The organism is Bacteroides sp. M10 (assembly GCF_014334015.1).
Taxonomy (GTDB): Bacteria; Bacteroidota; Bacteroidia; order Bacteroidales; family Bacteroidaceae; genus Bacteroides; species Bacteroides intestinigallinarum.
Map to the genome: position 1 here is coordinate 1625243 of NZ_CP060488.1, position 115343 is coordinate 1740585.

Sequence of the window (115343 nt, forward strand, 5' to 3'; positions counted from 1 at the left end):
ATCAAGAATTTGCAAGTAAGAAACTATGTATCTTTCGGACATACGAAATCGAAAGAATCTCCATATGGTTCGTTTAGTGATTTTAGCGGACTGCAGCCTTATGATTCTCCTTATAAAGATGATGGAACACTCCGGGAGAAACTTACATATTCGAAAATTAGCGGACGTGACAATAATAATCCGCTGTATGAAGCAACTTTGGGTAATTATAATTGGAATTCTTATGATGAGGTTATTGATAACTTGAGCTTTAACTGGTATCTGAATGATTATTGGACGGTTAAAGGGCAGTTTAGTGTAACGAAGAAATATTCCAAATCAGAGAAGTTTATTGATCCGCTTTCAAGTAAGACTAGTGTTACAGGTTCACAAGATAATAATCTTGCTGGTGATTTGTATACAACGAATGGAGAAAGTTTGGATTGGAATTCCAATGCTTTTTTATACTATACACGTAGCTTTAACAAGCAACATAATTTGAATATTTCAGCAGGTTGGGAAGCAGCTTCAGGTACCACTGAGAGTACTAATGCTCATTATCGTGGATTTCCGTCGGGTGAGTTTCACTCTCTGAATTATGCGGCGGAAGTATATAAGAAACCTACTCGTACTGAGAATACCACACGAAGGGTCAGCGTATTAGCTTCTGCCAATTATACCTGGAATGATATTTATCTGGTAGACGCTTCTGTGCGTTTCGACGGTTCGTCTGAGTTCGGGGCGAATCAGAAATGGGCTCCTTTCTTCTCTGGAGGTTTGGGTGTTAATATTCATAATTATGATTTTTTCAAAAGTAACGAATATATCAATAAGTTAAAATTACGTGCTTCTTATGGGCGTACCGGTAAAGTTAATTTCCCGGCTTATGCTGCAACGACGATGTATGAAACTTTATTTGATGAATGGTATATAACAGGTTATGGAGCTGTGCTGAAAGCTTTAGGTAATAAAGACCTGACTTGGGAAAAGACGGATAAGCTGAGTGTCGGTTTTGAAACAAAAACGTTCCACGACCGCTTGACTATTGATTTCGAGTATTACTATAATAAGACAATCGACTTGGTGAATGATGTCACTCTTTCCCAAACTTCCGGTTTTTCTACTTACAAGGATAATATGGGACAAGTTGCCAACAAAGGTGTTGAATTGAAAGTTCGTGCGGATATCTATCGTGACAGGAACTGGAATGTGGCATTATGGGGAAATATGGCACACAATAAGAATGAGATTCTGAAAATTTCCGATTCTCAGAAGGCATATAATGAGAGAGTGGCCGCTTATTATAAAAATGAAGCGCTTTATCAGGAAACATTAGGGATGTCTCATGGTGCGGAATATGCGGTACCACTGCCACAGTATGCAGAAGGAGCTTCTCTGACTTCAATTTGGGCTGTACGTTCATTGGGCATTGATCCTACTACAGGTAAAGAGATTTTTTTGAACCGTGATGGCTCTATAGCTGATAAGTGGAATGCTGCACAGGAGGTTGTAGTTGGAAATACAGAACCTAAATGCAGTGGTGCTTTCGGGTTGAACCTGTCGTATAAGAATTGGACTCTGTTTGCTTCATTCCTTTATGAGTGGGGCGGACAGGAATACAATCAAACATTGGTCAACAATGTGGAGAATGCAGACTTAGTGAATAAGAATGTCGATTTACGTGTATTGACGGACAGATGGAAAAAACCGGGTGACATAGCTCAGTTTAAAGATATCAAAGACCGGGGGATGACTACTTTGCCAACATCACGTTTCGTGCAGGATAAGGCATTGGTTCGATTGAATTCATTGAATATTAGTTATGACTTTAATCGTGACTGGATAAAAAAACATCTCCGCATGAATCTGCTTCGTTTGGAAGCCTCTACGAGCGATTTGATAAACTGGTCCTCTATTAAACAGGAACGCGGATTAAGTTATCCGAGATCTTGGAAAGTGGAATTCTCATTAAAAGCACAGTTCTAAAAAAGAAGAAAAAATGAAAAAGATATATACTATAATATTTGCGTCATGTCTAGCAGCTATCTCGCTCAGCTCTTGTAGTGACTGGCTGGATGTGAGACCCGCGGATGAGATAAAGGAAGAATATTTGTTTGAGACAGGAAACGGCTACCGTACAGCTCTGAACGGTATATACCGAAAGTTGGCGACTTTCGATTTATATGGTAGTAATCTGAGTTGGGGGCTGATAGATAGCTGGGGACAGGTATACGACTTGGACAAAGCTCCCGACAGAGGTGGTGGTAAAGCTATGAAGAAATTATCTCAGTTCTTGTATAAGAACTCTGAACTGACTCCTACAACAGATGCTATGTGGAGCGCAGCGTGGAATATTATAGCCAATTGTAATAATCTTGCACAGCAGGTGGCAGAGGAAGATACAATGCTGTTCTACAAACGTACGCAGGAGAAAAATATGATTTTAGGAGAGGCTATTGCCTTACGGGCATATATGCATTTTGATTTGTTACGTATATATGCGCCGTCTTTGGCAATGAATCCGGGAGACAGACTTTTTATTCCTTATGTGGACAAATATCCATCTTATCTGGCCGACCGACAAACAGTCAGTTACTGTTTGGAACGCATCATCGCTGATTTGGTAGAAGCACAAAAGATTTTGAAGGATGTGGATAAGTCATCCGAGTTTACTTCAGCTAACCGTTTTACTAAGTCACCTTCCGGCGAGGAGCGTTTTGTTTGGTACAGAGGATTCCATCTTAATTATCATGCTGTAACTGCGGAGCTGGCTCGTGTTTACTTGTATGCAGGACAACCGGAAAAGGCATATGAAGCTGCGAAATTACTAATAGATATTAATGCTGATAAGGGTTACTACAGGGCAGTAACAAGTAGTTATAGTGGACCTCTGAATATAGAGAATGGGAATATAAAGATGTATGAAGACATTATATTTGCATTATACTCTACAGATCAGACTGATTGGGATTTGGAGATTAATCATGCAAGTGATAATACTACTAAACCGGATGATGAAAAGTACCTGGCTTTGAGTGATGCCATGGTAACGAAGTTTTTTGAAAACGAGAGTGGCAAAGATTGGCGTCTTAAGTATCAGTTAGGGCCGAATACTTCTTCTTATTATCGTTCATTAAAATACAAAAAACAAGATGAAGGTTCTGGTTTTGGTAAAGTGAATAGTACAATGGTTCCTATGATTCGTATGTCTGAAGTATATTATATAGCTGCAGAGGCTATTTATGATACGGATAAGGAATTGGCCAAGACATATCTTAAAATTGTGAAGCAAGGAAGAGGTATTAGCTCTCCTGACCTTAGCAAATCGGGTACGAAGCAAGACTTTATTAATTTGATTGTTAATGACGCTCGTCGCGAGTTTATTGGCGAAGGACAGACTTTCTTTTTATACAAGCGCCTGAAACGGAATTTGGAAGGATCGGATAAAAAGCAATCCGTTGAATATCCGGCGATTGAAGAATATTTGGTGATGCCATTGCCTGATTCGGAAAGCAATATTTAAATTTTGAAAGATAGAAAATATATGAAAAGAATAAGTTTTTATATAGTCATTATATTGTTAGGAGTCTCCTTCTTTACTTCTTGTGAGGAGCAGGGATTACTGACCCATACAAATGATGTGTCATATATTGCATTTGAGAAAAATATGACAACAGATACAACTGGTGTATCTTTTAAGTTTTATAATGAAGGTGAAAATGCAAATATATTATTAGGAGTTACCATTTCTGGAAAAGTACAGGATAAGGATTTGGAGTTTACGGTCAGTGTAGATCCGGAACGAACAACTTTGCCTGCTGCCCAATATGAATTGCCAGAGAAATGCGTGATTAAAGCAGGAGAACTAACCGGAGAAATATTGGTGGTTTTGAAGTATTACGAGAAATTGGATACAAAAGCTGAACTGCTGACGTTGCAAGTGAATGACGGTGGTGAGGTTCGTCAAGGTCCGAGTGTTTATTCACGTGCCATTATTTCTGTATCTAATTTATTGTTTGCACCTGAGTGGTGGACTAGAAATGACGGTGATGTAAATAATCCCTACAACATTGTTGAAGAATGGTATTTGGGGAGGTATTCGGAGAAGAAATATTTAATGTTTTTGGAAGAATTGAAAAAAGACGCGATGGTATTTGACGGGAAAGACATGTTTGTACTGCGTAAATATGCACTGCGTTTGAAAAATAGAATTAAAGATTATAATACTCAACATCCGGATGAACCGATGAGTGATGAGTATGGTAAAATGGAGATTCCTGTTGCCGGATAATTAAAAAACGGAAGAAGTATGAAAAAGATAACAGTTTATATTTTATCGCTACTTTTATTGAGTAGTATTTGCAGTTGCCTGGATGATAAAAACAATTATGATTATACACCGATTAATGAATTGAAAGGCACTATTAGTAATATTGAGAAAAACTATAGTGTTGGGATAGATGAAGACTTGGTTATAACACCTACGTTTGAGTTTACAATTGATAAAACAGACCCGGATGTGAACTACGAATGGAGACTGGACGGAGAATTGTTGAATGTAAAAGCGCCTTCGTATACTTTCAATTCTCATAAGATAGGATTGTTTGAACTCACATTTTCTGTCATCGACAATAAAACAGGTGTTAAGTACTCTGCTTCAACTGACATTTTGGTTCGTTCTCCTTATCAGAGAGGATGGGTGGTTTTGTCTGATGTAGATGGAAAGTCAACACTTTCATTTATCAAGATTAAGACCCTGTATGGTGTGTCAGAAACTGTGAATATCTGGGGTGAGAAGGTGGTACGTGATTCTATCGCATATCATTCTGTTGAAAAGTATTTAGTCAAAGATTTGGGAACTAATCCTAAAGGTATCTTTGAGCATTTAGGTTATCCCAGTACTTTCGGGCAGGTAGAGACTGTATATGATGAACTGGTAGTGATGCAAGATCGTTGGGTGGAGCTGAACGGTAATACTTTGGAGCATGAAGTGTATACAGAGGATGAGTTTTATGGGGATTTGCCGGAAGGAGGCTTCAAACCTGTAGAAGCTGCCATGTCTTACTCTGCAAAATTTATTCGCGATGAGAATGGATATATCTATATGCACACGAAGCCGGTTGCGAATGATTTTCATGCTGGAGCTTATATGTCTATCCCATTATGGAATTATACTAAGTTCAGTGCCTTATATCCTGTACAGAAGTTTAAGGACAGAAATATGGATGCGGTTCTGGCTCTTCGTGAAGAGGATAACTCATTGGTAATTATTCGAAATGGAGGTGGGGTGAAGAATAGTTCCAATGACCCGACATTTTATGATAATACGGTGAAGGATACCGGAGAAATAGTTGAATTTGAAGGAGAGGATGCTAAGAACTTTCAGAATATGCGTGATGAAAGTATTGTAGCAATGAAAACTGCGTCAGTTAATGTGAGTGGCGATATGATGCAAGCATGGGTTGCTTTGATGAAGGGTAACGATATGTCTTATCAATTGCGCTATTTCAGAATGAAAAATAAAAAATGGGATATATATGATTATTATGAAAATGACTTGACGTCGTTGAATAATAAAGAGTATACAGATATGGCTGTATTTGAACAAAAACAGTATGTTATTATTGCAATGGGGAATGAATTGTGGTATTGCCAATACGTGAAAGGTGTGGCATCTGCTCCAAAATTGATTCATACATTTGACAAGAAGGTGATTTCTCTTTCATCTAATGATATATATTTGTATCCAAAATATGGAGTTTACAACGGTCAGTTAGGGGTTGCTTTGGAAGACGGAAGTTTCTTTATATATGGGGTAGAAGAGAAGGACAAGCAAGAATCAGGATTGGTTAATGATGTAGATATAAAACAATTATATCCGAATGAAGAAAGTGAGAAGGAGGGAGATAATAATTTCGGAAAAATAGTGGATGTACTATATAAAATAGGAAATGCTAACCAGCTTGTTCAGTTTGACCTTTAAAATAATTTGATCTATATAGATTATGCGGGGAATCGCATTGAGTCTTGAATACTTTATGTGATTCTCCTTTGTTTATTTGAATATGAGAAAAAGAATACTATTTATAATCTTATTTGCTTGGTCAGGCTTTCTGTATGTTTTTTCCCAACAGCAGGCCAACTATGAATTGGTAAATGAATTTCAGGCTTTTGGTTTAGGAGGTAATTTTTCTGTTAATAGTCTAAATCTTTGGCCGAATGAAATCAATGGAACAGATAAGTTTTGGTTTGAATTTCATACGACTGCCGGGAAGGATTATTATTTTGTAGATCCTGAACGTCGCTTAAAGGAACCGTTGTTTGATAAAGGGAAACTGGCATCGGGAATAGCACAGATTACTAGAGGGGTAGTGGACAGGAATAAAATGGAGTTGAGTGATATCAAGTTTTCTGAAAAACTGGCTTCTTTTTCTTTTTCTTATAAAGGTAAGAACTATGAATATAATCGCCTGACACATCAAATCGTAGAGAAAAAGAAAGAAAAGAACCGATCGTTATTTGACCGTTACTCATGGATGAAATATTCGCCAGACAGGAAATATCTTGTGTATGTGAAGAAACACAATCTGTATGTAAAAGGTAATGGGGAGATGGGAATGGATACGACGGAAGTGCAGTTGACCACTGATGGAGTTCGGTATTATTCTTATGCGCATGATGGAGGAACGGACGAAGAAGGAGAAGTCATGTCTGATATCCGTTGGTGCCCCGATTCAAGGCATCTTTATTTAGTACGTGAAGATGAACGTTTGCTTAGAGATTTTTGGGTGATAAACTCGTTGGATGACAGACCTTCCCTGACTACTTATCGTTATGAATTCCCTGGTGATAAGAATGTAACCCAGAATGAACTGGTTATAGTTGACGTGATTGGGCGTACCGTAAGAAAAACTGATATAAGTAAGTGGCCGGATCAATACATAAATCCTTTGTGTGTGACAAAGGATAGTAAATATCTCTTTTTTGAACGTACGAAACGTACATGGGATGAAGTGGATTTATGTTCTGTCAACCTTTCTACAATGGAGGTAAAAGAAATAATTCACGAAGTTGACAAACCGTATCGTGATCCGCATGCTCGTAGTGTCGCTATTTTGAATGATGGTAAAGATATTCTTTTTCGTTCGGAGCGTACGGGATGGGGGCATTACTATCATTATGATGGCAATGGAAAGTTGAAGAACGTGATGACTTCCGGTGAGTGGGTGGCAGGTCAGATAGCTTCTATTGATACTTTGGGGCGAACAGTATATTTGTATGGATATGGCAGGGAAAAAGATATTAACCCATCTTATTACATGCTCTATAAAGTGCATATTGATAGGGAAGGAGTGACTCCGTTAAGTACGGAAGACGGTCAGCATCAGGTTAAATTCCTGAAGTCTAACAGGTACTATATTGATACTTATTCAAGAGTGGATATGGAACCTAAAATCATGTTGAAAGACAACAAGGGACAAGAGATTCTTGAATTGGCAAAACCGGATATTGAATTAGCCTACAAAGCCGGATGGAAAAAACCGGAACGTTTTGTTGTGAAGGCTGCTGATAATATAACCGATTTGCATGGAGTAATGTGGAAACCGGCAGACTTTGATTCTACTAAGGTATATCCGATTATTTCTGTGGTATATCCGGGGCCTTACTTTGGTCAAGTTCCTACTTCATTTATTTTAGAAGACAGATGTTGTACCCGTTTGGCGCAGTTAGGTTTTATCGTAATTGCTGTGTCTCATAGAGGAGATACCCCTATGCGTGGAAAGGCATACCACCGGTTTGGTTATGGTAATATGCGTGATTATCCTTTAGCTGATGACAAATATGCTATTGAGCAGTTAACTCGGAGGTATTCATTTATTGATGGTAAGAAAGTCGGTATCTACGGCCATTCCGGTGGAGGATTTATGGCTGCTGCAGCCATCTGTACTTATCCGGACTTTTATAAAGCTGCTGTCTCCTGTTCCGGAAATCATGATAACAATATCTATAATCGTGGATGGGGAGAATGCTACAACGGCGTGAAGGAAGTGGAAAAAGTAGTAAAAGATAGTTTGGGTAATGAGACAAAAGAGTATGAATACAAGTTCAATGTGAAGTCGAATGCGGAGATTGCCAAGAATCTGAAAGGACATTTAATGCTCGTCACTGGTGATATGGACAAGAACGTGAATCCTGCCCATACTTATCGCATGGCTCAGGCATTAATTGAAGCCGGAAAGGATTTTGATATGTTGGTGATTCCGGGTGCCGGTCATGGATATGGCTCCGCCGATAAGTATTTTGAGAAGAAGATGTACCGTTTCTTTGCCAAACATTTGCTGGGTGATACTCGTGCAGACTATTGGGGAGATATCAATCGTAAGAAATAAGATAATAGATAAGATTTTATGAAAAACTCTCTCTTTAGATATGTGTGTCTGGTGGTTGCATTGTTGATATGTAGCTTTGCCAACTCACAGCAGAAAGCGAATTATAAGTTAGCGGAGAAGTTCCGTCTGTTGGAACAGAATCCTATAATAAAGTATTCAACAGAAGTCAAGCCAACGTTTATTAACGATACGGACTGTTTTTATTATTCGTTTACTACACGTGAAGGAAAGAAGTATTATTATGTAAATCCGAAGAAAAAGGAAAAACGTCTTCTGTTTGATACGGCTGAATTATTGAGTAAAATTGCAGTATATACCAAGAAAGCCTATTCTTCGGCAGACCCATATCTGTCTTTCACTTTCATGAAGGATAACGAAACTATCCGCATAAACTTCGACCGTGGATTGTATATTTACAACATCTACTCGAAAGTGTTGAAGCAACTTAATGAGAAGCCATCTTATGGAAATAGTGATCCGTATTGGATGAAATATTCGCCGGATAGTCTTTACTTTCTTTATGCCAGCAAGGATAATTTGTATTTTGTCGGAAATCAGAAGAAAGGGCAAGATACCATTCCTGTACAACTGACAACGGACGGTGAGCCGAACTATACATTTAACCGTGAAGATGAGGGTAAGCTGGAAGGACGCTTCGGAGCCGAATCTACTCATTGGATTCCGGGTAGCCATCGTTTCTATGCTGTTCGTGAGGATAACAGGAAAGTGCGTGATTTATGGTTAATCAATTCGTTGTCTACTCCATATCCGACACTGAAAACTTATAAAGCCGAACTGGCAGGCGATAAACATGTTACCCAATATGAATTATTGATTGGAGATGTTGATACCCGTGAAGTGAAGAAAATCGATATTAATCGCTGGCCTGATCAGTATATTGACATATTGTATATGTCAAAAGACGGGAAGCGTTTGTATTTCCAACGTTATAACCGTTCATGGAACCAGTCGGATATTTGCGAGGTAGACGTAGAAACCGGAAAAGTGCGCGTAGTGATTCATGAAGAAAACAAACCGTATCTCGATTATCAGATGCGTAATATCTCTTTCCTGAATGACGGGAAAGAAATCCTTTTCCGCTCCGAACGTAATGGTTGGGGACACTATTACCTGTATGACACGGCAACGGGAAACTTAAAGAACCAACTGACCGATGGAACATGGGTGGCTGGTCCGGTTACCAAGATTGATACTATTGGGCGTAAGATGTATTTCTATGGTTATGGTCGTGAAAAAGGCGTTGATCCCTATTACTACATTCTTTATGAAGCTCAATTGGATCGTCCGAATGCAGTTCGTCTGCTTACACCGGAGAATGCGTCACATGAGGTAAGCATTTCCCCGTCTTACCGATATATGGTAGATTCTTATTCTACCGTTTCGCAAGAACCGGTAAATGTGGTTCGTAATCGGAATGGAAAGGTTATCATGACGCTGGAGAAGCCGGATTTGCAACCTGTCTATGAGATGGGGTGGAAAGCACCAGAACGCTTTAAAGTAAAAGCTGCCGATGGAGTGACTGACTTGTATGGTGTAATGTGGAAACCTGCTGATTTTGATTCGACCAAGGTTTATCCTATCATTTCGAATGTTTATCCGGGACCGTTTTTCGAATATGTGCCTACACGTTTTACGATTAATGATGTTTATAACACCCGCTTGGCTCAACTGGGGTTCATTGTAATCACTGTAGGGCACAGGGGCGGTACTCCGATGCGTGGAAAGGCTTATCATACCTATGGTTACAACAATATGCGTGATTATCCGTTGGCAGATGATAAATATGCTATCGAGCAACTGGCTGCCCGTTATCCGTTTATTGATGCTACTAAAGTCGGTATTTACGGACATTCCGGCGGAGGATTTATGTCGGCTGCCGCCATTTGCACTTATCCCGATTTCTATTCGGCTGCCGTTTCATCGGCTGGTAATCATGACAACCGCATTTATAATAAAGGTTTTGTAGAGATTCATTTCGGTGTGGATGAGAAGGTGAAAACGACTAAAGACAGTTTGGGGGTAGAAAGTACGACATATGATTATAGTGTCCGTGTACGTCCGAATCAGGAGTTGGCAAAAAATTATAAGCACGGCTTGCTGCTGTTTACCGGTGCGATGGATAAAACTGTAAATCCTGCTAACACATTGCGTCTGGTAGATGCATTGATTAAAGCTGATAAGGATTTCGAGATGTTTGTATTGCCGAAATGTACACATGGATTCTTCGGTGAGTCTGAGGACTTCTTCGAGCATAAAATGTGGCGTCACTTTGCCCGCTTGTTATTGCATGACAACTCGGCTGATTCTGATGTTGATTTGAATAAGGATATGATTAAAGATGACAGGAGAAGATAAGATGAACCGGATATTTGTACATATAGGGATTATAGCGGGCTTGTTGCTGGGTGGAAGCCTGTCTGTTGAGGCTCAGAAGAGGCCGTTGGATATAGAAGCGTGTACATCTTGGAAACGTATTGATGCACCGGATATTTCACCGACAGGCAGGTGGGTGACTTACCGTATATCGTTGATGGAATATAATCCGGATAGCAAGGAAGAAAAACCTCTGCATTTATTCGATTCCCGTACACGGAAAGAAATATTGCTGAATGGTGATATAGAGCACTTGGAGTTTTATAATAACGATCAGGGAGCTTTTTATCGGCAGGCGGACTCGGCGGGAGTGATGAAGACGATCTTGTTGTCATTGCCTTCGGGAGTAAAGACCGAATGGAAACATAAAGAGGCTTTTCGCCCTGTAGAAGGGACTCCTTACTCAATCTCTGTTACTAACGTGCCGAAAGATACGGTGAATCATGTTCCGGCTTTTAACAGGCTGGTGGTACGTCATCTAAAGACAGAAGTTGCTTTTCATATTGACAGTATCGGCTATCATACATTGTATGACGGAGGACGTTCTATTCTTTTCATTCGTAGAAAGTCTGAAGGGAACGAGCTATGCTATGGTCCTTTAGCCGGTCCATATAAGAGTCTTTATCAGAGTTCTGTAAAGAGTGAACCCTCTTCTTATAGTTTTAATGAAAAAGAGATGACTGGGGAGTTTAGCGTAAATGATTCTTTGTGGTATGCTTTTTCATTAAAGAAGCCGGGTTGTAACTTGCTTTTTGACCGGAAAGAAATTGTTTTGCCTGATGGTATGTCTGTCGGACGTATTGACTTGTCTAAAAGCCATAATTTTTTGATACTTGAACTTCGGGACTCACAGCAGATTTCCCGTAGAAGGGAAGAATCGGAGAAGAAACCGGACAAGAGTTTTGAATTAGAGTTGTGGACGTGGAACGAAATGGAAGTTCCGACTTTACAAAGGGGCGGACGTTATAGGCAGGATAAGTCGGTGACGTATATTTATGATATTTTTTCTAAGAAGCTCACAGAAGTTGCTCCATTTACCGTAGATTTACTCTTACCATCGGGAGCGGAGAATTTGAACTATGTGCTTTACACGGATGAATCTCCTTATAAGATGCAGCGTGAGTGGTTGGATCGGTTGCCGTTCGATATATATTCAGTGAATGTGCATACAGGTGCAAAACGGTTGATCGGACGTAGTTATCGTACAGCTCCCAAATGGTCGGTAAATGGCAAGTGGGCAGTAATGTATGATCCGATTGCTCAAGTCTGGAATAAGTTTGATGGTGCTACCGGTAAGGTTGTTAATATATCTGATGTTATTGGTTATCCAATGTTCGTGGAAAGTTATGATAAACCGGCTCCTGCTCCCGCTTATGGAATAGCAGGGTGGACGGCTGACGGGAATAATGTGTTTCTGTACGATGCATATGACTGGTGGAAGATTGATTTGACAGGAGAACGTCAGCCGGAGTGCCTGACTAAAGGATATGGTCGCAGGCATGGCAAATCTATTCGTAAAATGACGAGTAATATAGATAAGGATGTTTTTCAGAAAGACGAAAAAGTTATAGTTAGCCTTTGGGATAAAGATACGATGGATGAGGGTGTCTATCAGCTTGATATGAAAGGCCGTCTGAGAAAGTTGATGGAGGGGAATTATGTATATACTATACATCGTTTTTCTGACAATCATGAGTATTGCGTTTGGAATCGTCAGAATGTATCGGAATTTAGGGATTTGTGGTGGAGTAAGTCCGATTTCTCCAATCCCGTTAAAGTGACGAATGCGAATCCTCAACAAGCAGATTATAAATGGGGTACAGTTAAACTGATAAAGTGGACTAATTATGAGAATAAGGAAAATAAGGGGTTGCTTTATCTTCCGGAAGATTATGATCCTCAAAAAGAATATCCGGTGTTGGTGCAGTTTTATGAAACTCATTCCGGTGAGTTGAATATTTATCATGCACCTTTGTTGAGTAGTGCGTTAGGGGATCCTATGTATTTTGCTAGCAATGGTTATATTGTGTTTATGCCGGATGTGCATTTCACGGTTGGGACTCCCGGTCAGAGTTGTTATGATGCTGTAGTAAGCGGAACAAAGTATCTGATAGAGCAGGGGATAGCACATCCCGGAAAAATAGGCTTACAGGGACATAGCTGGTCTGGCTATCAAACATCATATTTGGTGACAAAGACAGATCTTTTCACTTGTGCCAATATAGCGGCTCCAATTACGGATATGGTGACCGGGTATTTAGGAATACGTAATGGAAGCGGTCTGCCACGATATTTTATGTACGAGGAAACACAAAGTCGTATGGGAAAGACTTTATGGGAGGCAAAAGATAAGTATCTGGCAAGTTCAGCAATTTTGGAGGCTGATAAGATACATACACCTTTGTTGATATTACATAATGATGAGGATGAGGCTGTTGCATATGAACAAGGACGTGCTCTTTATTTGGCTATGCGTCGCTTACAACGTCCTGCATGGTTGTTGAATTACAAAGGTGAAGGACATTTCGTACTGGGAAGAGGTGCACAGAAAGACTGGACAATCCGGATGATGCAGTTCTTTGACTATTACCTGAAAGGAACAAAAGAACCACGTTGGATGAAAGAGGGTATTCATCTGCGAGAGCGTGGAATTGATCAGAAATACGATTTACTAAAAAAATAAATATTGATTTAAGATGAAAAAATTATTGATTACGGCTATGGCTCTGTCTTGTTTCGCTTTAAGCTACGGACAGAAGAAAGTAGAAAAACAGATTATCGGAAAATGGTGCAACCCTTATACATACAAGTCTACAGGTGAGTTGAAAGGATTTGAGTTCAAGAAAGGTGGTAAGTGTTCTGCTATCAATATTCCGTCTTTAGATTTGAAAACGTGGAAAGTGGATAATGGTTATCTGATTGTGGAAGGATTCAGCAAGGAAGATGATGGAAAGGTTGAAGTGTACAAAACTCGTGAGCGTATCGGGTACCTGACATCGGATTCATTGCAGTTGATAGTGAACGAAGGAACTCCTCGTTTGGCTTTCCTGTATCTGAATACGAAATCAATCAAGAAATTGGTTACTCCTGAAGCAACTCCTGATAAGAAGTAATAAATCTCTCTCTTAATAATTTAGTGTTAATATTAGCATCGTATTGCTAATGAAGCGCCCCGCCGTAGTGATTACGGTGGGGCGTCTTTGTTACAGCGTGCGTTACAGTGTATGTTTAAGTAAATCGATAACTTTTTGAAATCGTTTGCTGTTGAGGCTTGCTTACACTTGCCGCATAGCTAATGCTTTGTTTTCCGCAGCTTCCATAATTTCCCGTTCTCCGGGTCCTTTATCGTTAATACCGCAAAGATGAAGAATCCCATGGATAATGACACGGTGCAGTTCGTTATCATAAGAGGTACCAAATTGCTCCGCATTAGTGCGTATTGTGTCCAGGCTAATGAATAAGTCACCTGATAAACGATCACCTTCACAATAATCGAAAGTAATGATATCCGTGTAATAGTCATGTTGCAGATATTGACGGTTTACCTCCAGAATCTTTTCGTCCGAGCAGAAGATATAAGCGATTTCACCGAGTCTTTTTCCGTAAGAAGCAGCTACGGATTTTATCCATTCCGTAGTATCACGTTTCTTGATATCAGGCATTTTTACGCCTTCTGTTTGATAAGTTACAGCCATAATTGAATGTTATGATTTAAAAGAAAAATAAATAACTGATTAAGATAGCGGCTATGATACCCGAAAAATCTGCAATCAGGCCGCAGGTTACCGCATTACGAGTTTTGGTAATTCCCACACTGCCGAAATAAACGGCCAAAATGTAGAATGTGGTATCTGAAGCTCCGCGTACGACACAACTCATACGCCCGACAAAAGAATCCGGTCCTAGTTCTTTCATCGTATCGATCATCAGGCCGTTTGCACCGCTACCACTAAGTGATTTCATCAGTGCAGTAGGTAGGGCCCCGACAAAGCTCGTATCAACCCCACATAGACCTACTATATAGCCGATACCTCCCACCAGAAAATCCATTGCTCCCGAAGTGCGGAACACTGCAATTCCTACCAGAAAAGCAACCAGATAAGGAATGATGCGTACAGCCGTTGTAAATCCCTCTTTGGCTCCTTCTACAAAAGAATCGTATACATTGATTTTCTTTCTGACTCCCGTTAAAATAAACAGGATGATGACACTGAACAACAGAATATTCGCTATCAGTGTAGAGTAAGTGCCCATATCCTCTCGCGATACACTTAGAAACAGATAGATCAATCCCGAAAAGAAAAGGCAGATAACACCCATTAAAATGAGAATTGGTTTATTGATTAAGTTTATCTTTTGAGCGATGCTGACTGCTATAACTCCGACTAAAGTTGAAATGAAAGTACTTATCAGGATAGGAATAAATACATCCGTAGGCTGTGCAGCCCCCATTTGTGCACGATATACCATGATGCTGATCGGAATAATGATGAGGCCGGAGGTATTAATCACCAAGAACATAATCATTGGATTGGAAGCGGTATCCTTTTTCGGATTCAGTTCTTGCAGTTCTTTCATCGCTTTCAGTCCCAGCGGGGTGGCGGCATTGTCCAAACCGAGCATATTGGCAGACATATTCATAAAGATGGAACCTAACACCGGATGCCCTTTAGGAATGTCCGGAAACAGGCGGCAAAGCACCGGACTAAGAAAGCGGGCCAGTGCATTAATCAATCCGCTGTTCTCGCCAATCTTCATGATGCCCAACCAAAGAGCCAGTACACCCGTAAGTCCCAGCGATATCTCGAATGCTGTTTTGGAGGAGTCGAATGTAGAGTTCATGATAGCCGTAAATATCTCCGTATCTCCCAAAACAATCACTTTTATAAGAGCGATGATAAAGGCAATGACGAAGAATCCTATCCAAATGTAATTTAGAACCATAGTTGATAACGTGTATATAGATAGTGCAAAAGTAGTTATTGCGTTTCAAATAAACTAAATCTTCGTCTTTCTTATACTGAAAATGAATGTAAATCTCTATCTTTGTCTCCTACTTTCAAGAAATAAATGGAACAGGAAGATTTTAACATACGCGAACATCAGCTTACTTCAAAAGAACGGGATTTCGAGAATGCACTCCGTCCGTTAAGCTTTGAAGACTTTAGCGGGCAGGACAAGGTGGTGGAAAACCTTCGCATTTTTGTGAAGGCGGCACGTCTGCGTGGCGAAGCACTCGACCATGTGCTGTTGCACGGCCCTCCCGGATTAGGAAAAACAACTCTTTCGAATATTATCGCTAACGAATTAGGAGTTGGCTTTAAAGTAACTTCCGGTCCGGTGCTCGATAAACCGGGTGATCTGGCAGGAGTGTTAACCAGTCTCGAACCGAACGATGTACTTTTTATCGATGAAATTCATCGGTTGTCGCCTGTGGTGGAGGAATATCTTTATTCGGCCATGGAAGACTACCGCATCGATATTATGATTGATAAGGGACCTTCGGCCCGCAGTATCCAGATAGATTTAAATCCTTTCACGCTGGTTGGCGCAACCACCCGTAGCGGTTTGCTGACAGCTCCGCTTCGTGCACGTTTTGGCATTAATCTTCATTTGGAGTACTATGATGACGATATTTTGAGCAATATCATCCGTCGTTCTGCATCCATACTGGATGTGCCTTGTTCGGTACGTGCAGCATCGGAGATTGCTTCCCGTAGCCGTGGAACGCCTCGTATTGCCAATGCATTGCTCCGTCGGGTACGTGACTTTGCGCAGGTGAAAGGATCCGGCTCTATCGATACAGAGATCGCTCAGTTTGCATTGGAAGCACTGAATATCGATAAATACGGTCTGGATGAGATAGACAACAAGATACTTTGCACCATTATAGACAAGTTTAAAGGTGGTCCGGTAGGTATCACTACCATTGCTACGGCTTTGGGAGAAGATGCGGGAACCATTGAAGAAGTTTACGAACCTTTCCTGATAAAAGAAGGATTTATGAAGCGTACTCCCCGTGGACGTGAAGTGACCGAACTTGCCTATAAACATTTGGGAAGAAGTCTTTATAACAGTCAGAAAACACTGTTTAATGACTGATAAAAACGGTATAAAAGAACTTTATAAAGCATAGTTGGATGATGAAGCAATGGACTACTTTACTTGTTTTTTTCTTTTTGAGCCTCTCTTTATCGGCTCAACAGGAATATGGGAGGGATATTTTTGTCTCTTCTAAAGGAGACTCTTTACCTTATCGGATGATTCATCCCGAATCGGTGAAGCCAGGTGAAAAGTATCCGCTCGTACTGTTTCTGCATGGAGCCGGCGAACGGGGAAATGATAATGAGAAACAGTTGACTCATGGTGGACAGATGTTTCTTAATCCGGTCAATCAAGAGAAGTATCCCGCTTTCGTTCTAATTCCACAGTGTCCGACAGACGGTTACTGGGCTTATACAGGACGTCCGAAGTCGCTTATCCCTACAGAAATGCCAGTGGGACAGGAGATCAGTCCTATATTGCAGACGCTTAAACAGTTGCTCGATTCTTATCTGGTAATGCCCGAAGTGGATACACAACGGGTTTATATTATCGGTCTTTCAATGGGAGCGATGGGAACGTATGATTTAGTCGTGCGTTATCCGGAGATTTTCGCAGCTGCAGTTCCTATTTGCGGTACAGTCAATCCAAGTCGGCTATCGGTTGCCAAGGATGTGAAGTTTCGTATCTTCCATGGAGATGCGGATGATGTAGTTCCCGTGAAAGGCTCTCGCGAAGCGTATAAAGCACTGAAAGCTGCCGGTGCAGATGTGGAATATATTGAATTCCCCGGTTGTAATCATGGAAGCTGGAATCCGGCTTTCAATTATCCCGGATTTATGGATTGGTTGTTCAAACAAAAGAGGAAACGTTAAGCCAATCTGAATGATAATCACTAATAAAACATGGCTGGACTAAAATCATTAGCTAAAGATACTGCAATTTATGGGTTGAGTAGTATTGTCGGACGGTTCCTTAACTACATGCTGGTGCCTTTGTACACAGCGGTATTGCCGGCTTCCACCGGAGGTTATGGAGTTGTTTCAAACGTATATGCGTTTACAGCCCTGATGCTTGTACTGCTTACGTTCGGTATGGAAACGGGATTCTTCCGTTTTGCCAACAAATCGGGAGAAGACCCGATGAAAGTATATGCCAACTCCTTGTTATCGGTAGGAGGGGTATCTTTGATTTTTGTTTTCCTTTGCCTGTTATTCCTGCAACCTATTTCCAATTTACTGGATTATGGCGATCATCCGGAGTTTATAGCGATGATGGCTGTTGTGGTAGCTTTAGACTCTTTTCAATGTATTCCTTTTGCCTATTTACGGTATAAAAAGCGGCCTATTAAGTTTGCTGCTATCAAACTGCTCTCTATCGTTGGTGGCATCGGTTTGAATCTATTCTTCCTACTGGTGTGCCCGTGGCTGAATGTACATTGTCCGTCAACGATCTCCTGGTTTTATGATCCGGATTATTTAGTGGGATATATCTTTATTAGCAACCTGATTATCTCGGTTGTCCAGATGTTCTTCTTTATCCCGGAACTGACAGGTTTTGCTTATAAGTTGGACAGGGTATTGCTGAAACGAATGGTCGTATATTCTTTTCCGGTATTAATCTTAGGTTTGGTAGGTATTCTAAACCAGACTGTGGATAAGATGATATATCCGTTTCTTTTTGAAGACCGGCAGGAAGGGTTGGTGCAATTGGGTATCTATGCGGCAACCAGTAAGATTGCGATGGTGATGGCAATGTTTACGCAAGCTTTCCGTTATGCTTACGAACCGTTTGTCTTTGGCAAAGACCGAGAAGGAGACAACCGGAAGATGTATGCCGCTGCGATGAAGTATTTTCTTATATTTTCCTTGCTAGCTTTCCTTGCTGTCATGTTCTACCTTGACTTGTTGCGTTATCTGGTGGCAAGGGGTTACTGGGAAGGCCTGGGGGTAGTAGCCATTGTAATGCTTGCAGAGATCTGTAAAGGGATCTATTTCAACCTCTCCTTTTGGTATAAACTGACGGATAAGACCTATTGGGGAGCCTACTTCTCGGTGATTGGTTGTGTTATTATTGTCGTATTGAACATCCTGTTTGTGCCGGTTTACGGTTATCTTGCTTCAGCATGGGCTTCTGTTGCAGGCTATGCAGTCATCTTGTTGCTATCCTACTGGATAGGACAGAAAGAATACCCGATTCATTATGACTTGAAGAACCTCGGACTTTATGTTCTGTTGGCAGCGGTACTTTACGTTATTGGAGAGCAGGTTCCTATCTCTAATATAGTGCTCCGTCTCGCTTTCCGTACCGTACTCTTATTGCTATTTATAGCCTATATTATCAAAAAGGATTTACCATTGAGTCAGATTCCTGTTATTAATCGATTTATAAAGAAGAAATAACTATGAAGACAGATGAACGTAATAAATTTGCTATCAAGTCCTTTCTGGGAGAATATCTGGACTTGAGAAAAGATAAGGATAACGAACTGGCCACAGTGGATTCTATCCGTAAGGGAGTAGAGTTCAAAGGTGCCAATTTATGGATTTTGATTTTTGCCATCTTTATGGCATCACTCGGATTGAATGTAAACTCTACCGCCGTAATCATCGGTGCCATGTTGATTTCTCCGTTGATGGGACCTATTATGGGGGTGGGACTGTCTGTCGGACTGAATGACTTTGAATTAATGAAACGCTCTTTGAAGAGCTTTCTCATAACGACCGCTTTCAGTGTGACTACGGCAACAATCTTTTTCCTTCTTGCTCCTATTGCCGGTTCACAGTCAGAGTTGCTGGCACGTACATCGCCCACTATTTATGATGTATTCATCGCGCTTTTTGGTGGTTTGGCAGGTGTGGTAGCTCTCTCTACCAAAGAAAAAGGGAATGTGATTCCGGGTGTTGCCATTGCTACTGCATTGATGCCGCCGCTTTGTACGGCAGGTTACGGACTGGCTTCCGGTAATCTCATTTATTTCCTGGGTGCTTTTTATCTTTACTTTATCAACTCTGTTTTTATCAGCCTGGCTACTTTCCTCGGTGTTCGTGTGATGCATTTCCAACGGAAAGAGTTTGTGGATAAAACCCGTGAGAAGACCGTACGTAAATACATCGTTCTGATTGTAGTGCTTACCATGTGCCCTGCAGTTTATCTGACATTTGGAATTATAAAGAGCACTTTCTATGAAGCAGCAGCCAATCGTTTTATAAACGATCAGTTGAGCTTTGAGAATACGCAGGTACTTGATAAGAAAATTAGCTATGACCATAAAGAAGTACGGGTTGTTTTGATTGGTCCTGAAGTGCCTGACGCTTCGATATCTATTGCTCGTAGCAAGTTGAAAGAGTATAAGCTGGAAGATACGAAACTGATTGTATTACAGGGGATGAACAATGAAGCGGTAGATGTATCTTCTATCCGTGCCATGGTCATGGAAGACTTCTATAAAAACAGTGAGCAACGGCTTCAACAACAGGCGGTGAAAATTTCCCAACTGGAGACAACACTGGAGCAATACAGAACGTACGATGCTATGAGTCGTACATTAGTACCCGAATTGAAGGTACTTTATCCTTCCATCACAACTCTTTCCATCGCTCACTCGCTCGAAGTGCGGGTCGATTCGATGAAGACGGATACGGTAACATTGGCTGTCCTTAAATTCGCCAGACATCCGTCTGTTGCTGAAAAAGAGAAAATCAGCGAATGGCTGAAAGCCCGCGTAGGAACGAAGAAGTTGAGGCTGATTACAGAATAATGAATCTAAAAATAATAATATGAAGTTCAGACTAACCGTCTTGATAGTCTTTTCTCTCTGTCTGTCGAATGTATTTGCCGATGAGGGAATGTGGTTGTTGGGAAATCTCCGAAAGAATAAACAGACTGACCGGGTAATGAAAGAACTTGGTTTGCAGATGCCTGTGAATAAAATATATGATCCGAAGAAACCATGTCTGGCAGATGCTGTTGTCAGTTTTGGAGGCTTCTGTTCAGGAGTGGTGGTTTCTGAAGACGGTCTGGTGTTTACTAATCATCATTGTGGCTTTAGCAGTATTCAACAACATTCTTCAGTGGAGCATGATTACCTGAAAGATGGCTTCTTTGCACGTAGTCTTGAGGAAGAACTGCCGAATCCGGAATTGTATGTTCGTTTCCTGCTTCGTACGGAAGATGTTACTAAACGCGTATTGTCTGCCGCCCGGCATGCTAAAACGGAAACAGAACGCCGTGTGGCTGTTGATTCGATTATGAATGTAATCAGTATGGAAGTCTCTGAAAAGGATTCTACATTGACTGGTATTGTAGATGCTTATTATGCAGGGAATGAATTCTGGCTTTCTGTTTATCGTGATTATAACGATGTCCGCCTCGTTTTTGCACCTCCTTCTTCTGTCGGGAAGTTCGGATGGGATACGGATAATTGGATGTGGCCACGTCATACGGGCGATTTCAGCGTATTTCGTATCTATGCTAATGCCAAGAATGGTCCGGCGGATTATTCTCCTGAAAACGTCCCTTATCATCCCGAATATGTAGCACCCATTTCTTTGGATGGATACAAAGAAGGTTCTTTCTGCATGACGCTTGGCTATCCGGGCAGTACGGAACGTTACCTTTCCTCGTATGGTATCGAAGAGATGATGAATGGAATCAATCAGGCAATGATTGATGTACGGGGAGTGAAACAAACCATCTGGAAACGGGAGATGGACCGTCGTCCGGATATTCGCATTAAGTATGCTTCAAAATACGATGAAAGCTCCAATTATTGGAAGAATAACATCGGAACGAATAAAGCCATCAAGCATTTGAAAGTGTTGGAAAAGAAACGGGTGGCTGAAGCAGCGCTTCGTAACTGGATTCAGTCTCATCCGGAAGAGAGAGAGAAACTGATTCGTTTATTCTCTTCTTTAGAATTGAGTTATAGTAATCGCCGTGAAACCAATCGTGCGTTGGCTTATTTCGGTGAATCGTTTATAAATGGTCCCGAGTTAGTGCAGCTTGCTCTTGAAATTCTCAATTTCGACTTTGAGGCGGAAGAAAAGTTGGTGATAACCCGCATGAAGAAGTTACTGGAGAAGTATGATAATCTCGATCTTTCCATTGATAAAGAGGTTTTTGCTGTCATGCTCAAGGAGTATCAGTCGAAAGTGGATAAAAAGTTTTTGCCTGCTATGTATGAGAAGATAGATACGCTCTATAACGGGAATATTCAGACCTATGTAGACTCTTTGTATGCAACTTCCAATATAACGTCTCCTAAGGGCTTAAAACGCTTTCTGGAGCGAGATACTACATATAATCTCATAGAAGATCCGGCTGTTTCCTTGAGTCTGGATTTGATTGTGAAGTATTATGAGATGAATCAAAGCATTTCCGAGGCTTCCGAGCAGATAGAGGAGGGGGAGCGTTTATTCAATGCAGCCATGCGCCGGATGTATGCTGATCGTAATTTTTATCCGGATGCCAACTCTACCATGCGGCTTAGTTTCGGAACGGTTGGAGGATATACTCCTTTTGATGGAGCCACTTATGATTACTACACAACCGTGAAAGGCATTTTTGAGAAAGTGAAGGAACATGCGGGTGATATTGACTTTGCCGTTCAGCCGGAGTTATTGAGTTTGCTTTCTTCCGGTGATTTCGGAAGATATGCCAATGCGCAGGGAGATATGAATGTTTGTTTTATCTCCAACAATGACATTACAGGTGGTAATTCCGGCAGTGCCATGTTTAATGCCAAAGGAGAATTACTAGGCTTGGCTTTTGATGGCAACTGGGAAGCAATGAGCAGTGATATCGTATTCGAACCAGATTTGCAGCGTTGCATCGGGGTAGATGTGCGGTATATGCTCTTTATCATAGAGAAATACGGTAAGGCAGCCCATCTTATTCAGGAATTAAAAATGGGTCGATGAAGTAAATATTCCGATGAAACCGGACTTTTTATCGTTTTAATATAATAACGATTACAGCAGCGATAATCAGTGCAATACCTACACCAATGCTTGTGGTGAAGGCTTCCCCGAAAAGAAAGATACCTACGCATACAGCAGTTACCGGCTCCATAGCTCCCAACACAGAGGTGAGTGTGGAGCCGATGCTTTTTACGGCTCTTACTAGAGCAAGATTAGAAACTACGGTAGGGATTAAAGCTAATAGAATCAAGTTGCCGGCAGTATGCCATTCGCTGATGGGTTGAAGCTGGCTGATGGTTTCCGTTCCGATAAAAAGGAGAATACCTCCGAAAAGGAATACGTAGAAAGTAAGGAGTAGCCCCTTCATCTGTCCAATTTTTAGTTGGCTCATTGTGACGAGATAAAGCGCATATCCGAGTGCCGACAGAAGAACAATGAAAAGTCCCAGGAAAGAAAAGCTCCCCGTTTTTGTATCTCCGCCGGATAAGAAATAAACTCCTGCCACTGCGGATGCAATGGCAGCGATCCGCCAGCCGGACTTCTTTTCTTTAAAGAAGAGCATCATGATTAACGTGGTAAGCACCGGATACATGAAATGAATAGTGGTGGCAACTCCGCTAGCCATAAACTTATATCCCCAGAACAGGAATACGGCAGACATTAAATAAAGAAGCGCAAGAAGAAACAGGGAAGGAATGTCCCGCCTCTTGATGCGAAATGATTGACCATTCACCAATAAGATTCCGCCTAACGCCAGACAGGCAAACAGGAAACGATAGAAAAGTATCGATTCAAATTGCATCCCTGCTTGCATGGCAGGAATGGTAAATAGAGGGATAAGTCCAAAAGAAGCCGATGAAAGCAGCCCATATAGTAAACCATTAACTTTATTCATAGTCAAGTATATATTCGGGCCGCAAAGATATAGCTTTTTTGAGGCAAGTAGATAAAGCGTCCATACAATATTTTTCGTAAATTAGCACGCGATGTAAATATGGCATCCGATTGAAAGAAAATACAAACTAATTTTTGGATAAAATGAAACGATTGACACTATTACCGGGATTACTATTTTTAATGCTGCAAGCAGCATTTTCACAAGAGTCAGGCAGCTGTAAACCAGTGAATCTGGTTTGTGATTATTTGGTAAATCCCTTGGGAATAGATAATCCTGCTCCCCGGTTATCATGGATGCTGAATGATGCTCGAAAAGGAGCACGACAAACAGCCTGTCAAGTCATCGTAGACAAAGACTCTCTTGAATTGATTGCAGGGAAAGGAACTATCTGGGATTCGGGCAAAAAGGACTCCGAACAGATTCTGATTACCTATTCCGGACAGGAACTTCGTCCTTTTACCAAGTATTATTGGAGAGTGAATGTATGGGATAAGGATGGAGTGAAATCTTCTTCGGATATTAATAGTTTCGAAACGGGAATGATGGGGATGGAACACTGGCAAGGAGCTTGGATTAGCGATAACAAAGATATTAATTACCGTCCTGCTCCCTATTTCCGGAAAGTGTTTGATGCACAAAAGAAGATCCGGTCGGCAAGGGCATATATTGCCGTAGCAGGTTTGTATGAACTGTATATCAATGGTGAGAAGATTGGAAACCACCGGCTGGACCCGCTATATACCCGGTTTGACAGGCGCAACTTCTACGTCACTTATGATGTTACTTCCCAAATACAGAAAGGGAAAAATGCGATTGGTGTGTTGCTGGGCAATGGATGGTATAATCATCAGTCAATGGCCGTGTGGGACTTTCATCGTGCACCTTGGCGTAACCGTCCTGCTTTCTGTATGGATGTGCGGATTACTTATGAGGATGGTTCCGTTGAAGTCGTTTCTACGGAACGGGACTGGAAAACTTCATCCGGCGCATTGATCTTTAATAGCATTTATACAGCCGAGCATTACGACGCCCGTTTGGAACAGAAAGGCTGGAATACCGTGAACTTTGATGATTCTAAATGGAATGGAGTAGGATATAGGGCTGTTCCTTCACAGAATGTGGTGTCACAACAAGTGCAGCCGATTCGTGCAGTAGAAACAATCCCCGTAAAAACCTGGAAGAAACTTAATGACACAACGTATGTATTCGACTTTGCCCGCAATATGGCAGGAGTCACCCGCATTAAAGTGTCCGGGGAAGAGGGAACTGTGGTGAGGTTGAAACATGGTGAGCGGTTGTATGACAACGGACGAGTGAATACGTCAAATATTGATGTGTATCACCGCCCGGTAGACAACTCCGATCCTTTTCAAACGGACATCCTCGTTTTGAGTGGAAAGGGAGAGGATGAATTTATGGCACGATTCAATTATAAAGGTTTCAGATACGTGGAAGTAACAAGCACTACCCCCCTTGTATTGAATGAGAATAGTCTGACTGCCTACTTTGTGCATAGTGATGTTCCGCAGAAAGGGACGATTCATACTTCGAACGCACTTATCAACCGTCTTTGGTGGGCAACAAATAATGCCTATTTGTCCAACTTGATGGGGTATCCTACCGACTGTCCCCAGCGTGAAAAGAACGGATGGACAGGCGACGGCCATTTTGCTATTGAAACGGCATTATATAACTATGATGGCATCACCGTTTATGAAAAATGGCTTGCCGATCATAGAGACGAGCAACAGCCTAATGGTGTACTTCCTGATATTATCCCCACAGGAGGCTGGGGGTATGGCACGAATAATGGCCTGGATTGGACAAGCACTATCGCTATTATTCCATGGAACATTTATATGTTTTATGGCGATCATAAACTGTTGGCAGACTGTTATGAAAATATAAAGCGATATGTAGACTATGTGGATCGTACCAGTCCGACCGGATTGACCTCATGGGGAAGAGGAGACTGGGTGCCTGTTAAATCACATTCTTCCAAGGAACTGACCTCTTCTGCCTATTTCTACGTGGACACCAAGATACTTGCCAATGCCGCAAAGATGTTTAATAAAACGGAAGACTATAAGTATTATTCTGCTCTTGCCAATAAGATAAAGAACGCGATTAATGACAAGTTTCTGAATAGAGAAACGGGCATTTATGGTAGCGGCGTTCAGACGGAACAGAGTGTTCCTTTGCAATGGGGCATTGTTCCTGAAGAGTTGAAGAGAAAAGTAGCCCGGAATCTGGCAAAACAGGTGGAAGCAGCCGGCTTTCATTTGGATGTAGGTGTGTTGGGAGCAAAAGCTATATTGAATGCGTTAAGTGAGAACGGTGAAGCCGAAACGGCTTATAAATTAGCTGCACAAGACACTTATCCATCATGGGGTTGCTGGATTGCCAATGGTGCTACCACATTACTGGAGAACTGGGATTTGAATGCCACACGTGACATATCGGACAATCACATGATGTTTGGTGAAATTGGAGGATGGTTTTATAAAGGATTGGGTGGAATCTTCCCTGACCCCGAAAGTCCCGGATTCAAACATATTCTCCTTCGGCCTAATTTCCCCAGTGGATTAAATGAGTTCGAAGCCAGATATCAATCACCTTATGGGGAAATCTGCTCTAAATGGGAACGTAAAAAGAACCGTATTTTCTATCATGTAACTGTTCCGGCAAATAGTACTGCTACCTTTTATGCACCCGACAATGTGAAAGGAGAGCGTATGGTAAATTTAGAGGCAGGCGAACATATCTTGGAATTGACTATAAAGAAAGTTGTTTATTGATAGACACTGCTGTCCGGCAGACAATCCCGATAGTGTTCCATGCTTTTTCCCTTTTCGTAAGATAATATATTAGGGTATCTGTATTTCGGTCCTGTAAGCTTGACAAAGGACTTTTTATTTTGTATCTTTGTGATCGGAGAAGAAACTTATTGATTGGAAATTATGTGTATGAATAGTATAATATTAGAACAAAAAGATCGACGATTCACCTCTTTCTAAAGAAGAGGAGGGCCCCTTATATACTAAAGGTTGCAGACTTATGATGAGTTTGCAACCTTTTTTGTTGTATAAAATTGAATAATTCGTGGCAAATGCACTTCTGGTCGTTTTTAATAAACTTGAGTAGCGTTTATTAAAAACGATCAGAAAGTTTATTAAAAACATAAATGCAGATTCTGTATGAACAGTTGTCTTTTTTCAATAGACCAGAATAGAGGTAATGATATTCCTTTTCATTTGAATATGAAAGAGGTAATTTGTCACAACATATGCACCTCTGACTAATAATGTACAAATCTACGGATTATGCTTGCTTATATTTATTTCTTCTTAGGTTTTCTGCGTGCCCATCCTTCTTCACTGAAATCCGGCTCTTTATCTTTAAAAAACTCTTGCCAGTCATCTTTCTTTTTCGGACCGCGAGCATCAGAGTATCCCCGATCAGCACGACTAGGCTTATCTTTTTTTGTTGACTTTGAGTCTTTTGCAGAAGCATCTTTCGGTTTTCTATCCTTATTCTCATAGCGCGGTGCACGTTCGTCGCTTTTGCCGCCGAATCGTTTACCTCCCTTGCGCTCATTTGAACCGTTTTCACGTCCTTTTCCGCTTTCTTCACCGGCGCCGGCAATCTCAACAACTACCTTGCGTCCGTTCCATTTAGCCCTATTCAGCGCCTTGATTACATTTGTCGCTTCCTTTTCCGGCACTTCAAAGAAAGAATAGTTCTGCATTAGGTCAATGCGTCCCAACTCGATACGTCCCCGTGTATTGCTGTTCAACAGTCCGATAAGATCACTAGGGAAGAAACTGTCTGTTTTACCCAGATTGATAAACAGGCGGTTAAAGCCCGGTGCAGCTTGGCGACTTCTTTTCTCGAAACCACCTTCTTTGCGATCACTCCGTCCGGTACGTTCTCCGCGGATGTCAGTCGGTACTTCTATTTCTGCACGGTTACGATAATACTCGGCAAAACGGTTAAATTCATGAGAAACCATTCGTTTAATCAAGTCCTCTTTGCTCAACCATTCCAGTTTACGGTAGATTTCCGGCATAAAGTCGGCAATCTCTTCCTCGTTTACTTTTACTTTTTCGAGATCATCAATAACCTTAATCAGCTGCTTCTGACAGATTCCTGCTGCTGTCGGCATTTCTCCGACAATGAATTTTTTGCTGATAATCCGTTCGATTTCTCTCATCTTCCCTTTTTCACGAAGATTGATGATGGCTATGGAAGTACCTGTCTTTCCGGCACGTCCTGTACGTCCGCTACGATGTGTATAACTCTCTGTATCGTCTGGTAATCCGTAATTGATAACATGTGTCAGATCGTCTACATCAAGTCCGCGGGCGGCCACGTCAGTTGCCACGAGCAGTTGCAAATTGCGGATGCGGAATTTCTGCATAACAGCATCCCGTTGTGCTTGAGAAAGTTCACCATGCAAAGAATCGGCATTGTAGCCTTCTTGCATTAATTTGTCTGCAATTTCTTGAGTCTCCTTACGGGTACGGCAGAAAATGATACCGTATATTTGTGGGTAGTAATCGACGATGCGCTTTAAAGCTTCAAATTTGTCTTTAGCCTGCACGGTATAAACAACGTGTTTAACGTTGTTAGTACTTTCATTCTTGCGGCCAATAGTGATTTCTTTCGCATTGCGCAGGTAATTTTTGGAAATGCGTGCGATTTCCGGACTCATTGTTGCGGAGAACAATAGAGTGTTGCGTTCCTGTGGTACATCAGCCAGAATGGCGTTGATACTTTCTGTGAATCCCATATTAAGCATTTCGTCCGCTTCATCCATTACCACATTGTGGATGGTAGATAGAGATACGGTTTTGCGCTCCATCAGGTCCAGTAGGCGTCCGGGAGTAGCTACAATGATGTGTACCCCTCGTTTGAGGCTGCGTATCTGGCTGTCAATGGAAGAACCACCATATACAGGTAATACTTTTAGTCCGTCAATGTATTTGGAATAGTCATTCAGATCTCCTGCTATCTGGAGACAAAGCTCACGGGTAGGGCAGAGGATAAGCGATTGTGGAATTCTGTTTTTTACGTCAACCTGTTGGAGCAAGGGCAAACCGAATGCGGCTGTTTTACCTGTTCCTGTCTGTGCAAGAGCTACTACATCATTATTTTCTCCTAAAAGGTACGGAATCACTTCTTCTTGTACCGGCATGGGATTCTCGTATCCCATTTCTTCAATTGCTCTACGTATCTCCGGAGAAACGCCAAGCTCTTCAAATGTCTTCATTAAATCTCTGTATATCTTTTATTTCGGCTGCAAAGATAGTTAATTTAGTTGATAATAAATGATTGATGATAGATAATTATTGTAGACGTTGCCCTATTTATCATTTATCAACTATCAATTATCAGTTAATAGGATGCTACGTAACTGTTCAATTTCTTCTGCAGAAAGTCCGATTCCTTTTTTCAGATAGGTCTGTACACTCCCGTATTCAGCCTCAATTTGTTCTTTAGCAGCGTTCAGGAAGTCTTCTTTTGCAGAGTAGATGGTTGTAATGGCTTCTTGCGAATTGACCGATAGCTTATATGCATATTTAGAAGCTTTCGGAATATTAAAATAGTCATTACTCAAACGATAATCTTCCATAATGACGTCTTCGTTGACTCCAAGAGCGGCAAGCAATAAGGCGGAAACGACTCCTGTACGCCCTTTTCCGGATGTACAATGAATCACAACCGGATAATGAGTACGGTCGAGAAGAGCAGTGAACAACTTTTTGAATTCCTTTTGGTAGTTTATGACTAATTCCCGGTTCATTTGTTCTACCAAACGATAAATGGTGTCACTTTTTATCTTTTCCTCTTGAATTCCTTGCAGAATTTCTTCCATGTTTCCAGTAGGAATAGGGATATGTATGATGTTAAATTCGTCGTCATGTAGTTGCGGGTAGTTGTGACGTTCATTTTCAGAACGTAAGTCTATAATCGTCCGTACGCTCATATTCTTGAGTTCCCGGCGTGAGCAGGGAGGAATACTGTCTATTTGTGCGGAACGGTATATCATTCCCCAGCGAAGAGATTTTCCGGTACCGGCAGATTCGTATCCTCCTAAATCGCGAAAATTCTGTATACCGGGGATGTTAATGTTGCGGGTGGCCACTTTAACCCGGTATTTGTTATTAAATACCATCAAGTAGTAATAACGTTGAGACGGATCGTTGGTTACGATTGTCATTTTACCACTGGAAATGTTTGCCATTGCAATGGGAGAATCTTCCGGAATAGCTTCAGGAGAAGTAGAGGTGTATACTTTTACCTGTCCTTTTAATATCGGTGCTGTTTCCCATTTGATAATACAGTTTCCTACGTTATTTTCTTCACATACCACAGATATAGCAGGTGATGTGCCAGAACATGATGGGAGCACTAATAAAACAGTAAGCCAGCTTAACAGGTTTCTATACATAGTTTCTTTGTCTTGAATCGTATACTGCAAAGATAAGAATTACCCGAAGATGTGGTAATTCCTTTGCTATAATTAGCCAAAGTTAATAGTAATTTACGTGTTAAAAAAGGGCGCTTCTTCGTTATAGAAGAGCGCCCTGAATGAGAAGTAACCTAAGTTTGCTTTATTGAATATTGTTCAATAGATCTATTTTTCCTTCGTTGACCAACTTTAAAATGAGCTCACCAAATAAGGTGTTTTGCCATGCAAACCAGGCGCGTGTGAAGTTTTTAGGGTCATCCTTATGGAAAGATTCGTGCATGAATCCTGTTCCTGCGTCTGTATCCATCAGCATTTTTATGCAAGACTTAATTTCCTGGTCGTCCTGACTGGTGAATGCTTTCATCATGATACTCATAGGCCATATCATATCATAACCGATGTGAGGTCCTCCAATACCTTCTCCTGCCTTTCCTTTGAAGAAGTAGGGGTTGTCTTTGCTCCATACAAAACGACGTGTGTTTTGATAAATAGGATCGTTAATGTCTACATCTCCCAGATAAGGCATTGCCAGCAGGCTTGGTACGTTGGCATCGTCCATTAAGAGATGATTTCCGAATCCGTCTACTTCAAAAGCATAGATTGTACCATATTTAGGATGATTGTAAGTTGCATATTCTTTTAATGCGGTTTCTACTTCTTGTGCCAAATCTGTGCACTGTTTCGCCAGACTGGTGTTTTTGTTTACAACATTCAGAATTTCCGCAGCTTTCTTTAGAGAAGAAACAGCGAAGAAATTAGACGGTACGAGGAACTGTAAAGTGGTTGCATCGTCAGACGGACGGAAGGCTGAAACAATGAGTCCGACAGGATTTACAGGAGCACCTAGACCGTTATTGTTTAATGTGTCGAGTGCGCGTTCTGTCTTACGCTGGAATTTATAGGGACCCACTCCCTCTTTGCGCTGTTGTTCCTTGAAAGTTGTCAGTATGTTGGCGATGGCCTGTATCCATTCATTATCAAAGATGCTTGCATCACCGGTTTCTTTCCAATATTGATAGGCCAGACGTAATGGATAACATAAAGAATCTATTTCCCATTTACGTTCGTGCAGTTCCGGTTTCATATCGGTCAGGTCGGACATCCAATCTCCTCCCACAGCCCCGTCATTGAAAGCATTGGCGTATGGATCGATATTTATACATTTAAATTGTCTGCGTATCACTCCTTCGAGCATTTTCTTCAATTCCGGGTCTTTATTCGCTAATTGTATATAAGGCCAAACCTGTGCTCCGGAGTCACGCAACCACATGGCATGGATATCTCCTGTGTAGACGAAAGTATCAGGCTTACCATCTGTTGTACGGTAATGAACTGTTGTCTCAAGGGTATTTGGAAAACAATTCTCGAACATCCATGCCAATTTTTGATTAGTAAGTAGCTTTTTCACCCTGATGATTTCTGCTTCCACGGCTTTTGATGTAAAAAGCCGCTTGTTTACGGGTGGACGATTACTTTTATAAGCGGCAATTTCAGCTGCTTGATTGACCACATTGGTATGATCCTTAGCCAGGATAAGTTCTGTAGCTTTGGCAGGACCTCCCATTAATAGGGTGGTCGTGATAATACATATTCCGATATTTCTTTTCTTCATATCTCTATTGTTTTTAAGAGGGTTATTAAAAGTGATTATTGCAAATCGATTCCGCCTAGTCTTCCATACATTTCTATGAAAGCAGCTTGTGTCAAGAGCCATTTTTTCTCGTTTTTATCTGTGCCGCTCCAATCTGTCTGGAACAAGCCCCGTTCATCTCTGGCATGATGCCATGCGTAATCAAGACTTTTCTGGAAATCGGTTAGATAAGTCTTGTTATGGTCTATCTGATAAAGTTCAATAAAGCCTCTAAGCATAACGGCTGTGAACCAGATATTTCCTTTTTTCAGTAATTGGAATGTTTGTCCGTCTGGAGAGGTGAACTGAGTGAAGAAGTGCTTGTGACACGCTTCTGCTATATTTTGTGCATCTTCCAGATAACTTTTCTGTTTGGTAATTTGATAGAGTAGGGCAGCTGCCTGCATCATTTGTCCACTGTTATAGGCAAATTTGGCACGACCGATTTTCTTGTTGAGTGAGATGTTGTCAAAGTATAGATGATCTTTTGAATCTTCCAGGTTCTTTTTAGTCCATTCGTATAACTCTTTTCCTTCTTTTAAATAGGCATCATCTTGAGTAGCCTGAAATAGTTTGAGAGCGAATACGGCTCCCGGTGCATTAGAACAAGTATTTTTAGATTCCTTCTTTTGTTCGCACCAGTAGATTCCTCCGCCGAGTACGTCATCTTTACCACTAAGGATAAACTTCCATATTAGTTTAGCTTTCTCCAGATGAGCTTGTTTTCCTGTCATTCGATAAGAATCGGTAAAATCAATACCTAACCAGACATTATCATCATAAAAACGATCGGAGAGAGGTTGACTGCTGATATAAGATGAGTAAGCGAATGGTTCCCTTCGTGTGTCGAAATACTCTTCTAATCCGGGTAGTACTTTGTTTTCCAAAAGTTTTTTATACTTCTTATTTTCAGTGCTCTCCAGTAGTGCATTTACCGCAGAGAACGTGCCCGAATACGGCCAAAGGTAGGAATATTCATTGCGTCTTTTTGCTTGTTCTTCTGATGCCAGGTAAGTTGCCTTATTGTCTTGGTCAAAAGGATAATTCTCACGTAACAGACAAGTGTTGGGTGCTGCATAGTTTTGGTAAAGAGCATCCAGGGTCTGTTGAGCTTTTTCTACGTTGGGGTTGGCATTTGATAGAGTTAATGCACAAATAATGTTCACTAATAAGTAATGCATGGTTTTATTATTTTATAAATGATTATTGCATAAAGATATTTACTTGTTTCCATTTGTCTTCAGTGTCGTTTGCTACTTCTGCTCCTGGCGTGGAACGTCCTTCCTTTACATACTTCCTGATGAGTCGTGTCATTTCTTTTATTTCCTGTTCATAACGTTTGTCATGGATCATATTTTCTTTCTCTGATGGGTCTTTTTCAAGATCAAATAGCTGCATTGGAGGTAGTTGGGCCAAATCAGCAGGCTTATTGGGGTATCCCCACCCGCCTGAACCTCCATTAAAAACTAGTTTAAGTTGTGGTGTGCGTAGAGACAAATATCCTTTCCCTGATTCATAAACAAGGTCCTTCCGGGTAGAAGTCCCTTCCTTACTTAATATAGGCCATATGCTGTAACTATCTACAGCCTCTTCAGTTTTTAGTTTATGATTGACCATTTGTGCAAAGGTCGCATAGAAATCGGTAAGAGAAACAAGGGAATTACTTATTTTATTCGAGAACTTCCCTTTCCAAGATACTATCAGAGGAATTCTGTGTCCTCCTTCGTAAATATCTGTTTTATATCCTCTGTAAATATAACTAGGAAAATGACCTTGCTTTTCCATTTCTTTTACGCCGATATAAGGAGCGCAGCCATTATCCGAAGTAAAAATAATGATGGTATTATCCAATTGGTTATTTTTCTTCAGTGCTTCTACGATTTGTTGTACCATATCATCTATCATGACTACAAAATCTCCGTAGGATCCTATTGTTGTTTTACCTTGATATTTTTCTGAGGGCAACACAGGTGTGTGCGGTGCTGTAATAGGCAAATATAGGAAAAATGGTTTTTTACTGTTACGTTGTTTGTCAATATAGTCTATACTATGACGTATTATGTTTGGTAGACAATCCTGTGGATCAAAGTCGGCTCCTGCCACTCCTCCGTGCATTAAACCGAGCCCCTTCTGCGGTTCAATGATATGGTCGGGTAGAGCAGTTACTTTATTGTTTTCTACATAAACATAAGGAGCTATGTCAAGAGAAGAAGGTATACCATAAAAATAGTCGAATCCTCGGTCTGTGGGACCATTTTTTATAGGAAGTGAGAAATCCACATCCTTTTTATTTTGAGCATTTTGAGGATATCCCCAATCCCAGCCTAAATGCCATTTTCCAATACAGGCGGTATTGTAGCCATTTTCAGAAAACATTTGGGCGATTGTCCGACGGTCGGGTGTAATCATAGCAGGCGAGTAACCGTCAAGTACACCTTCTTTTAATTTTGTTCGCCAAGGGTATCTTCCAGTGAGAATGGAATATCGTGACGGTGTTGACAAGGCGGAAGAGGAGTGGGCATCTGTAAAAGTAATCCCATCTTGAGTTAGATTATCAATGTTAGGAGTAGGAATCTTAGATTCTGGATTGAATGCCGAGATATCTCCATATCCTAAATCGTCTGCCAATATAAATATTACATTGGGAGATTGTGCTTTTACGGTTGCTGTCGCAAGTAATGCGGATGAAAGGGTGATTAGTTTATGCATGTTTTTTTAATATGAGTGTAATATTTGCTCTAGACTTATGTTTTTAGGGGTTTGTAATAAAGGAAATTCTGGTAGTATGCACATGGGTATTGCAGGATCTCCTACTTTCCAAGCTGGTATATTTGCAAAGAGTCTTTCTAGTTTTCTTCTTGATTTTTCAGCTTCGGCATTTCCTTTTCCTTTTGCAATAGAATTCGTTTCTTTAGGATCCTTTATTGTATCGTAAAAATTACCATCTGAATAGAGCTTATATCGTATGTCTCTAAAGAATTGTTTTGCATTTTTACTTGCGGATGCGTTAAATCTTGAATCATAATGACAGAATACCCATTCGCGAGACTTACCTTTTTCTCCCCTTATTTGAGGTAAAAAGCTTTGTCCATCTATATCCAATTGTTTAGGTACTTTAATATTCATAGCTTCTGCAAAAGTAGGCATAAAATCGGTGAAATCTATCATATCTGCGCATTCATGCTTTGTATTGTTATTTTTTCCCCAATAAACTATCATAGGTACACGTACTCCGGTATCAATTGTTAGTCCCTTTCCACCCCTTACTATTGTTCCATCTTTCATGGTTGTTCTTATGTTACGGTTTGTTCCGTTATCTCCAATAAAAATAATAATGGTATTGTTCAATACGTTTGAATTTTCTAACTTGTTGAATATCATGTTTATGTTTTTATCCACATGTTCTACCATCTTTGTGAAATTGACGGTATTGCGTACTTCACGCATGGAGGGATCTTTCCATACATCACTTTGAGGAGTGGGGTAAAAGGGATCATGCACTAATACCATAGGATAATATATGAAAAAGGGTTTAGTTTTGTTCTCTTCAATAAAATCAATCACATATTGAGTGAATATATCCGGGCCATATTCATTGTTTGAGTAAAGCTTTATATTTCCATCTTGTTCTATTAGTGGAGCGGCATATCTTTCTTTTATCATCCTGTCATAGCTTAACTGCCAAAGGCAATAGTGATCGAAACCAAAATGATTAGGCAGATTTCTGTTTCTGCCTAATTGCCATTTGCCAGCTATCATAGTGGTATATCCGGCGTCCTTTGCTAAATGGGCAAAAGTTTTCTCCTTTTGATTTAAATGTCCAAAGCAGGAGTAATTTTTATTATTGTATTTACCTGTCATTAGTTGTACGCGCGATGGTGTGCTTAAGGGTTGAGAGAAACAGTTGTCGAATCTCACTCCTATTTCTGAAAGTTTGTCAAGGTTTGGTGTTTGATAGGTACTGCCATAACATCCTAAACATTCACGTCCCATATCATCGGCTAAGATCAACACAATATTAGGCTGTTTATTAGCTGTTTGGCCCATCAAAACGGAGGGGATTATAGCGAGGCATTCCCATAAGAAGCTATTAATGACTTTCATTTGTTGATAGTTTTAGATGGTTATATTCTAACTTCTAGGTTTTGTTTATTGCATGAATATTTCGATTTGCTTCCAGCTATTACCAGTATCATTCGCACTCCTCTTTCCAGGGGTAGAACGTCCTTCTTCTACATACTTTTTGATTATCTGTGTCATTTTATCCACATCTTTTTTGTAGCGTTTGTTACTGATGATATTCTTCTGCTCCGAAGGGTCTTTTTTAAGGTTAAAGAGTTGCATGCTGGGGAGTTTGGCTAGATCAGCAGGCTTATTAGGGTATCCCCATCCTCCTGAACCACCGTGGAATACTAATTTTAGCTGAGGCGTACGTAGAGATAAATAACCTTTTCCCGATTCATAGATAAGATCTTTTCGGGCAGAATTTCCCTTTTTACTTAGTATAGGCCATATACTATAACTGTCCACCGCTTCTTCATCTTTCAATTGGTAGTTCACCATTTGGGCAAAGGTGGCATAGAAGTCGGTGAGTGATACCAATGAACCGTTGGTTTCGTTCGTATATTTTCCTTGCCAGGAAACGATGAGTGGAATACGGTGTCCACCTTCATAAATGTCGTTTTTATAACCTCTGTAGATGTAACTTGGGTGATGCCCTTTATTTTCCATTTCTTCTACACCTATGTATGGAGCGCATCCGTTATCTGAAGTGAAAATAATGATGGTATTCTCTAGTTGATTGTTTTTCTTCAATGTTTCTACGATTTGCTGTACCATGTCGTCTATCATAACTACGAAATCTCCATAATCTCCTATGATTGTCTGACCTTGATATTTTTTTGCCGGCAATACGGGAGTATGCGGTGCTGTGATAGGAAGATATAGGAAGAACGGCTTTTTACTGTCACGCTGTTTATTAATGTAGTCTATACCATGACGTATAATATTGGGTAGGCAGTCTTGTGGCTCAAAATCGGCACCTGCGACTCCATTACGTATTAGTTTGATTCCCTTTTGCGGACCAATGGTGCGATTGGGAAGAGCTGTCACTTTATCGTTTTCTACATAAACGTGTGGAGCTGTTCCGAGTGAAGCAGGTATGCCGTAAAAATAATCGAATCCTCTGTCCGTAGGACCATTCTTGATAGGGAGTGAGAAATCCACATCCTGTTTGTTTTTGGCATTTTGAGGATATGCCCAATCCCAGCCAAGATGCCATTTTCCGATACAAGCAGTGTTGTAGCCGTTCTCAGAAAACATTTGGGCGATTGTACGGCGGTCGGGAGTAATCATGGCTGGAGAGAATCCGTTCAATACTCCACTTTTCATAGTTGTTCTCCAAGGATACCTTCCAGTGATAATGGAATAGCGTGAAGGAGTAGAGAGCGCGGAAGATGAATGGGCATCCGTAAAGGAAATTCCGGAGTGTGTCAGATTATCAATGTTTGGGGTGTGGATTTTGGATTCCGGATTGAATGCTGAAATGTCTCCATAGCCTAAATCGTCTGCTAATATGAATATCACATTGGGCGATTGTGCCTTTACGGCAGTTGCTGTAAGGAGTACAGATGAGATTGTTATTAGTTTGTTCATCACCTTTGTTTAATCTTTTGGGAGTTTTATTTTCTTTTCAATCGGTCAACGTGAGCTCAATGAACTTTCAGAATGATACAATATGAAAAATCATTGAACTCACGTTTGCTATTTATTCTTGTACTATAACATTTATAGGACAAGTGAATCCATTTTCAAATTTTGGGTATGCCGTACCCGAACTAGGCAGTGACTCGAATATGAAAGTGAATGTTCCCGCTTTATTCAATAAGGTACCTGCATCCGCATTGAAATCGACATACGATATGAAATACTTTTCATTTAGTTTTGAATCTTCAAAGAAATGAACGATCTCGTTACTTTTCTTGTTGGCTGTTCCAGCTCCAATTTTGGACTTGTCACCGGCTACCTTTACAACATCTGGTGTGTAGAATCCTCTGAACCAATTGTTTTTGTTATCATCATGTGCTTTGAAGTTATAACCTGTTGGTACTGTAGCCCCTTCTGATTTGTATGTTGCAAACCAAATGCGCATAGCAGTATTACCTCCAAGTGCCTCCCCTTTGGTCAGTATTTTCGTTTGCTGGTTACTTTTCTGTACCAATTCGCCTCGTATTGCTTTTACGGGATTGCTTTCTGTAGGTTCCCAATCTTCATTGAAAGTCGGTACATCAGGAGTATCGGTAGTAAGGTTGGGGTTGACTATAAATCCGGATACTGGATTTTCTGTAATTGTAAATTCAAAGGGTACCCATCCTGTTTCTCCTGTGACAGGATGTTTGGGAAAATACTGTATGATGTCATTACCGGCATCTGTATTTGTATACTTGATGTATATCTTATAGGTACCTGGTTTTTCGATATAAGATTTGGGCGTTGAAGCACTGATAGTCCAAGATGCGGATGACATGGGACGTGTGCGGTTTCCGCCATAGAGTATATCAGGTGTGTTTTCGTCCCACATGCCTACAGATATTGGTTTTGAATTTGTTCCATGAAAGAATATATCATTTTCTCCCCAAACGTGACTTAGAGTACCGTCTCTTAATGTAAAAGCCTCGGGGTATTGTTCCATATTTTCTGGGGTGGGAGTAAATAAGGTAAGCGCTTTTACACCATTATCTTCGGTAAAGCTGGGACGAATGGCATTATTGGCAATCATAATGGAATTGTAACGTAGATTAGCAACGCAGTTGTATGTAAGTCCTGCAGTTTTGATTTCTGTGGAGGGACTGGACATTCGGGCATACCAAAATATTTGTTCGTTTTGTGCTCCGGTTATTGGAGCAGATTGATTTACCCAGTTAATTTCTCCACCGAGAAGAACAAAAGGTTTTTCACTGGTAGGAATGAATTCGCGTGCAGGACGTTGAGTGCCCTCAGCCCAAATCGGAATCGTTTTAGTGATGGTAGTACCAATTTTTTCTCCATTTTCAAAAATGTCAAATGAGATGGGTACCGATCCGTCTTGTGTTGGGGTTCCGCTTATCGGGAAATAAGCATATTGTTTGTCTCCCTGAAAGGAGAGTTGTACTTCTCCGTCTTCTATTTTCAATCCGGTTTCGGATGACCGGTCAACAAACTTGACGAGTAGTTTCCGGCCAAACCCATTGACGAACGGAATCCCCAAGCGGTCACCGGGTTCATTTTCATCACCGGCAAAAGCGGGAGTACCTTTAGCAAGGAATCCATCTACATAAATGGTTGATTCTTGTACGTTCAACCCTTTTTCTTGTATAATATATTCCATTCCGGGGTGTTCGCAGGAACAGAACAGACCTGAAATAAACAATATGGATAGTAATGTGGTAATCTTATTCATAATCATGTTTCCTTTCGTTTATATAACATTTGTCATCTTGCACCATAATTCTGTGTCAGTTTAGGATTGGAACGTATTTCCTGTGACGGAATTGGGAATAAGGTACAGTATTGGTCAATCTCAAATTTTTCACTCTTCATATAGTAGTTGTTTACATTAGGAGAACTGTTGGAAGTATAGGCATTATAGAAATCTGTGAAGTGTTGATTCATCACTTCTACAGCTTTTCCTGAACGAACGAGGTCAAACCAACGGTGTCCTTCGAAAGCCAACTCCAGTGTTCGTTCGTCATAGATTGCCTGATAAACCTTTTCTGGAGTATCTAAAACCCATTCTTTATTAGGGTCTCCAGACGCAAGATACGGAACAATGCCAGCTCTTTCCCGTACAAGGTTGATTGTTTTATTCAAAACGCTTTGTGACAGAATTCCGTCACTGATATGTGCTTCTGCTTCTGCCAATAACAGCAGTATGTCCGCAAAACGGAGGATATACCAATTGTCATCAGAATCATTTACTTTATACTCTGATGAGCTCATGTATTTGCCGCACATCCACTGGTTATCTGCATTAAAGCCTTTTACAGAAGTCCGGAAAGAGGTGCCGGTATAAGGGTCGTAAGGATATGCAACGTCTTGCGGATAATCTTTGTTCTCATTAACCGGAAGATAAGAAATGCCGTCTGTGTCTAACTTGATATAACCGTTGCTAATGCGTGTATCAGTGTAGATAACATCATCAAATTTTCGTACTTCATATTGATAATCGGGATACATAGAATCCCATTTTTTTGCCATATCCATAAAATATCCGGTCGGTGAGCATGCGCCGTTTCCTTGATTGGAAATGGGAGACGGGATATATCCGTTTGAATTGGCTTTATTACGAGGTGCATAAGAAGCAGGTGAGAAAAGAGTATAGAACGGACTGCCCAATCCTTCCACTTGACCGGTTTTGTATTCCACTTCCCATATGGACTCACATGAATGTTTGTTGGTGGATTTGAACAATTCGCTGAAATTCGGATATAATTCATATCCTCCATTGTTTATCACATCTTCCAGATAATACTTGGCAGCTTCATATTGCGTAGTGGTTGTTTCCGGATAAAATACGGTAATATTCGGATTAATGGATATATCTTTCCATGTTTCTACATCGGGGTAAGCGGCTTCTGTGATGTCGTTTGGCATAGATAGGAGTACTTTTCCCAGTAAGGCTTCTGCCACATATTTGTCAACTCTTCCTGTCGGAGTTTTTTCTCCGCTATTTGTCGATCTATAGAGGTTATTCGATTCGATGGCAGAAGTCAGATCGGTGAGAATCCGTATATAGACCTCTTCTGCAGATGCACGCAGATGACCTCTGGAATCGGTGTATTCTTGTGGAATATCCATGATGATGGGTACTCCACCGTAAGCGCGAACTAAGTTGAAATAGAAAAGGGCACGTAGTACTTCGGCCTCTGCAATGTATTTCTGAACGGTTTCATCATTCCCGAAGAGTTCTTTCCCTTTTTCGATGACTGTATTGGCTCTTATGATTCCTTTGTAGTGATGAGCCCAATAGTTTTGGTTTCCACTATTGTTGGCAGATATGGTAAATTTTTCAATTTCATGTCGGAAAGTATTGGCATAGTAATTAGTTTGATTTGGAAATGCAACATCCGAACGCACATCACCAAAAAGATAGATGCTGGCCGAATACAGTCCGTTATCTCTCAATGAAGAGTAAGTTGAGTACAATGCCGAACGTATATCATCAGGTGACTTGTAGAAATTTTTACCCGTTAAAGTGGTTTCCGGCTCGATATCTAGAAAGCCGGTACAACCGGACATGCAGGTGGCGATCAATGCCACTGTAAATATATTCTTCAGATTCTTCATATTCTTTTTCATGCTTTAGATTTATAATGTAGCTTTCAGTCCTATGGTGAAATTTCTAGATAAAGGATATCCGGTACGGTCGATGCCCGGTGCGGTAGCCGAACGGAATGTGTTGGCTTCAGGGTTCATACCGGTATATTTAGTGAAAGTATGCAAGTTGTCAATATTGAAACTTAGAACTAATCCATTCAGAAAGGTTTTTCGGAGCATCTTCTTGTCGAATGTGTATGAAAGCTGGATGTTACGGATGGATAGATAAGAACCGTCTTCGAGATATCGGTTGGTAAATTTACTCATTTCCGTGGTTGGACGTACATCATTGGAGGTGTAAGTACGGTCTGCTAAGCCGTTACCCGGCGATTCGGGCGAACGCCATCTATCTACTACTTTGATGGAAAGGTTATTATTGTTGTTTCCGCGCAGTGTCTCACGTAATGTATAGTTGTAAATCTGATTTCCGTATTGTCCGTTTAACTGAAAACTAAATGAAAAGTTTCTGTATGAGAATGTGTTGACCATACCGGCATTGAAACGCGGATAAGGATTTCCTATAATAGTACGGTCATTGTCATCATAAAGTCCGTCACCGTTGAGATCGTACCATTTACAGTCTCCCGGCCGAACGTTCGGGTCGAAAGCCAGTCCTGAATAAGGGTCATTCCGCAATGCTTGAATTTCTTCCATTGACTGATAAATGCCGCCGAATACATTTCCGTAGAACATACCTATCGGATAGCCTACTTTAGTAATGTTTGATTCTGCCACTCCATCAGTGATGGCTTCAGAATCAAGTCCTAGTGCCAATACTTTGTTCCGGTTGGCGGAGATGTTGAACGTAGTTGTCCATTTGAATTTGCCGGTCAGGTTGCGGGATACAATATTGAACTCGATACCTTTGTTTTCAACGGAACCGACGTTTTGTAACATGCGTGAAACTCCTAAAGTGCTTGGAACGATTGTATTCAGAAGCATATCGGAAGTGATAGACTTGTACAAATCAAGTTGCATGAATATTCGGTTGTGGAAAAGTCCTATGTCTACACCTAAATTAGTCTGTTTGGACACTTCCCATTTCAAGTCTGGATTCGCAATGTTTGACGGAGCCCAACCACTTACGACAGAACCATCGACTATATACGATTGCTGCGACATTTTGGTCTCATAGTTGTAGTCTCCGATAGCATTGTTGCCAGACAGCCCAAAACTACCTCGTAATTTCAGTTCACTAAGTACTTTCTTGAGTGGCTTCATGAATTTCTCTTCCGTCATGGCCCATCCTGCGGAAATGGAGGGGAAATAACCGTATTTGTTGTTCTTTCCAAAACGACTTGAACCATCTGCACGAAATACTCCCTGAATCATATATTTTCTTTTGTAGTCGTAGGTCAGTCGGGCTATATAGGATAGCATACGATCTTCAGTCTTATCATAAGAACCTCCGTTGACTACACCTCCGTTGATGGAAGGGAGAGACTCTGTTGCAAAATGGTAGGCGGATGTGTAAAGCTTGTTGAGTTGGTTACTTTGTATAGTGACACCTCCTACAGCACTGATGTTATGATCTCCGAATTCTTTCTGATAGGTTAGTATATTTTCGTTAATCCACATGAGTTTGCGAGTCATAGTGGTGGAAGCCTCAGAGTCGGTACGGTTTTTGCCAATGGAAGCTGGGTACCATATTGAGTTCTCGGATGACATGAAATCAATGGCCAATGACGGTTTAAACGTTAACCCTTTAGCCAATTTCAATTCGAAGTTAAGCCCACCGATAATACGATTCTGACTCGTCTCGTTTTTGTATTCGTGAGCGATTCTGACTGGATTGTCTTGATTGTCGGCCAATGGCGAATCGGAAAGCGTTGGGAAGGCACCAGTTTCGGGGTCTCTTGAATCGGCTATGTTAGCTGGGGCCAAGTTGTACTCTAATGTAGAGAAATAATCTCCATTAGGAAGTTTGACCGGGAAAAAGGGATACATGGAGATTGCAGTTCGGATTACGCTGTTTGATCCTTCTCCACCTTCTCTTGTTCTTTTCTGATTGATAAATGTAGGAGCAAAGTTGATAGTTACTTTTGCCCACTTATTTAATTCGATGTCGAAGTTGGAACGGAAAGCGAATCGCTTCATTCCGGTACATATCAGAATCCCTTCTTGGTCGAAATATTCGCCTGAGATTCGGTAACGCATATTTTTACCTCCTCCCGCGATAGACAGATTGTATTTCTGCTGAATGGCATTCTGGAAGATGGCATCTTGCCAGTCAGTGTTGAGATTCTCGTCGAAAGGGAAATAGTCCTGATTTTGGTTTGTCGTGTAACGAAATCTTTCGTTCAGATTCTTATCCTTATAATATTCTAATAATTGGGCCGTATTCATTAGTTCGAATTTATGTTGTATTTGTGCTATGGTGGTTGAAGCATTGATGGTTACTGTCGGTTTGGTACTTTCACCGCGCTTGGTAGTGATAAGTATTACACCATTGGCACCACGTGAGCCATATACGGCAGTTGAAGCGGTATCTTTCAGAATCTGAATATTGGCTACGTCATCAGGATTGACAGCAGACAAACCGCCTTCCATCGGTATTCCGTCGACAATATATAAAGGTTCTGATCCTGCAGTAACGGTACCGATACCGCGGACTTCTACATTGATATCACCACCAGGAGTCGCGTCGGAAGTCTGTATACGAACTCCAGGGACTAAACCTGAGATGGTTTGTTCGATAGAAGAGCCTACATATCCAGATAATTCTTCGGATTTGATGGAAGTCATGGCAGATGTTATCGTTCTCTTTGTTTGGGTTCCATAGCCGATAACTACGGTTTCATCCAACATATAGCCATCTTCAATCATGACTACTTTAATAAGCTTTTTGGGGTCTTTGATTGTGATCTCCTGTTTCTGAAACCCGATGAACGAAAATTCAAGAACTGGATTCTTACCTTTTGTTTGAATCTTGAAAGTTCCATCGATAGTGGTGGTTGTTCCATAATTGGAGTTTTGGCAAAGGACATTCACACCTGGTATGGGTTGTCCTTGCTCATCAACAACTGTTCCTGTTGCAAATGTTCGGGCATTCTGTGCGTATGTATTTCCACCTGTATATGAAGAAACTTCAAATATGGAAAATACAATAGTTAAAAAGAGAATGCGGATAGAAATCATATTTCTCATATAGTAGTAAATTTAGTTATGCCACAAAAATACAATCAATATGTATATCTCCTATGGTATGTAAAAGCTAAAAGGAGAATTTGTAAAAGAGATAATATTTAACTTGCTTATTAGTAGTATGTTATCTAAAATATTTGATGATAAAATGTAATGACTATGTGAATTGTTTAATGCTGATGGATGTACTGAATATAAGATGGTGGTGCTTTTTTCTTTTCCTTTTTGTAGCTACATAATTGCTATTTAATTATATTTTATATTGCTGATTATTAGAATGATACCTTTTAAGCTACTTATATTTTTCATCAAAATAAAATCTAGGAGGTTTCAATGGAATGAGCATTTCGTATATTTGCATGAAATAAAAGTATTTGTTTTCCTTTCAACAACCAAATTCGCATAAAATTATGAAGAATCACTCGAGACATTTCGTAGCCGCTACTTGTGCTTTAGCAGCATTTTCTCCCATTGAAATGATGGCCCAAAAACAACCAAATTTTGTCATTATCGTTGCAGATGATATGGGGTATGGTGATGTGGGCATATACGGCAATGAGTATATAAAGACTCCGAATATTGATCAAATGGCCCGAGAGGGGATGATGTTCACAGATTTCCATTCGAATGGTTCAGTCAGTAGTCCGACGCGTTGTGGGCTTTTAACTGGGCGTTATCAACAGAGAGCTGGCTTGGAGAAAGTTCTTTTGGTACCCCGAGATGATAAAGATAAGGAGGTAGGACTTCCGTCGGAAGAAATAACTTTTGCAAAAATCTTGGGAGACAATGGATACCGGACAGCTTTGATTGGTAAATGGCATTTAGGATACTTGCAGAAACATCATCCGATGAATTTTGGCTTTCAGAAATTTGTAGGTTTTAAATCCGGAAATGTCGACTATCAGAGTCACCGCAACCGTTATGGAGATGTGGATTGGTGGGACGGTTTGGAAATGAAAAATATGCCGGGATATACAACGACCTTACTAACAACGCTTTCCGAGGATTATATAAAAGAAAATAAGGATAAACCATTTTGTCTATATATAGCGCATGCAGCTCCTCACTCTCCTATGCAGGGACCTAATGAAAAGGCGATCCGTACAGAGGCTACTCCAGAAGGGGATAAAAACTCCGACAGGCCAAATAAGGAAATTTATAAAGATATGGTAGAGGAATTGGACTGGAGTGTGGGACGGATTCTGGAAACGTTGAAAAAATATAAACTGGACAAGAATACGTTCGTTGTCTTTTTCTCTGATAATGGTCCGGTGATAAATAATGGAGGTTCTACCGGAGGGTATAGAGGTGCGAAGGGAGCTCCATGGGAAGGAGGACACCGTGTCCCTGGTATTTGTTATATGCCTGGAATTGTCAAAGGAGGAACAATGTGCAAACAGACCGTGATGAGTTTTGATCTTTTTCCGACTATGCTGGACATGGCGAACATTCATTATGATGACTCGAAGAAGAAGTTGGATGGAGCTTCTCTGGTACCTTTGTTTAAGGGGCAGGAGCTTTCTCAAAGATTTTTGTTTTGGGGAAATGGTAATAAGACTATCTCTGTGAGAGATGGCAAATGGAAGCTGGTTCGTTACAACCAAAAGGGAAAAATTACATTGCATTTGTTTGACCTGGATAATGATCCATACGAGGAAAATAATATGAGTGAGCAGGAACCTGAATTAGTTAAAAGACTGGATGAACAGATTACTCGCTGGGCCAAGTCTGTCTATTCAGAAGTTCCTGACCAGTTTGCTCGGAAAGTACGACGTACGAATAAAAATAACACTTAATATACATAGTAACTATGAAGATAGAAAAAATAGCCTTGCTGGCATTGGGAACTACTATGGCTTCCGGTGCAGCTTTGGCTTCGAATACGGTTGATAAAGCTACTCCCAATGTCTTACTGATTCTTGTAGATGATCTTGGATTGGGCGATTTGTCCTGCCAATATGCTAAAGATTTGAGTACTCCAAATATTGATCGTATCTTTGAAACCGGAGTACGTTTGGATAACTTTTATGCTAATTCATCAGTGTCTTCTCCTTCGCGTGCCGCACTGTTGACCGGACGTTTTCCGGCTATGGTAGGAGTACCAGGGGTCATCCGTCCTTCCATCGATCAAAATTGGGGCTATTTCGATCCGTCTGCCATTACCATGCCTGAAGTACTTAAAAATGGTGGCTACAGAACTGCACTGGTTGGCAAGTGGCATCTAGGTTGGAAAAGTCCAAATCTTCCGAATGAGAGAGGATTCGAGCATTTTCATGGCTTCCTTGCAGATATGATGGACGACTATTATACGCATCTGCGACAGGGAGGAAATTATATGTATCTGAACGATAAAGAAATTACCCCTAAAGGCCATGCTACCGAATTGTTTACTTCGTGGAGTGTGGATTATATTAAGAAAGAGGCAAAAGAGAAGAATCCCTTTTTTCTTTATCTTGCCTACAATGCTCCCCATTCTCCTTTACAACCACCGGTAGAGTGGGTGAACAAGGTGCAGGAAAGAGACAAGTCGTTACCAGTCAAGCGTGCACGGCTGATAGCCCTGATTGAACATTTGGATGATAATATCGGTAAAGTGATGCAGGCTCTTGAGGAAAGCGGTCAGTTGAGTAATACATTGGTAATATTTGCTTCTGATAATGGAGGGGACCGGGGAAGTATGGCGAACAATGGACCTACCCGGGGTGCCAAAGGCGATATGTTTGAGGGGGGTATCCATGTTCCTTGTGCTCTGAATATGCCAGGAGTTTTCGAAGGCGGTCGACGTGACAACCATTTTGTTGTGATGATGGACCTTATGCCTACTATTTGTGATTTTGTGAATGTACCGGTCAGGCATGAGATAGATGGTATTTCTGTATTGGATGCCATTAAGGGAAAGAAACAGAATACAGAAGATCGTTTCGTTTTCTGGCTTCGAAATGAAGGTGGTCCGCAATTTGGGGGAAAGTCGCAGAGTGCGGTGAGGTATAATGAGTACAAACTTTTACAGAATCTTCCCTTTGAAAAGGTACAGATGTTTAATTTGGAGGAAGACTCTTTGGAAACTACTCCACTACCTTTGCAAGGAGATATGTTTCGAAAATTGAACAATGCAATGACTAAGCATTATCGTGCTTGGGGAGCAGTCCCTTGCCAAGCACCATCTAAATAGAAACTTAAATCATAAAATAAACACATAGCGAAAAAGTAAATTTGGGTAAAACGTAGCGAATTAGCTGATACAGCGTTCGTTACGCTTTGTTTTTCTATGGGACAGAGCCAACGAAATACCACCTCGAAGCCAAACAGCGCAGAAGTTCAGTTACCACCTCATTACCCCCGTAACGGGTGTGAATTTCTTGCTAAATGGTTCTGTTTCTGCGATTTGCGTAATTTTGCATAGCAGTCGGTAACTCACTAATAACTAATTTTGTAACCAAAAAAAGGAGTGAGTTATGCGTAGTACATTCAAGGTATTATTTTACGTGAAGAAAGGCAGCGAGAAGCCGAACGGCAACCTGCCTTTAATGTGCCGTATCACGGTGGACGGCGAGATTAAACAGTTCAGTTGCAAGATGGACGTTCCCCCACGGCTGTGGGACGTGAAGAACAACCGTGCTTCGGGCAAGAGCGTCGAAGCGCAGAGAATCAACCTTGCGGTAGATAAAATCCGTGTGGAAGTAAACCGCCGCTATCAAGAGTTAATGCAGACGGACGGTTATGTTACCGCCGCCAAACTCAAAGACGCCTATCTCGGTATCGGCGTCAAGCAGGAAACTTTGCTGAAGCTGTTCGAGCAGCACAACGCCGAGTTCGAGAAGAAAGTCGGGCACAGCAGGGCGCAGGGTACATTTACCCGTTATCGGACGGTCTGCAACCATATTCGGGAGTTCCTGCCCCATACCTACAAGCGTGAGGATATTCCATTAAAGGAACTCAACCTCACGTTCATCAACGACTTCGAGTATTTTCTGCGCACGGAGAAGAAATGCCGCACCAATACCGTGTGGGGCTACATGATTGTGTTGAAACACATCGTTTCCATAGCGAGGAACGACGGGCGTTTGCCCTTTAATCCCTTTGCGGGATATATCAACTCTCCCGAAAGCGTGGACAGGGGCTACCTCACCCAAACGGAGATACAGACGCTCATGAACGCACCGATGAAGAACGCCACCCACGAGCTTGTACGGGACTTGTTCGTCTTTTCTGTTTTCACGGGTTTGGCGTATTCGGACGTGAAGAACCTCACCGCCGACCGCCTGCAAACATTCTTCGACGGCAACCTGTGGATAATCACCCGAAGAAAGAAGACCAACACCGAATCGAACATCCGCCTTTTGGACGTTCCCAAGCGTATCATCGAGAAGTACAAGGGGCTGGCAAGGGACGGTCATGTTTTCCCCGTTCCGAACAACGGCAGTTGTAACAAGATACTCAAAGATATAGGCAGACAATGCGGCTTCAAGGTACGCTTGACCTACCATGTCGCACGCCACACGAACGCCACGACCGTACTTCTGTCGCACGGCGTACCCATCGAAACGGTGAGCCGCCTTTTGGGGCACACGAACATAAAGACCACCCAAATTTACGCCAAAATCACCGCCCAGAAGATAAGCCAAGACATGGAAACCTTGTCGCACAAGTTGGAAGATATGGAGAAGAATATCTGCCGAGCCATCTAATTAAGAACAGAATACCGATGAAAGAAGAAAGGAACATTATCACGATGGACGGGCAGGGCAATATCTCCCTGCCGAGCGATATAGGCGCAACCGCCATGACCGAGCGGGAAATCTGCGAACTGTTCGGGGTTATCGCCCCGACGGTTAGGGCAGGGATAAAGGCACTCTGCAAAAGCGGAGTTTTATCTATATATGACATAAAGCACATTATCCGCCTATCGGACAAATACAGCGCGGAGGTTTACAACCTCGAAACGATAGCCGCCCTCGCTTTCCGTGTCGAATCGTTCGGGGCGGCGAAAGTCCGCAGGGCATTATTAGAGAGGATTATACACGGGCGAAAAGAGAAAACGACGGTATTCGTGTCGGTTGTTTCGGACGGCAAGCCCAACAGCCGTTGGAAAGCATGATGATATACCAACATACCAACATGCAAACGTACCAGCATACCAGCATGCAAACATGCAAACCTATCACTATGGTGATATATATTGCAGGGTCTATTTCTCTTTTCAGAGGAAAGCGGAGCAATCGTTTTCGTTTACAAAGGCAAAGCAAGCACGGGGCTTTACGTCGGCTAAAAGGTCAGGCGGCTGCGCCGTTTCCCAATAAATCTTCCTCTCGCTTCGCTGCGAGCGTATTTATCGGGAAAACCTTGTATCCGACCGCCCCGTGCAAAAGAGCCTTTGAAAACGGAAACGACCGCCCCGCCACCCACCGACCGAAAGGAAAAAAATAAGGTGGGGTTACGGGCAAGCAGGCGGCAGGGACAGCCATAGCCGAAAGGCAGACGGGCAGGCAGACGGCACGCCGCAGGGTATTTACGGAGAAAATACCGTAGCTTATTAGGGAATTTTCCGAGCCGCAATACTACGTATCGCTGAAAATTCCCCAATAAGGCAAGGGGTAAGCCCCTCTGCACACCCCATCGGGGACGGCATTTGCCGCCCCGAAGATACGAAAAATCATTGTTTCACAAGTCAAGGAAGAAAGGAAAAATATATGGGTTTCGTAGTTTTACACATGGAAAAGGCGCACGGCAGCGACAGCGGAACGACCGCACATATCGAGCGTTTCATCATACCGAAGAACGCCGACCCCACACGCACGCACCTAAACCGCAGGCTTATCGAATACCCCGACGGGATAAAAGACCGTTCGGCGGCTATACAGCAGAGATTAGAAGAAGCGGGGCTGACACGCAAAATCGGAAGCAACCAAGTACGGGCAATCCGCATCAACGTATCGGGAACGCACGAGGACATGAAGCGGATAGAGGAAGAGGGGCGTTTGGACGAGTGGTGCGCCGACAATCTGAAATACTTCGCCGACACGTTCGGAAAGGAGAACATCGTGGCGGCTCACCTGCACAGGGACGAGGAAACGCCGCACATACACGTTACACTCGTCCCCATCGTCAAGGGAGAGCGCAAGCGCAGGAAAAGGGAGGAACAGACGAAGAAGCGATACCGCAAGAAGCCGACCGACACCGTGAGGCTGTGCGCAGACGATATTATGACACGGCTGAAATTGAAGTCCTACCAAGATACCTATGCCGTGGCGATGGCGAAATACGGGCTGCAAAGGGGCATAGACGGCTCGAAAGCTCGCCACAAGTCCACGCAGCAGTATTATCGGGATATACAGAAACTCTCCGACGACCTCAAAGCGGAAGTGGTGGATTTGCAGCAGCAGAAAGAAACGGCACAGGAGGAACTAAGACGGGCGAAAAAAGAAATACAGACCGAGAAGCTGAAAGGGGCGGCAACCACCGCAGCCGCCAACATCGCCGAGAGCGTCGGTTCTCTTTTCGGCAGTAACAAGGTCAAGACGCTGGAAAGGGAGAACACCGCCCTGCATAAGGAGGTAGCCGACCACGAGGAAACCATCGAAGCCCTGCAAGATAGGATACAGACCATGCAGGCAGACCACAGCAGGGAGATACGGGAAATGCAGCAAAAGCACGGCAGGGAGATAGCCGACAAGGACACAAGGCACAAGCAGGAAATATCGTTTCTGAAAACGGTAATCGCAAGGGCGGCAGCATGGTTTCCCTATTTCCGTGAAATGCTCCGTATCGAAAACCTCTGCCGCCTTGTCGGGTTCGATGAAAGGCAGACCGCAACGCTCGTCAAGGGAAAGCCGTTGGAGTATGCAGGGGAACTCTACTCGGAGGAACACGGACGGAAATTCACGACCGAAAGGGCAGGTTTCCAAGTGCTGAAAGACCCCACGGACGGGACTAAATTGGTTCTTGCCATCGACCGAAAGCCCATTGCCGAGTGGTTCAAGGAACAGTTCGAGAAGTTAAGGCAGAACATACGCCGACCTATACAACCGCAAAGGAAAGGCAAGGGATTCAAGCTATAAATGTTAAATCCTGCCCGATTTGCCGAAAAAAGTGCGGTACGCTGTTCGTGGTGTACTGCACTTTTTTTATATTTGTTCGCAAGGTGATATACTTGAAGAAAATAACAGCCGATTTCGCTGTTAGCACAATGTTATGCGGCAGCTTAAAAGACGACACCAAACCAGAAAAATCATCTTGACAACCACCCGACTTTGAACTACGAAGGATGAAATTTTTCAGGGACAACTTCCAGCATTTCCAAAAAACAGTTTACCCATTGACTTGGAGACAAACAAACAATTTGAGCATTAAGGTTTAAACCGAATTTTTCCGAAATTGACCTGACCTGACTTTTCCTGAAAATCGACTTTAAAGCTGTTTTTACAGATAAATCAGGTTTCTCTAACAGACAGGAAATAAATGCTAAGTATTTGGCTTTAAACTTAAAATCAAAAAATAACTGTTTTCTTTTAATGTTTAACAGGGCTGATTTGACAGTTGGCGGTGGAAAGAAACTTTCAGGACCTACCTCATAGACAAGTTTCAAATCAAAAAAAGTATGATAGAAAACGGTATATGGATTGTAAAGCTTCCTCGAAAATAACTTTTGTGTAGGTTCTAACTGAAGGACAATGGAACCTCCCAGAAAATTTCCAAGACTCTCAAACATCAGGATTTTGAAAATATCGGAAGTAATGCCATAAGGAATATTTGACACCACTTTGAAAGGAAATTTCGGAACTGCAAAATTCCTAAAATCACAACCGACAACTTGAACATTTCGGGCATCAGAAAATAATTTTCGTAAATGTTCAACCAAAGCTGTGTCGTTTTCAATAGCAACAACATTGTTGGCGATTTTTAATAAATGAACAGTAAGAAACCCCTTGCCTGCCCCAATATCTAAAACCGTATCCTGATTACTTATATTTGCTTGTCTTATTGCATCTTTTATTAGCACTTTATCAATAGTAAAGTGCTGACCCGTAAAACGAACGGGCAATTTCTTTTTTGTCATTAGTAACTTCTTACAGGTGAATACTTGACTGCAAATTTAGTAACTTTGCAGCAGAAATTAACGAGAAAGAAGAGAAAATGAAAACCGACCGCATAACATCACCTATACGCAAGCAGGGGTTTCGTGCTTCGTAGGACAGTTAAGTGGTAAATTTAAAGTTCAGTTCTTCGTAGGAAGTTCAGTGGTTAAAATCCCTGCCTGCGTATAGCTGAGAACCGTTATCAACCTCGAAAAGCAAAAATACAATGAATAGAATATTAACACTATACCTCTTTTTGCTATTGTGTGGCACGGCTTCCGCACAACAAATAGTAAAATGGGACGATTTACAGACTATAACGGATAACGCACGGCGCACGGTCTATTATGAAAAAGGCAGTAAACAGCCGTTGCAGGGAGAATATCGCATTATACGAGGGCTTGACGAGGAGCGTGTTAAACTTTCCGACGGCATAATAAACGGTGATTATCTCCGCTATCGTGATGGGGTACTGCGTGAATCGGGCATATATGCCAAAGGAAAGCGCAACGGCATATTCACGGAGTATTACCAAGATGGCGTTACTCCCCGAAAAGAAACACCCATGCAGCAAGGCAAGATAGACGGAACTGTAAAGACCTATTTTCGTAACGGCAAAATAGAAATCGAAAAGGAGTATAGGCAGAGTGTGGAGAGCGGACGGGAACGCCGCTTTGACAGCAAGACGGGTGAGCAGATTTTTGAATCTCATTATATAGACGGCAAAAAAGAGGGTGAGGAATGGGAAATATTCGAGGATGGGCGCACGCTTCGCAGCAGGACTACACGACACTACCGTAACGGAAAACTTGACGGCTTTTATCGTGTGGAATCGACACGGGACGGAAAACCCTATATAACCATCGAGGGGCAATACACCGACGGCGAGAAATCGGGACGTTGGAAACAGTACAACGCCACCGATGACACAACCCATGAATGGGATGAATGATTTTCTTTTTTCGCAAGTTGATTTTATAAAATTGCCACCGAAAGTTCGTACTTTCGGAAAAAGATGTTATATTTGCAAATGAAAGAGTTATTTGACAGCATAGCAACGCAAAACGCTGAAATTCGCACAGTTGCTAAATCGTTACTTCTATTTCTCAAATAATTCGCTAAAAGTTTATTTCTCAATCGGTTAAGTCAAACCGAGAAAAATCTAAAATAAAACTAGTATGATGAATTTTAAAATGAAAAACAAGACCCTATTTCTATGCCTTCCGGCAATGTTGAACATACTTTTTGGAGGCTCTTCTGCATTCGGGGCAAATCCAGAAAAAGACAATAAAGAGAATAGCCCGAAACGCCCTAATGTACTTGTATTGCTAACGGATGACCAGACATTCAGCACTATCCATGCCTGGGGTAATAATGAAATTCAGACTCCGAATATGGACAGACTTGTCAATCAGGGTATGTCATTCACCCAAACTCACGTAATGGGTGGACTCAACGGTGCCATTTCGCAGCCCAGTCGTGCGATGCTTCTTACCGGACGCGGTCTGATGGACGTACACCGCAACGGACAAATCATCCCCAAAAATGAGAAAACATTTCCCGAGCTGTTCCGTGAGAACGGCTATACAACCTTCGGAACTGGTAAATGGCATAGTGATAAAGCCGCGTTCAACCGTTCGTTCTCCACGGGTGCAAACATCTTTTTCGGAGGAATGCATCCATATGGAAATGAAAAGGATGAAAAGGGACACCGATGCCCTTATCTGCATGAGTATGATCCGACAGGAAAATACAAAAACGGACAATGGGTAAATGCATCGCTCAATACTTTTTCGTCCGAACTGTATGCCAATGCCGCCATCAAGTTCATTGAAACAAATGCACCGGACGATAGCCCATTCTTGATGTACGTGGCATTTACTTCACCGCATGACCCGCGTAACGTGTTACCCGATTACGGGCGCAAATATGACAGCAAGGAAATTACGATGCCAAAGAATTTTATTACACAGCATCCGTTTGATAATGGTGACCTCAATGAACGCGATGAAAAACTGTTGCCTACTCCGCGTGTACCGGAACAGGTACTTGCCGAAAGAGCCAACTATTACAGCATGGTGAACGAGGTAGATGTTCAGATAGGACGTATTCTTGATACGCTTGAAAGAAGCGGCAAGGCTGATAACACCATTATTGTATTTGCAGCAGACAACGGCCTTTGTGTCGGAGAACACGGACTGCTGGGCAAGCAGAATCTGTATGAAGCGGCGGTGAGAGTACCTTTGGTGATATGCGGGCCTAATATTCCGAAAAATATGATGAGTGATGCCTATTGTTATCTGTACGACCTTTATCCCACTCTCTGCGATTTATCGAATATAAAGGTACCGACCACTGTTAAGGGAATCTCATTGGCGCAAACCATACAGAATCCAAATGTGAAAAAGCGCAAGGATATACTATTAACATACATCAACCTCCAACGAGCTATCAAGAAGGAGGGTTTCAAACTTATACTTTATAATGTAGACGGTCAGCGTCATCCGCAGCTTTTCGACCTTAAGGCCGACCCAATGGAAATGAATAATCTTTATGATAATCCTAAGTATAGTAAAAAACGTGAAGAGCTTACTAAATTACTTTATGCCCGAATGGCATCTGTTGGTGATTTCTGTGACCCTACTAAATCGGATTGGGGCTATCCGACGAAACTGAAATGGGAGCAGATTGTCAAAGTTAATCCTTGATGTAGGCAGATGTGTGTAAAGGGCTCTTTTAGCACCAATATGAGAAAATATTATTCCCACTGCAATGAGAGAAAACAGCTTATTACAGTGGGTGTTTTTTGTTATGGTGAGAGTAGCCTTTTATTGCCCGATACGTCCCACTCTTTCTTCGAAAGAGTTACGGTTGCCAATAGCTTTGCTTCTCATTTTCGAGCGGTAATTGTAAATGGTAGACAGCGAATATTGCAAGAAATGGGCTATTTTTACACTGTCCGTGATTCCTAACCGAATTAATGCGAAGATTCTTAATTCGGGAGTCAGCAGTTTGCCTGTGCCGGGTATTATGGCATTCTCTGGTGATAAGAGCGCATTAAAGTCTGCCACGAAGTTTGGGAATAAGTTGAGGATTGTTTTGTCGAAATTATTATAAAACTCTGCTAAGTCTTCTTCTGTGTTTAGCGAAGACTTGAGGAAAGAAACCACTTTACTGATATCTTCACTCTTTGCTATTTTAAGAGCTCTTTTCTTGAAACTGTCTATTTGAGTGATATAGTTGGTATATTGTTCCATATATAATCCCACATATTCTTCCTTGATCTTATTGTTATCAGCCAGTGCAGAATTTATGTTTTGTATTTCATCCAAATGGTATGACAGGCTTTTATTGGCTTGTTCTACTTTTTTCTTTTGCTTCTTTAGTTGGGTGAAAAGTATAAATAATAGGATGCAGACAAGGCACAGCGAACTGAGTAGACTACTGATAATAACAAATTTGCGTTTTTCTTTCTCTTGAAAGGCCTTGTCAATGAAGAGATACATATCCGAGGCTTCGATAGTATTAATTCTTGCATTACATAAAATCGCATCTTCCATTGCATTTTTCATGTATGCGTATGCCCGATCTATATCTCCACTTTCAAAAATAAGTTTTGCCAATATTCGCAAAGAACGGTTTTCTCTAGTTCCGTTTATTACATCAGATATGGCGGATATGGTAAAGTACCTGACCGCATTCTTAGAGTCGCCTTTGCCTTGATAAGCGGAGGCTAATGAATAAGCTAATATACCGGCATTCCGCGAATATTGGGGATAGCTTAAATAAGCGCTGTCAAGCATATGGATGGCATCATTATATTTCTTTTTGTGTAGCAGGATAGGAGCAATTGTGAAAGCTCGTATATTGGAAGGGACTTCTGCGCATTGGAGTAAGGAGTCGCGATAAGTTTGTTCTATCAAATCATTCTTGCGTGATTCTATTTCACTGGAAGCAAAATTCTTCTGGTGATTGTAGATAGTGGCTTGCCCGAGGAAATATTCCACTTTAAGTTTGGGAGATAATAATTCATGTTGTATGGGATTGACGATGGACAATGCCTCTTTGAAAAATCCCATGGAAGATAAAATACGTGCATAGTCTAGCTTGGCTTCTATGATAAGCTCTCCATCTCCACTTTCTTGAGCTAACTCATTCATATGAATAGCATAGGTTAAAGCGGAATCTTTTTGAAAGGAAGAATAGGCGAAACATAATAATTCGGCTATTTGTACTTTTTTACGTATTTTATGATGTAACTTCAGTTCTATTTTAAGACTATCTATTTGCTCTTGCTTTTGTTCTGCATAATCTAATTTATACTTTAGGGCTTTATCTAATGTTTTTAGTAATGACTTGATTTCATCGTTAGCTGTAGCCGGATTGATAAAAATAAAGCAGAGTAATACAGGTAAAATGAACTTTCTCATGATTATATTAGATTTTATCGCTAAAGTTGAATTTGGGATAAAGGTAAATATAATATTTGATAAATGCTAGCTTGTGATTTAATTCTCATGTTTGAGATTTATAATTCCATACCGAACCGTAAAAGTAAATACCGGTTTGATATGGAATCTTTTTCAGAAATGCCTATATAAAATTAGGAAATAATTGTTATTTGTATTTTTGTGCAAACTCCACCGAAACCGAATTGCTGAAACTTCGGCAAACTTCAGCTGCGAAGTCTTTTCCGCATTGGATTATTTTATCCCAGATTTCTTCATTCAAGTTATTTAGATCGCGGTATCGGACATCGTATTTGAGTAATCCGTAGATCAGCCCTGCATTGAAGTTATCACCAGCTCCAATAGTACTGACTGCTTGTAATGGTTCTATCGGATAATCTTTATTGACCAGATTAGTGCGTAACGCTACCTTTTCCGCACCTGCAGTACAGATGAACCGGGGACAGTAGAATTTGATTTTATCCTTGTAAATCTTGTCTATATCCTGCATGTTATACATATATAGAAAATCCTCTAAAGAACCGCGTACAATGTCTGCATATTCCAGATTTTCAATAATGATCGGAGCCAGCTTCATGGCCTCGTTCTTGTGTGAAGAACGGAAATTCGGGTCATAATAGATAATGGCTTTCTTTTCACGCGCCTGATCTAGTAATTCGAGAATCTTCTCCCTTAGAACCGGATTCAGTGCGTAATAAGAACCCACCATGACAATGTCGTCTTCCTCTAGTTTCGGAAACAGAACATCCAGACGTTGCTTCGGGTAGTCTTTGTAGAAGATATATTCGGCATCACTCTGCTCGTTCAGGAAGGCTAAAGATACGGGTGATTTTCCATCCGGGAATACATTCACATGGTCCGTTGGGATATGATTCTCACGCATGAACTGCAGGATAATATTGCCTACACGATCATTTCCGGTTTCACTGATGAAGCCGACGTTTATTCCCATTCGTCCCAATGAGACAATACCGTTGAATACAGAACCTCCCGGTACGGCGGCAGAAGGCTGGTCACCTCGAAAGATGATATCGAGGATGGTCTCTCCGATACCGATTACTTTTCGCATAGTGATCTTGATTTTTCTCCCAGATAACCGCCGTGGTGACGTTTAGAATATTCAGCGATGGTAAATCCTGTTTCCTTCATGGTTTGTACTACCAATATATCTCCGATCACTGTCATGGCAGTAGTGGATGTAGTAGGAGTCATCCCTAACACACAGACTTCTGCAGGCTTACCGGTACTTAGGCAGACATCCGATTCTTTTGCCAGCGGACTATCCGGATTTCCGGTGATAACGATAAACTTCAGATCCGGGTCCAGATTATGGGCCAGGCGGGTTAATTCCACAATCTCACGTGTCTTGCCAGAGTTAGAGATCAGCAGGAGTAGATCGTTTTTTTGTAAGATACCCAAATCCCCGTGTTGCGCCTCGCTGGGATGCAGAAAGACGGATGGAATACCGGTGGAACAGAAAGTCGTAGCAATGTTCATAGCAATCTGCCCGGCTTTTCCCATACCGGAGGTTACCAGTTTTCCCTTTTTCTGATGTATTTGTTCTACAATCAGTTTCACCGCTTTTTCATAAGCGTCTGTTACGGGGATGTTGAGCACAGCTTGTGCTTCCTGTTGCAAAAGTTGTTTGATGGAGTCTATCATATAGGATCAGTTTATTTTTTCTTTTAATTCATTTAATGTGTTTGCTACTTCGTAATAGGTTGAGAAAGGCTGTCGTGCAAAACCTTTGTCCTCCAGGGTGTGGAGTGCTTTTAATAACTCGTCGTAAAAACCATATTCATTGTAGAAAATGACCTTCTTCCGGTGATATCCGATAGAGGCAGCGGCTATTACGTGGAAAATCTCATCAAGAGTACCAACGCCTCCGGGGAGTGCAACCAATACCTCCGACTTCTCCGTTATGATATCTTTGCGGTCACTCAAGTTACGGGTATGAATTTCTTCATCTAACAGAGTGCTTACCTTGCCATTCTCTTCCAGTTTGGCAGGAACTACTCCAATAACCTTACCGCCATTTTCTTTCACGGCACGAGCTATGCATTCCATTAATCCGAGGCTGGCTCCTCCATATATCAAGGTTTTGCCTGTCTGCCCCATCCATTTGCCTATTTGGCTGGCGCTTTCGAAGTACATTTTGTCAATGTTATCGGAGGCGGAACAGAATATTCCTATCTTTTCCATATACGTTGTTGCTGTTATAGTCCACAAATATCTGCAATTTTCTATAAACAGCAATAAGTTTTATTGTATTTTTGTGGCATTAATTCAATAAGGAAGTATAAAACGATGCAAGGTAACGAATATACATTGCCAAATGGCCTGCGTATTATCCATGAACCAACCCTCTCAAAAGTAGCTTATTGTGGTTTTGCGATTGATGCCGGAACCCGTGATGAGGCGGAGAATGAGCAGGGAATGGCCCATTTTGTAGAACATCTGATTTTTAAGGGAACGGAGAAGCGGAAAGCCTGGCATATCCTCAACCGGATGGAGAATGTAGGTGGTGACTTGAATGCTTACACAAATAAGGAAGAAACTGTTGTCTATGCCGCTTTCCTGAAAGAACATCTGGAACGTGCGCTTGAGTTGTTGGGGGATATTGTATTTCATTCAACCTTTCCTCAACATGAGATAGAAAAAGAAACGGAGGTCATTATCGATGAAATCCAGTCGTATGAAGATACTCCGTCGGAACTGATATTTGACGATTTTGAAGACATGATCTTCCGTAATCATCCACTGGGAAGAAACATTCTTGGTAAACCGGAACTTCTGCGGAGTTTTCGCACGGAAGATGTTCTGTCGTTTACCCGCCGTTTTTACCAACCGGGAAATATGGTGTTTTTTGTTCAGGGGCAATACGAGTTTAAGAGAATCATCCGTCTGGTAGAAAAATACCTGTTGGATATTCCTGATGTGAAGGTAGAGAATCGCCGTACACCTCCGCCTCTGTATGTGCCGGAACATTTGACAGTGGCCAGAGATACACATCAGGCGCATGTCATGATTGGTAGCCGTGGCTATAATGCGTATGATGACAAACGTACTGCACTCTATCTGCTGAATAATGTCCTTGGAGGTCCCGGAATGAATAGTAAACTGAATGTGTCCCTTCGCGAACGCAGAGGATTGGTCTATAATGTCGAATCCAATCTGACTTCCTATACGGATACGGGAGCTTTCTGTATTTATTTCGGGACGGATGTGGATGACATGGATACTTGCCTGAAATTGACCTATAAGGAACTAAAGCGGATGCGCGATACGAAGATGACTTCCTCCCAGTTGGCAGCAGCGAAGAAGCAGTTGATCGGACAAATCGGAGTAGCGTCCGATAACTTTGAGAATAATGCGTTAGGGATGGCGAAAACATTCCTGCATTATCATAAGTATGAATCATCCGAGCTTGTTTTTAAGCGTATAGAAGAGCTAACAGCAGAGATGTTGTTGGAAGTTGCCAATGAGATGTTTGCAGAGGAATACTTATCTACGTTGATTTACAAATAATTGATTGACAGATTTGCTTTCATTGCCAGAATTCGTATTTTTGTAGCAGATACGTGTGTGATAACAATCTAATAGTAGAAATTGTATGTTGGTGACGGGCAGAAAACTCCCTATCGGGATTCAGACTTTCGAAGATATCCGCAATGACGGATACTTGTATGTGGATAAGACCGCATTGATGTGGACTATAGCAAACATCGGTAAACCTTTTTTTTTAAGTCGTCCGCGCCGATTCGGAAAGAGTTTGTTAATTTCTACGTTTGAAGCCTATTTCAAGGGACGGCGTGACCTTTTCACGGGACTTGCTGTGGAACAATTAGAAAAGAAGTGGGAAGAATATCCCGTACTGCATCTGGATTTGAATGCCGAGAAATATGATTCACCGGACAGATTGGATGCTATTTTAAGTAACCAGCTAACTCAATGGGAAGCTATATATGGCAGGGGAGAAGATGAAACCACTTTGTCTTCCCGTTTCTTGGGTGTCATTCGTCGTGCCTCCGAACAAGCAGGCAGGGGTGTTGTAGTCCTGGTGGATGAGTATGATAAGCCCTTACTACAGGCTATTCAGAATGAGCCGCTTCTCGATTCTTACCGTTCTACTTTGAAAGCTTTTTACGGTGTGTTGAAGAGTGCAGACCGCTATCTTCGTTTTGCTTTTCTGACAGGTGTCACCAAATTCTCGCAAGTAAGTGTGTTTAGTGATTTGAACCAATTGAATGACATCAGTCTGAATTATGACTTCTCTACTCTTTGTGGAATCACCCGCGAAGAACTTCTTGCTAATTTTGAACCAGAGATTGCAGCTTTATCGCAAGCAAATGACATCAATACGAAAGAAGTTGTAGAAACAATGACCCGGCAGTATGACGGTTATCATTTTCATCCTAATGGAGAAGGAGTGTTCAATCCATTCAGTGTTCTGAATGCATTTTTCAGTAAAGAGTTCGGTAATTACTGGTTTCAGACCGGAACTCCTACTTTCCTTGTGGAGTTATTGAAAGAGAGCGATTATGATCTTCGCTTGTTGATGGATGGTATAGAGACAGCTGCTTCCGCTTTCACTGAATATCGTGCGGATAGGAAAAATCCTATTCCGTTGATTTATCAGAGTGGTTATTTAACCATAAAAGACTATGATAAGCGTTTTAAAATGTATCGTCTTGGTTTTCCTAACGACGAAGTGCGTTATGGTTTTCTTAACTTTCTACTACCATTCTATACGGCGGTTACAGATGAGGAACGGAGTTTTTATATTGGTAAGTTCATCCATGAATTGGAAAGTGGCAATGTTGATGCTTTCATGCACCGCTTTGAAGCTTTCTTTGCAGATTTTCCTTACGAGTTGAATGACCAGACTGAACGTCATTATCAAGTCATCATATATTTAATATTCAAGCTGATGGGACAATTTACACAGGCAGAAGTACATAGCTCACGGGGACGTGCAGATGCGGTTGTACGAACCCCGAAGTTCATCTATATTTTCGAATTCAAGCTGAATGGGACTGTTGAGCAGGCCATGGAGCAGATTGAAGAAAAAGGTTATGCTTTTCCTTATACGGCAGAGGATCAACAAGTGATAAAAGTTGGTGTAGAGTTTAGCGCAGAGAAACGAAATGTAGAGCGCTGGATGGTAGCGAAAGAAATTTAATATAAAATTGATTATGAAAAACTTAATACGAAATGTCTGGGTTTGCTTGGGGCTGATGGTGCTTCCCTTCACAGCCTCCGGACAACAAAAGGATAACATTACCTATGTGCCGGCTCAAGAGCTTTTACTGGTAGGCAAAGCAACTACCGAAGGCGAATACTTCCATCGGGTAGATACAGCCAAGTATCGTACAATGCCTCCCACAGTGAAGAAACTATTCACAAACTCTGCCGGTCTGGCTATCTCTTTTACAACGAATAGCCCCGTCATAAAAGCCAAATGGACGGTTCCTGATAATTACCAGTTACCCAATCTGACGAGAGTTGCTCAGAAAGGTCTGGATTTGTATATCAAACGGGATGGAAAATGGCAATTTGCCGGAGTAGGGATACCGGGTGGTGTGACTACGGAAAAAGTGCTTGTTGATAATATGGGTACGGAAGAGAAAGAATGCTTGCTGTATCTGCCTTTATATGATGAACTGAAAAGTCTGGAAATAGGTGTTTCTTCTGATGCACACATACGTAAAGGAGAAAATCCGTTCAAAGAAAAGATAGTGGTATACGGGTCCAGCATTTTGCAGGGAGCATCTGCCAGTCGTCCCGGGATGGCTTATCCGGCTCGTTTGTCCCGTAGCAGCGGATATAACTTTATCAATTTAGGATTGAGCGGAAACGGCAAGATGGAGAAAGAAGTTGCCGAGATGTTGGCGGATATTGATGCAGATGCTTTCATTCTGGATTGTATTCCCAATCCTTCTCCCAAAGAGATAACCGACCGGACTGTTGATTTTGTAATGACGTTGCGCCAGAAGCATCCGGATACGCCTATTATTGTGATACAGACATTGATACGTGAAACAGGTAATTTCAACCAGAAAGCTCGTGAGAATGTAAAACGGCAGAACGAGGCCATCGCTGAACAGGTAGAAGTATTGCGAAAGAAGAATGTCAAGAACCTGTATTTCATAAAAGAAGATCAATTCTTGGGAACAGACCATGAGGGGACTGTAGATGGGACCCATCCGAATGACTTGGGATTCGACCGAATGTTGAAGAAATATAAACCGGCTATCAGTAAGATTCTGAAGATCAAATTCAAGGCTGAATAACAGGAATGAAAGATTATAACAGAGACAGATAGAAAAAAATAAAGGTCAATTCATGGGGGTGAATTGGCCTTTTTCTTTTGCAAATGTGTTAAGTTGTTATTGCTTATAGTTTTCTTAAACCTTTATTTTCTAAGTATTTGATTAATTCTTGAGGGCGATCAGTTTGTATCATAGTTGCCTTATGTTCCAGTATCCATCCCCAATGCTTTTCTTTCCCTTCCAGTAGGGCGTTTTCATCATCATGTCCACCGCATAGACTATCCCATAGAGTATTCATCCATACCCGACTACCAGATTGTACAATTTTATCAATTACCTTTAAATTTGAAGTCTGTTCGTCTTTGAAGCAGAGTTCATAGGCTATTGGCGTAAAGTCTTTAATAAAACTTTCGGTCGCTTTTATATCTTCTTCTTTCCATAAATGAATGATAGGCATATAGAGCATATCGGTATTGTTTCCATATTCCTCTTGAACTTTCTCGACAGGATACCTTCCTTTTATAACCACTTGTTTTTCCATTCCACATTTTCGGATGATGGGAAGAATCTCCTTTATATATGTTCCACCTTTATCTATATTGACTAGAATACGATCTTTACATGTCATTAATGCTTCTTCTAAAGTGGGTATGGATCGGCGGGTCTTTATACCGTTTCCACTTTTCAGCACAAATTGTTTTAGTTCTGTTGCCGTATAGTTTTTAATGGCTCCTTTTCCTGTTGAAGTGCGGTCTAGCGTTGCGTCGTGCATACAAATAAAGTTGTTGTCTTTGGTTTGTTGAATGTCAAGTTCCACCATGTCTGCTCCCATCGCGATGGCATTCTCTATACATTGTATGGAGTTCTCCGGAGCATTCCTCCAGTCGCCGCGGTGAGCTATAACAAATACATATTGAGAGTTCTTGTCGTGAAGATTCCTCAATAGTTTATCAATTCTGGATTCTGCTTCAGCAGATAATGAAACCAGAAGAACTGATAATAGAAATATAATTTTCCTTGTCATACGTGCTTTTCTTAAATAAAATGTTTTGATCTATATTTGGTACCTATGAAAAACTATCCTATAAAGTTATCTTAATCCTTTTTCTTTTAAATAAGAGTTGACAAGATCAGAGTAATCAGTTTGCACAACTTCTATTTTGTTGTCTATAAAAGTTTGAAGGTGAGAATATTTACTATTCAGTAGATCGCTATCCCAATCTAAATGATTGGCATAACCTACTAACTTGACATCTTTAATAGCTCCCATTAGTTCAGTGAGAGATGCATTGTCTATTCCGAATTGTACCATTTGTACTTTACTGTAATATTTGGCGAGGACTTTTACTTCTGCTGCTGTGGATACCCATGGAAAAGGAATGGCTCCAGGGTTAATAGTATTCATTTCTTCAATATATGATGTGCTGGAACCAGTATAATAGCAAACCTGGTCGATCATCCCTTTTTCTGCAACCATTTTAATGATTTTACCTAAAAGCCCCTTCTCTTTTACATCGACACAAACATAGATTTTGTCTTTTGCAGCATCCAATACTTCCTCAAGTGTAGGCACTTTGTATTCAGTGATACCTTTAGAACCTTTTAAAAAATATTGATAAAGAGTTTGATAAGTCATATTGGCTACAGCACCAGTTCCGTTTGTTGTAGCATTAATGGTTGTATTGTGCATATTTACGATTATTCCGTCAGAAGTGGCTCTAGGGTCTATTTCAATCATATCAGCACCGACTTCTATTGCATATTGGATAGCGGGAATAGAATTTTCAGGTATTCCGTCACGTATTCCCTTATAGGTGTTGCTACGATGAGCGCAAGTCCACATTTTCAGACTTGTGTTGCTGGAAAGATTCTTTAAGTCGGTTGTTAAACTTTTAGTGTCAGGTTCTTCACCTGGATCCTCCGGGTCTTCATTATCATCCGGAGGAGTCGGCTGATTTTTGTTTTCATATTCATCATTGGAAGAGCCACAACTGGTACACATCACTTGCCCGGATACGAGTAAGATGATTGCCAAAAGAAAAAATACTTTCTTCATAGTCTTTTTATTTTATTTATTAGATAATTAGGATAGGCTATCGAAATAACCTATCCTGTTTAATTAAAGTTATCTTACTGTAGCAGTGTGCTGAGCATCTTTGGCACGCATTGGCCACCCTGTCGTTGGTAACCCTTTCACATATTTGGATGACAGGGCTACTAGTAAACTCTTTGATTCATCTTGAGTATTAGTGATCGCTACATAGATAGTACCGTCTGCATCCACTACCGGTGAACTCCAGAATTTGCCTTGTGTTGCAGCCCATTCGGATGCATAAGCACTTTCACTGTTAGCAATTGCTCCAGCTATATCAAGTACGGCAATAGCGTCGGTACCATTTGCGTCTAGGATATAGAAATTGCCACGTTCCGTACCGAACAAGATATGTCCATCCTTATCAATAACAGGAGTACTGCTGACACTTTCTGATATCTCATATTGCCATTTGATAGTTCCACCTGCTGACAATGCAACAATTCCGCCAGGCATATCTCCCTGACTCTTCAATGAGGCATATACAGTGCCATCTGTGCCGATAACGACTCCTCCCTGATCTTGTTTGCCGGTATTCTCAATAGGGGTAGTCCAACGTACACTACCGTCACTGGCAACGGAATAGATGGTAGTAGTCAGATCAGATGTATAAATCATGCCATATACATTTCCTTCATTGTCTATGGCCATTGATGCATGACAGCCGCTGTTCAAACCACTGTCAAATGCTCTCCATGCCCATGGGCTGAAAGTATTGTCATCTTTAGCCATAGTAGCTTTGGCTACACCAAACATTCCGTAGTTGGTACACATGATATACATCATTCCTTGTTTGGAGATAACAGGACCTGCATAAACACCTCCGGCAGGACCGCTGGTACCATCTGCATTAGTTAAATAGCTAACGCGGTTTCCTGTTGTTTTGTCTATTGCAATCATTGAACCGGTGCTTCCCCCATTACCACAGTATACATATTTATCATCAAATGCTGGTGACACACTACGCATTTTGGCATTGGCGGCGTTGCCTTTATTCCAAAAACCGGTAGTCGGATCATTGAAAGTAATCCATTTCTTATTTCCATCAGGATTGATAGCAAATAGTTTACCATTGCTTCCGTCACCTGTGCCAATGTAGATTGTGCCATCCGTATCTACAGACGGTGTCATGTTTGAGCCTCCTGTTGCCTGCGCTCCCCAAGATGGATTAGTCATATCGAATGCCCATTTTTCAATACCTGAAGTTACATCATAACTATGTAATATGTGGTCATTGCTATTGATGTAAACCGTTTTTTCATCAGGAGAAAGAGCAGCGGAATTGGAAACTAACTTAGCTAAATGAGTGGAGGAAGTCCATAGTAATGTGAGGTCTCCTTTTTCTACTACTTTATCGGTAATTTCAATTGTTTTCCGGTAGAGGTTCGATCTTCCACTGCTGTCGGTTATGGTCAAACTAACAACAAATATACCTTTCTCATTGTACACGTGCTTCGGGCTTTCTTCGGTAGAAGTCGTTCCGTCCCCGAAATCCCATACATAAGTAAAGTTGCCACTACCTCCATAAGATGCGTTAGTGAATTGTATTTCACCTTCTATTTGCCCTCTTTCGGGAGAGATTGAGAAAGTTGCGGAAGGAATGTCTTTTCCGGCATTGTCTTCGTTGCTGCATGCGGCAAATAATAAGAGACAAACAATATATATGAACGGACATATCCGTACTTTATTTTTAATAGTTGTCATACACATAATAATCATTTAAGGTTTTGTTATTAATTTCCTGTATATCCCGCATATCCGGGATTTTGTGGGTAGGCTGCCGTACCGGCCATGTCAATCTCATCTTGCGGAATCGGATAATACATCAGATAAGTACGACCATCAAGTGTTTCTAACAATTCTAAGCGATTCGTGCGTTTGATGTCTTGCCAGCGCATGCCTTCAGCATAAAATTCACGACGGCGTTCGTCCAAGATCAATGTCTGATATTCTTTGTCCGATAGAGCTTTGATTGCTGCTTCACTTGGAGCGGTAGTATATCTTTTTTTCATATATTCCACTAATGTGGCGGCTCCGTTCGTTTTTCCGAGAGCTTCGGCTTTTACCAGATACATTTCTGAAATACGGGAGATTACTACCGGTGTGCAGGTATAATCTGACGTTTCCGCCAATTGATAAGTCCCATTCGGATATTTGATTACGCGGTTGGCATCTTGGCTGGTGAATGTGGCTTTTGACCGTACGTCTCCTTTGCGTGAAAGAGTATTATCATCAGCAAAAAGACTACTATAACACCAATCAGATGGAGCATAATTCCATGAACCGTCAGTGTCATTAACGTATAATGTGAAGTTTAGAGGACTGGATGCTCTTGAATTATTAACATAGGCAAATATAATTTCCGGACTTGAACTTCCTGCAACCCAATTTTTAGAGAAATCCATAGCAGTGGATGCGAGCGAGAAACTAGAATTAGCTAATACTGCTTCTGCATAGTTTGCAGCATCCGTCATCTTGTTCTGGAAAAGAGCTACACGTGCAGCAAGTGCATTTGCTGCGTCAGAAGATACGTACCATTTGGAATCTGCTTTTGACAGTAAGCGAATAGCTTTACCCAAATCCTCTTCGATGAATGTCCATACTTCAGCTTCCGGAGAGATAGGAACCACCTCTTTTGAACGTTTACGCAGGATGGGGACATTTCCATAATGAGAGGCCAAACGATAATAAATAAATGCACGGAAATAGTAAGAGACACCACCTACTTTTTTCATAAGAGCACTTTCTTTGTTTTCGGAAGCTTCATAAGTTTCTACGAGAAAATTGACCTGATGTAATGTTGTAAATGAGTTTCTCCAAAAGGAGAGAATGTTAATTGCCTGATTGGTATACGAGGGAGACATTTCGCATGGGTCTGTAATTTGACCTCCTCCAGGACCTGCTTTGAAATTTTCCCCTTGTATATCATCCAACCACCAGAAAGTAAATGTATAATTTTCCATAGTGGCGTATACTCCATTTAATAGCTTTTCGAGATCATCATCCGTCAAGGCTGATTGAGGAATTGCATGTCGGGGGCTGATGTCGTCCAGCCAGTCAGAACAGCTCGTGCCGAGTACAGTTATGGTCATTAAAACCAGAGTGAATAATAGTTTTATATTTTTCATATCGTTAGTTTTAGAAGTTAATGCTTGCACCTATGATAAAACTCTTTAATGTGGCTTGTTCTCCGAAATCTGCTCCGTAGCTGTTGCCTGTCGGATTACTTTCGTATGAGAATTCCGGATCATATCCGGAATATTTAGTCAGTGTAAAAAAATTGTCGAGAGAAACAAAGATGCGAGCTCCCGTTACATGTATTTTTGACAACAGAGAATGAGGAAGGCTATATCCCAATGTGATGGTTTTGAATTTGAAATAAGAAGCATCTTCCAGATAACGGGTAGAAACAAGATTGTTTCCGAAACCACCAGTGAACGTTCCTGCCAAAGTAGGGCGTGGAACAGTGTTACTGGTTCCTTCTCCCCTCCAGTAATGGTTGGCGGCATATTTTGATATGTTATAGAACTGTTCCGAATCGACCAGTGTGCCATTTTTGTAACCTTTGATACTACTGGACGCCAAGCCGAGATGTTCCGTACCTTCTGTTCCCCCGCAGCCTTTCCACGCTGACAGGATTTTACCTCCGGCTGCAAATTGGCAGAAAATGGATAAGTCGAAGTTTTTCCAGTTCATAGTCGAAGTAATACCACCATAAATGTCTGGTGTAACCTTTCCTACATACATGCGGTCATCGTCTGTGATATCTCCATCATTGTTGTAGTCAAAGTACTTACAATCACCGGCACGTACTCCTTTAGCGTAGAGTTTGCTTGGTACTTCCTGGTCGGTTTGATAAATGCCATCTTGACGCAACATATAGAAAGCACTAACCGGTTTACCTACCATTAGAGCATGCATTACTTTACCGGTATTGGCACCACCACCGTTGATTTTCATATCAAGTACTCCATCCAATGATAACAGTTTGTTTTTTGTATAGGAGAGGTTAGTAGCAAGCTCCCATTTAAAAGGACCATCGAATATTTTACCGCTCACCATCACTTCCAATCCTTTGTTCTCCAGCGAGCCGATATTGGCTGTCCGGGTAGTATATCCTGTTGTAGCAAGAGTACTGATATTATAAAGTAATCCGCTTGTCTTTTGATAGTATCCGTCTACAGATAGCGTCAGTCGTCCGTTGAATAGCTCTGCGTTGATTCCGACATTCACCTGATTAGCTTTCTCCCAGATAAGGTCCGCAGCATCTGCTCCGATTTTAAAACCGGATGAACCATTATAAGAATTTCCTCCCGAAGTTACTAATGACATAGCTGCCCAGTTACTGATGCCATCCATACTGCCAGTCTTGCCCCAACTGGCGCGTAACTTTAAGTCATTCAGAGGCGTACCTTTAGGGAAAAATGGTTCGTTGATAATCCGCCACGCGAAAGAAGCAGAAGGAAATGTTCCATAACGTTTATCTTTTGAGAAACGTGAAGAACCGTCACGACGCATCGTTACATTTAAGATATAGCGATTATCCCAATTCAGGGCGACACGTCCGAAATAAGATTCGAGTGCATATGCATTATATCCGATACTACCTGCGTAGATATTAGAACCGGAATTTATCAGACCGAAGCTGGAAGAAGGATAAGCACCGTTTGCGTAATTATCACTATAAGCCCCAAAAGTTTCATAGTTATACTCTTCGTATGAATGACCAAGCATTGCTGAATAAGTCAGTTTATCCCAACTATTTTCATACGAAATTACGTTGTCTATAACATATCGGTAGCTTACATTTTTCTGTTCGCTAAGTGCACCCCATCCTGCATTTTTTGAACGTGCGTCATGTTTCTCTGAAATTGTTTTCTTTTCTTCATCAAGAATACCGTATATGCTGAATGAGGGGGTGTACTTGAGTCCTTTGATAGGAGTAATATCAAAACTAAGGGCAGCTACTCCTTGTTTTTTATGTACAGTCCAGTCTTCTTCATTAATCAGCATAACAGGATTATGACGACATAATTCTGTTGACATCACTGTATAGCCTCCATCTTCCCGATAAGCTCCAATCCATGGTTGTTCTTCACGCGCAGTACGAATCACTTTCAAACTGGTAGATGACTCTTCTACCTTATCAAAACGGCTGTAAGATCCCGTGAGGTTTAGATTCAGTTTAAACCATTTGTTCAGCTGATGAGTAAATTTTGCCCGTAGGTTGGTTTGCTGGAATCCGCTGGTGCGGATGATACCTTGTTGGTCGTTAAATCCCACAGAGGTGAAAAAGGTAGTTTTCTCATTACCTCCCGAGAGATTGATAGATGCCGTAGTAGAGTGTGCTATATCACGTTGAATTAGTCCGAGCCAGTCTGTTTCGGTAATCCGGTCGGGGATAAAGAATGATTTTGTGTCCTTTTTCTGCACATTCCAATTATCTACGGCTGCTTGCATAGTACGAGCATATTCTGCTACATTTGCCATTGGTATATCGTTGGCAATCCATCCAAGGCTGTGGCGTACACTGGCATTTACGCGTGTTTTACTGTTGGTGTTCCCCGATTTTGTGGTGATGATGACAACACCGTTGTTAGCTCGCGAACCATAGATGGCAGCAGCTGAAGCATCTTTCAATACGTCCATGCGTTCGATGTCGTTGGGGTTTAGCATAGGCATTGATTCACTGGGAACTCCATCGACCACATACAATGGGGTGCTGTTACCTGTGATGGATGCAATACCACGTACCCGTACACTCGGTTGTTCACCGGGGGTACCGCTGGCAGAGGCTACATTTACACCAGGAGTACGACCTTGCAGCATCTTAGCTACATTGTAGTCACTGCCTTGATCCAGATCATCCACTTTCAGGCTACTGATAGAAGTGGTTACTAGTTTTTCGGACTGGGAGCCATAGCCGACTACAACTACCTCATTTAATGCAATGCTGCTTTCTTTCAAATATATTTTCAGATTGTTTTTATTGCCAGCTTTCACTTGTTGTGAGTCAAATCCAATATAAGATACTGTTAGTGGTTGGTTAGGATCTGCTACAATGGTAAAGTTTCCGTTAATATCTGTAATGACTCCGGTTCCTTTTCCTTGCATGACATTGGCGCCAATAATAGGAATTCCACTTTCATCTAGTACGGTTCCTTTAATCGCTCTCCTTTCATTACTTCTTTGTTCTGTCTCCTGTTTTACCAATACGATGGTGTTGTTAGTAAATGAATAGGATATATTCAGAGGAGTAAATACTTGTGAGAGCACTTCGCTGATAGGCTTCTTTGTGCAGCTAATTGTAACTTTAGTCTGATCGTTAAGAACATGATTCCGGTATACAAAAGTATATCTCGTTTGCTGTTCTACTTGCTTCATGAAAGTTTTTACCGTGCCATTTTTGATATTAATGGACACATTTCCTTCTTGGGCAAACACTCCCGAAGGGAATAAAATTATAGCAGCGGATAAAATGGTAAAGTTTCTAAAAATAAGGCTGTTCCGCAGTTTCCTTCTCAATAAAAATGTTAACTTTGTGATATTCATAGTTGATAATGTTTTGATGTATAAAATTTTATCGACTTCCATACAACCAAAGGATTGGGCGATTCTTTGGTTGTTCTTTTTTGATTTTAACTACTGTGTGTTTTCCATACGCTCCTTTCTTTTAAATTAGTAAATAGTAATTATATCTTTATATATCTCGTACTTAAACCCGTATTGTATGCTTAAGGATCTTATGACATTCTGTATACTTTCGTTTCGGAAAGATCCTGATAGTAAATCTTGTGCGATTTGCTTATGATGTAATCTGATTTCCACCCCATACCATCGTTCTATCTGGGCTATTACATCAATTAATGGTGTGGATTCAAAGATGAGGTAATTATCTCTCCATCCGGCTTCAACATGGGCATCCGCTTTGCTTATTCGTAGTGTTCTGTCCATAGCGGAATAGGTTGCCTTTTGTCCAGGTGAAAGCGTATATTCATGGGGAAGTGAACCACCTGATATTCTGATTCGTCCGCTAAGTAAAGATGTTTCTACAATGTCTTTTTTATAGGTCTTTACATTGAATGAAGTTCCTACTACTTCAATTTGCAGATCGTTGATTATTACCTTGAATGGGCAATCGGGATTCTTGGCAACATCGAAAAAGGCTTCTCCTGAGAGTTTGACAAGGCGTTGATTGGAATTGTTTACATCATATTCTAGGTTTGTAGCCGCATTTAGTTGTACAAATGTACCATCAGGGAGAGCCATTTCTGCTTTACTGCCAGCTTTAACTGTTACAGCAACCATTTGACTTTCCGGGTTATTCATCCATGTATAAAGTCCAAAAGAGGATGATAGGATGATAGCGATAATGGCAGCATATTTCATATATTGCAACCAACGGCGTCTCCAGATGATTTGTTGTAGTTCCTTTCGAATTTGCTTTTTCATCATAGGAGGCATCTTTATCTCTACTGTGTCGTTTTCCATATCTATCATGGTATTCCATAACTCTTCGTCAGGTATGTTATTGAGTTCATTTCTGAACTTTCCAATATCGGAAGAGGTGATTCCTTTTTCGATGTACTGGCAATATAACTTTTTAAATTGTGGACTCATATTATTGGTGTTTCTATAGGTTATACGTAAATACATAAAGGGAGTACTAGACTTTTTTTATGTTGTATAGCATAGAAAAAGTTAGGAATAATAGGTGTTTGTAAAGTTGTGTGAAGTTTTAATTATTCCTACTGAAAGTGTTATTCTTGTTACAGGAAGAAAATAAAGAGAATATTATATTTCATCATTTCGCTGCGAAGAATCTTCAGGGCAGAAGTCAGATAGTTTTTCACCGTTTGTTCGGAGAGATCCAGTTGTTCGGCTATTTGCTTGATGGGGATATGTTTCTCCCTGCTTAATTCATAAATCTCATGTTCCCGTTGTGACAGTACTTTTTTCGATTGTTGGAGTTGTTGCAGGAATTCGTCGTACAATAAGATATCTTCCGGCGATACGTCAGTTGCCTGGTTCTCGCAGTACTCCATAAAATCCTCGAATTGCAGTTCGTTGACCTGTTTGCGGAAATAATCAATGACCTGATGTTTGGCGATGGTGAAGATGAAAGCCTGCAGATTGCCGAAGCTATTCAACTGGCTACGGTTGTCCCACAGGCGTAAAAAGGTATCCTGAACAATGTCCTGTGTCAGGGAACGATTTTTTAGTTGTTTAAGAACAAAGCTGTAAAGTCGGTCGGCATAGGCTTCATAAATCTGTGTAAAAGCCTGGTAGGAGCCGTTGCGTAGTTCTTTTATGCACTGTATTTCGTTTATTTTCATGCTTCCTGTATAGATGTAGGCGCAGACAAATGTACTGAAATAATTTAAAAATCAACAAATCTATGCGGATAAATAAAAAGGAAGCGGTATCAGTGGTTGGCAGAAGCGTTTTCATTTTGCAATTGCATTACATTTATAGATGAAGTTTTATGGTACCCCCTCTTGCTTTTCGCCTCTTAATTTTGTACCTTTACAGATTTTCCTCCTTTCACTAAGGGGATGTCACGCTATAGAGTGACATTTATCACTTTATAAGATGCCATTTGTCCTTCTATAAAGTGATAATGGTCACCTTGCAAGGTGACGACTTCCCGACTGCACAAAAATACATTAATCTCTGCACTGAAAATCCTTAATCTCTGCACTGAAAGTTCTTAATCATAGTTAGAAAAGAAAGATGGCTTATTACAATTTAAAGAAGAAACCGTCCCTCACCACGAAAGAGGGCGAGACTGAAACGATGTATGCCGACATTGTTTATAGCGGAACGATTACGGCAAAGCAGCTTATTCGGGCAGTAGCCAAGAGAACCGGATTCAAGGAGGGGATGATAGAAGGGATCCTTTCCGAGTTGCGGGACGAAACACTCGACTATCTGGGCGAGGGATTCCGGGTAGAACTGGGAGAGTTTGGATTCTTCTCCGCCAAGGTGACATCTCGTTTGGTGGAGGACAAGAAAGACTTGCGTTCCAACTCCGTTTCTTTCAACGGGGTGAACTTCCGTGCTTCTAAGGAATTCCGGACAGGCGTCCGGGGTGATCTGGAGCGTAGAAAATACATAGACTTTAATACCTCAAGAGAGTGTGACAGCGAAAAACTGAAACAGATTGTACTGCAATATATCCGGCAACATGGGTTTATTACAAGAACAACGTACACCCAACTCACAGGGCGGCTGAAGAATACCGCGCTCGCTGACCTCAAATCCTTTGCTGCCGAGGGTATTATCAAGAGGGAGGGACGGGGCAATCAGATGCACTTCATTGCACCGCCACCCAAGGGGCCGGACGGCGAGTAGTGAACTCTGAATGTACCTGTTTAACTTGCGTTCGCGTGTCTAAAACGTACTGTAATCATTCATCTTTAAATGATATTATGGCTGGAAATTTGTATCTTAGCGCCCATGTTGGGTTACTAATCCGGTAACCATATATGTTTGTATAATACTTCTAAAATAAAAAAACGATGTTTCAGAAACTTGTAGCTATAGAACCGGTCAGCCTGGTTCCGTCGGCCGAAAAAGCATTGTATTCATTTGCCGGTCAGGTGGTGATGTATCCTGATATACCCGCAAATGATGATGAAATAATTGCCCGTATCGGAGATGCTGATGCAGTGCTTTTGAGTTATACCTCCCGTATCAACCGGTATGTACTCGAATGTTGTCCGAATGTGAAATACATTGGAATGTGTTGTTCACTCTATTCTCCCGAAAGTGCCAATGTCGATATTCGTTATGCCAATGAACGAGGTATCACGGTAACAGGTATCCGGGATTATGGTGACGAAGGAGTGGTGGAATATGTAGTCAGTGAGTTGGTGCGCTGTTTGCACGGCTTTGGACAGGAACCGTGGGAAGAATTGCCTCGTGAGATCACCGGATTGAAAGTCGGAATAATCGGACTGGGTAAGTCTGGCGGCATGATAGCGGACGCCTTGAAGTTCTTTGGTGCTGATATTTCATATTATGCCCGCAGTGAGAAAGAAGCGGCTACTGCCAAAGGATATCGCTTTTTGCCATTGAGGGAACTCCTAGCAGAGAGTGAAGTCATTTGCTGCTGCCTTAATAAAAATACGGTTTTACTGCACGAAGAGGAATTTAAGCAGATGGGTAACCGGAAGATCTTATTCAATACCGGTTTGTCACCGGCATGGGATGAGGCTGCTTTTACTGAATGGCTGGAAGGTGATAACCTTTGTTTTTGTGACACGATAGGCGCGTTGGGGGGTGAACAGCTTCTCAATCATCCGCATGTACGTTGTATGCAGGTGTCTACTGGCCGCACGCGTCAGGCGTTTGACCGCCTGAGCGCAAAAGTACTGGCCAATCTGTCAGAATACAATGGGTGAAGCGATATTAATCAGGGTGCTCACTACTGACCACCCTGCAATATCCGATGTAGCACTATAAATGTCTACTACGGCATGCACCTGGTCATTTTTGATTTCTACTCTTTGCGTATCTCCCATAAATCCGGGAGTAGACTGTATGGATACCTGCATATTCTCCGGACCGACAGAAGCCCGTGAGGCGGCAACTGTAACATTCACTTTGGTTGGAAAGAGGCGAATCGCTTCCGCAGCACTGCCGGAGAAAACGGTACGCTGCTCCGTTTGCAAAGAATCATCATAAACGGGAGTTCCTTTGAGTGCGTTAGGACCTTTTTCATTGAAGAAGCGAGCCGTCGTATTTCCCATCAGGGAGGCAGTTCTTAAAACATCGAATCCACCGGTAGCTCCGGATGCGATATAGACCCGTGTACCATTTGCCTTGGCGGTTTCTGTCACTTCCCGGTAGAATGCCTCATCTGCCAAAGCACCGATAGACAAAGTAACGACAGACGTTCCGTTTCTCAATGCCGGCAAAGCCAATTCTCGCATGGCGGCAGGAGAGGCCGATTCTACCAGATAATCAGGTTTTAATGCCAATAACTCTTCCAATGTGGCGCAAGCAATGCAAGGCTTGCCATGTTGCTGCATTTTATTTACGATGTGTGCTGCTTTTGATGCCGTACGCGAATAGACACCTACCAGATGATAATCTGCTAATAAGCCATTGACAACTGCATCCGCAACGATTTCTGCAAGTCGTCCACATCCTACAATGACTAATTTTTTCATGCAACAAAGATAATACTTTTATTGGTAAGAGCTTCGGCCGGTCTGTAATTACTGGAGGTCTGACAGGATATCCTCGTAACTGATGGCAGACTTCTCATTCAACAGGCGTGTATGCTCTGCGACGAAAGTGTCATAACACCTTTTGGATGCTCCCTTCTGTCCCATCCGGAATAATATCTGGCACTTGATGCGTATCGCTTCTTCATCAAGCGTATCATTAAGCAGCAGGACGTCTGCTATCTGCAATATGAGCTTGTTGTTTCCTTTCACATCAGAGGTTTCCAACATTCTAAGCATGAAAGTAGTGACCTGTTTGGTATATTCGTCTTTGAAAGAGTCGAGCCATTCTGCACTGATGGTAGGTGTGAGTGTTCCTCCCGCAGCGAGTTTCAGAATACGCTGTAAGGTAGCGATGTCCACCGTTGCTTTGTCCGGTACTTCCTGCAGGATTTTGTTGATCTCATGATAGTCACAGGTAATGTCGTCACCTATGCTAATAGACCAGTAGCCACCTTTATAATTAATGGCTATGTCCCCTGTTCTTTCAAGAATAAGCCGTAGTTTCCTGATATTCACATTCCGGGTGTTGGAAGCATCCGCTTTGTTCATTCCCAGCCAGAAAGTCTCGTCCAATTCCTGCGAAGTCACTTTTCTGCCTTTTGCAATACTGTTTAGCAGGATATATAGAAACACCTGTTTGATGATGGGCGTAAATTCCTGCGTGATATCATTTCCCTCCTTATCGAACACCTGAAAATCTCCGAGAAGATGGATGGTGGATATACGTGGCTTTTTATCCTGTAATTTGGTTGTGACGGGCTGTTCCTCTGCCTTTGCGGAATTGTCTACCCTCCCTTCTTCCAAAGTACCTGCTGTCGCAGGAGATGTTTTTCTCTTCAACCGTTTCCGGTAGCTGATGGTAACGCCTATTATAATAAGGAGAACCACGACCGATAATACGATGTATTTCATAAGCTCCTTATCCCCTCCGGCAGGTATCTGCTCTATGTCCGAAGCCTTGAGTGGAGGAAATGCAAGCGAATAGATTTCGACACTATAATCGTTACCCGGTTCTTTCTTCTCAAGGAAGACACCGTAAAGTGTCGATGTCTGTTCCACATAAATCAAATCGCAGAAAGATTCCGTATCAAGGAAGTTGTAAGGGATGGAGTCCCCCAGCGTTTCAAACGTTCCATTTTTCCAGTCGATAACGCTTAGGATGGCTGTGGAGTGAAACTTGCTGTTATTGTATGCTATCGTGTATGCCTTATGTTCCTCTTTCCGGAGCACCATGGAGTTACTGAACACAAGAGGAGTGGGGCCGACGGAGAACTGCCCGATCATCTTGCTCGTCATGTCTTTATAGTTGATTTCGAGGATATCATAGTGACGATGTATATTGTATTGTAAGCCATTTCTGGGGACAGAAGAATCCCGACGGAACGCCGGTGAAGGAATACGATACACGCACCCCTATGACTCAACTGGGAGGCAAATCCAATTGGACGGAAACATTCCATACCTATGGAGTATACGTAGGATTGGAAGAAACGGTTTATTATATGGATAATATCGAAGTGCTGCGTCATCCCACGAATGCTGCTTCATGCGAGAAACCATTCTTTTTCTTAGCCAACTTGTCCATCGGAGGAAACGGATGGCCGATAGATCTGGAGCGTTATGGCAATGGTTCGGATATGTACATTGATTATATCCGTGTATATGCGGAGAAACCTCTTGACTATAAAGTTCCCGAAGAAGCTATCAGAAAATACCATGAAAGAGTGAAATGAAACAGCTATTGTTATTGATTTATCTGCTTTGTCTTTGCAATCTGAATGCATTTTGCGGAGTGTCCGGTCACAGTGATGGAAGTGGAATGAAACCAACATTGAAAGATATACCCTATGGGGAAGATGAACTTCAGAAGTTAGATATCTATTTGCCCGAGGGAGACGGACCTTTTCCCTATATCGTGAATATACACGGGGGAGGCTGGTGGAATGGGGATAAACAATGGCAGTCGGAAGAGAATATAGGAAAGATTCTGTCTGTCGGTTGTGCTTATGTTGCCATCAATTATCGCTTTCTTCCACAAGCCTGGGAGGAGAAGATATTTCCACCCGTGCGTGTACCGTATCATGATGCACGCCTAGCCCTGCAATTCACCCGTTTTCATGCGGAGAAATATAAACTTAATCCTGAAAAGGTGGTATTGTATGGCGGTTCTGCGGGTGCGTGTACTTCATTATGGTTGGCGTTATCTCCCGAAATGGCGGATAGAAAATCAAAAGACCCGGTAAGACGAATGTCTACAAAGGTATTGGCGGTAGGCACAGAGGGAGCACAAACTTCACTTGATCCGATACAAATGCGTGAGTGGATAGGTGTGGAACTGAAATATGGAGGACATGCTTTTGGTTTGGAAGAATCCGACTTTGACGGATTTATAAAAAGGAGGTCCGATTTTAAACGATATTTTAAGGAACTTTCTCCAGCAAGTCTGGTCAATAAGAAATCCCCACCAATATTTCTTTCTTATGATAAAAGTCCTGATGAACCCGATAAAGACCACATGTATTATGTACATAGTCCTCTGTTCGGTGTCGGATTTCAGCAACTGGCTTTAAAAAAAGGTGCTGTCTGCTACTTGGAATATCCGGGACTGGAACCGGAATGTAAGGCAAAGAATGTGATTGATTTCCTGATACAAAGCCTGATGGGTAAATGATAAGAACAAATATAATAATGATTTAACTATTTAGATAGCTCTCATTTCCAATGAGGAGAAAAAGGTAACGACAAAGTACATTTTCTCTTCATTGGAAATGAGATTAATTGCCAAATTCACTGGAGGGGGGATTTGCTCCTTTTCCTACTCCCCAGTTTTTATTAGGAAGATTGCTCATAAACAATTCTAATGTGCCACCATTCTTATCTTCGCAAATCCCTATTAAAAACTACTTTGGAACCAGCTTTCCATCAACAAACATGTTTTATGCGTTTTCTAAGGCTGACCAACATAATGATATGTATTCTATTACTTAATGAATTTTCGTTCGACTTAAGTTAAACGAACGCTCGACTATAGTTGAACTATCGTTCCACTTAAGTCGAACGGAAATTTATTAAGCAATGAAAAAAATAAGATTAGTAGGAGGAAGAAATAAAAGCTGTATAATGACAGATTAATGTCACAATAGCATCTTTGACTTATTCCAATACGGTTACATTACGGAAGATTTTGTGATGTATCAATACGAGATTATGTAGTATATTCAATTTATTATTTCGTCTGGCTCTTCCTTATTTGGGTATCAGTAGACTTCAGCCACATACTTAATAAGTGAAGCATCTGCGAATGGTATTCAAAATCTGTATTCATTCCCCAACCATGACCTCCTTTGGGGAATATGTACATGGTTGCGGGGATATTGTTTTTCTTTAATGCTTCATAATAGAATACACTATTGACTGGAGACACGGATTTGTCGTCATCACTCAATAGCAAGATTGCAGGTGGGGTATTCGCATTGATCTGTTTCTCATTAGAAAAAAACTGAATGTCTTCAGGTAGCGGTTTGTCACCCAATAAATTAGAACGGGAACCACCATGTGTAGCCATTTCCATTGTAATGACTGGATAAAAAAGGATGGAGAAATCAGGCTTTGTGCTTGTTCCTTCTGTTGTATAGTGAGTGGAAGTAGTGGCTGCCAAATGTCCACCTGCCGAAAAACCGGCGATACCCACTTTATTGGCATCTATGCCAAATTCGTTGGCATGCTTGCGTACATAACGCATTGCTTGTTGTGCATCATCTAATGGCACTTCTTTATGTTTGTTTGGCATTCGGTATTTGAGCACAAAGGCTGTTATTCCCTGTCCGTTCAGCCATTTTGCAAACTCCGATCCTTCGTGCTGAATAGCCAATCCTGCATATCCACCGCCAGGGCATATCACAACTGCCATTCCTGTATTTGTAGCTTTGTTAGCCTGATAGATAGTCAACTCGGGTGAAGATACATTTGTTATCCAGTTACCATTTCTTTCACATTTCTCGGTTTCTGTTATTTCATTATTCGTCGGTGGGTTTGTTTCCTACAGTTTTACGACCTTTTGAGCATTCATAGTTGTATATGTAAATATCAGCAAAGTGCTTAGCACTAGTAATCGATCTTTTTTTATCATGTTAATCAAATTTTGATTATTAAAGCTAGATAAGAATCTTAAGACTACAAAGTTATATTTTATTCTTTGTAATTTGAAAGTCTTGCTGAATATAATTGGAGCTCTTTTTTATAGAAATTGTAACATAGACTATATTTTAGCCTGTTTTTTCCTTGCAATAGCCTATTGATCTCTTTAATTTATGAGTTGTTTATAGTAGGATTACGAAGATTTTCTCTACATTTGTCTGGTTAATCTCTGTTATCTCATACTCATTAAAGTCTATCCGCCCCATGAAAAAGAACTGTCTATTTTGCCTTTTGCTCTTCTTTTCTTGTCATTCAGCTTTTGCTGATGAACGCTTGGACTCACTGTTAAACGTACTTGATAAAACGATTAAGGAAGCCGATACTTATGTGCAGATTAAAGAAAACAAACTCCATGAGTTGAAAAGAGAAGCCCGAAAGACAGCTCCTCTTTCTATTGAACGCTATCATTTGAATAACGATATCTATCTTGAATATAAAGCATACAGTTCCGATTCCGCACTCCATTATCTGAATGAAAACTTGCTGCTGGCAAGACAGTTGAATGATAAAGAGAGAGAACTTAAAATTCAATTGGAGTTATCTTATTTGTTATCTTCCATCGGAATGTATATGGAAGCGGCAGATATATTAAATTCCATTGATCGCCAGACCCTTCCAACACCTCTTTTGGGCCATTATTATACATGTTATGAACATGTATATTCTGAAGCGGGAGCCGCACAACCACGATATAAAATGTTTGCTTCCCGCTATGTAAAGTTGAGTCATGTATATCGGGATTCTATGGAGGTTACATTAGATTCGTCTTCGGCTACTTACCTGTGGTTGCGTGAGACACAGCTAAGAGAGGCCGGGAAATATGATGAGGCTATGGAATTCAGTGACCGCCGGCTCGCAGAAGCTTCTTTCGGCACTCCCCAATATGCATTGGTGGCTTATCAGCGTTTCCGTCTTTTTGAGAGCATGGGCAAGAAAGACGAACACTTATATTATTTAGTACTTTCAGCTATATCCGATGTACGTTCCGCTATTAAAGAGCAATCTTCTTTGATGGTACTGGCACAAGAACTACATAGCAAAGGAGATTTGAAACGAGCCTATGACTATATCAATTTCTCATGGGAGATATCACAATTTTATAAGACGAGGTTGCGGAGTTGGATGAACATCACCCCGCTATCCATGATTAATGGGAATTATCAGGATATTATCAAGCAACAAAATCGGGAACTGCTGATCTATATTACCTGTGTAGCCTTGTTGGCATTACTATTGGTGGTAGCGTTAATCTATATTTACCGTCAGATGAAAGCCCTTTCCATCGCTAAGAAAGGATTACAGGAAGTAAACGAACGGCTGTTCTCTTTGAATGAAGAACTCGAAGAAGTGAACCGCCATCTTCGTTCCACCAATCTGGAACTTTCAGAGTCCAATCTCATTAAAGAAGCCTATATCGCCCGTTTCTTTAAATTGTGTTCTGTATATGTAGACCGTTTGCAAGCATACAGAAAGCTGGTAAACAAGAAACTGCAACGTGGGCAAGTGGCAGAATTGTTGAAAATGACGCATCTTAGCAATGATATTGTAACCGTTGAAGTGCAAGAATTGTATGCGAACTTTGATTCTGCTTTCCTGCATCTCTTCCCTAACTTTGTGGAATCGCTCAACGAATTATTGTTGCCCGAAGAGCAGATTGTCTTGAAGCCAGATGAATTACTGAATACCGAATTGCGTATTTTTGCCTTGATACGTTTAGGAATAAAAGACAGTTCGCAGATTGCAGAGCTTCTGCATTACTCGGTGAATACGATCTATAATTACCGTTCAAGAGTAAAGACCAAAGCACGTGTCTCACGAGATGATTTTGAAGATTTGGTGGCAAAAATCCGTTAATAAAATCTGTGCCGAATCTACCTTTTAATGTGAGCTTGTTAAGTATTAATATGTTTATTATCAAATAGTTATTTCTTTGAGTGGATTATGTATTTCCACTTATATTCCCTTTGCTATTTTTTATCGGGGTATTTCCCTCTATTTTTGTCATAACCGAACGGAACGAACTGCTTCCGCCTTCGGGAGTTCCTTTTTTTATTAACCTTTATAGAAATACAAATGAAAAATGAATTACTACCTGAGTTCGGGATAAGTTTAGAATAAGGACAGTTGTTTTGAGTCCTCAATATAGTATCCTTGCAATGCATTCCGTTTGCTTTCAAAGAAACAATAAGCACCCAGTACAGCCACCAGATTTACTAGGAAATTCGTTATCGAACGATGTCTGGAATGCACGAGTTGTGCTTTGTTTTTGAGCAGATCATTAATCGTCTCAATGATATACCTCTTTCTGAGCATCATTTTATCATAAAAGGACATAAGCCTGTTCTTCATGTTCATCTTAATTCCATGTACCAGCTGAATACCGTCGTCAAATAAGGAATCAAACAGTTTGGGAGAGACGTAGCCTCTGTCTGCAAAGACCTTTCCATACAAGTCTTTGGCCAGTACTTTCCATACTTTTGGATTCCTGTCGTCAACATTCGCTCCTGTAAGGCAGAATGTTATAATTTCTCCTCTATCATTACACAGCAGATGAAGCTTGAATCCGTGACACCATCCCATTGTGCCTTTGCCATCGGCAGCCACCCCTTTGAATACTTTGTTGGCATAACGTCTCAGATTGTGGCATACCGGTATCATAGTGCTATCAACAAAACTTATCCCCGTACATCTTCCGAACGCAAAAAGTTTGAGGAAGAAAACAAGCTTGAAGAATACGCGTTGTTCCAGTTCTACAAATCTGTTATATGATACAGCATTAGGGAAATCAGGTTTCATGTGTCCACAAATACAATAGATGTAATAGTGTTTGAAGTTACGATAAGTCCCGAAATGGAAAAGAAGAAGAATAGTCATTATTTCACTATCCGACAGCGAAGCTTTTCGATTACGATGTTGCCTTCCATCAGTGACCGGAAGAAGATTTTTCTTCAATTCAAGATCAAAATTCTTATCAAACTCATCAATAATACAGAAAATTTCCGTAACTTTATCCTTGGTAATCATTGTTATTAATTTTGTAATTATTTGTTTGTCAGACTTAAAGATACAAAATAATCCGGTGATTACCAACTTTTAAAGATGCTTTATTATCCCGAACTCACGTAATTAGGGATATTCAGTAAATGTTCCTTTTTCTTATAAATACAGAGATCAGTTCTCCTTTTCGTGAACTTCTCTCTGTATTTTTCCTGGTAAATTCTCGATCCTTCTATCTCTTTTACAAGAATATTATTTACATATTATTGTTTTTTCTTCGCAACGCTGCGTTATGCACATACTTTTTTAGGTGAAGTTAAAAACCTCTCCTCTTCTGTTCTTATTTCAGTCTGATTATGCTGCCGTTCTTTTTTTCTTTTCAACCTTTTCTATCATACATACCGCGTTGGCCGTATGTATTCCAAAGAAAATCCAAAGTATTTCCGTTTTTCTGTTTCTGGCTTTTATCCTGGCCAGTGAGTAATGTTGTTTCTGTGTACCAAAACTTCCTTCCAGACGGGTAGCTCTTTCACGGCTAAGTTCCGACCGTAAGATCTTCCGAAGCGGCTCATCTTTGGCAGCTCTGCCCTTACGCTTAAAAGAAGTACTTATATGATATTTTGTACAAAATTTCCGGTTGTCATTATTAGCATAGATTGAATCCGCTGCAAGCGCCTTAACCCTAACCTTGATCAGTTGTTGTTGCAGATGAATACAGTCTTTTAAACGTACTCCTTCGTTAAAAGCCTTAAAGGAGATATGTTCTATAAAGGAGATTCCATCTATCTGTATATTGTTGACTTTTGCTCCGAATTCAACGGATTTGGTTTCCTTGCCTCTGATAATGGGGCGAAGGTAATGCCGGTCGATACTCACGATACGGTTAGGCACTTTTTTGCCTGCAAATAAATTCTTCCCTTGCTCAAGGACCGTCTTTATGACCGAGAAACGTCTTTGATAATCAGAGGACAGTGTAAGCCTGTGCCTGTAGGATGAATGAAGCTGCTCCAGCTGGTCCAGTAACTTTTCCAATAACTGAAGTAGTCTGCGTTTAACCATACGAGTCTGTGATTTCCTGCGTTTACGCAGTTTACTGTAAGCAAGGTAGGCACGGCTTACATCAAGATACTTGTTACGGGGACGTTGTATGTGCAATGTCCGGCAATGTTTGCACAGATGACGATGAAGCCATACAATACCTTCCCATAAGAGTTTGACATCAGTAGGGAAACGCAGATGACTTTCATAACAGGTGGCATCGGTCATACAGACATGAAGGTTCTCAAGATACGGCTTCCAACGGTCAGCCAGAATAGGTTGGAGGGACTCAATATCAAGGCGTTCTGCTAGTTCCTGACGAATTGCACTGACGATTTTAGGATTGGTCAGTGGATGAAGCGGATCAATCTGAACACCACAAAATAACTGGTAATGAATATTACCGTTTAAATGTTCAATCAGTTGTGAATCTGAAAAGTTAGTATAGGACTTCAAGACCATTAAGGCGATTTTACCTTCAGGAGAAAAATAACTTTTACGACCCAGACGAGATTCATGTAAATCCATCTGTTGAGCCAGTTCGGAGAAAGGAAAAAGAGAATGAAGCCGCCCCAATTCACTCTTTTCAAAACTTTGACGATATTTTTCGAGAATATCAAATTCTGTAAAACCCAAAGTAGGTTCAATTTCTGAAAGTTTTCGTATCTTTACCATGTGTTTTTATTTTTAATTACCCCCGTTTTAGTCGTCAAACTGTATTTACGGGGAAATGCTTAAAGATACAAAAAAGGCAACTAATTCGCAATGAAGTAGTTGCCTTATATTTTTTATTTACTGAATATCCCTAATTAGTAGTAACAGTCTGTGTTTCATGACTAGAAATATATTAGTTTATGTTTATTAGACGCAAGACATTCAAAAATGCTGCAAATTCGAGAGCCAAAAGTAGTTGGTTTATCTAGGGATATTCAGTAAATGTTCCTCTTTCTCATAAATCAAGAGAAAAGTTTTACTTTACGTGAGCTTTTCTCTTAATTTTTTCGGTCAACTCCCCATTCCTTCATCCTTTTTTATAAGTAACTGTTCAAAATTAATTTTACAAATATGAATAATTCACGAATAAGTTCGTACCCACAGACGCCAAGGCCCTGTTCGTACAATAGAAAAGCGAGTCCGTAGTCTCGTAATCTATCGGTCTTATCCATTTACCCTTAAGTATACGCCAAAGAATCTCGGCAGGATTAAGTTCTGGAGAATAAGGTGGAAGATAGAAGAGGAACAATCCTCTTTTCTCCCAAATTTTCCTCAGTTCTTTAACTTTCCGATTTCTATGAACAGAAGCATTGTCCAAGACAATTACAGTCTTCTTCGTTACATTGAAAGAGAATCTGTCAAGATAGTCCACAATCTTGTCTGCGTTGATGGACTCTTTTGTGGTAAAGCCTTTATATTGGTTCCTTTTGGTAATCATGCCAAAAATATTAAGCCGGGCAGCTTTCTCGGATGGGATGTAAATATCCTCATTCTTGAATTGCCAGCCATATGGAACATAACCATTTGTACAGACATGACTTTCGTCGGCATAATATAGCACAAGTTCTCCTTTGGAATCAAGTTCTTCAAGTTCTTGCAACTTCTCTTTCTTGTATGCGTAGAGCTGCGGTGAGGGTTTGCCCCTTGGGCGTTTTCTTATACGCTTATATCTTGCACCAATGTTTCTAAAAAACGTTTGAAAGTAATATCACTGGCTTCTTTACCAGTCGCATTCTGCCATGCTTCACGTGCTTTGGACACACTCTGACGGTCTTCCTCAATTGCCTTGCGGACTGCTTCTTCATCAGAACAATCCATAATAGGCTTTCGCCCCTGACCAGGACGTGTCTCCAAGCCTTTGATGCCATTTTCTTCATAACGTTTTACCCATGTGTAGACAGTAGGTACTGTTACCTCAAGCATTTCTGCTATTTGGGGAGCTGATTTACCTTCTGACTTCAGCAATATGGATTTGCATCTGATACGAAAACTATGAGTAGGGCCATTATGATAGCCTTTCTCTAATTTGAGGCGATCAACCTCTGATAATTCAAGTACTTTTATTGGTTTCATAATTCTATTTTTTCTATAAAACGGAAAATGAACCATATTAGTACTGATATATATAAATAATTTAGATCACCTACTTATTTAATTACCCCCGTTTTGGCCGTCAAACCGTTTTTTTGGGGGAGTGCTTAAAGATACAAAAAAGGCAACTAATTCGCAATGAAGTAGTTGCCTTTAATTTTATTATTTTAGGAATATCCCTATCTACACTTACGGATTTTTCGGAGTTAAGAATATAAAACGAATGGATAAAAAATCTTACTACAGTATATTTCTTGCATTTTTAAACTTCATTTACCCTCCCCTTATTTTTCCCATCATGAAAAGACTTGTTATCTATAATCTTTTGGCAACATTCCGAATTTCTCTTTAAAACATTTTGCAAAATGGGAAGAAGAAACAAAGCCTAACCGTTCTGCAGCTTCAGCTATTCGAACACCATTTGCTATTAATTCAGCTGCTTTGTTTAAGCGGAAATTCTTAACATAGTTATTAGGAGGCATACCAAACAAACTTTTCATCTTCCGGTAAAGATTAGAATGACTCATATTCATTTGATCTGCCAATGTTTCAATTGAATAATTTTCATTAACAACCTGCTCCAATAAAATTGCATTGATCTTGTCTATAAATTCTACATCTTTTTGAGAAATGGCAAAATCCGAAAGTGAAGAGGATGAACCAATTGTGATGTCCGTCATCTGTTTATGAAACGCCAATCGCAGTTTTAATAAATTCTCGATCTGTTTATGGAGCTGCTTAATAGAAAACGGTTTCTCTAGATATACATCAGCACCACTTTCAAGTCCTTCCACTTTAGATTCCAATGTCGTTTTTGCAGTCAGCAAAACAACAGGAATATGAGAATAAGCCATATCGGATTTTACATGATTACAAAGTTCAAGTCCATCCATTTCAGGCATCATAATATCACTGACAATAACATCTACACCCTGGTGTGCAAGTATTTCCAGTGCTTCTTTTCCATTACCGGCACGTATCACCTTGAACCAAACACTTAAAGCTTCTCGAGTTAAATTTAACAATTCAATATTATCCTCCACCAATAAAACTGTGAATTTCCTATTACCGAATTCAGAAACAGAAGTCACTTCTTCTCCAACACCTACAACATCCGTTTCAGTCAATCCATCAGATGCATCTTCCGTTTCTACAACTCCCAATGGTAAAGACAACACAAATGAAGCCCCCTCCTCGGAATTATTTTCCAGAAACAAATTCCCATGATGGGCTTCTGCCAAGGATCTTGCAAATGCCAAACCAATTCCGGTACCCTTAGATGATGCCACCGGATCGTCAGGCAGTTGATAAAAAGCTTGAAATATTTTATCGTGTTGGTCCTCCGGGATGCCGGGGCCATCATCAGTAACCACTATCCTCACTTCGTCATCTACTGATAATACTTTCAATTCAATCCTGGATTTCGCATATTTCATCGCATTTCCCATCAGATTTACGAGAATCTTACTTATCTTCTCCGAATCAATCATCGTATTAATTTCTTCACGAGGCAAGCAAAGATGTAATGTCAGTCCTCTCAACTCAGCAGAACCGCTGAATTGATTAAAAATATCACTTACCAATGCATTAACATTGCATTTCCTCAAATTCAACTGCAAAGCACTACTTTCCAACTTCTGAAAATCAAGTAACTGATTGATGATTCCCAATAGATAATCTACATTCTTTTCTATCACAGAAATATACTTGTTCTCTTTCCCTTTGATTTCCTCTTCTCTCAATTTCTCCAACGGCAAACGAATCAAACTTAGCGGAGTACGTATTTCATGTACCAGATTAATAAAAAAATTGATTTTCGATTTATACATTTCTTTTTCTTTGGTAGTCTGATACTCCTCCATCCGACGTTTATACTTACGCCTGACATACAAATTCCAACGCCAACCAAGAAATACGATGACGGCAAGTAACAACAATGCATATACGACATAAGCAATAGTAGTCCGCCACCAGGGAGGAGTAACCACAATCCATAAAGAAATTGCCTTTTCATTCCAATAATGGTCATTATTCGAACCACGAACCAAAAACTCATACTCCCCCGGAGGAAGATTGGTATAGGAAGCCGTATTATTAGAAGAGTTGTTAATCCATTCCTTATCTACTCCGTTCAAAATATACGCATAACGGTTTCTAAGAGGATCTTCATAGCTAAGTGTCGCAAAACGGATGGTAAGACTGTTATTCTTATAAGGTAATCTTATCTTATCAACTGTATAAAAAGGCTTATCCAGCTGGAGCAGCCGCCTCACTTCCCGCTCATTATTCAAATTAGGAAAACTGATATCCATAACATAAACAGGAGGAAGGTAGGTGTTATCTGCAAATTCTTTCGGTTCAAAAACATTAAAGCCGTTCACTCCTCCAAAATACAACTTCCCCGTCGATGAAGCCAATGAAGATTGCGCCGTGAACTGATTCCCCTGCAAACCGTCATTTATAGTAAAAAGCCGGTTCTCATTCTTATTTATCGGATTAAACTGATATAACCCGGAATTACAGGAAATCCAAAAATTACCTGCCTGATCCTGCTCTATCGAATAAATAACCTTATCCGGCAACCAGACATTTTCCGGATCAAAATCAACAAAAGTTTCTGTTTCTTTGGAAAAAGAGCATAATCCTCCACCATTGGTCCCAAACCACATCGTACCTTTCCTATCTTCAAATAATGTTATCACAGAGTTACTCGTAATAGTAGTCAGGTCCTCCCGGATATGTTCAAAATGCTTCCACTCTTCACCAACTGTATTATAACAGAAAACGCCACGATTTGAGGTCGCAATCCAAAGATTATTGTACATATCCTCATAGATATCAGTTACAGAAGCCATAGCACCGACATTAATCACAGTTATAAAATTATCCGATTGCGGATTATAGCGACATAATCCCCAGCTTGTTCCGATAAAGATTTCTCCTTTACGGTCTTTAAAAAGGCTTAGTACATCATTACTGCAAAGCGTATTCGGGATATTACGGGAATAAGTATAACTTTTAATATTCCCGGTTTTCAGATTCAACACATGCAATCCTTCAGCATAAGTTCCCACCCAAAGATTATCGCCCTCCAACAACAAGCTACGTATATCGTATCTTATATTCGATTTCTTCAAAGAATACTCATAAAAAGAATGAGTTTGTGAATTGAAAAACCACAATCCATTCCGGGTTCCCACCCAAACATTCTTCTCCCGATCTTCACAGAAAGGTCCTATCCCCCTATCTGCTTTTTCCATCCCCGTCAAAGACAGGGAATAAGTAGAAAAACGCTTCGACTGTTTAGACATATAATTTATTCCGCCGGAATTAGTCATTACCCAAAGCGTGCCTTCATTATCCCACATCATCGCGTGTACAGTCGGATCACTCAAAGTCCATAAACCAAACGGAGAGTCTCCCCTACGAAATGTTTTACGCTCACGGTCAAACAAATAAACGCCATCGTCCGTACCAACCAGCATTTCTTTCTCGCTATAGTCCATCAGACAAAGAATAGAACTGAAACTCTCTGCAGATGTATCATATATTTTTAATTCCCGACTTCCTTCCTGATAACACCCTAACGAATTCGTCCCCACGCCACACCAAATCTCATGTTCAATACTATGGAGACAGTTAATCATTTGATTGCCAATACTCAATTCGGATGAAACCGGATAGTTCTGCAGAAAAGTTCCCTCTTCATCAAAGCAAAGTAACCCCTCTTGCATAGAAGAAACATAGACAAGAGAATCCGTACCCTGGCAAATATCCCAGGCAAAAAAAGTCCGAATACTATTTTGAGTCAAAACATCTTTTGCCGGATCATAAATAAAGATGCCTTGCCCCAAGGTAGCGATCCAGATCAAGCCATTTTTCGTTTTTACAATTTTCTTGACTTCGCAACTAATAAACACTCCATATTTGGTTGTCTTATCAAAATACAAGAAATGATCGTCAGAGCGATCATAAATGTATAGTCCGGAACTTGTTCCTATCCAAAGGTCTTCACCCTCTTCCATCAGAGAACTGACAAAGTTGTTCCCTAAAGAATATTTGTCATTTAAAACATTCCGATAAATTTTATTTCCGCTACCATAATAGCAGTTCAGCCCGTTACTTGTCCCTATCCATAAAAAGCCATAGCTATCTTGAATTGCACACCAGGTTGTGTTATGAGACAGCCCGTTTTCTACCTGATATTTCTTAAAGGAAAACTCGGCAGATGCCATTAATGGCTCAATACAAAGAGTAATAAAACTGATAAATGCTATTATTGACTTTTTCATATTATATACCCATGTCGATTCAGTGAGCCAAATATAGCTATTTTAGTAACCTAAGCCAAATCTCAAATTTATTTTCATTTGGAGAATAGATAAAAGCAACACAGATAACGTCTGTTTATATCATCGACGTTATCTGTGTGCCAAACAATACATTTTACCTCATTCTCTTCAGACGATTAATCATGCAATCCCTTTTTTCTCAAATAATCCAGCATGAATCCCGGACGATCAGTCTGGAGAATCCGTGCCCCTAGCTCTTCAATCAGATATCCATAGTTTCCATCCGGATCTTTTAAAGCCTGATCGTCTTCATGCCCTCCCGCAAGAGAAGCCCACAACGTATTGTACCAGATCCGACTCTTTCCCAGAATAATCGATTTCACTTTTCGAGGCAAAGGGCTGGAAGAATCCGAATAAACCAATTCGAAGGCAGCAGGATGCAGCTGTGTCATATAGTCCCTGACCTTCTTTTCACCATCTTTTCCGTCAAGTCCTATCACCGGTATGTAAATCACTTTATCCAGATAATCGCCAAACTCACGTTTGACAGTTTCCACCGGCTGGCTTCCTTTCATTATCACCAAACTGGCAGTTCCGGTTTTCTCGAGTACAGCGTATACCTCGTCAAACACAGAATACGCCTTATCCAAGTTAAACATAATCTGACCTTTGCCTGCCAGCAATGCCTCTTCCAATGTTGGAACAGTATGTTCCGTCAGATTTCCATCCTTATCTTTCAGTTTCAACTTCTTGATTTCTGCCAATGTATAATCTTTAATCAATCCTTTACCATTGGTTGTCCGGTCTACACGGTCATCGTGCATCAATATTAATTGTCCGTCTTTAGTCTTGTGAATATCAATCTCCACAATATCCACTCCCATTTGTATGGCACTATCAATTGCCGCTACGGAATTTTCCGGTGCACTCCGCCAGTTCCCCCGGTGTGCCACGACTAACACCTGCTCGGACTTCGGATCTAAAAATGCCTTACGGATCGTTTCTCCCCGTTGTGCAAACAATATAAAAGGTTGCAAACAACAGAATATCCCTAACCATATCAGTTTATAGTTTTTCATTGTCATTCGTTTAAATAAATTGTATCATTATTCTTGATAAGCTCCCGGCCACATCGCATTTTTATCACGCGGATTACCCAACTGGTCAGTGGAAAAAGCATCCATCTCTTCCAACCATTTTCCAAACTCCTCACCTAAATTCTGGAAAGGACAACTATCCGGTTTAAAGTCGGTTGTGATCGCATTCTTAACAGCGTCGGCAGCAGTCCGGGTAAACTCATTCACATTCCCGTCCCAAGTATAGACAGAACGATTGGCATCCCATACGACATTTAAAGAGCTAATCGTACTGTTATACTTATCAAATTCTGATGTTGTAAACTTGTTGGTTGATGCAGGCATGATCGTACCGCCCATCAGATTATACCCTTTGGATGTCAAATGGCGAGTATCATCACCAGACATTTCAACAACCGGATTAGCTGCATTTTTATTCAGGATGATATTATTCATCAAGAATGATTGCCGGGCCGGCCAGGATTCACAACGAATAACAGCCCCGCTATTTTGAGCACCATCCTCGATAATGGTAGAGTTTACAATCAACATACTCCCCGCGCCGTTAATGGTTCCATCTCTACCACTATTATTGGTAACAGTTGTATTATTCATACATAAATGACCGTTTGACATTTGAATAGCATAACCGAACTGTCCGCCTTCATTGCCTGTAATGGAGCAATTATTCATAAAAAGAATACTCCCACTGTCATTGACGCGAATTGCGCCTCCACGCGAAGATGCCTTGTTGTTTCTCAACTGCACATGATTTAGTTTGGCTGTCCCCTTATACATGAATATACCGGAACCACCAGCCTCACCTGAACCATTTACTCCCGCATTATAGCACTTTTCAATGATACAATGATTCAACTGTAATGTTGCATTGCCACTGCTACCATTCGCAATCAGGAATCCACCGCTATAGCCATTTATTTTCTCATTGGGATGATAACCGCAAGAGAACGTACAACCTTCAAATGTAATATCTATCTGGTTTCCTAATGTAAACAAGGAATAATCACCCGCATCCGCAATGCCGTTATTATTTGCATCTCCTGTGAAAGTAGTCAGATACCGGACAGGATCACGCTTGCTTAAATCCTTCCGGGTACTTTGAGGATCATATCCACCCACAACCTTTATTTCGACTTGTTTGCTATATCCGCTATACTCTATTTTCAGACCGGCTTCCTGATCTGCTATCAAATAGGTACCGCCTGCCACATAGATATTCTTACCATCCAATTTCTTAGCATTCGCAGTCGTGATCGCACTGTTAGTGTTAGTTCTCAATAAATTGCGTAACCCGTCTACTCCCATTGCATTATCCCAATCCATACCGGTAGCATTCCCTGTAGCATGCTCTTTCACATAATAAGCGTCCAATTGCAATTCCGTTGCATCTCCCCCATTGATTGTACCAGTCTCCCATGGAGTGACAATCGGCTCACTCAATCTAATGACCGAACCTTCTACTTTCAAAGTAAATTCATAACAAAATCCGGCCTTTATTGCAGGAATGCCCGGCAATACCAGATCTTCCCCCTTGTAATTTAAAGAAACGAAAGTACTATTAGGATTTGCAGCTCCCGGAGCTACGATCGCCGTATATTTACATCCGCTTTGTCCGGCTTTCCCTCCTTCAGGAATGGTGACATACGGTGAAACAAGTGCAGTTCCCGATGAAACATTTCCGTCCGTATATCCCTGATAGGAACCGATTTTAACTCCTAGAGCTTTACTTTGTGAGTCTATATCGTCCAATGTCATGATAACTTTCGCCATTCTCCGGTTCATATTCAGATGAAGGACACCTGATCCCTCATTCATAGCATCTTCTACTGTGCAAGTCATGTAGTCTGCGCTCGCCAGATTTTCCAAACTCTGCTGATTAATAGGAAGAGAGAAGTTGGCTACGCTTGTTCCTTCAGTCACCGGATAAAAGGCAGAATAAGTAACAGGTTCATTTCCCCACCTAAGATAATAGTTATCCGTAGGAGCCCATTGCCCTCCAGACAACATATAAGTCACACTACCATCTTCGCAACTCAACAGAATCTGGTCTCCATTATTAAATTGCATTTGCTGTTCATTTGTTCCTGTAGGATTACTACGGGTATATGCAGCATCAATAACAGCATTGATCTTGATTGCACCGGAGTCTTCATTGAACACGGCTATCTCTTTATCCGTATCACAAGCTGCCATACCCGTTAATATACATGCAGCCAATATATGTTTAGTAATTTTCATAACTCATCTCCTCCTTTTTATTTCTGATCGATAATCTGACCGGTTGCCCGATATTTCATTTGCATGGTAGCCAACCGTGCCGTTTCATTTACATTCAGTGTCAGCGTATGCTCTACTCCCTTTTGCAACTCAATGGGCTCTTCGGCAGTCCATATATACAATTTTCCGTCATAACTGAAATTGACAGAAAAGCCTTCTATTATTGTTTGCGGGAGAAGAATGCATTCATACCCATCCGTACCCTTATAGGGGGCGATAGTTGTAGCTACGGCATCTTCCCGTGGAATGACTACCGGTTCCGGCACTGACAAATCACAAATACCACCCGCTATTGTACCATTTACAGCCATATCGCCCAGTTTACTGATCGCCGCATCTTCCATACCATTATTTACCGTCACTTTTATAATCAGCTTGCTCATGGCATGATCCAAAGTAACTTTCAATCTACCATCTGCGGTGAGATCCTGTTTCGGATCAACCATTGATTTAGTCAACAGGAAATCAGAAGCAATCACATTTTCTTCAGTAGTTTGGTTGCTTTGTATGTTGATAGCTAACGGAGTGTCTAAACTAGCTTCCGAAATGTAAGGAGCATACGCCACTACTGTTACCGGAGTTCTTGCATTATCCCAAAGCATTTGTTGCCCGTCCGCCGTATTCCAGTCATTATTAGATTTTACCATTTGCGAATTATAATCATAAGCAATGTTTTCACTGTTATGAATGATCAGTCCGAAACTCTCCAGATTACTTGCATCATATCCGGCACGTGACACAGGAGCCTTCACTTCTGTTACAACACGGATTATATGATCTTCGGGGAAGTTGCCGGTCGGCTGCGTCCCGTCTTCAATGTTTGAACAGCCTGTCAGACTAATGACCAAAGCGGTCATTATATAAAATTTGTTTTTCATATCACAATTACTTTTTAAAGATTCAGTTGGACAATACAGCATCATAAGCTCCCATTTGCATCTTATCAGGATTGCGTGTCACGCCACGCTGATCCAATCCGAAAGCATCTTCACCCATCCATTCCACGAATACCTCACCTAAATTAACCATAGGAGAAGCAGCAGGATTGAAACTTTTCACAGCATTGATTACAGCTTGTTTGGTAGCATAACCACCCACCTGTCCGATCTGGTCAATATTCCACTTATAAACACCCTCTTCCGTCAGGTTGCCATTCACAAGGGTAGGATAAGCAGTATCAGAAACGCCCATTGTGAAATTATTAACTCGCTGATACAAGTTATATCCCATGGAGTAAGCTTCTTTATTCGCTCCGTTCAAAATGAAGCTTGGAGCGGTAGAATTCTCGGAAATCAACAGGTTATTAATAAACTTAGTATCACCATCAATAGAGGTTTCACATCGAAAGGCGCCATACTCCTGATCAATATCATGCCCTACAATCGTACTATTAGCGAGCATGAAACTACCTCCCCCGTTTAAAGCAGCACCTTTTCCCGGATTTCCGACAATGGTTGTGTTATTCATACAAATATGTCCCGATGATATCTGAATACCGACCCCAAAAAGTTCTCTTACTGAATTGCCAGTTATCAGGCAATTATTCATAAACACAACAGCCTTATTGCTGTTACACCGTATTGCTCCGCCACGGCTATCCGCCGCATTATCCAGGAACTTCACATTGTTCAGTTTCGAGCTCCCGGAAGCAATAAGAATAGCTGTACCTCCCGCTACTCCTCCTTGCCCGTTGACAGCTTCCGTTTTACAATCCCTGATAATACAATCCGTTAATTCGACAGAGGTGCTATTGACGTTACCATTGATATAAATTCCGCTACCACACTCGTTAGACTTGGCATCATTATTAGAAAGGTACCCATATTGAAAAGTAACTCCTTCAATCCCAATAATCCCTCCTTTCACCAACAATAATCCGCAATCACCGGAATCAGCCTGATTATTACCGTTTACATCTCCGCTGATCACTGTCTTATACGTATCAATACGACGATTAGTCAGATCTGTCCCTTCGCTCAACAAACTATATCCTCCTTTGATCGCTTTAATGTCTTTGCGGATAATCACCCCGAGTCCTCCGGTCTCGGACATCACATATTTTCCCTGACTCATGTAAATAGTACTCTTGGACAGATCGATAGATCCACTCAATAATTTGCGAAAACCAACTACATCCATTGCCTGATCCCATGAAGTACCATCCATGTCCCCTTCACCGAATTGAGTTACAAAATAACTCTCCAGTCCTTTTTGCAAGATAACTTCTTCGTCCAGATCATCATCATAATCAGTAACCATCGGAGGATCGACCATCTCATAATCTTCCTGACACGCCTGGCTCACTAAAATAGTGAAAGCCAAAAGTCCAATCTTTGATATTGTGAGCAACTTATTTTTCATTTTTTTTATTTTAAACTTGTACACTAGATTCAAATTATTACAGTCCACTGCTTAACGGGCAATATCCGGATAACCAGGATTCTGTTTCAGATATTCATTCTGCTCCAATTGGGTCTGTGAAAACGGGAATAATTCATAATGAGTATCTGCATCCCGTTTCTTGTCCCACCATGCATCCTGAAATCTTCCGAAGCGGATCAAATCCGTACGACGACGGCTCTCCGCAAGAAATTCCCGCCCCCATTCATCAAGCATTTCTTTTAGATCAAGTACCACGTTACCTTCCGGCTGATAAGCGATATCTGCAGTAAAGTTTTCATAGTTGCGTTTACGCACGCTGTTCAACAGCTTGCCGGCCTCGCCTGCCTGTCCGAGACGAAGCAGGCATTCCGCCTGCGAATAAATAATCTCCGCCAAACGGATTTCCGTATAATCCGACTCTATAAAATATCCTCCATCAAACGGATAGAAAGGATACTTCACACAGTAAAGCCCCGAGTTGAAATCTCCGTTTCCCAGTTTAGACTCCTGATAATTCGGGTTGGCAATATAACCGGATTCTGCGTTACCTTCAAAACGTCCCACTTGATCAAGTAGGTAAAGGACATATTGGTTATCCGGATTCTTGGCATATCCCCCACTTATACTGGAATTAGCGATTTTCCCTTCCATGAAGAACATACCTTCCCGTGTATTATTACTCGTATTTACATATTGTTTATAACGTTTATCGCCCGCATACTTGGCGAATTTCTGCGTAACCATGCCCAATTCATAATCAAACAATGCACGTGGTTGCTGGTTATTATAACTTGGCGAAAGTGCATATTTGGGATTTCTGCTGCCATTTCCTTCAATTTTCAGGTATTTCTCACAACCATAAGGAAGAGCCCGTCCGTAAACAGTTCTCTTGTCATTTTTCAGATGCCAGCTAGTCAATCCATAAGAACCGGGAAAACCGAGGATTACTTCATTACACATTTCATTATTCCAGTCAAAAGGTTCGTACCAGTTATTAGCGATTGCATAATAGCCGAATTCTCCTCCGGTGATACGCTCACACATATCAATACATTCCTGCCATTTAGGCTGTCCAATCCACTTTTCCGCATTCAAGTAAAGACGCACCAGCAATGCAGCAGCCCCCGCTTTAGTAAATTGTCCTTGTTGACTGCCATTACCAGATTGTCCGATTTTGGAAGGTAAAGCCGCCAGACAGATATCTCTCAACTCGCTCTCGATAAAATCAAACATAACCTGTGGAGATACCTGCTTCCGGTTTTCCGTCTGTTCATTGACCGCTTGGTCAGAAGTCGTAGTTAAGATACAGTTACGGTAACTATTAAGCAGGCGAAGATAACAGTAAGCTCTCATACAACGTAGTTGCGCTTTAAAACTATCAAACTCACTGTCACTTAAATTAAATTTAGAAGGATTCAATTGAGACAAATCATCCAACACCAGATTACATTGACCAATACCGCCATACATGCCTTCCCATTCATTTGTCCAGTCTTCCTGATTAATGTCATCATATTGATGATAATGATATTTTTCCCATTTACCGCCATCATACCACCAAGTTCCCCGGGTAGGCGTTATCAACTGATCCCCTGTCAGCTCTTCGTGTTCATGACGTCTGACAATGGATTCATAGATATGCTCAAACGGACGAAAAACAGCGTTGATAACATCCTGTTTGGTATTATAATAGTTTTGAAACATGACCTGATCATACACCGTTTCCGACAGATCTGTACAGGATGGCAAACTAATGACTGTACCTGCCATTATCCCTAATCCAATGATATATTTTGTTATTTTCATAATCGTCTTTTATTAGAAACTTACTTGTAATCCTAAAATAAACTGAAAAGCAGACGGATAATAGTTATATCCTCCTCCGAAAGTACCCGGTGTCAGTCCGTTCACTTCGTAGGTAGAAGGATCTACACCGGTAAACTTCGTAAACGTATAAAGATTGTTGGCCGTACCGAACAAACGTATCTTTTCAATATATTTCTTATTCAGGTTCATGGTATATCCTAAAGTGACGTTGTCTATCTTCAGATAATCACCCGGTTCTATGAAATAGTCGGTAATCACATTCTTACCTGTCGTGATATGTGCATTCTTCGAATAAGCGGTCGTCAACTGGTTGGTAGTCATGCTCTGCAATCCGAAATAGAAATCATGCACGTTGAATATATCAAACCCGGCAGCACCGCGGAGGGCAACAGACAAATCAAAGTTCTTATAAGTGAAGTTATGCGTCATAGAGCCGGTAAATTTCGGCAAACCGTTTCCGGTCACAGACTTATCCTCTTCCGTACCTTGGGCTACAGGAATCACATTCCCCTTTTTATCATAAATCAGCCAGTCACCTTTTTTATCCACTCCTGCATAACGATATGTAAAGTAGTTACCAATACGTTCTCCTTCTTCAATCCGCTGCAAATATCCCGGATTATTTGGATTCGCCATGCTACAGGTGGAGTAATATTTTTGTCCTTTATATATATCGTTGGAAAAACTCACAAACTTATTGTTATTAGTAGCCCCCACTAATGTGAAACTATAAGTGAAATCCTTTGTCCGGACAGCATTTACTGTAACATCAAGTTCGAAACCGGTATTACGTAATGTACCTACATTGGTATAGATGGTGGAGAACAAGTTAGGTGGTACCGGTACAGAATAGTCTCCGAGCAAATCACTTTGTTTACGATGGAAATAGTTAAATGAACCGGTCACTTTGTGTGAGAAGAGTGAGAAGTCCAAACCCACATTCTGATTATGTCCTTTCTCCCAGCGCAATTCCGAGTTCGTATTTTTGCTCGGTCCCCATACATGAAAACGGTTACCATTGTATTGATACCAACCGAAAGCCCGGTAAGTAGCCAGAGAATTGTAATTTCCTATTTCCTGATTACCGGTGACACCATAATCATAACGCACCTTCAAGTCATCAATCCATGGAAGCCCTTTCATAAACTTCTCATCCGAGATACGCCAACCGACAGATACAGCCGGGAAATTACCCCATTTATGATTCTCGCCAAAGCGGGAAGACCCTTCGTGACGTAAAGAGAAAGTAAACAGATAGCGTTCTTTCCAATCATAATTAACACGTCCGAAAAAACTGATTAACTTATGGTCATTCTTATAGGAGCCCATCATTGTTTTTCCATCTTTTGCCGCTTCCAGCCCGGAACCCAGATTATTATAGGTCAATCCATCCGAAGAGAAATTCCAGTTTTCAGCAGACATTCCGGAATTTACACCATAATTATAGCTATACCCCACCATTGCACGGATCTGATGGTCCTTGATACGTGTAGAGAAATTTGTTACCCATTCCAGATTGTTTGTCGTACTTTTGTCGAAGTCACGGCTGGCTTTTCCGGTGACACCATCATTTACGTTAGAACCATAAGTAGACGGTGTAAACCATCCGTTAAATTTATCAACTTGATATTGAGAAATAGTGACCTGCGACTTCAATACCATGTCCGGATTCTTCGGATTAAACAGAGGCAGCAGATTAACAGCAGCCGTAGCATTCCATTCCAGCAACTTAATTTCCGTACCATTCTCTTCTTCATTCAATTGCTCTACGATATTAGAACCTTCCGTTCCACTGGGAAAACGATAGTATCCATTAACCGATTCCGAATCATAAATAGGCATTGTCGGATTGTTTTTAATAGCATTGCTATATACATTGGCTGATTTGTTCCGGTCGATAACACGGGGAGTTATATTAGCAGAGAACGTGAATAGCCCGTCTTTGGTTGTATGGTTAATATTGGCACGTGCTCCATATTCACGACGATCGGAACGCAAATCAATACCACGGGCATTACGATAGTCGGCAGTCACCCGATAGTTGGTTCTGGCATTTCCTCCGGAAAAAGTCAATGTATGCATGTGAGTCACCCCCAATTGAGTAACGGCATCAAACCAGTCTGAATCAGCTCCCATATCGGAAAGCGGATTAGACACTGTGCGATAAGCACGGTATTCTTCCGCATTCATTATGTCGAGTTCTTTTTTAGCTTTATTAAAAGTTACGGAAGTACTATAGGTTGTATGAACCTGTCCATCTTTGGTCCCTTTCTTTAGATTAATCAGGATAACCCCGTTACTACCCCGCGTACCATAGATCGCAGAAGCAGCACCGTCTTTCAATACATCAATCGATTCAATATCGGCAGGGTTAATATTCGTCATATCACCTCCCGGCACTCCGTCTACCACAATTAACGGTCCTAAACCTGCATTACGGGAAGAGACACCACGAATCTGAATACTTCCTTGATTGTTCGGATCGGCCAGAGCTGTGTTAGAAACCGAAACGCTGGAAACTTTCCCCTGCAAAAGCATGGAGGCATCGAGGCTGGATATCTGATTCAGATCTTTCGCACCTATATGCGAAATAGCCGAAGTCATTTCTTTCCGTTTCATCGTACCGTAACCCACCACTACCACTTCATTCAAAGCGGTCGATTCTTCTTTCAATACGATCTTCAATAACTGGCGGTTTTTAACAGCCACTTCTTGTGTTTCATAACCGATATAAGACACTTTCAGGTGTCCATTCTTAGGTACGTTCACCAGAAATTTACCGTCTATATCTGTAATAGTACCCTGTTTCGATTCTACGACTACTACGGAAGCGCCAATAACTGGTTCGCCCTTTTCGTCCGTCACCGTACCTGATATCTTACTTTCCTGCTGAACTTCCAAAGAAGCTCCCTTTACCTGTATACCGGAAAACAGTATCAGCAGTATACCTAACAGACAGGTACACGTTTTGAAATGAATATTCTTCATAAATAAATGATTTTATGTTAGATGATAAAGTTAACGCAATCCTCTTGCTTGTAAAGCGGAGATTAATACTTCCGGTGCATCTGTCTGTATCATACGTACTTCAGGATAAATCTGAAGAAGCTCATCCAGATAAGTCGCATTTATATCATATTCAGGTATTAATCCGGATAATACATGAAGCATATTGACTGTAGGAATCATCCCCTCACTGATAGCAGTCCCTATGGGAGTACTTTGTCCGTCGGGAGCATAAGAATATTGCACGAAATAATTTCCCGGAAGCCCAACCAGAGGTTTGTAAGCGCTTTGTGCCCATGTGTACACGTGTGCCTTTTTAGAAATAGACAACACTTCTTCTGCTTTCTGGCTACTGTTACAATAGAAAAAGACTTGTTCCATCATATCCAGTTCCTTGACAACATTCATCACCTCTTGGGTAGAGGCTGTACGTGGAGAATAATCCAGATTGAAATATATTTTTCCACGCCCTGCTTTCAGAAACTCTTCCAATGTGGGCATCTTCTCATCGGTCACCCTTCCATTCCGGTCCAACAGATTATATTGCTGAATTTCAGCATAAGTCATTTTCGTAATATCCCCTGTGCCGTTAGTCGTAGCATTGATTGTCTGGTCATGGCACACCATAACTACTCCATCGCTTGTGAGATGAGTGTCACATTCAATCACATCCGCTCCTGCATTGATGGCAGCTTCTACAGCAGATACCGAATTTTCGGGAATAGTCTTGTCTGTTGTATGAGAGCGATGCGTCATAGCCCATACCATTTTGTTATCTGCATCCCTGAATTGCTTCATGGCTTCTGTCAGCGCCAATAGGTCGTAAATACGGATCCTTTTCTGTACTACGCGCTCACCTGCTGTCACTAACATCGTGTAGTCACCACTTTGTGTATAAGCATGAGTGATAGGCGTAGCAGCTTTCCCTTCCTTGACCGTTCCGTCACCAAAGTCAACAGTAATGTCAGTATTACTATCGATATTGTTAAACACCACTTCCACTACCTCTTTCAGCATAGCACGGGTGCTCGTTTGCAGATAAGGATTCTTTTTTACGGGATCATCATCTGAACATGCTATAAAACTAATTCCGCATAAAATAATTAAACTGTATGCATATTTTATAGCCAGTAATTTTAAAATTCTTCTCTTTATAAGAAGAAAGGACAATAGATTTTCATTTCTCATTGCGCGTTTTACATTAGTTGATTTATTTAATAGATTACGTTGCAAACATAAGTAATACGCACTAAAAAAAAGGAAAAAAAACATTCAATAAAAGATGAGAATTTTTCTTTTCGTGAAAAAGAAGACCATTTAAATAAGAAAAGAAAGAAACGGGCTCTTTTGAATAAAACGGGCGTATTGCAAAAAGTACGCCCCCTATTTTCATTTGCGTTCAGGAGTGCCTGACGGTTTGCGAAGCGGGAATCCTTCTTTCTGCGGAATTCCTAAAACAGGGATTCCTTCCTTATCCCACTCTATTTTCTGCATACGCGGCGTCCGGCTATCCAAAACAAGCATATCATACAAACTCTTGCGGGCGTGATAAAGCATATACCATTCCTTACCGTCAGGTGAAGGAATAAAACAGATACTACCGGGTCCATATACATGATTTTCCGGTGCTTGCTTAAACACAGGCTCCGGTGCCTTTTTCCAAGAAGCCGGATTCAGCAGATCGCTGTCAGTGTCGGCAGTCAGCAGTCCTACACAGTAGTAAGGAGTCCAATTACCACTTGCCGAATAATAAATCAATAACTTATCTTTCTTCAAAGAATAGAAGAATTGCGGTGCTTCATTGACACGAATCGGATAGGCAGTTTTATTACCATCTATACTGATCCACTGACATTCCCATTCATATTCTGGTTCGGAAATCAAAATACGGTCAGAAGCCAGTGTCCATGGGTTCTCCATTTCGGCAATATAAATACATTGATTTTCCTGATAAACTCTACGTTTCTGCCATCCACACCAGATTAAATAACGCTTTCCTCCATGTTCAAAAGTACTGGCATGAATTGCCCAATTATTATCTTCATCAGTTGATATTCTTCCCTTCATGACAAATTCCCCTTTCATCGGGTCAGCAGACTCATTCTCAAGCACATAAATCTGACGATTATCAATATTTCCATCATCCGCACAACAATAAATATACCATTTATTATTAATGTAATGTATTTCAGGTCCCCAAAGATGAAATGCGTTTGACGAATTTTGAGGTACCCACACATCTTTCTGGGATGCTTCCGCCAACCGGGTTATATCATCTGTTGCCCATAAAGTGATGCGGTCGCTCATACTTTGGGTATAATAATATATTCCGTTATGGAATACCGCCCATGGGTCTCCTCCTCTTGACAAAAGCGGATTCGTATAAACAGGTACGGAATCGAGGTCTACCCGCTCATGTGTTTTTTTATTCTGACCGGATGAGCAACCCACTAAAAGAATAAGGAGAAAATACAATAAAATTCGCATAGTAATACTTATAATATATATAAATAATAGCCTGTTAAATGACCAATTAAGAAATTCAAGACAGATACAACGAAAATGGGACGGCAATATATAACAAAAGTGTTGAACCTGCAAACAAAGAAAGTGAAAAAACAAATCAAAACAGCCCTTTACAAGCAGCAATATATGAAATAATTATTTTTCCGGCAATTTGGTTGATTCTCGCTATTTATTGGCAAATAATCAACCTTTATTTCATTTATTTTTCATCATTTTTGTGGCATAACTTTAATATTTATAGACATGAATTCCAAAATAGTATTCTTTTTCATGATTATGTGTTGCTGTTCAGTAACCTTATTTGCTCAAACAAATACGGGCAAAAAACAGACAAGTACTAATCCGGTTTTTGACGGTTGGTATGCAGATCCCGAAGGAGTCGTTTTCGGTGATAAATACTGGATTTATCCGACTTATTCAGCTCCTTTCGAACAACAATTGTACATGGATGCCTTTTCTTCCCCAGATTTGGTACACTGGAGAAAACACCCGAAAGTCCTTTCTGTCGAAAATATCAGCTGGTTAAGGAATGCTTTATGGGCACCTGCCGTGATAGAAGCAAATGGGAAATATTATTTCTATTTTGGAGCAAACAACATATATCATGAGAGTGAAGTGGGAGGTATAGGTGTGGCTGTAGCCGATCGTCCGGAAGGTCCTTTCAAGGATGCGCTCGGAAAGCCGCTGATTGGCAAGATCGTGAACGGAGCGCAACCTATTGACCAGTTTGTATTCAAGGACGATGACGGTCAGTATTATATGTATTACGGCGGTTGGGGACATTGCAATATGGTGAAGATGGGATCTGATCTAATCAGTATCGTACCTTTTGAAGACGGAACAACTTATAAAGAAGTGACTCCGGAAAATTATATAGAAGGACCTTTTATGCTTAAACACAATGGCAAATATTATTTCATGTGGTCAGAAGGCGACTGGACAGGACCCGATTATTGTGTAGCGTATGCCATTGCGGATTCGCCTTTTGGTCCGTTCAAAAGAGTCGGAAAGATTCTGGAGCAGGACACTAAAATAGCTAATGGTGCCGGACATCATTCCATTATCAAAGGTCCGGGAAAGGATGAATGGTATATTGTCTATCATCGCCGCCCTTTGGGTGAAACCGATGGGAACTACCGCATTACTTGCATTGACCGAATGTATTTTAATAAAAACGGTACTATCAAACCTGTAAAAATGACCTCCGGCGGAATAAAAGCCAGACCACTGCGCTAACCTGTTATTTATTATAGCGATGAAACTTAAAATAATATCCATGAAAAAGTCCTTATTAGTCTTAGCTTTATTGTTTTCATTGGTATCCTTTGCTCAATCTCCGGCCGATAAATCTTTTCCTCCGGAAGAGTTGTTTGCTCTAGGATCTTACTATTACCCCGAGCAATGGGATTCCTCCCAATGGGAACGTGATTTGAAGAAAATGTCGGAGATGGGAATCAAGTTCACCCATTTTGCGGAGTTCGCCTGGGCCATGATGGAGCCGGAAGAAGGAAAGTATGATTTTGAGTGGCTGGATCGTGCCGTCTCTTTAGCAGAGAAATATGGTCTGAAGGTAATTATGTGTACTCCTACTCCCACACCTCCCGTCTGGCTGTCAAAAAAGTACCCCGACATACTGATTCAGCGGGATAATGGAGTTTCTATTCAACACGGACGGCGTCAGCATGCTTCCTGGAGTAGCGACCGTTACCGTCGTTATGTAGAAAACATTGTTTCCCGTCTGGCAATGCGTTATGGCAATCACCCTGCTGTTATCGGCTGGCAGATTGACAACGAGCCGGGACATTACGGAGTAGTGGATTACAGTGAAAATGCACAAATAAAATTCCGTGTCTGGTTACAGAAGAAATACGGCACCATCGACAAACTGAATGATACATGGGGCACCTCTTTCTGGAGCGAAACCTATCAGAACTTCGAGCAGGTTCGCCTTCCCAACCAGCAGGAGGTACCTGAAAAGCCCAATCCTCATGCCATGCTCGACCTGAACCGTTTTATGGCGGACGAATTGGCGGGCTTTGTTAATATGCAGGCAGACATCCTCCGGCGGCATATCCACAAAGACCAATGGATCACTACCAACCTGATTCCTGTTTTCAATCCGGTTGATCCGGTACGGATCGATCATCCGGACTTCCTGACCTACACCCGCTATCTGGTGACCGGACATAATCAGGGAATAGGCAGCCAGGGTTTCCGGATGGGTATTCCGGAAGATCTCGGTTTCTCAAACGACCAGTTCCGTAATCGCGTAGGTAAAGCCTTTGGAGTTATGGAACTCCAACCCGGGCAGGTGAACTGGGGAATGTATAACCCCCAACCTTTACCCGGTGCCGTCCGTATGTGGGTGTATCACGTTTTTGCAGGTGGTGGGAAGTTTGTGTGCAATTACCGTTTCCGTCAACCTCTGAAAGGCAGTGAGCAATACCATTACGGCATGATAATGACCGATGGGGTGACTCTTTCTCCGGGCGGTGAAGAATATGTACGTATTACGCAGGAGATGAAAAAGCTTCGTGCCGCCTACGATAAGAAAAGCCGTATGCCCAAACAGCTGGCTTCCCGACGCATTGGACTGCTTTTCGATATGAACAACTATTGGGAAATGGAGTTCCAGCGTCAGACAGACCAGTGGCGGACGATGCCGCACATACATAAGTATTACAACCTGCTAAAGTCCTTCGCCGCTCCCGTCGATGTGATCTCGGAGAAGGAGGATTTTTCAGATTATCCCTTCCTGATTGCGCCGGCTTATCAGTTGCTTGATAACAATTTGGTAAAACGTTGGACTGAATACGTGAAGAATGGGGGACATCTGATTCTGACCTGCCGTACCGGTCAGAAAGACCGTGACGCCAAATTGTGGGAGGCTCCTTTAGCGGCTCCTATTCATCAACTGGCCGGAATAAACAGCTTGTACTATGACCATCTGCCTCACAGTCTCTACGGAAAAGTAGATTTCGGCAGTGAGGAATACGCCTGGAACAATTGGGCGGACGTACTAACCCCGGCTGCCGGAACAGATGTGTGGGCTGTGTATGCGGACCAGTTTTATAAGGGAGCTGCTTCCGTGATACACCGTAGGCTGGGTAAAGGAACGGTCACCTATATCGGAACGGATACCGATGACGGCAAATTGGAGAAAGAAGTAGTACGTCGTGTATATACGGAAGCCGGCGTACCGACTGAAGATTTACCGTACGGAGTGGTGAAGGAATGGCGTGACGGTTTTTACATCGCCTTGAATTATACGTCGGACATTCAGGAAATAGTCATTCCCGATGAGGCAGAAGTACTGATTGGCAGTGCACGCCTTGAACCTGCGGGAGTAGTGGTGTGGAAAGAAAAATCGGACAACAAGTATAAATAACCCAATAACAAGAAAAATGAAGATAAGAAATCTTATATCTTGCGCCCTTTGCGGGCTTACTCTCTTTGCCTGCTCACCATCCGGGGGAGGGAAAGATAGGGAAATGGACCGTTTCATTACCGACTTAATGGACCGGATGACTCTCCGTGAGAAACTCGGACAATTAAACCTGCCTTCGGGCGGTGATCTCGTGACAGGTTCGGTGATGAACGGTGAACTTAGCGATATGATTCGCAAACAGGAAATAGGCGGCTTCTTCAATGTCAAGGGGATCCAGAAAATTAATGCCCTGCAACACCTTGCGGTAGAAGAAAGCCGGTTGAAAATACCTCTACTTGTAGGTGCAGACGTTATCCACGGTTACGAAACTATTTTTCCAATCCCATTGGCACTGTCCTGTAGTTGGGATACGCTGGCCGTCGAACGTATGGCACGCATCTCCGCCATTGAGGCCAGCGCAGACGGTATTAACTGGACATTCAGCCCGATGGTCGATATTTGTCGTGATGCCCGTTGGGGACGTATCGCAGAAGGGAACGGAGAAGATCCTTACCTGGGTTCTTTAATGGCAAAAGCGTATGTGCGTGGTTATCAGGGAAACAATATGCAAGGCAACGATGAAATTCTTGCCTGCGTGAAACATTTCGCACTTTATGGGGCGTCCGAATCGGGACGCGATTACAATACAATGGATATGAGCCGACTACGTATGTATAACGAATATCTGGCTCCTTATAAAGCTGCCGTTGACGCTGGTGTAGGCAGCATCATGAGCTCGTTTAATATCGTTGACGGTATTCCTGCCACAGCCAACAAATGGTTACTGACCGACCTGCTCCGGAATGAATGGGGCTTCGGAGGACTATTGGTAACAGATTACAATTCGATAGCCGAAATGTCCTCCCATGGTGTCGCCCCTCTGAAGGAAGCCTCCATTCGCGCTTTACAGGCAGGAACGGATATGGATATGGTTTCATGCGGGTTCCTCAATACATTGGAGGAATCCCTGAAAGAAGCGAAGGTAACGGAAGAGCAGATTAATATGGCTTGTCGCCGTGTATTGGAAGCCAAATATAAACTGGGACTGTTCTCCAATCCGTATAAATATTGCGATGCCCTGCGTGCCAAAGAGAAACTTTATACGCCTGAACACCGTTCTGCTGCACGTGCGATTGCAGCTGAAACATTTGTTCTGTTGAAGAATGACAACAACCTGCTTCCACTTGAACAAAAAGGCAGGATTGCCCTGATCGGTCCAATGGCAGACGCACGTAATAATATGTGCGGTATGTGGAGCATGACATGTACGCCGTCTCGTCACAGAACATTGTTGGAAGGAATTCGCGCGGCAGCGGGTGACAAGGCTGAAATTCTATATGCGAAAGGCAGCAACATATATTATGATGCGGAAACAGAAAAAGCAGCTACGGGCATTCGCCCGCTGGAACGTGGAGACAACCGGGAACTGTTGGACGAGGCTTTACGCGTGGCTTCCCGTTCAGACATCATTGTTGCCGCTTTGGGTGAATGTGCGGAAATGAGCGGTGAATCGGCTTCACGCACCAGTCTTGAGATACCCGATGCACAACAGGATTTATTGAAGGCTTTAGTGAAGACGGGCAAACCTGTCGTACTTCTTCTGTTCACGGGACGTCCTTTAGTCTTAAACTGGGAGGATGCGAATGTTCATTCCATATTGAATGTCTGGTTTGGCGGTAGCGAAACAGGGGACGCGGTTGCCGATGTATTGTTTGGCAAGATCACTCCAAGTGGCAAACTGACAACTACCTTCCCGCGTTCAGTGGGACAGCTGCCGTTATTCTACAATCATTTGAATACGGGTCGTCCTGATCCCGACAGTCGTATGTTCAACCGCTATGCCAGCAATTATCTGGATGAGAGCAATGAACCTCTGTATCCGTTCGGATATGGTTTGAGTTATACGGACTTTGTTTATGGTGAGTTGCAGATTAGCTCGGAAACCTTGCCTAAAAATGGTGAGTTGACTGTGTCTGTCACTGTAACAAACAAGGGGAACTACGATGGTTACGAAACGGTACAACTGTATCTTCGTGATATTTATGCGGAGATCGCCCGTCCGGTGAAAGAGCTGAAAGGTTTTGAACGCGTCTTCCTGAAGAGCGGGGAAAGCCGTGATGTTAAGTTTGTTATTACGGAAGATGACTTGAAATTCTATAATTCCGAATTACATTATGTTTACGAACCCGGAGAATTTGATGTTATGGTAGGACCGAACTCCCGTGATGTACAAACAAAAAGTTTCCAAGCAAAATAAAATAACATCTGAGCAGGTGAAAACATTTGTGTTCGTGGGTATACTTCTCCTATATTAGTATTATCGAACTAGTTTTTGTCAGTTCTAGTGTTTAATTTTAAAGTTTCGGTAAAAAATTATCAAAGCATTGATAAACGATTAAAAATCAATTAATTCAATAAGTACACTTATGAAAGAAAATTTAGGTTTATCACGAACCATCATGGTCTTTCTTATGGCGATGTTGTGCTTTCCATGGGCAATAGCACAAACCATCACTGTAACCGGTACCGTTATGGATTCTGAGAAGGAACCCCTCATTGGAGTTTCTGTCGTACAAAAGAACGCCCGCACTAACGGTGTTGCCACCAATTCTGATGGCAAGTTTACAATCAAAGTTCCTCAAAATGCTACATTAATATTTAGCTATATAGGTTATATGGTATATAACGAGCATGAGGCGACGTTACCCATTGCAACCGTTGATGGTCCATATTATCGTTGGACTGATGTAAAGAATTATTTTGAGAGTATAATATTCGGAGTCCTTACAAAGACCTCGGATACTAAAAACTAATAAGATGAAGTTTAGATTTTGGATATGCTCAGCCTTGGTTATCGGAGCGATGTCTTCTACCATGATGGCTGAAGAAAAAAAAACGACACTAGGGATTCAAAATGTGAGAATTGATGGTTATGTGGGCAATCGCATCAACAATAGTATTGCTAACATCACTATGCCTGTAGATATCGACCTCTTGGTGCAACCATTCCGTACACAAGATGAAACCCAAAACCGATGGCAATGTGAATTCTGGGGCAAATGGGTGCAAGGCGCTATTGCTTCCTATCGATATCACGTCGATGACACCTTGTATGAAAAAATCGAGAAATCGGTGACATTGATGATTGCATTGCAGTTGCCCAATGGTTACATAGGCAATTATGATAAGGAGCACCAACTCCAAGGATGGGACGTGTGGGGTCGCAAGTACACCACGCTTGGCTTCCTCAAGTGGTATGACCTCACTGGCGACAAGAAAGCTCTTGATGCTGCTTGCAGATTGATTGACTATACAATCACTCAGCTTGGTCCGAGTGCTACACCTGTTTACACTACAGGTTGCTACAAGGGCATGGCTTCCGGTTCAATACTAGAGCCCGTGGTAATGCTTTACAACGTCACTAAGAATAAGAAATATCTCAATTTTGCCGAGTATTTGGCTTATAGCCTTGACGAAGTGGGCGGTCCACAACTCATCACACTTGCTGACACCCGTCTCGATCGTCGTTTCCCAGTGGATGAATCCGACTGGTGGAGCAACGATAATGGTCAGAAGGCCTATGAGATGATGTCGTGCTATGTAGGGTTCCTTGAGTTGTATAAGGTGACTGGTGAAACTCGCTACCTTGACGCTGTGGAAAAGGTAGTGAAGCGTATCATGGATGAAGAAATCAACATCTGTGGCTCGGGTGCAGCATCGGAATGCTGGTTTGGCGGTAAGCAACGTCAGACTGAGCCTAACATCGATGCAATGGAGACTTGTGTCACTTTTACTTGGATGCAACTTAACAAGCGCCTACTCGAAATTACCGGAAAGCCCGTTTATGCTGAAAACATCGAAAAAAGCATATTCAATGCACTCCTTGCAAGCATGAAGTGTGATGGCACTGAAATTGTAAAGTATCTCCCGCTTGAGGGATTCCGTATGGGTGCTGACGGACAGTGTGATATGCCATTACACTGTTGCAATGCCAATGCTCCTCGCGCTTTCGCAATGATTCCACGCTATGCTTATCGGGTTCAAGATGGTGCCGTTGATGTAAACTTGTTCACACCATCTTCTGCTGAAGTGAAGGTGGGCAAAAATGTGGTAAAACTCACAATGACTACTGATTATCCCCAAAAGGGCAATTCGGAAATCACTGTAAAATGCAAGAAGAAACTAGCATTTGCAATACGTGTGCGCATCCCTAAATGGGCAGAAGATGTCTATATTCAAGTGAACGGCAATTCAATCAATGGTGTAGTTGCCGGTGAATATGCTGTAATCGACCGCACTTGGAATAATGGCGATAAAGTGACTATCAACTTTGAAATGACACCTCAATTGGTTATGCTTAACAATCATCAGGCAATTATTCGCGGCCCAATCACTCTTGCTCGTGATAGTCGCTTCAGTGATGGATTTGTGGACGAAGCTTGTATTATACCTACCAACAAGAATGGCAAGGTGGAACTACGCAAAAGTGCAATACCAGAAAATATGTGGATGGCCTATGAAATTGTAGTACCTGTAGGTACCTATAACAACGACGGTCAGATGCCCACACGTACTATCCACCTTTGCGATTTTGCTTCAGCATGTAATGATTGGAACTTCAATGGACGCTATCGCGTATGGCTTCCAAGACCCATCGAAGTTCGCTTCCAACCTCGTAGATAATAATAGACAACAATATAAGAGATGAATATTATGAAACTCTCCCTTATTGCAATGGTATCACTGGTAATGATGCCAATTGCACAAAGCAAAGATACTAAAATGAATACGTTCATCGACAAATTAATGTCGCAGATGAGCATTGAAGAAAAAATTGGTCAGCTTAACTTGCTCCCTGCTCCCACCGAGATTGTAACAGGAACAAAACAAACCGACGATTTTATAGATAAAATTCGCAAAGGAGAAGTGGGTGGTGTGCTCAACTGCAAAGGCGTAAAAAATGTTCTCGAACTCCAACGACTCAATATTGAGAATCACCGATTGCGCATTCCCATGATTGTGGGTATGGATGTTATTCACGGGTTTGAGACTATTTTCCCTATTCCCCTAGCTCAAGCATGCTCTTGGGATACAGTTGCAGTAAAGGCTAGTGCACGCATCAATGCTATTGAGGCAACTGCCGACGGACAAATGTGGACCTACAGCCCAATGGTTGACATTTGTCGCGATCCTCGTTGGGGACGTATGGCAGAAGGTTATGGTGAAGACCCATTTCTTGGCAGTGCAATGGCCAAAGCTTTGGTTGAAGGATACCAAGGCACTGACCTTACCGACCATACCACGATGATGGCTTGCGTGAAGCACTTTGCCCTTTATGGTGCATCAGAAGCTGGTCGTGACTACAACACAGTGGATATGAGTCGTGTGAATATGTACAACTACTTCCTTCCTCCTTACAAGGCGGCAATAGAAGCCGGTGCCGGTTCGGTAATGTCATCATTCAATGTCGTTGATGGTGTCCCTGCTACTGCCAACAAATGGCTCCTCACCTCTCTTCTTCGCAATGAGTGGAAGTTCGGTGGTTTTATTGTTACCGACTATGCATCAATTTTTGAGATGACAGCCCACGGCATTGGCAACCTAAAAACATCTGGAGCGTTAGCGCTCAAGGCTGGTACCGATTTTGACATGGGTGCAGAGTCGTTTATTTGCCACCTTAAGGAGGCTCTTGACGAAGGACTAGTAACCGAGGAAGAAATTAACAAAGCTTGCCGTCGCATGCTTGAAGCAAAATGGAAACTGGGTCTTTTCGAAGATCCATACCGCTACTGCGACCTCAACCGCTTTAATAAGGATGTTTATAACGAGAAACATCTTGCTGCTGCACGCGAAATGGCTGCCAAAACTTTTGTCCTACTTAAAAATGACGGCGTTCTACCATTGGCAAAGAAAGGCACTATCGCTCTTGTGGGTCCAATGGCTGATACACGCACCCACATGGCAGGCATGTGGAGCGTGGCAGCTGTTCACGAACGCCACGAGACCCTGAAAGAATCAATGACTAAGGCACTTAAAGGTACCGGAGCAAAACTGCTATATACAAAAGGCTGCAACTTCGTACACAACGCCGAACAAGAAGCTATCATCTGCCGTTATGGTCATTCCATTCGTGATAATCGTAGTGAAAAAGAAATGCTCCACAAGGCACTTGAAATTGCCAAGAAGGCCGACGTAATACTCTTTGCTGGTGGTGAAGCATCGGAAAGCTCGGGTGAAAGCAGTTCGCGTTCAAGTCTTGAAACCTACGATGCCCAGCACAATCTCCTTATTGAGCTCAAAAAACTTGGTAAACCCATTGTAATGCTCAACTTCTCTGGACGAAGCACTATTCTCAATTGGGAGGACGCCAACCTCAATGCCATTCTCAATGTGTGGTTTGGTGGTAGCAAAGCTGGTGATGCTATTTGTGACGTTGTGTTTGGCAACAAGTCTCCAAGTGGACACCTTGTTACTACATTCCCAAAGAGTGAAGGTCAAATTCCACTATACTACAATCATTTGAATACAGGACGCCCTGCTACAAAAAAGTGGTTTCAACTTTATACATGCAGTTACATGGATATTGACAATGAGCCACTCTATCCATTTGGCTACGGTTTGTCATATACCACTTTTGAATATGGCGACATAGTGCTTGACACAAATGAAATGACTGAAATCGGAAAAATCAAAGTCAGTGTAAGGGTTGCTAATACTGGTAATTATGATGGTGCTGAAGTTGTACAACTTTACATCCGCGATGTCTTTGCAAGCATCTCTCGCCCAGTGAAGGAACTTAAAGGATTCAAGCGCATTGACCTCAAGAAAGGCGAAAGCCAAGTGGTGGAATTTGAAATCACTGCTGACCTTCTTAAGTTCTACAATAGTAGCTTGAAGTATGTGTGCGAACCTGGTGATTTTGAACTGATGATCGGTCCCAACAGCCGCGACACTAAATCGGTCAACATCACTCTTAAGTAAAAATCAATGAGGGTGTTCGAAAAATGAATTGTATCCTAAAAAAATGGACAGTAAATTATTAACTTATCGTGAAAGAGTTTGGTATTGCACCAGACTCTTTTTCTTTTAACCTAAATTTGATTCTCTTATTGTTGTAACGGTCTAATATTCCTCTAAAGCCTTTATAAGTAAGCGTCTGAATAAATCCATCTTTTTCTAAGCCTTTTCCTTTGCTACTTTTGTATCCCTAATTAATCATATCGTTTTCCATTATGATACAGAAGAAGAAGTACATGACGCGCGAGGAATTTGTCAAGATTCTTCGCCGTCAAAAGGCCAGTAATCTGAATGTAACAGATTTTTGTCACAATGAGGGCTTTCATCGCTCCAAGTTCTACGAATGGAGACTGCGTTTTAAGATCACAGATGAAGAGCTTGCTTGTTCTCCCATGGAGGAAATGGTAGGTTTTAGTCCCATCATAATCGAGGACCAGACAGCTTTACCAGTTTCCCATACCGTTCCGGCACCATCTCCTGCCATAGAACCTTACAAGCCAGTGAAACAACCTTGCAAGGTAGTAGACAACTCCGAGATCTCCCTTGAACTTCCCAACGGAATGAAACTGAAATTTAAAGGTCAGTACGGTTGCAAGTCCGCCCTAAATTTTATCTCAAAAATATATAATGCCAATGTTCTGCCTAAATGATAATATGCGTTACTTCCTGTGCGGTGGCTATACTGACATGCGCAAAAGAATTTTCGGTCTCAGCGGCCTTGTTCATGATAAGATGGGTGGTGATGTGAGAAACGGTGATGTCTACCTGTTCGTGAACCGCGCCAAAAACCGTTTGAAATTACT

Annotated in this window: 78 protein-coding genes (2 of these 78 running past the window's edge); 37 read left to right on the top strand and 41 right to left on the bottom strand. The window is 41.5% G+C overall.

The features are described from left to right. The 8 genes from H8796_RS05935 to H8796_RS05970 form a co-directional block, all read left to right on the top strand. Positions 1-1965, top strand: the 3' portion of a protein-coding gene (locus H8796_RS05935) for a SusC/RagA family TonB-linked outer membrane protein (protein ID WP_117933463.1). It extends 1392 nt beyond the left edge of the window; 1965 of the gene's 3357 nt are visible here — the last part of the coding sequence; its start codon lies beyond the left edge, outside the window; its stop codon occupies positions 1963-1965. 13 nt (positions 1966-1978) lie between these two features. Beyond that, complete coding sequence (locus tag H8796_RS05940; RefSeq protein WP_117933465.1) at positions 1979-3502, top strand: RagB/SusD family nutrient uptake outer membrane protein; 1524 nt, start codon at positions 1979-1981, stop codon at positions 3500-3502. A gap of 21 nt (positions 3503-3523) precedes the next feature. Then, positions 3524-4270, top strand: a complete 747-nt coding sequence (locus H8796_RS05945) for a DUF4843 domain-containing protein (protein ID WP_117933467.1) — start codon at positions 3524-3526, stop codon at positions 4268-4270. A gap of 18 nt (positions 4271-4288) precedes the next feature. After that, positions 4289-5962: a PKD-like family lipoprotein gene (locus tag H8796_RS05950; RefSeq protein ID WP_117933469.1), complete on the top strand. Its 1674-nt coding sequence runs from the start codon at positions 4289-4291 to the stop codon at positions 5960-5962. Between the two features lie 82 nt (positions 5963-6044). Further along, a complete protein-coding gene (locus H8796_RS05955) occupies positions 6045-8369 on the top strand; it encodes a DPP IV N-terminal domain-containing protein (protein WP_117933471.1) in 2325 nt (774 codons plus the stop codon). 18 nt (positions 8370-8387) lie between these two features. Next, a complete protein-coding gene (locus tag H8796_RS05960; RefSeq protein ID WP_117933473.1) occupies positions 8388-10745 on the top strand; it encodes a DPP IV N-terminal domain-containing protein in 2358 nt (785 codons plus the stop codon). Beyond that, entirely contained in the window at positions 10729-13446 is a 2718-nt protein-coding gene (locus H8796_RS05965) for a prolyl oligopeptidase family serine peptidase (RefSeq protein ID WP_117933475.1), read from the top strand. Before H8796_RS05960 ends, H8796_RS05965 begins: the two co-directional genes overlap by 17 nt. 13 nt (positions 13447-13459) lie before the next feature. Then, on the top strand, positions 13460-13876 hold the full coding sequence (locus tag H8796_RS05970; protein WP_117933477.1) for a lipocalin family protein: 417 nt from the start codon (positions 13460-13462) through the stop codon (positions 13874-13876). A 162-nt stretch (positions 13877-14038) separates the two neighbouring features. Here the strand turns inward: H8796_RS05970 and ybeY are convergent, their stop codons facing one another. Both ybeY and H8796_RS05980 read right to left on the bottom strand, forming a co-directional pair. After that, the gene (gene ybeY, locus H8796_RS05975) at positions 14039-14458 is read right to left on the bottom strand and encodes an rRNA maturation RNase YbeY (RefSeq protein WP_117933479.1); all 420 of its coding nucleotides are present in this window, start codon (positions 14456-14458) and stop codon (positions 14039-14041) included. A gap of 16 nt (positions 14459-14474) precedes the next feature. Next, entirely contained in the window at positions 14475-15707 is a 1233-nt protein-coding gene (locus H8796_RS05980; RefSeq protein WP_117933481.1) for a nucleoside recognition domain-containing protein, read from the bottom strand. Between the two features lie 126 nt (positions 15708-15833). Between H8796_RS05980 and ruvB the strand changes: the two genes are divergently transcribed. The 5 genes from ruvB to H8796_RS06005 are packed head-to-tail and all read left to right on the top strand — an operon-like array spanning position 15834 to position 22726. Further along, positions 15834-16865, top strand: coding sequence for a Holliday junction branch migration DNA helicase RuvB (gene ruvB / locus H8796_RS05985; RefSeq protein ID WP_004298040.1), 1032 nt, complete (start codon positions 15834-15836; stop codon positions 16863-16865). A gap of 38 nt (positions 16866-16903) precedes the next feature. Continuing rightward, complete coding sequence (locus tag H8796_RS05990) at positions 16904-17680, top strand: dienelactone hydrolase family protein (RefSeq protein WP_187343949.1); 777 nt, start codon at positions 16904-16906, stop codon at positions 17678-17680. 30 nt (positions 17681-17710) lie between these two features. Then, a complete protein-coding gene (locus tag H8796_RS05995) occupies positions 17711-19207 on the top strand; it encodes an oligosaccharide flippase family protein (RefSeq protein ID WP_117933483.1) in 1497 nt (498 codons plus the stop codon). A gap of 2 nt (positions 19208-19209) precedes the next feature. Then, on the top strand, positions 19210-20565 hold the full coding sequence (locus H8796_RS06000) for a TIGR00341 family protein (protein ID WP_004298044.1): 1356 nt from the start codon (positions 19210-19212) through the stop codon (positions 20563-20565). Positions 20566-20584: 19 nt separating this feature from the next. After that, positions 20585-22726 (top strand): S46 family peptidase, encoded by a 2142-nt coding sequence (locus H8796_RS06005; RefSeq protein WP_117933485.1) that lies wholly within the window; start codon positions 20585-20587, stop codon positions 22724-22726. A gap of 28 nt (positions 22727-22754) precedes the next feature. On the opposite strand, the gene H8796_RS06010 is transcribed toward H8796_RS06005, so the two are convergent. After that, a complete protein-coding gene (locus tag H8796_RS06010; protein ID WP_008647173.1) occupies positions 22755-23621 on the bottom strand; it encodes a DMT family transporter in 867 nt (288 codons plus the stop codon). 143 nt (positions 23622-23764) lie between these two features. On the opposite strand from H8796_RS06010, the gene H8796_RS06015 reads away from it, so the two are divergent. Then, a complete protein-coding gene (locus H8796_RS06015) occupies positions 23765-26422 on the top strand; it encodes a glycoside hydrolase family 78 protein (protein WP_117933486.1) in 2658 nt (885 codons plus the stop codon). A gap of 539 nt (positions 26423-26961) precedes the next feature. On the opposite strand, the gene H8796_RS06020 is transcribed toward H8796_RS06015, so the two are convergent. From H8796_RS06020 to H8796_RS06065, 10 genes are all read right to left on the bottom strand, one after another. Next, positions 26962-28896, bottom strand: a complete 1935-nt coding sequence (locus tag H8796_RS06020; RefSeq protein WP_117933488.1) for a DEAD/DEAH box helicase — start codon at positions 28894-28896, stop codon at positions 26962-26964. Positions 28897-29010: 114 nt separating this feature from the next. Further along, positions 29011-30078 carry a tyrosine-protein phosphatase gene (locus H8796_RS06025; protein ID WP_117933567.1) on the bottom strand — a complete coding sequence of 356 codons (1068 nt, stop codon included), beginning with the start codon at positions 30076-30078 and terminating at the stop codon, positions 29011-29013. 163 nt (positions 30079-30241) lie between these two features. Further along, on the bottom strand, positions 30242-31711 hold the full coding sequence (locus H8796_RS06030) for a glycoside hydrolase family 125 protein (RefSeq protein ID WP_074638950.1): 1470 nt from the start codon (positions 31709-31711) through the stop codon (positions 30242-30244). 35 nt (positions 31712-31746) lie between these two features. Beyond that, a complete protein-coding gene (locus tag H8796_RS06035) occupies positions 31747-32910 on the bottom strand; it encodes a glycoside hydrolase family 76 protein (protein ID WP_117933490.1) in 1164 nt (387 codons plus the stop codon). 22 nt (positions 32911-32932) lie between these two features. After that, positions 32933-34438, bottom strand: coding sequence for a sulfatase-like hydrolase/transferase (locus H8796_RS06040; RefSeq protein ID WP_117933492.1), 1506 nt, complete (start codon positions 34436-34438; stop codon positions 32933-32935). Between the two features lie 6 nt (positions 34439-34444). Beyond that, the gene (locus H8796_RS06045) at positions 34445-35833 is read right to left on the bottom strand and encodes a sulfatase-like hydrolase/transferase (RefSeq protein WP_117933494.1); all 1389 of its coding nucleotides are present in this window, start codon (positions 35831-35833) and stop codon (positions 34445-34447) included. A gap of 45 nt (positions 35834-35878) precedes the next feature. After that, positions 35879-37384 carry an arylsulfatase gene (locus H8796_RS06050; RefSeq protein ID WP_117933496.1) on the bottom strand — a complete coding sequence of 502 codons (1506 nt, stop codon included), beginning with the start codon at positions 37382-37384 and terminating at the stop codon, positions 35879-35881. A gap of 112 nt (positions 37385-37496) precedes the next feature. Then, positions 37497-39167: a hypothetical protein gene (locus H8796_RS06055; protein WP_233530357.1), complete on the bottom strand. Its 1671-nt coding sequence runs from the start codon at positions 39165-39167 to the stop codon at positions 37497-37499. 32 nt (positions 39168-39199) lie between these two features. After that, entirely contained in the window at positions 39200-41065 is a 1866-nt protein-coding gene (locus tag H8796_RS06060; protein ID WP_233530356.1) for a RagB/SusD family nutrient uptake outer membrane protein, read from the bottom strand. 9 nt (positions 41066-41074) lie between these two features. Then, on the bottom strand, positions 41075-44230 hold the full coding sequence (locus H8796_RS06065; RefSeq protein WP_117933502.1) for a TonB-dependent receptor: 3156 nt from the start codon (positions 44228-44230) through the stop codon (positions 41075-41077). Positions 44231-44637: 407 nt separating this feature from the next. Here H8796_RS06065 and H8796_RS06070 point away from each other — a divergent pair, with 407 nt between their 5' ends. From H8796_RS06070 to mobV, 5 genes are all read left to right on the top strand, one after another. After that, complete coding sequence (locus H8796_RS06070; RefSeq protein WP_117933504.1) at positions 44638-46023, top strand: sulfatase-like hydrolase/transferase; 1386 nt, start codon at positions 44638-44640, stop codon at positions 46021-46023. 14 nt (positions 46024-46037) lie between these two features. Then, complete coding sequence (locus H8796_RS06075; RefSeq protein WP_117933506.1) at positions 46038-47399, top strand: sulfatase; 1362 nt, start codon at positions 46038-46040, stop codon at positions 47397-47399. 283 nt (positions 47400-47682) lie between these two features. After that, the gene (locus tag H8796_RS06080; RefSeq protein WP_004293706.1) at positions 47683-48915 is read left to right on the top strand and encodes a site-specific integrase; all 1233 of its coding nucleotides are present in this window, start codon (positions 47683-47685) and stop codon (positions 48913-48915) included. 17 nt (positions 48916-48932) lie between these two features. Next, on the top strand, positions 48933-49325 hold the full coding sequence (locus tag H8796_RS06085) for a hypothetical protein (protein ID WP_004293707.1): 393 nt from the start codon (positions 48933-48935) through the stop codon (positions 49323-49325). A gap of 592 nt (positions 49326-49917) precedes the next feature. Then, positions 49918-51285 carry a MobV family relaxase gene (gene mobV / locus H8796_RS06090; protein WP_008999098.1) on the top strand — a complete coding sequence of 456 codons (1368 nt, stop codon included), beginning with the start codon at positions 49918-49920 and terminating at the stop codon, positions 51283-51285. 197 nt (positions 51286-51482) lie between these two features. On the opposite strand, the gene erm(F) is transcribed toward mobV, so the two are convergent. Continuing rightward, positions 51483-52283 carry a 23S rRNA (adenine(2058)-N(6))-methyltransferase Erm(F) gene (gene erm(F) / locus H8796_RS06095; protein WP_004295323.1) on the bottom strand — a complete coding sequence of 267 codons (801 nt, stop codon included), beginning with the start codon at positions 52281-52283 and terminating at the stop codon, positions 51483-51485. Between the two features lie 245 nt (positions 52284-52528). Between erm(F) and H8796_RS06100 the strand changes: the two genes are divergently transcribed. Both H8796_RS06100 and H8796_RS06105 read left to right on the top strand, forming a co-directional pair. Then, positions 52529-53254, top strand: coding sequence for a toxin-antitoxin system YwqK family antitoxin (locus H8796_RS06100; protein WP_004293712.1), 726 nt, complete (start codon positions 52529-52531; stop codon positions 53252-53254). Positions 53255-53480: 226 nt separating this feature from the next. After that, positions 53481-55010: a sulfatase-like hydrolase/transferase gene (locus tag H8796_RS06105; protein ID WP_117933508.1), complete on the top strand. Its 1530-nt coding sequence runs from the start codon at positions 53481-53483 to the stop codon at positions 55008-55010. A 120-nt stretch (positions 55011-55130) separates the two neighbouring features. Here H8796_RS06105 and H8796_RS06110 read toward each other — a convergent pair whose 3' ends face one another. The 4 genes from H8796_RS06110 to H8796_RS06125 all read right to left on the bottom strand — a co-directional run bounded on the left by H8796_RS06110 (position 55131) and on the right by H8796_RS06125 (position 58973). Continuing rightward, complete coding sequence (locus tag H8796_RS06110; RefSeq protein WP_117933510.1) at positions 55131-56732, bottom strand: DUF6377 domain-containing protein; 1602 nt, start codon at positions 56730-56732, stop codon at positions 55131-55133. 187 nt (positions 56733-56919) lie between these two features. Continuing rightward, a complete protein-coding gene (locus H8796_RS06115) occupies positions 56920-57840 on the bottom strand; it encodes a carbohydrate kinase (protein WP_117933512.1) in 921 nt (306 codons plus the stop codon). Next, complete coding sequence (locus tag H8796_RS06120) at positions 57828-58433, bottom strand: SIS domain-containing protein (RefSeq protein WP_004298060.1); 606 nt, start codon at positions 58431-58433, stop codon at positions 57828-57830. Before H8796_RS06120 ends, H8796_RS06115 begins: the two co-directional genes overlap by 13 nt. Positions 58434-58439: 6 nt before the next feature. Next, positions 58440-58973, bottom strand: coding sequence for a TIGR00730 family Rossman fold protein (locus H8796_RS06125; RefSeq protein WP_004311906.1), 534 nt, complete (start codon positions 58971-58973; stop codon positions 58440-58442). Positions 58974-59078: 105 nt separating this feature from the next. Here H8796_RS06125 and H8796_RS06130 point away from each other — a divergent pair, with 105 nt between their 5' ends. From H8796_RS06130 to H8796_RS06140, 3 genes are all read left to right on the top strand, one after another. Next, on the top strand, positions 59079-60299 hold the full coding sequence (locus tag H8796_RS06130) for a pitrilysin family protein (protein WP_004298062.1): 1221 nt from the start codon (positions 59079-59081) through the stop codon (positions 60297-60299). 85 nt (positions 60300-60384) lie between these two features. Beyond that, positions 60385-61953, top strand: a complete 1569-nt coding sequence (locus tag H8796_RS06135; RefSeq protein WP_055167310.1) for an ATP-binding protein — start codon at positions 60385-60387, stop codon at positions 61951-61953. Positions 61954-61966: 13 nt separating this feature from the next. Continuing rightward, on the top strand, positions 61967-63064 hold the full coding sequence (locus H8796_RS06140) for an SGNH/GDSL hydrolase family protein (RefSeq protein WP_117933514.1): 1098 nt from the start codon (positions 61967-61969) through the stop codon (positions 63062-63064). Between the two features lie 103 nt (positions 63065-63167). Here H8796_RS06140 and H8796_RS06145 read toward each other — a convergent pair whose 3' ends face one another. The 7 genes from H8796_RS06145 to H8796_RS06175 form a co-directional block, all read right to left on the bottom strand. Continuing rightward, positions 63168-64067, bottom strand: coding sequence for a glycerophosphodiester phosphodiesterase family protein (locus tag H8796_RS06145; RefSeq protein ID WP_117933516.1), 900 nt, complete (start codon positions 64065-64067; stop codon positions 63168-63170). 66 nt (positions 64068-64133) lie between these two features. Continuing rightward, a complete protein-coding gene (locus H8796_RS06150; RefSeq protein ID WP_117933518.1) occupies positions 64134-65099 on the bottom strand; it encodes a glycerophosphodiester phosphodiesterase family protein in 966 nt (321 codons plus the stop codon). A 69-nt stretch (positions 65100-65168) separates the two neighbouring features. Next, complete coding sequence (locus tag H8796_RS06155; RefSeq protein WP_233530355.1) at positions 65169-66839, bottom strand: PQQ-binding-like beta-propeller repeat protein; 1671 nt, start codon at positions 66837-66839, stop codon at positions 65169-65171. A 29-nt stretch (positions 66840-66868) separates the two neighbouring features. Then, positions 66869-68263 (bottom strand): RagB/SusD family nutrient uptake outer membrane protein, encoded by a 1395-nt coding sequence (locus tag H8796_RS06160; protein WP_117933522.1) that lies wholly within the window; start codon positions 68261-68263, stop codon positions 66869-66871. 10 nt (positions 68264-68273) lie between these two features. Further along, entirely contained in the window at positions 68274-71687 is a 3414-nt protein-coding gene (locus H8796_RS06165; protein ID WP_117933569.1) for a TonB-dependent receptor, read from the bottom strand. Positions 71688-71813: 126 nt separating this feature from the next. Then, the gene (locus tag H8796_RS06170; protein ID WP_117933524.1) at positions 71814-72755 is read right to left on the bottom strand and encodes a FecR family protein; all 942 of its coding nucleotides are present in this window, start codon (positions 72753-72755) and stop codon (positions 71814-71816) included. A 149-nt stretch (positions 72756-72904) separates the two neighbouring features. Continuing rightward, positions 72905-73471, bottom strand: a complete 567-nt coding sequence (locus tag H8796_RS06175) for an RNA polymerase sigma factor (RefSeq protein WP_074558841.1) — start codon at positions 73469-73471, stop codon at positions 72905-72907. A gap of 397 nt (positions 73472-73868) precedes the next feature. On the opposite strand from H8796_RS06175, the gene H8796_RS06180 reads away from it, so the two are divergent. Together H8796_RS06180 and H8796_RS06185 are read left to right on the top strand one after the other, a co-directional pair. After that, a complete protein-coding gene (locus H8796_RS06180) occupies positions 73869-74489 on the top strand; it encodes an HU family DNA-binding protein (protein ID WP_117933526.1) in 621 nt (206 codons plus the stop codon). 167 nt (positions 74490-74656) lie between these two features. Beyond that, positions 74657-75541: a D-isomer specific 2-hydroxyacid dehydrogenase family protein gene (locus H8796_RS06185; RefSeq protein WP_117933528.1), complete on the top strand. Its 885-nt coding sequence runs from the start codon at positions 74657-74659 to the stop codon at positions 75539-75541. On the opposite strand, the gene H8796_RS06190 is transcribed toward H8796_RS06185, so the two are convergent. Both H8796_RS06190 and H8796_RS06195 read right to left on the bottom strand, forming a co-directional pair. Continuing rightward, the gene (locus H8796_RS06190; protein WP_117933530.1) at positions 75524-76312 is read right to left on the bottom strand and encodes an aspartate dehydrogenase domain-containing protein; all 789 of its coding nucleotides are present in this window, start codon (positions 76310-76312) and stop codon (positions 75524-75526) included. The two genes, H8796_RS06185 and H8796_RS06190, sit on opposite strands and share 18 nt — an antisense overlap. A gap of 48 nt (positions 76313-76360) precedes the next feature. Then, positions 76361-77779, bottom strand: coding sequence for a hypothetical protein (locus tag H8796_RS06195; RefSeq protein WP_147340106.1), 1419 nt, complete (start codon positions 77777-77779; stop codon positions 76361-76363). An 8-nt stretch (positions 77780-77787) separates the two neighbouring features. Here H8796_RS06195 and H8796_RS06200 point away from each other — a divergent pair, with 8 nt between their 5' ends. Together H8796_RS06200 and H8796_RS06205 are read left to right on the top strand one after the other, a co-directional pair. Continuing rightward, positions 77788-78105: a family 16 glycosylhydrolase gene (locus tag H8796_RS06200; protein ID WP_117933571.1), complete on the top strand. Its 318-nt coding sequence runs from the start codon at positions 77788-77790 to the stop codon at positions 78103-78105. Continuing rightward, positions 78102-79043, top strand: a complete 942-nt coding sequence (locus tag H8796_RS06205) for an alpha/beta hydrolase (RefSeq protein WP_117933534.1) — start codon at positions 78102-78104, stop codon at positions 79041-79043. Before H8796_RS06200 ends, H8796_RS06205 begins: the two co-directional genes overlap by 4 nt. A 555-nt stretch (positions 79044-79598) precedes the next feature. On the opposite strand, the gene H8796_RS06210 is transcribed toward H8796_RS06205, so the two are convergent. Beyond that, positions 79599-80321: an alpha/beta hydrolase gene (locus H8796_RS06210; protein ID WP_317127758.1), complete on the bottom strand. Its 723-nt coding sequence runs from the start codon at positions 80319-80321 to the stop codon at positions 79599-79601. A 452-nt stretch (positions 80322-80773) separates the two neighbouring features. On the opposite strand from H8796_RS06210, the gene H8796_RS06215 reads away from it, so the two are divergent. Further along, complete coding sequence (locus H8796_RS06215) at positions 80774-82423, top strand: DUF6377 domain-containing protein (RefSeq protein ID WP_117938116.1); 1650 nt, start codon at positions 80774-80776, stop codon at positions 82421-82423. 255 nt (positions 82424-82678) lie between these two features. On the opposite strand, the gene H8796_RS06220 is transcribed toward H8796_RS06215, so the two are convergent. The 13 genes from H8796_RS06220 to H8796_RS06280 form a co-directional block, all read right to left on the bottom strand. Then, positions 82679-83593, bottom strand: a complete 915-nt coding sequence (locus H8796_RS06220) for an IS982 family transposase (protein ID WP_117938114.1) — start codon at positions 83591-83593, stop codon at positions 82679-82681. Between the two features lie 327 nt (positions 83594-83920). Further along, complete coding sequence (locus H8796_RS06225; RefSeq protein WP_117938112.1) at positions 83921-85279, bottom strand: transposase; 1359 nt, start codon at positions 85277-85279, stop codon at positions 83921-83923. A 382-nt stretch (positions 85280-85661) separates the two neighbouring features. Continuing rightward, positions 85662-86279 carry an IS630 family transposase gene (locus H8796_RS06230; RefSeq protein ID WP_117938167.1) on the bottom strand — a complete coding sequence of 206 codons (618 nt, stop codon included), beginning with the start codon at positions 86277-86279 and terminating at the stop codon, positions 85662-85664. Continuing rightward, positions 86255-86671 (bottom strand): helix-turn-helix domain-containing protein, encoded by a 417-nt coding sequence (locus H8796_RS06235; RefSeq protein ID WP_117938168.1) that lies wholly within the window; start codon positions 86669-86671, stop codon positions 86255-86257. Before H8796_RS06235 ends, H8796_RS06230 begins: the two co-directional genes overlap by 25 nt. A gap of 329 nt (positions 86672-87000) precedes the next feature. Further along, a complete protein-coding gene (locus tag H8796_RS06240; RefSeq protein ID WP_333493684.1) occupies positions 87001-90981 on the bottom strand; it encodes a two-component regulator propeller domain-containing protein in 3981 nt (1326 codons plus the stop codon). 176 nt (positions 90982-91157) lie between these two features. Continuing rightward, a complete protein-coding gene (locus tag H8796_RS06245; RefSeq protein ID WP_117937476.1) occupies positions 91158-92060 on the bottom strand; it encodes a glycerophosphodiester phosphodiesterase family protein in 903 nt (300 codons plus the stop codon). Positions 92061-92087: 27 nt separating this feature from the next. Next, positions 92088-94316, bottom strand: coding sequence for a fimbrillin family protein (locus H8796_RS06250; RefSeq protein WP_117937422.1), 2229 nt, complete (start codon positions 94314-94316; stop codon positions 92088-92090). 17 nt (positions 94317-94333) lie between these two features. Continuing rightward, positions 94334-95233 (bottom strand): fimbrillin family protein, encoded by a 900-nt coding sequence (locus tag H8796_RS06255; protein ID WP_117937424.1) that lies wholly within the window; start codon positions 95231-95233, stop codon positions 94334-94336. A gap of 22 nt (positions 95234-95255) precedes the next feature. Then, a complete protein-coding gene (locus H8796_RS06260; protein ID WP_117937426.1) occupies positions 95256-96716 on the bottom strand; it encodes a right-handed parallel beta-helix repeat-containing protein in 1461 nt (486 codons plus the stop codon). 51 nt (positions 96717-96767) lie between these two features. Then, the gene (locus H8796_RS06265) at positions 96768-98543 is read right to left on the bottom strand and encodes a RagB/SusD family nutrient uptake outer membrane protein (RefSeq protein ID WP_117937428.1); all 1776 of its coding nucleotides are present in this window, start codon (positions 98541-98543) and stop codon (positions 96768-96770) included. 12 nt (positions 98544-98555) lie between these two features. Beyond that, positions 98556-101552: a SusC/RagA family TonB-linked outer membrane protein gene (locus H8796_RS06270; RefSeq protein ID WP_117937430.1), complete on the bottom strand. Its 2997-nt coding sequence runs from the start codon at positions 101550-101552 to the stop codon at positions 98556-98558. Between the two features lie 30 nt (positions 101553-101582). Beyond that, the gene (locus tag H8796_RS06275) at positions 101583-102758 is read right to left on the bottom strand and encodes a glycerophosphodiester phosphodiesterase family protein (RefSeq protein ID WP_117937432.1); all 1176 of its coding nucleotides are present in this window, start codon (positions 102756-102758) and stop codon (positions 101583-101585) included. A 201-nt stretch (positions 102759-102959) separates the two neighbouring features. Continuing rightward, on the bottom strand, positions 102960-104057 hold the full coding sequence (locus H8796_RS06280) for a family 43 glycosylhydrolase (protein WP_004316154.1): 1098 nt from the start codon (positions 104055-104057) through the stop codon (positions 102960-102962). Between the two features lie 282 nt (positions 104058-104339). Here H8796_RS06280 and H8796_RS06285 point away from each other — a divergent pair, with 282 nt between their 5' ends. From H8796_RS06285 to tnpB, 8 genes are all read left to right on the top strand, one after another. Continuing rightward, complete coding sequence (locus tag H8796_RS06285) at positions 104340-105332, top strand: glycoside hydrolase family 43 protein (protein ID WP_004322309.1); 993 nt, start codon at positions 104340-104342, stop codon at positions 105330-105332. 40 nt (positions 105333-105372) lie between these two features. Beyond that, positions 105373-107484, top strand: a complete 2112-nt coding sequence (locus tag H8796_RS06290) for a beta-galactosidase (RefSeq protein ID WP_117937433.1) — start codon at positions 105373-105375, stop codon at positions 107482-107484. A 16-nt stretch (positions 107485-107500) separates the two neighbouring features. Next, a complete protein-coding gene (gene bglX, locus H8796_RS06295) occupies positions 107501-109780 on the top strand; it encodes a beta-glucosidase BglX (RefSeq protein ID WP_117937435.1) in 2280 nt (759 codons plus the stop codon). 169 nt (positions 109781-109949) lie between these two features. Then, on the top strand, positions 109950-110336 hold the full coding sequence (locus H8796_RS06300) for a carboxypeptidase-like regulatory domain-containing protein (protein ID WP_117937437.1): 387 nt from the start codon (positions 109950-109952) through the stop codon (positions 110334-110336). Positions 110337-110457: 121 nt separating this feature from the next. Next, on the top strand, positions 110458-112206 hold the full coding sequence (locus H8796_RS06305) for a beta-L-arabinofuranosidase domain-containing protein (protein ID WP_233530407.1): 1749 nt from the start codon (positions 110458-110460) through the stop codon (positions 112204-112206). Between the two features lie 21 nt (positions 112207-112227). Beyond that, complete coding sequence (bglX, locus tag H8796_RS06310; RefSeq protein ID WP_117937441.1) at positions 112228-114504, top strand: beta-glucosidase BglX; 2277 nt, start codon at positions 112228-112230, stop codon at positions 114502-114504. Positions 114505-114755: 251 nt separating this feature from the next. Continuing rightward, on the top strand, positions 114756-115190 hold the full coding sequence (locus H8796_RS06315) for a hypothetical protein (protein WP_117937443.1): 435 nt from the start codon (positions 114756-114758) through the stop codon (positions 115188-115190). Between the two features lie 4 nt (positions 115191-115194). Further along, on the top strand, positions 115195-115343 hold the 5' portion of the coding sequence (gene tnpB / locus H8796_RS06320; RefSeq protein ID WP_233530879.1) for an IS66 family insertion sequence element accessory protein TnpB. Its footprint extends 193 nt past the window's final position; 149 of the gene's 342 nt are visible here — the first part of the coding sequence; its start codon is at positions 115195-115197; its stop codon lies beyond the right edge, outside the window.

What these genes read in the sequence shown, in the direction of transcription:
- H8796_RS06130 (WP_004298062.1), top strand. Translation starts at nt 59,079, where the DNA reads ATGCAAGGTAACGAATATACATTGCCAAATGGCCTGCGTATTATCCAT.
- H8796_RS05945 (WP_117933467.1), top strand. Translation starts at nt 3,524, where the DNA reads ATGAAAAGAATAAGTTTTTATATAGTCATTATATTGTTAGGAGTCTCC.
- H8796_RS06040 (WP_117933492.1), bottom strand. Translation starts at nt 34,438, where the DNA reads ATGCATAAACTAATCACCCTTTCATCCGCATTACTTGCGACAGCAACC.
- ruvB (WP_004298040.1), top strand. Translation starts at nt 15,834, where the DNA reads ATGGAACAGGAAGATTTTAACATACGCGAACATCAGCTTACTTCAAAA.
- H8796_RS06080 (WP_004293706.1), top strand. Translation starts at nt 47,683, where the DNA reads ATGCGTAGTACATTCAAGGTATTATTTTACGTGAAGAAAGGCAGCGAG.
- H8796_RS06260 (WP_117937426.1), bottom strand. Translation starts at nt 96,716, where the DNA reads ATGAAAAATAAGTTGCTCACAATATCAAAGATTGGACTTTTGGCTTTC.
- H8796_RS06315 (WP_117937443.1), top strand. Translation starts at nt 114,756, where the DNA reads ATGATACAGAAGAAGAAGTACATGACGCGCGAGGAATTTGTCAAGATT.
- H8796_RS06235 (WP_117938168.1), bottom strand. Translation starts at nt 86,671, where the DNA reads ATGAAACCAATAAAAGTACTTGAATTATCAGAGGTTGATCGCCTCAAA.
- H8796_RS06065 (WP_117933502.1), bottom strand. Translation starts at nt 44,230, where the DNA reads ATGAGAAATATGATTTCTATCCGCATTCTCTTTTTAACTATTGTATTT.
- H8796_RS06250 (WP_117937422.1), bottom strand. Translation starts at nt 94,316, where the DNA reads ATGAAAATTACTAAACATATATTGGCTGCATGTATATTAACGGGTATG.
- ybeY (WP_117933479.1), bottom strand. Translation starts at nt 14,458, where the DNA reads ATGGCTGTAACTTATCAAACAGAAGGCGTAAAAATGCCTGATATCAAG.
- H8796_RS05970 (WP_117933477.1), top strand. Translation starts at nt 13,460, where the DNA reads ATGAAAAAATTATTGATTACGGCTATGGCTCTGTCTTGTTTCGCTTTA.
- bglX (WP_117937441.1), top strand. Translation starts at nt 112,228, where the DNA reads ATGAATATTATGAAACTCTCCCTTATTGCAATGGTATCACTGGTAATG.
- H8796_RS06075 (WP_117933506.1), top strand. Translation starts at nt 46,038, where the DNA reads ATGAAGATAGAAAAAATAGCCTTGCTGGCATTGGGAACTACTATGGCT.
- H8796_RS06105 (WP_117933508.1), top strand. Translation starts at nt 53,481, where the DNA reads ATGATGAATTTTAAAATGAAAAACAAGACCCTATTTCTATGCCTTCCG.
- H8796_RS06280 (WP_004316154.1), bottom strand. Translation starts at nt 104,057, where the DNA reads ATGCGAATTTTATTGTATTTTCTCCTTATTCTTTTAGTGGGTTGCTCA.
- H8796_RS06190 (WP_117933530.1), bottom strand. Translation starts at nt 76,312, where the DNA reads ATGAAAAAATTAGTCATTGTAGGATGTGGACGACTTGCAGAAATCGTT.
- H8796_RS06200 (WP_117933571.1), top strand. Translation starts at nt 77,788, where the DNA reads ATGACTCAACTGGGAGGCAAATCCAATTGGACGGAAACATTCCATACC.
- H8796_RS06255 (WP_117937424.1), bottom strand. Translation starts at nt 95,233, where the DNA reads ATGAAAAACAAATTTTATATAATGACCGCTTTGGTCATTAGTCTGACA.
- H8796_RS06100 (WP_004293712.1), top strand. Translation starts at nt 52,529, where the DNA reads ATGAATAGAATATTAACACTATACCTCTTTTTGCTATTGTGTGGCACG.
- H8796_RS06070 (WP_117933504.1), top strand. Translation starts at nt 44,638, where the DNA reads ATGAAGAATCACTCGAGACATTTCGTAGCCGCTACTTGTGCTTTAGCA.
- H8796_RS05980 (WP_117933481.1), bottom strand. Translation starts at nt 15,707, where the DNA reads ATGGTTCTAAATTACATTTGGATAGGATTCTTCGTCATTGCCTTTATC.
- H8796_RS06175 (WP_074558841.1), bottom strand. Translation starts at nt 73,471, where the DNA reads ATGAAAATAAACGAAATACAGTGCATAAAAGAACTACGCAACGGCTCC.
- H8796_RS06115 (WP_117933512.1), bottom strand. Translation starts at nt 57,840, where the DNA reads ATGCGAAAAGTAATCGGTATCGGAGAGACCATCCTCGATATCATCTTT.
- H8796_RS06085 (WP_004293707.1), top strand. Translation starts at nt 48,933, where the DNA reads ATGAAAGAAGAAAGGAACATTATCACGATGGACGGGCAGGGCAATATC.
- H8796_RS06015 (WP_117933486.1), top strand. Translation starts at nt 23,765, where the DNA reads ATGAAACGATTGACACTATTACCGGGATTACTATTTTTAATGCTGCAA.
- H8796_RS05940 (WP_117933465.1), top strand. Translation starts at nt 1,979, where the DNA reads ATGAAAAAGATATATACTATAATATTTGCGTCATGTCTAGCAGCTATC.
- H8796_RS06270 (WP_117937430.1), bottom strand. Translation starts at nt 101,552, where the DNA reads ATGAAGAATATTCATTTCAAAACGTGTACCTGTCTGTTAGGTATACTG.
- mobV (WP_008999098.1), top strand. Translation starts at nt 49,918, where the DNA reads ATGGGTTTCGTAGTTTTACACATGGAAAAGGCGCACGGCAGCGACAGC.
- H8796_RS06025 (WP_117933567.1), bottom strand. Translation starts at nt 30,078, where the DNA reads ATGTATAGAAACCTGTTAAGCTGGCTTACTGTTTTATTAGTGCTCCCA.
- H8796_RS06010 (WP_008647173.1), bottom strand. Translation starts at nt 23,621, where the DNA reads ATGAATAAAGTTAATGGTTTACTATATGGGCTGCTTTCATCGGCTTCT.
- H8796_RS06285 (WP_004322309.1), top strand. Translation starts at nt 104,340, where the DNA reads ATGAATTCCAAAATAGTATTCTTTTTCATGATTATGTGTTGCTGTTCA.
- H8796_RS05990 (WP_187343949.1), top strand. Translation starts at nt 16,904, where the DNA reads ATGATGAAGCAATGGACTACTTTACTTGTTTTTTTCTTTTTGAGCCTC.
- H8796_RS06215 (WP_117938116.1), top strand. Translation starts at nt 80,774, where the DNA reads ATGAAAAAGAACTGTCTATTTTGCCTTTTGCTCTTCTTTTCTTGTCAT.
- H8796_RS06240 (WP_333493684.1), bottom strand. Translation starts at nt 90,981, where the DNA reads ATGAAAAAGTCAATAATAGCATTTATCAGTTTTATTACTCTTTGTATT.
- H8796_RS05995 (WP_117933483.1), top strand. Translation starts at nt 17,711, where the DNA reads ATGGCTGGACTAAAATCATTAGCTAAAGATACTGCAATTTATGGGTTG.
- H8796_RS06300 (WP_117937437.1), top strand. Translation starts at nt 109,950, where the DNA reads ATGAAAGAAAATTTAGGTTTATCACGAACCATCATGGTCTTTCTTATG.
- H8796_RS06225 (WP_117938112.1), bottom strand. Translation starts at nt 85,279, where the DNA reads ATGGTAAAGATACGAAAACTTTCAGAAATTGAACCTACTTTGGGTTTT.
- H8796_RS06145 (WP_117933516.1), bottom strand. Translation starts at nt 64,067, where the DNA reads ATGACAAGGAAAATTATATTTCTATTATCAGTTCTTCTGGTTTCATTA.
- H8796_RS06220 (WP_117938114.1), bottom strand. Translation starts at nt 83,593, where the DNA reads ATGATTACCAAGGATAAAGTTACGGAAATTTTCTGTATTATTGATGAG.
- H8796_RS06205 (WP_117933534.1), top strand. Translation starts at nt 78,102, where the DNA reads ATGAAACAGCTATTGTTATTGATTTATCTGCTTTGTCTTTGCAATCTG.
- H8796_RS06150 (WP_117933518.1), bottom strand. Translation starts at nt 65,099, where the DNA reads ATGAAGAAAGTATTTTTTCTTTTGGCAATCATCTTACTCGTATCCGGG.
- H8796_RS05950 (WP_117933469.1), top strand. Translation starts at nt 4,289, where the DNA reads ATGAAAAAGATAACAGTTTATATTTTATCGCTACTTTTATTGAGTAGT.
- H8796_RS05955 (WP_117933471.1), top strand. Translation starts at nt 6,045, where the DNA reads ATGAGAAAAAGAATACTATTTATAATCTTATTTGCTTGGTCAGGCTTT.
- H8796_RS06055 (WP_233530357.1), bottom strand. Translation starts at nt 39,167, where the DNA reads ATGAATAAGATTACCACATTACTATCCATATTGTTTATTTCAGGTCTG.
- H8796_RS06165 (WP_117933569.1), bottom strand. Translation starts at nt 71,687, where the DNA reads ATGAATATCACAAAGTTAACATTTTTATTGAGAAGGAAACTGCGGAAC.
- H8796_RS06265 (WP_117937428.1), bottom strand. Translation starts at nt 98,543, where the DNA reads ATGAAAATAACAAAATATATCATTGGATTAGGGATAATGGCAGGTACA.
- H8796_RS06135 (WP_055167310.1), top strand. Translation starts at nt 60,385, where the DNA reads ATGTTGGTGACGGGCAGAAAACTCCCTATCGGGATTCAGACTTTCGAA.
- H8796_RS06110 (WP_117933510.1), bottom strand. Translation starts at nt 56,732, where the DNA reads ATGAGAAAGTTCATTTTACCTGTATTACTCTGCTTTATTTTTATCAAT.
- H8796_RS06155 (WP_233530355.1), bottom strand. Translation starts at nt 66,839, where the DNA reads ATGACAACTATTAAAAATAAAGTACGGATATGTCCGTTCATATATATT.
- H8796_RS06035 (WP_117933490.1), bottom strand. Translation starts at nt 32,910, where the DNA reads ATGCATTACTTATTAGTGAACATTATTTGTGCATTAACTCTATCAAAT.
- H8796_RS06275 (WP_117937432.1), bottom strand. Translation starts at nt 102,758, where the DNA reads ATGAGAAATGAAAATCTATTGTCCTTTCTTCTTATAAAGAGAAGAATT.
- H8796_RS06005 (WP_117933485.1), top strand. Translation starts at nt 20,585, where the DNA reads ATGAAGTTCAGACTAACCGTCTTGATAGTCTTTTCTCTCTGTCTGTCG.
- H8796_RS05965 (WP_117933475.1), top strand. Translation starts at nt 10,729, where the DNA reads ATGACAGGAGAAGATAAGATGAACCGGATATTTGTACATATAGGGATT.
- H8796_RS06180 (WP_117933526.1), top strand. Translation starts at nt 73,869, where the DNA reads ATGGCTTATTACAATTTAAAGAAGAAACCGTCCCTCACCACGAAAGAG.
- H8796_RS06000 (WP_004298044.1), top strand. Translation starts at nt 19,210, where the DNA reads ATGAAGACAGATGAACGTAATAAATTTGCTATCAAGTCCTTTCTGGGA.
- H8796_RS06020 (WP_117933488.1), bottom strand. Translation starts at nt 28,896, where the DNA reads ATGAAGACATTTGAAGAGCTTGGCGTTTCTCCGGAGATACGTAGAGCA.
- H8796_RS05960 (WP_117933473.1), top strand. Translation starts at nt 8,388, where the DNA reads ATGAAAAACTCTCTCTTTAGATATGTGTGTCTGGTGGTTGCATTGTTG.
- H8796_RS06170 (WP_117933524.1), bottom strand. Translation starts at nt 72,755, where the DNA reads ATGAGTCCACAATTTAAAAAGTTATATTGCCAGTACATCGAAAAAGGA.
- H8796_RS06160 (WP_117933522.1), bottom strand. Translation starts at nt 68,263, where the DNA reads ATGAAAAATATAAAACTATTATTCACTCTGGTTTTAATGACCATAACT.
- H8796_RS06045 (WP_117933494.1), bottom strand. Translation starts at nt 35,833, where the DNA reads ATGAAAGTCATTAATAGCTTCTTATGGGAATGCCTCGCTATAATCCCC.
- H8796_RS06185 (WP_117933528.1), top strand. Translation starts at nt 74,657, where the DNA reads ATGTTTCAGAAACTTGTAGCTATAGAACCGGTCAGCCTGGTTCCGTCG.
- H8796_RS06060 (WP_233530356.1), bottom strand. Translation starts at nt 41,065, where the DNA reads ATGAAAAAGAATATGAAGAATCTGAAGAATATATTTACAGTGGCATTG.
- H8796_RS06290 (WP_117937433.1), top strand. Translation starts at nt 105,373, where the DNA reads ATGAAAAAGTCCTTATTAGTCTTAGCTTTATTGTTTTCATTGGTATCC.
- H8796_RS06050 (WP_117933496.1), bottom strand. Translation starts at nt 37,384, where the DNA reads ATGAACAAACTAATAACAATCTCATCTGTACTCCTTACAGCAACTGCC.
- H8796_RS06120 (WP_004298060.1), bottom strand. Translation starts at nt 58,433, where the DNA reads ATGATAGACTCCATCAAACAACTTTTGCAACAGGAAGCACAAGCTGTG.
- H8796_RS06245 (WP_117937476.1), bottom strand. Translation starts at nt 92,060, where the DNA reads ATGAAAAACTATAAACTGATATGGTTAGGGATATTCTGTTGTTTGCAA.
- H8796_RS06125 (WP_004311906.1), bottom strand. Translation starts at nt 58,973, where the DNA reads ATGGAAAAGATAGGAATATTCTGTTCCGCCTCCGATAACATTGACAAA.
- H8796_RS06140 (WP_117933514.1), top strand. Translation starts at nt 61,967, where the DNA reads ATGAAAAACTTAATACGAAATGTCTGGGTTTGCTTGGGGCTGATGGTG.
- bglX (WP_117937435.1), top strand. Translation starts at nt 107,501, where the DNA reads ATGAAGATAAGAAATCTTATATCTTGCGCCCTTTGCGGGCTTACTCTC.
- H8796_RS06030 (WP_074638950.1), bottom strand. Translation starts at nt 31,711, where the DNA reads ATGAAGAAAAGAAATATCGGAATATGTATTATCACGACCACCCTATTA.